The sequence below is a fragment of the Pseudozobellia sp. WGM2 genome (assembly GCF_017810075.1).
In the GTDB taxonomy this organism is placed as follows: Bacteria; Bacteroidota; Bacteroidia; order Flavobacteriales; family Flavobacteriaceae; genus JADNYK01.
Window position 1 is genome coordinate 115,344 of record NZ_JADNYK010000008.1, and the last position, 86,773, is coordinate 202,116.

Below are 86,773 nucleotides of genomic sequence, written 5' to 3' on the forward strand. Positions count from 1 at the left end.
GAGCGACAAGCATGATGCTCAGTGAAATCAGGACGCTTTTACAACAGGTTTTATAGAGGCTTATTTCGTAAATTTGCCGTCTATGGGGCTATTTAAGAAAAATCCGTTCGGTCATATTCTTTATATAAAGAAATGGCTAATTCGTATTTTGGGGTTACTCACCCATTCTCGATACAAACAATTTAATCGGTTAGAGGTAGATGGGTCTGAAATTCTAAGACAACTACCCGACAGAAATGTACTGTTCGTGAGTAATCACCAAACCTATTTCGCAGACGTGGTGGCGATGTTTCATGTTTTTAATGCCAGCCTCAGTGGTAGGGTCGATAATATTAAAAACATTGGGTATATCTGGCACCCGAAACTGAACATGTATTATGTGGCCGCCGCCGAGACCATGAAAAAAAGTCTCTTGACTAAAATTTTCGCTTACGCCGGTGCTATAAGTGTAGAAAGAACTTGGCGTTCTTCGGGGCAAGATGTTAACCGTCAAGTAAAAATGAGCGATATTTCGAACATAGGCAAAGCGTTGAACGATGGTTGGGTTATCACTTTTCCCCAAGGTACTACCACCCCTTGGAAGCCTTTGAGAAAGGGCACAGCGCATATAATCAAAAAATATAAACCTATTGTGGTGCCCGTGGTAATTGACGGGTTTCGTCGGTCTTTCGATAAAAAAGGACTTCGCATAAAGAAGAAAGGTATTCTACAATCTATGGTCATAAAAGAGCCTTTGAATATCGATTATGAGAATGAGTCTTTCGATTCTATTATCGAAAAATTGGAATATGCTATTGAACAACATCCCTCATTTTTGAAAGTGATATCTAAAAAAGATTTACAAGCCTACGAAGAGGAAAATGAACTGCGTAGGTTCAGAAACAGTAAAAAGTTTTAAATTTCGAGCTGCTTGAGTTCTTTATAGTTTCTATTCAGGCTTTTCAACAATAGGCCATACAGCAAAAAGTAAATTAACCCCATTACGGCGACAAGTACTACGCTGAAAATACTCATTGTCCATAAAAGAATGCTTTTAAATTTTTCAGGTGATATGTTTTCATTGTTACCACTTGGGAAAACGTCTGATAGATGGTCGTTTAGGTAAATGCCTACAACTATCATAACGCAGGTAAGAAATAGAAAAGAAAGCCCGAAAATAATATAGTATTTTACCGTTTTACGGGTTTTTATGATTTTCTCCATCAGGTTTTTGGCGTTATCTAGGGTAGAGATTTCTTTATAACGTTTGTAGAAAAGAAAAATAAAGTAAAAAGTAATGGCATAACCAATGACCCATAGCCCTGTAGAAAGACTTTTTATGCCCAATTTGTCATAAATATCCATACTGTCTTTCATACCCGGTAGCAAATAGAGCAAGTGCGGCACGGTAAATTCAAGAATACTGATGGTCAATATCCATTTTACTATGGATGATGATTTTTTCCAGAGCATTTTATGAATCTCGCTGTATGACAATTTAGGAAGATGTTCTTCTTTTTTCTGCCAATCCTTCTTTAGTAATTCCAATTCGTCCATCATACCCATTAAGGATTCAATATGGTTCTTAGTTTCTTTTTGATTCGGTTCATTTTGACTCGGGCATTAACTTCGGTAATACCCAATGTCTCACTAATTTCACGATAATCTTTATCCTCCAAATAAAGAAAAACCAACGCTTTTTCGATGTCGCCCAATTGTTTTACGGCCTGGTACATCAATTTTAGCTGTTCTTCTTCTGTGGCATCATATTCGTCGGCTTTTATTCGAAAAATGACCGAATCGTAATTTTGTGTTTTAATCGTACGCTTTGATTTGCGATATAGGGTAATCGCTGTATTTAAGGCCACTCGATACATCCATGTGCTAAACTTCGATTCGCCCCTAAACTTAGGGTAGGCCCTCCATAACTGAATCGTAATTTCTTGAAACAGGTCATTATGGGCATCCCGATCGTTCGTGTAAAGGGTACATACCTTGTGAACAATATTCTGGTTGTTCTCAAGTTCCGTCACAAATTGATGTTCCAGTTCTTTGTTCACACGTAGTCGGTAGGTTGTTAAAGTATAAGTAGTCTCTTGCTACTTTTTGTTACAAACGGATATACTATTTTTTATTATCGCAAAAAACGGATTAAAGATAGCGAAAACCCTAACCACATAGTTTTGCTAAACTTTGATTGATTAATTTTGAACTTATTAAATAACAATTTATGATCGATAGCGATGCGCTGAACATTCCGAAGAGCAGTTTTCCGCGAGTTGTAATAGTTGGCGGTGGTTTCGGCGGTGTTGCGTTGGCCAAAGAACTTAGCGGTAAAGAAGTGCAAGTAGTTCTTTTGGATAAAAATAATTACCATACGTTTCAACCTCTTTTATATCAGGTGTCAACAGGAGGGCTCGAACCCGATTCTATAGCCTACCCCATACGTAAGATTTTACAAGACTATAAGAATTTCTTTTTTAGAATGGCCGAATTGCAACAGGTCGTTCGCGAACAAAAAATTGTCGTTACCAACATCGGGGAGTTGTCTTACGACCACTTGGTCATTGCCGTGGGTTCTGAGACTAATTTTTTTGGTAATATAGAAATAGAGAAAAACGGTATGGCCATGAAATCTATACCACAGTCTTTGAATCTGCGTAGTATGATTCTTGAGAACTTTGAACAGGCGCTTCTAACCGATAATCTTCACGAACGCGACGCTTTAATGAATTTCGTTATTGTAGGTGGTGGCCCGACCGGGGTTGAATTGGCTGGAGCATTGGCCGAAATCAAGAAGGGTATTTTACCTAAAGACTACCCAGATTTAGATACGAGACGTGCTCAGATTAATTTAATTCAATCGGGCGATCGAATTCTAAAGGAGATGAGCGAAAAGGCATCTGAAAAAGCGGAAGATTTTTTGGAAAGTCTCGGGGTACAGATTTGGAAGAATACCCGGGTTACCGATTACGATGGCAAAAAAGTAAGCACCAAGACCAAGCTTGAATTTGAAGCTGCCACCTTGGTTTGGGCGGCAGGTGTAAAGGGGGTTTCAATAAAAGGCCTAGATGCCGAAAACTTTTTAGTGCCTGGTAACCGAATCAAGGTAAACGAATTCAATCAGGTAGTAGGTGATTCGAACATTTATGCTATCGGTGACATCGCTTGTATTCAAAGTGACACTACACCGTATGGCCACCCTATGATGGCACAACCGGCTATTCAACAAGGTACACATTTGGGAGAGAACTTAGTACGTTTGTTTGATAACAAGGCGATGCAACCTTTTAAGTACAAAGATAAGGGAAGCATGGCGACCGTCGGGCGTAACAAAGCAGTGGTAGATTTGAAAAAATATAGGTTTCAAGGGGTTTTTGCTTGGTTCGTTTGGATGTTCGTTCACCTTTTTTTCTTGATAGGTTTTAGAAATAGAATGGTAGTTTTTATAAACTGGGTCTATAACTACATTAGGTTTGACCGTGAGGCACGATTAATCATTAGACCTTATCAGAGAGATTATTCTAAGTTTAATGAACCTCGTACTTCAAAAAAAGAAGTTTAATATTCGATTAAAGTTAAATTAAACTAAAACGGCTAAGCTCTTGAACGAATCTTTTTAAATTTATAATTGAAAGATTATTCTGTCATGAGGTTATTTAGCTCTTTTCTGTTTACCATATTTTTTCACGTAATTATTAGTGCTCAAGTCCCGGAAGAACCTATTAGAACCTCTCTTTTAACAGATAGACTGTATTCAGACGGCTTTGTTTACCCTACTTTTTTGTTTGACGAACAACATGCCTGGTTAAAATTGGGGTATAGAATTACCAATTCAACTAGGTTTGAGGTACAAGCTTTTTATGATAAATATGCCACTAGTGAAGAACGGCTCAGAATTCCGCTTATGGTAAAATCCTATTTTTCGAGCAGATGGTATTCTTTTGCTGGAGCCGAACCGGAATATTTATTGGGTAATGCTCATGGGCCTCGCCCTGTCTCGGGAGCCATGCAAAACGTAAAACTTAAACCTCGATTAGATGGTATTGGTGGTGTTGGGTATGATGTACAGGAAGATTTTATGCTAGAGGCCAAAGTAAACCATCAAATCAATAACTCTAAGTTGCCTTATAAAGGGCAGGAATCGAATACGGGAAAAAACAGTCTCTTGACCATTGGCGGGCGATTTAAGTTCTAAAAACTACTTTCTGGGGTGATAGTTGTTCATTACCTCGGTCAAATGGGTGCGGTCTACATGAACATACACCTCGGTAGTTGTAATGCTTTCATGGCCCAACATTTGTTGTATGGCCCGTAGGTCTGCACCATTTTGTAATAAATGAGTGGCGAACGAGTGCCTGAACGTATGCGGACTAATACTTTTTTTAAGGCCTGTAAGTTCGCCCAATCTTTTGATTATCGTAAATACCATGGCTCGGGTAAGCTGCTTTCCTCTACGGTTCAAAAATAGAATATCTTCAAAGCCTTTTTGCACTTTTTGATGCACTCTTACCTCATTACGGTAAATGTCGATATATTTTTTATTTATCGTACTGATGGGTACGAAGCGTTGTTTGTCACCTTTACCTGTTACCTTAATAAAATCTTCCTCAAAATATAAATCTGAAATTCTAAGATTTATGAGCTCTGACACCCGTAGTCCGCAACCATATAAAGTCTCTAGCATGGCTCTATTGCGTTCTCCCTCAGCTTTTGAAAGATCTATAGCACCTATAATTGTATCAATTTCATTTTCAGATAGAGTATCAGGAAGTTTTCTGCCAATCTTTGGTGATTCGATGAGGTCAAGGGGGTTGTCGTCTCGATAATCTTCGAAAATGAGATAATTAAAAAAACTCTTGAGTCCAGAAATGATTCGGGCCTGCGACCTTGGATTCATAATTTTGGCAACTTCATAAATAAACTGTTGAACGGTCTCTTTAGAAATTGTCAAAGGGGTTTCGACCATTTCATTGTTATCTAAGAACTGTACGAGCTTTTCGACATCCCAAACATAGTTTTTAATTGAATTTTCAGATAATCCCCTTTCAATTTTCAAAAAGTGTATATAGTCTTTTAGTGCTTGTTGCCACTTCATGAGATAAAGGTAAACAAAGTGAGGTTTAGTTCAGTTGCCATCGTTTCAATAGACTATTAGGTTATTACCCATCTTTGGGTACGAGAGAAAATATAAATTGCTTCATGACAAAGTTTTCTATCTTTGGATTTAGAATTTGAAAAACATTTATAATGAAATTAAGACTTTTCATAGTTGCAATACTCTTTTTGTCAAGTTTCGTTCATATGAACGCGCAAACCGTTTTTCAAGGTACTGGGCCTTCTGACAGAGCTTCTGGTGATTTTGCTTTTGGGGGCAAAGCAGGATTGAATATTTCAACTTGGATGGGGAAAGATAGGAGCGACGTCTCAGCTAAACCTGGGCTATACTTTGGTGGTATCGTAGAAATACCCGCATTTATTGATGACTTATATATACAACCCGAACTTTTGGTTTCTTTGGTAGGTGCAGATATTGGACCGTCAAATGTAAACCTTACCTACATCACTTTACCAATGATGGGTAAATATCATATTATAGACGAAGTTGCCATCGAATTTGGGCCTCAATTAGGTTTTTTAATAGGAGATAATTGGGAAGAAGACCTACAAGGTCAAGACACGAAGAAGATTGATGTAGGTTTAAATGTCGGTGGCGGATATCGTTTAAATGAAAATTTTTATTTTCAATTACGATTTAATTTTGGTCTAAGTCAAGTGCTTGATGTGGCGAATGTAAGAAATGGTGCATTGTCCATCGGGGCATGCTATTTTCTAAAGTAATGCTTTAATTTGAAAAAAGTTTAGATGTTGATTTAATGATTTCTGCAGAGTAGGAATAATTTGTAGGAGAAACCAATAGAATGAAAATAATAGTAATTAACGGACCCAATCTTAATCTATTAGGCAAGCGCGAACCCGAAGTATATGGTAATAAAACTTTCGAAGATTATTTTACCGACCTTCAATTTAGGTTCAAGGAGGTTCAATTAGAGTATTTCCAGTCGAATATTGAGGGAGAGCTTATAGAAAAAATTCAAGACGTCGGTTTTTCATATGACGGTATCGTACTAAATGCCGCAGCCTATACCCATACCTCGATAGGTATCGGTGATGCCATTAAGGCGGTAACCACTCCAGTTATTGAGGTTCATATCTCAAATACACATAAGCGTGAAGAGTTTCGTCACATCTCTTATATTTCACCTGTGGCGAGAGGTGTTATTTTAGGTTTTGGACTACAAAGTTATGATTTGGCCATTCAAAGTTTTCTTCAAGAATAGTTAGGGGCGAATAATAATTTTATTGAATTATAATCTCATTCAATAATCGGTTTTGTTTTAGCTTTTATTCAAATTATAGGTTTACGATTACCAAAAAAATAGCTAAGTCTATACTTATATGATGATTTTTTCGTTTTTCATTTCCGTATAAAAAGGAAATCAGATGATGAAGCGAATCGTTATTTTGGCACTATTTTGCCTAACTTATATTTCAATACATGCTCAGGAAGGCTTCAAATTAGGACTGCAAAGTGGTTTGCCACTTGGAGATTTTAATGAGCGAATTGGTGTAGTTATTGGGGCTGACATGGGGTATATGTGGGCACCGAACAAAGCTTTTGATTTAGGAATAAAGGGTGGCATCATTCATGGTTTTGCCGAAGAATTTAGAGAGGGTACTATTTTAGAAGATTTGCCAAGTATGCAATTTGCACCTTTAGCCGCATCGGTTAGAATATGGCCGGGAAAAACATTTTCTTTTGGAGGTGATATAGGTCAGGCGTTTGGCCTCAATAGTGGTAATGATGGAGGATTGTATCTACGACCTCAATTGGGCTTTCAAGTAGGCCCAAAATCAGAAGTGAACTTTTCATACACTTCAATTAATGTAGATGAAGAGAAATGGTCTACCGTGACTATTGCTTACGTCTACACCTTCTTATCGGCCCGACATTTCAGATAGTAATCTAAAATAACTAGAAGGCTTATTCAGCTTCGGGTTTTAGGTACTTGTTCTCTACATAAAAAGTAGCGAAGGGTAGAAGGGAAGCCAATAAAAGAATTATGCCTTTTTTGATACTCCACTTTTTTTCCATCCAAAGAACTATAGCAAGAATAATATAGGCTATAAAAAGTATACCGTGGGCATACCCAACATACTTATTCGGCATGGGCAAATCGGCCATGTATTTTAAGGGCATGGTTATGGCGAAAAGTGCCAAGTATGAAATGCCTTCTAAAATTGCTGTAATTCTGAAGAATGAGAGCATAGTATCAAGGGTAGATTAAACCCATACGATTTTCGAAAATCAAAAAATCGTATGGGATCAAGAATGTTATTTACAAATGTATTACCTCATCGTATGCCGCAGCGACCGCTTCCATAACCGCCTCGCTCATTGTAGGGTGAGGGTGAACGGCTTTTAGTATTTCATGGCCAGTGGTTTCAAGTTTTCTTGCGACCACAGCCTCTGCAATCATGTCGGTAACTCCGTTGCCGATCATATGACAACCTAACCATTCTCCGTATTTGGCATCAAAAATTACTTTTACGAAACCATCTGGGTTACCCGAAGCCTTGGCCTTGCCACTGGCAGAAAATGGAAATTTACCGATCTTAATATCGAGACCTTTTTCTTTCGCCTGCTTTTCGGTCAAACCTACAGAAGCTACTTCAGGCATACAATAGGTACAACCTGGAATATTGCCATAGTCTAAAGCTTCTACGTGCATACCCGCAATTTTTTCCACACATAAAATACCCTCGGCAGAAGCAACATGAGCCAATGCCTGACCTGGTGTTATGTCACCAATCGCATAATAACCGGGAATATTGGTTTGATAGTAATCGTTCACCAAGATTTTATCGCGGTCTGTTGAGATGCCTACATCCTTAAGGCCTATGTTTTCAATATTCGATTTGATACCTACGGCCGAAAGAACAATATCGGCTTCTAAAACCTCTTCACCTTTAGCGGTTTTCACCGTGGCCTTAACACCTTCACCTGAGGTGTCTACGGAAGTGACCTCGGCATTCGTTTTTATCTTAACACCGGCTTTTTTGAAACTACGCTCCAATTGTTTCGATACTTCTTCGTCTTCGACGGGAACAATGTTCGGTAGGTACTCGACCACTGTAACTTCGGTACCCATAGAGTTATAGAAATAGGCGAATTCAATACCAATGGCACCGCTACCCACAACGATCATACTCTTTGGCTGCTTGTCTAAAGACATCGCTTCTCGATACCCTATAATTTTTTTCCCATCTTGAGGAAGACTCGGTAATTCTCTACTTCTGGCTCCTGTGGCGATGATAATATGTTCGGCACTGTACTCGGTTTCTTTACCTTCTTTATCTTTAACCGAGACTTTTTTCTTTGGCTTTAGTGTGCCATAACCGTTTATCACCTCGATTTTATTCTTCTTCATCAAGAACTGAACACCTTTGCTCATTCCATCGGCCACCCCTCGACTACGCTTTACTACAGAACCAAAGTCTTTATCGACGTTTTCCGCTTTAAGACCATAGTCTTCGGCGTGTTGTAAATATTGAAAAACCTGAGCTGATTTCAATAATGCCTTGGTAGGTATACACCCCCAATTTAGGCAAACACCACCTAAATTTTCTTTTTCGATTATAGCCGTTTTAAAACCCAATTGAGAGGCTCTAATGGCGGTTACATATCCTCCGGGACCGCTACCCAAAACAATAACATCGAAATTGCTCATATTTTTTTAGTTTTTTGCTGTTCTAAAATTGAATTTACCTTCTTTAAAGGAGGTGCAAAAGTAAGCATTTCTCATCAAATTATTGAAGGAGTGAGGGAGATGGTTCTAGAATAATAACAGAATATTAATACCATGTTCAATATTCTTAATTGATAATATAACTTGGTCGCCATTATGTAGAATAGGAGTGTGGACTAAGCTAGCTATTCCCAAATTTTTGTTTATTGAAATCTTCTGAACCACCTTTTGGTATAGATGGTGATTGCCATGAAGTACCCTTGATCATCTTGGCCAAAAGCACTATTTGCCCAACGTGATTGGCGTAATGGGCCAATTGGCGGTTTATCGCTTCGACAATGGTATGTTCTTCATTTCTGATTTTAATGAGACGATAATAGTCTTGCTCGCTTATAGATTCGATGGCATTGAATAGGCAAGTCCAACCTTTTTCCCAAGCCACAATCATTTCTTGCTTTGAGCCGTAAGGTTGTTGAAATTCTTGCTCACGGTTGCGCCACGGTTTTTCCCCGTCTTCGGTCAAGAAATTGGTCCAGCGACTCAACATGTTGCCCGATAAGTGTTTGACAATTTGGGAAATGCTGTTATCGTCACTACCCTTCCTCCAAGTAATTTCATCTTCTTCTAGCTGAGCAAAAGACTTGTCGCCTAGGGTCTTATATCTTCTGAATTCAAAAACTACACTCTTTAAGTAATTCTCGAAAAAATTCATTTAGTTGGCATGATCGGGTACAAAATCTAAAGCAACACCGTTTATACAATGTCTAAGACCAGTGGGTTTTGGTCCGTCTTCGAAAACGTGACCTAAGTGACCACCACAAGTTGCGCAATGTTCTTCGGTTCTCTTATAACCAATTTTATAATCGACATCGTACGCAACGTTACCTTTTATTTCCTCATAAAAACTTGGCCATCCTGTACCTGAACGAAATTTGGTCTCACTTCTGAAAAGTTCGGTACCGCAACCTGCGCACACGTAGGTGCCTTTTTCTTTGTTTTCTAGCAATTCGCTTGTAAAAGCGTTTTCGGTAGCCTCTTTTCGCAGTACATAAAATTCAGCATCTGAGAGTTCTGCACGCCACTCGGCTTCGGTTTTTGTAACATCAAATTCTTTATCTTTTTTGCTGGTAATCTCTTTCTCTTGAGAGACTCCTTTACAGCTTACTACAATTAAGCAAAGGAGGGGAAGTATATTTTTAAACATCATAGTTTTAAATTTTTGAGTAGTATATTTTTTAGACGAACGATTACGGTCATCCTTTCATGTCATGTGTATTATTTACGAAAGTTTGCGGCAAAGGTTCAGTCAAAAATAAACCCCATCGTTAACGACAGGGTTTAAAGTAAGATAGAGTTTTGAATTCTCCTAGTTAATTTTTTTGACTTGGTTTTCTTCAACCCCTAAGGCGCTCATCACCGAATTGAGGTTAGACTCATCCATGTCGACGGCTGTGCCCAAATCACCGGGTAGTACTACAATTCTAAAAATTTGGTTATTTGTTAAATCGGTAGCTACTAGTGTAGCATCAAATTCAGGTTCTAGAAGAACCGTATAATCACCTTGTGTAAAATCGAAATTGTAGTAGAGCAAACCTTCGTCAGAGAAAAATGGTTGAGGTAATTGACGCCAAACATCCAGTCCGTCATTCACTTCTTCCAAACGATACATCAATATTACATCATCTGGAATAAGAACAATATCAGAAGGGTATTCACTGAAAAATTCGTATCGATTAAGATCCGCATTGAAACTTAGATTGACATCTATTTCGAATGCTGCAGCTTCAAACTCGGCTCCTGATGGGCCCGGTTCACCGTCCCGTCCCGGTATTCCTTCAGGGCCTTCGCACGAAATTATAAATAGGGTTAAAAATGTACCAAAGAGTAAAGAGACCTTTTTCATAGTATATAGTTTTTTTAAAGTTCAACAATTTAATATAAAGGGTTTCAAAAAGCGTTCCATTTAATAGGGAATCTCAAAAAAACGATATTTTATTATTTGTTGAACGATGGAAACAATGCTTTTCATACATTTATTCTTTAAGCCAATCTTTGTTTTTTTATACCTGAAAATAATGTTGGTGCAACAAAGTGAGCATCATTTTAACAAAGTTGTGTAGATTTACTACCTTATAGAGCTAAACACCCTGAATACTATGCCTCATGTAACCGTTTATAGTCTTTTTTCTGAATTTGACATCAATCTCTTTAAATCAGGTAAGCATTATCGCCTTTATGAAAAACTAGGCTCTCACCCTATGGAACTCAATGGAGTTAAGGGTACTTATTTTGCAGTATGGGCCCCTTCGGCAAGGTCAGTTTCGGTCGTTGGCAATTTCAATAGCTGGAACGACAGTGAGCATATGTTAAATGTACGTTGGGATGGTAGTGGCATTTATGAAGGGTTTATACCCGAAGTCGGTGTCGGTGAAATCTATAAGTACAAGATATTCTCCAACAACCATGGTGCCGTAACCGAAAAAGCGGATCCCTTTGCAAGATACAGCGAACACCCGCCAAGAACAGCATCCATAGTTTGGAGGAGGGATTATGACTGGCAGGATAAGGATTGGATGGACAAACGCAAATCTAAAAATGCTCTAGACACTCCATTTTCTGTTTACGAGGTGCATTTAGGGTCCTGGAAGCGTAATGCCAATGGTGATTTTCTTTCGTACGAAGAATTATCGGAAGATTTAGTTTCGTATGTAAAAGAGATGGGCTTCACCCATGTGGAGTTTATGCCGATAATGGAGTACCCTTATGATCCATCATGGGGGTATCAACTTACAGGTTATTTTGCTCCTACCTCTCGATTTGGCGACCCTGAAGGCTTTAAGCTTTTAGTCGATAAAATGCACCAGGCAGGTGTCGGTGTAATTTTAGATTGGGTGCCTTCGCACTTTCCTGAAGATGCGCACGGTCTCGGCTTTTTCGATGGTTCGCACTTATACGAACATCCTGATAGACGAAAAGGCTATCATCCCGACTGGAAGAGTCTCATTTTTAATTACGGAAGAAATGAGGTACGTGCCTTTTTGATCAGCAATGCCATTTTTTGGTTAGATCAGTTTCACGCCGATGCTTTGAGAGTAGATGCTGTTGCCTCTATGCTCTACCTTGACTATTCAAGGGAAGAAGGGGAGTGGGAACCAAACATGTATGGGAACAACGAAAACTTAGAGGCCCTATCGTTTATTAGGGAGTTTAACGAAGCGGTTTATGGTATGTTCCCCGATGTTCAGACCATTGCGGAAGAATCTACTGCATTTTCTGGAGTTTCAAAACCTGTAATGTACGGTGGGCTGGGCTTTGGTATGAAGTGGATGATGGGGTGGATGCACGACACCTTGCAATATTTTAAGAAAGAACCAGTATACCGAAAGCATCATCAGAACGATCTCACTTTCAGTATGACTTACGCCTTTACCGAGAATTTTATGCTTCCGTTTTCGCATGACGAAGTGGTTTATGGCAAGAAATCTTTGGTCTATAGAATGCCGGGTGACGAATGGCAGCGCTTTGCCAATCTAAGGCTGTTGTTTGGCTATATGTTTACCCACCCTGGTACCAATCTTATTTTTATGGGAGGTGAATTTGGCCAAACTTCCGAATGGAATTTTCAAAAAAGTTTAGAATGGGATTTGACACAATATGAGGTGCATTCAGGTATTCAAGAACTCATAAAAGATCTTAATGCCACATATAGGGGCAAACAAGCATTATACGAAAAGCAATTTAGCCCAGATGGTTTTCAGTGGATAGATTACGGAGACCACCAAAATTCGGTATTGACCTATATTAGACGCGGCCACGATACAAAGAACGATATTTATGTGGCATGTAATTTTACCCCGGTACCTAGGGAGAACTATAAGGTAGGGGTGCCCAAGACCTCAGGTAAATTTAAGGTAATTCTCAATAGCGACGATAAAAAATATGGCGGTTCGGGCATGAACAGTAATATTTCATCGATCAAGAAAACACCTTGGCACGGCCGTGAGCAATCGGTTGAAATGACCATACCTCCTCTAAGTATTGTCATTTTCGAATGAAAATAAAGATTACCGAATAATTAGCCCTAATTGTACCGAATATTATTTCGTAATTAGGGCATAAAACGTTTTTTTAAGGTTTAAAATAGTTTTAAGATGATAACCAACACAGAGTTAGAGTATAAGGGAAATTTATATCCCAATCATGTGGTTGAATATGTGCGCGATAAAGACAAGTTTTACTTTACCAGCGATAATGGGGTTATTCTTGAAGTAACGGTCATCCAAGATAGAACGGTAAGGTTCAGGTATGCTACTGAAAATAATTTTCAACCCGATTTCTCATACGCTATTGATCCTGACGCGAAAAGAGGTTACAACCATTTGGATATTCTTGAAACTGCGACCGAGTATATCATAGAGACCTCTAAAATTCAGGTTCTTGTCGATAAAAAGACTTTACGGGTACAGATATCCGATTTAGATGGTAATATTATAAATGAAGATGAACTGGGTTTTCATTGGGAAGAAAATTACGAATACGGTGGTAACACGGTTAAAATGAGTAAGATTACCCAGCATACTGAGAGCTTCTATGGCATGGGCGATAAGGCTAGCCACAGTAATTTAAAAGGTAAGAGGGTCAATAACTGGGTAATGGATCAATACGCCTTTGGTAAAGATCAAGATCCCTTGTATAAGGCCATTCCGTTCTATATAGGTTTACACAGCGGGCAGGCTTATGGTATATTTTTCGACAATAGTTTTCGGTCACATTTCGATTTCGCCCATGAACGTAGGTCTACTACTAGTTTTTGGGCCGATGGTGGAGAAATGAGCTATTATTTCTTCTACGGTCCTGAGATGCATAAAGTCGTTAGGGCCTATACCAATTTGACTGGCGCTCCTGAGCTTCCACCATTATGGGCGTTGGGCTACCACCAGTCGAAATGGAGTTACTTTCCTGAAAGTAATGTCAAAGATATAGCCAAGCAGTTCAGAGATTTAAAGATACCATGTGATGCCATCTATTTGGATATTGATTACATGGATGGTTTTCGATGTTTTACTTGGGATAAAAAGAAGTTTCCCGACCCCAAGAGAATGATCAAAGATCTAAGCAAAGATGGTTTCAAGATTGTAGCTATGATCGATCCGGGTATCAAGATTGATAAAGATTATTGGGTCTATCAGGAAGCCATGGAGAACGACTACTTCTGCAAAAGAGCTGATGGCCCGAACATGAAAGGTAAGGTATGGCCTGGTGAATGTAATTTTCCTGATTTTACAAATCCAGAGGTGCGAGAATGGTGGGCAGAGCTGTATAAAGAGTTCATGGCCGAAATTGGGGTACATGCCGTTTGGAACGATATGAACGAACCTGCCGTAATGGAGGTGCCTACTAAAACTGCTCCATTAGATACCCGCCATGATTACGACGGTCACCCATGTAGCCATAGAAAGGCACATAATGTATATGGTATGCAAATGGTTAGAGCGACCTATGAGGGGGTAAAGAAATATGTCTACCCAAAAAGACCTATGGTTATTACTCGGGCCGCTTTTGCCGGTACCCAACGTTTTTCTTCAACTTGGACAGGGGATAACGTCGCTACTTGGGAACATCTATGGATTGCCAACGTACAAGTGCAGCGCATGTGTATGAGTGGATATTCTTTCGTAGGATCTGATATTGGTGGTTTTGCCGAACAACCCAATGGCGAACTCTTTGCCAGATGGGTACAACTGGGGGTGTTTCATCCTTTCTGTCGGGTGCATTCCAGTGGAGATCATGGTGATCAAGAACCCTGGTCGTTCGGTAACGAAATCACAGATATTGTACGAAGCTTTATTGAATTGAGGTACCAATTGCTACCTTATTTATATACGATGTTTTGGCGTTATTCTAAAGAAGGCAAACCCATGATTTTGCCTATTGTGTGCTTTGATCAAGAAGATATGCAGACCCATTTTAGAACAGATGAATTTATATTTGGCGAGCAAATTTTGGTCTGCCCAGTGCAAGAACCCAATGCACAAGGCCGTAGAATGTATATACCACGAGGAAATTGGTATAATTATTGGACTGAGGAAGTCGTTGAAGGAGGTCGAGAGAAATGGGTCGTCGCCGATCTTGATAAGATACCGTTGTTCATCTTAGAAGGTTCTATAATTCCAAAGTACCCAGTTCAGCAATACGTGGGTGAACTAGAGATCGAGCAGCTTATACTAGATGTATATTTCAAAATAGGGGATGAAAGCTCTACAGTATATGAAGATGCCTTAGATGGCTATGATTATGAAAACGGAAAATTTAGTCTTAGAAACTTTAAGCTGTTGGGTAAAGAAGATGAGCTTATAATTCAGCAGTTTAAAGATGGCGGTTTTGCAACGAGTTATAATAGTTTTCTTATTCACTTGCATGGTATACCCTTTAAGATAGCGAACATTGAGATAGATAATGAAAAGGTTAGCTTAGAAGACGTGAAATTAAATGGTAATAATTCAATTCAAGTGAGTAAAGAATTTACGCAATTGCGCATTACTGCAGAGTAATTTTTTTAGTATTTTGCCAAAAATAAACACAACCATTATGAAAAAAATAATATTAACGATTGCCATATTTATTGGGGTTGCAGCCTGTAAAACAAATCCCTTTACGGGAAAGAAAGTATTAAACTTTTATCCGAACAGTCAAGTTTTTCCCATGGCTTTTGCCCAGTATGATCAATTTCTGACAGAAAATAATGTGATTGAAAATTCTTCTGAAGCTAAAATGATAACCAAAGTCGGGCAGCGTATATCTTCTGCTGCCGAAAGATGGTTGACAGCAAATGGCTATGCAGGATATTTAAAAGATTACAAGTGGGAATATAATTTGGTCAAAGATGAAACTGTGAATGCTTGGTGTATGCCCGGCGGTAAAATTGTTTTTTATACAGGTATTTTGCCCATTACTCAAACGGAAACAGGTGTGGCCGTAGTTATGGGCCATGAAGTGGCCCATGCACTCGCGGATCATGGTGCCCAGCGAATGAGTGCTGGTACTTTGCAGCAGATAGGTGCCGTAGCCGGCAACGTGGCGATACAAGACCCCCAAAAAAGAAATATTTTCAATCAAGCGTACGGTGTTGGTTCACAAGTAGGGTTGATGTTACCGTTTAGTAGAGGCCATGAAACCGAGGCAGACCGTATCGGGTTACAGATTATGGCGATAGCTGGCTACGACCCTACCGAAGCTGCTGAATTGTGGAAACGTATGAAAGCTAACAGCGGTGGGCAAGCACCACCTGAATTTTTAAGTACACACCCATCGAACGATACAAGAATCAATAACCTAACGGAATGGGCTCCTATGGCAAAAGCTGAAGCAAAAAAATTCGGGGTTACATCTTTTGAGTAAATCCGAAGGTAAAAATTGTATATTTAAAACCGTTCACTAATTGAACGGTTTTTTTATGGTATTATGGCAAAAATGTTAGCTGCAAAAGGCAGTAAGAAATTATTGAATGCTTGGGCATTTTATGACTGGGCCAATTCAGTTTACAACTTAGTTGTTTCCTCCGCAATTTTCCCAATATTTTATGGCGCCCTTACTTTGATCAAAGATGAAACGGGTACGGTAGTCAGTGATCGAGTAGAATTTTTGGGTATTGATTTTAATAACGATACCCTAGTAAGTTATGTGACAGCTGCAGCTTTTCTGGTGGTTTCCTTTTTAAGCCCGTTATTGAGTGGAATAGCAGATTACGTTGGTAACAAAAAGGTCTTCATGAAGTTTTTCTGCTATCTAGGGGCTTTATCATGTATCGGACTTTTTTGGTTTAATTTAGAATATTTGTGGTTCGGGTTGTTGTGCTATTTTACGGCCCTAATCGGGTTTTGGGGCAGCATTGTTTTCTATAATTCTTACTTGCCTGATATCGCTTACCCTGAACAGCAAGACGCTATCAGTGCCAAGGGTTATTCTTTCGGATATATTGGCAGTGTAATTCTATTGGCCATTTGCCTGGCGATGATAATTAAGTACGATGCTTTTGGTTTTGAAGATGAAGGAATGCCTACCAGACTTTCTTTTGTGTTAACAGGGCTGTGGTGGATCGGTTTTAGCCAGTACACCTATTATCATTTGCCAAAAGGTAATAAACAGGAGTCTTTTACCAAAGACATTTTTTTTAATGGTTTTAAAGAATTAAAACTCATTTGGAATAAAATCAAGCAGAATGTACCCCTTAAGAGGTATTTGGGCGCTTTCTTTGTTTATAGCATGGCAGTTCAGACAATTATGTTAGTAGCTACTTATTTCGGAATTGAAGAATTGGATTGGGGCACTACCGATTCTACCACAGGATTGATTGTAAGTATATTGTTGATTCAGATTGTTGCGATTTTGGGTGCCTACCTTACTTCAAAATGTTCCGCTAAATTTGGGAATATTAGCACTTTAATAGGTTTAAATATAATTTGGATCGGTATATGTTTATTCGCCTATTTTATTACTACACCCTTTGAATTTTATATAACGGCCGCAATTGTGGGCTTAGTTATGGGGGGTATTCAGGCATTGTCTCGTTCAACCTATTCAAAGTTGCTTCCTGAAAATGCTGTGGACACTACCTCTTATTTTAGTTTTTATGACGTTTCTGAGAAGATAGGCATTGTAATCGGTATGGTTGCCTATGGTTATGTGGCCCAGGTTACGGGCAGCATTCGATATTCGATTATTTTTTTTGGTCTCTTCTTTTTGATAGGGATGGTGCTGTTGACCAGAGTAAATAAAAAAGCCCCTAATTAAAGAGGCTTTTCACTACCTATAGTTCGCTTTTTGATGTATCCTTTTATCCCTTTGAAATGTCTCCTGAACCAGAAGTTTTGGTGTCAATTTTCTTGGGGTTTCCTCGGTAACTGATATCCCCAGAACCCGAAACCCTTGCCTTAAGTGATTCTTTTGCTGTTACTTTAATATCCGCAGATCCTGAAATCGTGGCTTCAACATTGTCGGCATCTAAATCATAAGCTCTGATATCGCCAGAACCGGAAATGGTCACATCTAAATTTCCGGTCGAGCCACTTAAGTTCATGTCTCCAGAACCGGACATTGCTGCCGTCATAGAATCAGACTCTATATCTAAAGTAATATCGCCAGAACCCGACATAGCTGCCTTGAATTTTGAGGTTCTGATTGTTTTTTTGCCTACGATATCTCCCGATCCCGAAAGACTTAATCCGTCTATGCTTTCAACTGGTACGGTTATATGTATACCATTGCTAGTACTTGAAGGTTTAAGGTTCAAGCCTTTTTCAACCTTAATGATTAATTTACCATTGTTCACTTCGGTAATTATATGTTGAAGCAGGTTCTCATCCCCCTTTAGTGTCAACTCTCCTTCTTTGCCATCGACCAAGTCAACATCGAACCAGCCGGAAACGGCAAGCTCATCATAATCACTTACATTTCGCTCTAAAGTTTTTACATTACCGTTGCCTTTAATTCCTTTTCCCCATTGTGCCGAACATGACAATGTGCATGCCATTACTAAACTCAATACAATTGTTTTTCTCATGATGTTTGTTTTTTGATGCCTACCCAATGGTAAACTGATTGATTATTAATTTTGATAAAAAGTTACGTTACCATAATCGCTAGAGATAGTTACTGAATTTCCGCTATTCTCTGAACCATAATGACCTTTGTAATAATTGCTGTTATTTTTCTCTTCGCTTATTTGTATCTGAAAATCATCTTTTCCTTTTACATTGGCATAAGATGTATTGATTTCAAACCCAAAATGATACTGAGGATTATAGCCTATCTTAACTCCGGTATAATCGGTCTTAATTAGTAGGTTGCCCGCATCACGGGCCATTTGTTCTATTTTTAGTGACCCGTAATCAGCGTTTATGTCGATATTACCGTGAACCGTGCCTAGTTGAACGTTAATGTAATCTCCGCTACCATGCACATTTTTAACTTCCTCCACTTCAATTTTTCCATAGTCGCACGAATAATCGAGACTGCCCATTTCACCTATTGTTGAATTGGTATAGTCGGCACTGATTACTAAATCCCCTGCTTTTTCAATTGTAAACCCTGAATAATCCGCAGATATTTTTCCGCTATTTATAAATGCAATAGTGGAGTTTGAGGTATAATCAAAGTTAAGCTGATTGTTACGGCCATGAAGTTCACCAATGGTTAACCGTCCGTAATCACAATTGATTTTTGCGTGGCCATCAATACGGTCTAAACTAATATTTCCATAGTCATTATTAAGATTTACATTGCCCTTTATCGGTAGTTTTATAGTGTAATTTACTTGCATATTAACATTGTTGTTCTTACCCCAATTCCAGCCCCAGCCATTGTTTTTATTATTAAATTCGGTTCGAGCCGAGACCGTACTTCGACTTGCTTCGAAATCTATGGTTATCTCGTTCAATTTTTCCGTTACCTTTTCTTCATTATTGCCGTTGGTCTTGATATGGACTTCGATCATGATTCGATGATCGTTCCAAGAGGTAATATTTAAATTTCCGTAACTATTGTTTACTTCTAGAAGAGCATCTGAATTGACTTCAAATTCTTTTTTGATGGTTTTCTCCTTGGTATACTTTCCCTTTAGCCTATCCTTATTGGCAAGCACCAACACGGGAAGCATGCATACTATTAGTGAGAAATATTTAAATGGTAGTATTTTTATCATAATCCGGTAATTGTTTAATGTTTTCAATTTTATCAAGAACCTCTTGCAAGAGGTCTATTCTTGTTTGGAAATTTTTAATCATTGCGCTGAGAATCAATTTACTATTTCCACCATTGAGAAGGTCATCTTCCAATTGCGTATAATTTTTCTCTAACTTCTCTAATTGTAACATTGCATCTTCGACCAATCTTTTGGTTTCGGGCGAATTTTCTTTTTCTAACTTATCGATTTGTTGCTCGATAAGGCTAGTAAAATAAAATTCTGTTTTTGACACTTCTGGTGATATTTCAGCGACCTGTTCTTCAATAGGTTTTTCAAACGGGAACATAAAAATGCTTAGCGTACCAATTACCAAGATTGCTGCTGCAATATTCATTGGTTTTTGCCAAAATACGGTCCGTTGGCTTAAACCGACAGTTTGTTGGGAAGTATTCAATTTCTCTAAAAATCGATTCTGATGACCGGCGCTCGGTTCTTCACAGTCAAAATCAGACCTGAGTTTATCAAAAAGTTTGTCTAGATTTTTATCTTCCATAATCAAGCGATTAGCATCTTTTTTCTTAAGCTCTCTTTTGCCCTTGAAATAGTCGTTCTGCAATTGGAATAACTGATATTCATTATTTTACTAATTTCCTCATAATCATAACCTTCAATAAGATGTAAGGTCAAAGAAACTCTGTAATTGTCTTTCAATCTATACATGGTCTCCATCACTTTTTGAGCCTTCAGTTCGGTAAACGCATGTTGATCTGTAACGATTTCATCATTATCTTCGACCTTGTACAGTACATCTTCTAGAGCAACTTCATTCTTTTTTTGTTGCTTTCTGTAATAATGGATACTGTTATTTATTACAATGCGTTTTAGCCAAGATCCGAAAGCCACTTCCCCCTTGAACATATGCAGTTTCGTAAATGCGTTCAGAAATGATTCTTGCATAATATCTTCAGCTTGGTCACTCTTTTTTACAATTCTCAATGCCGTATTGTACATGGCCTTATAGTAGCGATTGTAAACTTCGAGTTGTGCGCTCTGTTTCCCTTCAAGACACAGTTGTAATAAAGCGTCAATATGTTCCCTTTTGTGGCTCAAAAAGTGGATGGTTTAGTATAAAGATGAAGAAAGTTAGGCATTGTTACAGTTCTACCTAAATTTCATTGAAAATGAAAGTGGAGTTTGTCGAATTATTCAGCTATTTGAACGACAACGATGTGCTTGGGTTATGTAATAGTTTAGTTTTGTGGTATCCCCCCTCTCATGTTCATTTTTTGATTTTTGGTTTTCAAAGAGACTCTAGCAAATAGGTTTTTGTTAGCAGTCTGTGGTTGTAGAAGTTGAATAGTGTGATACAGATCTTTTAGGAGAAAAGGGAATTGAGGGTAATGGATTCTGGAATTGTTTATAACCTAACCAACTTTTTAAATCATGACCTATACACTAACCACACCTTTTAGGGAAAGATTTCTTCTTTTACTTTGTATTTTTTTAATTTCCTCTGTTCGGATTTATGGCCAAATTTCAGTTACAGGGGTGGAGGTAACCCCTGATATGGGCACGGTTTCGGAGGGCGGTACCTTACAGTTGACGGCCACGGTTGATCCTTCGGATGCGGACGACCCCGGTGTGGCCTGGAGCAGTTCCGACGAGAGCATAGCGACTGTCGACGCTACGGGCCTTGTGACAACGATAGTCCCCGGCACGGCAACGATAACGGCAACGACCAACGACGGTGGTTTTACTGCTAGTTCTATCATAACGGTGGAATCGGCCCCTGTTCCGGTAACGGGTGTCACGGTAACCCCTGATATGGGCACGGTAACGGAAGGCGAGACCCTTCAATTGAGCGCTGTTGTAGAGCCTTCCGATGCCGACGATCCGAGTGTGGTATGGAGCAGTTCCGACGAAAGTGTGGCGACCGTGGATTCGACCGGCCTTGTGACAACGATAGTCCCCGGCACGGCAACGATAACGGCAACGACCAACGACGGTGGTTTTACTGCTGGTTCTATCATAACGGTGGAAGCTGCGCCTGTCCCGGTAACGGGTATCACGGTAACTCCTGAATCCTCGACCGTTACGGAGGGCGGTACGCTGCAATTAACGGCGACAGTGGTGCCTTCCGATGCCGACGATCCGAGTGTAGCCTGGAGCAGTTCGAATGTGGGAATAGCAATGGTAGACTCCCTTGGAGTTGTTACGGCAATTTCCTCCGGTACTGTAACGATAACGGCAACAACAGATGATGGCGGTTTTGTTGACAGTTCGGAAATAACTATTAAACCTCCTTTAAATCATGTAGGTCAATGGAGCGAACCCATTCCATTTGGTATTGTTCCAGTGGCGGTTGCAAACCTTCCTGATGGTAGATTGGTGACTTGGTCTTCAAAATACAAAGATTACTTTGGAGGGGCTGATGGATTTACTTATACAGAATTATTTGACCCTTATATTGGAGCGAATGGTATGGCTTTGGGTGAGAAAATAACTCCTACAAACCATGATATGTTCTGCCCGGGCATTAACAACTTGGGAAATGGTCAATTATTGGTGACAGGAGGGTCGTCGAATGCCAAAAGTACACTTTATGATTATTCTACAGATAACTGGATTGCCACGGATAACATGAATGTGGGCCGTGGTTATCATAGTGGTGTAACTCTATCAGATGGATCTGCTTTTGTAATTGGAGGGTCTTGGAGCGGGGGTCTGGCACCCAGTGGTGAGAAAATTGGTGAAATTTGGCGACAAGAGAGAGGATGGAAAACCTTACCTGGATTGAGAAGTGATTTACTTTTTAATACTTCTGATTTAGCCTTTGAGCAAGAAGGTGTTTATAGAGTAGATAACCATGCTTGGTTATGGGCTGCTCCTAATGGTAAAGTTTTTCACGCTGGCCCAGGTGAGGAAATGCATTGGATAGATGTAAATGGAAGTGGGTCTTATAGCTATGTAGGAAATAGGGCAGATGATACATATTCGATGAAAGGGACTACTGTAATGTTCGATATCGGAAAAATTTTAAAAGTTGGAGGTGCTACCTCATATGCCAGTGGCGATTTAGCTAAAGATAACTCATATGTTATTGACATTAACGATGAAAATAACGTTACTGTCTCACCAACTCAAAATAAATTAAGTTTTTCTCGTACCATGCATAATAGTGTTGTTCTGCCCAACGGAGAAGTTTTAGTAACCGGTGGACTTAACTCCGCTAGAGTGTTTACGGACTATGGAGCGAGACTGGATGCTGAAATTTATAATCCTTCTACTAACCTTTGGAGAACCGTTGTGGGAATGAGTGTGCCGAGAACCTATCACAGTGTATCAATATTGATGTCTGATGGAAAGGTTTTCGTCGGCGGGGGTGGACTTTGCACAACATGTGATAATCATTTGAACGCCGAGATATATAGCCCTCCTTATTTATATGATGATAGCGGTAATCTGGCAGAAAGACCGGTTATAGAGGCTCCAGAAGAGGTGGACTATAATAGTAGCATGACCGTTACGGGAAGTCCAGGTATTGTGGATTTCAATTTGATTAGAATGTCATCATCTACTCATAGTACCAATAATGAACAAAGAAGGGTTCCTTTAGCTTTTAGTGGCAATGGCACTTACACGCTTGCTATACCTGATAGAAATATTATGCCCCCGGGTTATTACATGCTATTTGCTCTAAATGCAGACGGGGTACCTTCAGTTTCAGAACCGGTATTGGTTGGTATGCCCGTTGTTTTGGCTTCAGGGGTATTGCTTTCACATGAAGTATTTGAGCTTAATTCAGGGGAAACAGCTCAATTGATAGCTACCGTAGTTCCCGAAAACACTGAAAACAAGAAAGTTATATGGTCAAGTAATAATCCTGCAATCGCAACTGTATCTGAAAATGGTGAGGTCACAGCACATTCAATGGGAACGGCTATTATAACTGCAACAACTGAAGATGGAGGTTTTACGGCAAAATCTAACATTGTAGTAGATGGTGGCTGTTCTTTTAGTAATATAGCGCTGGGTGCGATTGCAAATCAATCATCCACTTATGGTAATGGTGTGGCTGCAACTGCTATAGACGGAGTAACTTCAGGTAATTCGCCATGGATACCAAATGTACAACATACGGCCAATGAGTTTTCTCCTTGGTGGGAATTAGATTTAGGTTCGACGTATCTTATGGACACCCTATCTATTTATAATAGAGGTGAAGGCCTTGAAATCAGACTTAAAGATTTTTATGTTTTCGTTTCTGAAAAACCTTTTCCTTCTACCGCAACCGTTGAAAGTTTAAGCGATGATAGTTCTCTATCTTCCTATTTTTTTGAAGGAGAGGCCGGACTATTGGAAAAAATAGCTCTTAATAAGGATGGTAGATATGTTCGAATTCAATTGTCAGGGGGTGGTATTTTGCATATGGCCGAAGTAGAGATACAAGGATGCTTCTTGGGTAGTCCTCTTTGTGAAGGGGTGCCTCCACCCGAGATTAGTGCCGTGGAACCATTAATTGAGTCGGATGATGTTCAAAATCTCGTCGCTTATCCTGAGGGGGGTACTTGGTCAGGAGCTAGTAGCGATGGTACTTTTAATCCTTCCATTGGTCCGGGTACTTATGAGGTCACTTATACCTACGATAATGGTGAGGGTTGTGTTCAATCGCATTCTATCGATATTGTTGTTAACAGTGCTTGCTTTGGTATCGATCCACCAACCATAATTTCCAGTGGTCCATATTTAGATACGGATGGCATTCAAATATTGGATGCTTTTCCAGCAGGAGGAACTTGGTCAGGAGCTAGCACGGATGGTACCTTTGATCCAAGTTTGGGGGAGGGGATCTATTCCGTAACCTATACATACGATAATGGAAGCGGTTGTATACAGACAGAAACAGGTGAAATTAGAGTAAATACACTTGGTAGTAGAGGCTGTGTGCTATCAAATATTGCTTTGGCAGGGGAAGCTTCTCAGTCTTCCACATATGGTAATGGAGTGGCTCAACTTGCCGTGGATGGAAATACAGAGGGTTCATCGCCATGGACTGCCGATCTTCAGCATACTAATAATGAAAACAAACCTTGGTGGCAGGTAGACCTAGGTTCTAACAGCGCTATTGAAGAGATACATATTTACAACAGGCAAGGGTTTGAATTTAGGTTGAAAGATTTTTACATTTTTATTTCTAATGAACCTTTCGAAATCAGTGATACTTTAGAATCCCTCTTAACCGATTCCTCCGTAACAAATTTTTATTTTAATGGTGAGGCGTCTATCGAAGAGATAATACCGTTTGATAAAGAAGGTCGTTATGTGAGAATTCAACTTAGCGGAAATAATACCTTGCACATGGCTGAAGTTGAAATAATGGGTTGTTTGTTAGATGCAGAGGCTTGTACTGATGCGGATCCGATCGTTATTGAAAATTATGGCCCCTTTACTTCTGGCCAGTCTCTTCAGAATTTAATAGCAACTCCGGAGGGAGGTACATGGTCTGGAGTAACTACTGATGGCACATTTGATCCCTTAATTGGAGAGGGAATCTATGAAGCTACTTATACCCATGATAATGGTGAAGGTTGTTTGCAATCTCAGACGGTTAGCATTTCAGTAAATGGGCCATGTTTTGGAACAGAACCGATAACTTTTACAGATTACGGGCCATTTTTGGACACAGACGGTGTACAAACGGTAATAGCAAATCCTATTGGTGGAAGTTGGTCTGGAGCCATCACAGATGGTACTTTTGACCCTAGTATTGGCGCCGGTTCATATGAGGCGATATATGCATTTGATAATGGAGAGGGCTGTATCCAAACAGAAACACTTGAAATTATCGTAAACACATTAAGCAATAGAGGATGCATTCTTCAAAACCTAGCTTTAACCGGTTTGGCGGCTCAATCATCGACCTATGGCAATGGGGCTGCAAGTTTGGCTCACGATGGCAATTTGGAAGGGTCTTCTGCATGGAGCGCTGACCTTCAACATACTAATAATGAATATAGGCCGTGGTGGCAAATTGACCTAGGTACGAAAGCTGCAATTGATGAATTGAAAATATACAATAGACAAGGATTGGAATTCAGATTGAATAATTTTTATATATTCCTCTCCGATTACCCAATATCTTCAAGCGCTACCATAGAGTCGCTACAAAATGATTCAGACGTTGTAAACTTCTTCTTTGGTGGGGAGGCGGACACGCAGGAAAATATTTTTGTAAACGGTGAGGGAAGGTATGTAAGAATACAGCTTTCAGGTAGCGGAATATTGCATTTGCCCGAGGTTCAGGTAATGGGATGTACGGTAGATGAATCGAGCTGTGAAAACGAACCTCCTTTGACGTTAGAGGAGTATGGACCATATACGACCGAGGACGAAGTGCAGATTTTAAGTGCCAGTCCAACGGGCGGCGTTTGGTCTGGAGCAACAACAGATGGTACTTTTGATCCAAGTATAGGCCCTGGTATTTATGAAATTACGTATTCCTACGATAATGGTTTAGGGTGTTATCAGTCTAAGTCTATCAATATTGAAGTTAATATTATTGGTAATTCAGGATGTGTTCTTTCCAATGGCGCCTTGAGTAAAAATGTTTTACAGTCATCTACGTATGGAAATGGTCTAGCGACTTATGCCGTAGATGGAAACTTACAGGGGAGTTCACCGTGGACTGCCGATTTACAACATACTACGAACGAATTTAGACCATGGTGGCAGGTAGATTTAGGGGAAGTCCGCGAAATAGAGGAAGTAAAAATATATAATCGTAGCGATGGCCTTCAGTTCAAATTGAAAGACTTTTACGTTTTCGTATCTCAAGAGCCGATTACTGCAGCAAATTCACTTGAAAATCTTATTTCTGATGAAAATGTAGAAAACTATTTTTTTGCTGGCGAAGCAGAGCTAATAGAGGTTATAAAAATTCTTGATTTCGGTAGATATTTACGCATTCAACTTTCAGGAAGTGGAACATTGCACATGGCCGAGGTCGAAGTGATGGGCTGCAGTTTATCAGGTAATGGAAATGCCCTCAAGGTATCGCCTGAGAATTTGTCTAGAATCAATAGATTTGATGAGTTGAAAAGTGTTGAACTTGTTCCGAACCCTACAACGGATTACGTACATATTAATGTGCTATCAGATGAGAATATTACAAGGATTTTGGTTTTTGACATGGAAGGAAGACAAGTGTTGTCTAAAAAGCCAATTAGAGATTCTGTAGATGGGAATGTTGAGACGATAGATGTTTCCTACTTCACAAAAGGAGTATATCAAATTATGATATTCTTAGATAATGGTGATATTGTAAACAGGAATTTAATAAAGAATTAAAACTGGCCAAATTTTATGAAGGAGCCTTGGAAACAGGGCTCTTTTTTATTTATAAATAATTAAACTGGATTAGTTCATCTTCAGTATTGGCACAACAATTGTCTTAATAGGACAGCAAAAAAGCCTTCAACTTGTGTTTAGCCCGTGAAGGCTGGGCTAATCAATGATTAGATATAATTGAATAACTTAGGATTTCTGTTCAGATAATGACAGAATGACTGTAAATGATACTATGGGAGATTCTAAATTTTCAAATTTTGACAATATGTCGTTGCACTCCATCGATGAAGATGCAGAGCTTATACCGTTACTTACCCCAGAGGATGAAGAAGAAATGATCAGCGAAGCGCTTCCTGAAACGCTTCCTATTTTGCCATTGAGAAATACGGTATTGTTTCCTGGGGTAGTAATACCTATTACTGCCGGTAGAGATACCTCTATAAACCTTATTAAAGATGCCAATAATGGTACAAAGGTTATTGGTGTGGTTTCTCAAAAGGATGAGGCTACCGAGAATCCGAAGGTCGGTGATATTAATGTTTTGGGAACGGTAGCTAGAATATTGAGGGTTCTTAAAATGCCCGACGGAAATACCACGGTAATTCTTCAAGGTAAGAAACGTTTTGAGATAGCCGAAATGCTTACAGAGAAGCCATATATGACGGCTACGGTAAGAGAAGTGACCGAAGAAAGAGGTGATCAGCACGGCCAGGAGTTTTTGGCCATAATCGAGTCTATTAAAGAGCTGGCTCTGAAGATTATTCGTGATAATCCGAATATACCAAGCGAGGCCTCTTTTGCCATCAAGAACATACAGAGTAACTCATTTTTAATCAATTTTGTATCCTCGAATTTAAATCTTGATGTTAAGGAGAAACAAGAGTTGCTAGAGATTAATAGCTTGCGCGAACGTGCTTTGGCTACTTTAAAGTATATGAATCTTGAACTTCAAAAGTTGGAGTTGAAGAATGATATTCAGTCCAAAGTAAGAAGTGATCTGGATCAACAGCAGCGTGAGTACTTTCTTCATCAACAGATGAAAACCATTCAAGAAGAACTGGGCGGTGTTTCGCATGATGACGAATTGGTCGAGATGCGTAAAAGGTCCGAGAAGAAAAAATGGAGTGAAAAAGTTGGTGAACATTTTGAGAAAGAGTTGTCCAAAATGCAGCGTATGAATCCGCAGGTGGCAGAATATTCCATCCAAAGAAATTATTTGGATTTATTTTTAGACCTTCCATGGAATGAATTTTCAAAGGATAAATTTGACCTGAAACGTGCGCAACGAATTTTAGACCGAGACCATTATGGTCTTGAAGACGTCAAGAAAAGAATAATTGAATATCTCGCGGTGTTGAAACTCCGTAATGATATGAAGTCACCTATATTGTGCTTATACGGACCTCCAGGTGTCGGAAAAACATCGTTGGGTAAGTCTGTCGCCGAGGCTTTGGGTAGAGAATATGTACGCATGTCATTAGGTGGTTTGCGTGATGAGGCTGAAATTCGCGGACATCGTAAAACATATATCGGGGCAATGCCTGGTAGGGTTGTTCAAAGTCTTAAAAAGGCAGGTACTTCGAATCCGGTTTTTATTCTAGATGAAATCGATAAGTTGGCAAGTAGTCACCAAGGTGATCCTTCTTCTGCCATGCTTGAAGTATTGGATCCAGAACAAAATGGGGAATTCTATGATAATTTCTTAGAGATGGGCTATGATCTTTCTAAGGTCATGTTTATAGCTACCGCAAATAATCTTTCAACTATTCAGCCTGCCTTACGTGATCGAATGGAAATCATTAATGTAACCGGTTATACCATAGAAGAGAAAGTAGAAATCGGCAAGCGCCATCTTTTGCCAAAGCAATTGAAAGAACACGGGTTGACATCAAAACACTTGAAAATCGGGAAACCTCAATTGGAAAAAATCGTTGAGGGTTATACCCGCGAATCGGGTGTGCGTTCGCTTGAAAAGCAAATAGCAAAAATGGTACGGTACGCGGCGACCAACATTGCCACTGAAGAAGAGTACGATATTAAGGTTTCGAATGCCATTATCGAAGATGTTCTCGGGCCTGCGCGCCTAGAGCGTGATAAGTACGAAAATAATGATGTTGCCGGAGTAGTTACCGGACTTGCGTGGACGAGTGTAGGAGGCGATATTCTTTTTATTGAATCGATTTTATCAAAGGGTAAGGGCGCAATGAACATTACCGGAAACTTAGGTAAGGTGATGAAAGAGTCTGCCACCATTGCGCTTGAATATATCAAATCTAATGCCGATAGATTCGGACTCGATTCTGTCGTGTTCGAAAAATACAACGTACACATTCACGTACCGGAAGGTGCTACCCCTAAAGATGGTCCGAGTGCGGGGATTACCATGCTTACATCGCTAGTTTCGCTATTTACCCAGAAAAAGGTCAAAAAGAGTTTGGCTATGACCGGTGAAATTACGCTTCGTGGTAAAGTACTTCCGGTAGGGGGTATAAAAGAAAAAATATTAGCTGCAAAACGAGCGAGAATAAAAGAAATTATTCTCTGTAAAGACAATGAAAAAGACATCTTAGAAATTAAAAAGGAGTACCTTAAGGGTTTAAATTTTCATTACGTAACCGATATGCACGAGGTAATCGATATTGCCATTACCGGTCAAAAAGTGAAGAACGCCAAAAAGTTATAATGCAAAAAATTGCCATTGCCATAGATGGTTATTCATCTACCGGAAAAAGCACCTTGGCCAAACAATTGGCTAAGGCTTTGACCTACAAATATATTGATACTGGGGCAATGTACAGGGCAATTACCCTTTTTGCGATGCGAAATGGTTTTATTGGTAATGGGCGAGAAAGTCTTGAGGCACTCGTAAAATTACTGCCTAATATCACATTAAATTTTGTGCCGAACGAAGAACTCGGTTTTTCTGAAATGTACTTGAACGGTGAAAATGTTGAAAAAGATATTAGAACGTTAGAAGTTTCTAAATATGTGAGTAGAATTGCAGAGATAGGTCAGGTCAGGCATATGCTCGTTGAGATGCAAAAGGAAATGGGCAAAGAAAAAGGTATTGTAATGGACGGCCGTGATATAGGTACCGTTGTTTTTCCCGATGCTGAGTTAAAGGTTTTTATGACTGCATCACCGCAAGCACGTGCCACACGTAGATACAAGGAACTTTTGGATAGGGGCGAGCAAGTGTCTTATCAAGAAGTGTTGGAAAATGTTCAAAAGAGAGATTATATAGATTCTCATAGGGAATTTTCACCTTTGAGAAAAGCTGAAGACGCCATTGAATTTGACAACAGTGATATGGGCTTGGTCGAGCAATTTGACCGTTTACACAGTATCGCTCTTAGATGTCTAGAAAAAGTAACCTAAAAAAGGCCTTCGAAAGAAGGCCTTTTTTGATTTATCATCTTCGAATAGGAACTAAATATTCGGGATTACCAGTTCTTGATCTGGGTGAATAACATCAGGGTTTTTCAAAATACCTGTATTTGCGGAAAAAATTTCTTTATACTTCATCGGATCACCATAGTATTTCTTGGCAATCTTACTAAGAGACTCTCCACTTTTTACGGTATGTCTTGCATATACTGAAGTATCGGCAACAGTAATATTGGCCTTGATATCGCTAGGATTTTCCCCGCCGATTTCCTTAATTTTATCCCATAACAGATTTTTCTCGTATTGGGTGCTCGCTTCTCCTTTTATCTTAAGAACATTGCCTTCTTCTTGTACATCGCCATCTTTGATGCCTAATTCTTCGCCAAGATTTAAAACAGGTTGATATTTTGCTTTTACGCTCATGTTTTTGCTTTTTTAATGGTTAAAATTTCTGTGTTCAAGATAATGATTTTAATGGATTTTTTATGCCTTAATTGAGTTAAGAGCATTTAGATAGTCTGATTCCACTTTTAAAGTGTTGCAACTAAAATTTTATACTTCTTGTCTAAAATTTACTATATCGTTATAAGAAAATTTTTATCCTTGCTCTCAGTTCTTTATTTACGATAAATATTTAACTATGAAGCAGTCCCGATTCGTACTTATTTTTGTGACTTTACTACTGAGCCTGTTTTTAATAAGTTGCGAAGAGGAATCTTTGTCCGCGTTTGACGACTTACAGCCTGACATTGTAGCACCAACCATCGACATAATCGATTTTTCGCCTCTTATTGAAACGGAAACTGAGATTAAATTTAGCATTAAGGATAGTTCGAATGTTTCAACTTCAATTCTATTCAACGGAAAAAGCATATTGGAGTCTGATAACAGAGAGTTAGTTGTAAAAATTGACCCTTTTGAGTATCAGATAGGTGAAGGTCTATTAGAAGTTATTTCAGTTGATGCGGAAGGAAATGAGAAAAGAAAGAACTTTAAAATAGAAATCAAGCATTTACTATTTAAAGTTCCATTCGAAAATATCAGATACCCCAACTTTCATGATAGTTATATTCTACTAAACAATTCCGAAGGAAAATTATTAGAGTATAAAAAAGTAGAGGGAGAAAGTGATATAAGTTTTTATAGTGATGGGCCATTTCTTGGCGAAGAGTTTACGGCAACCCTGTTTTTAGTGCCAAAACAAAAAACTTCAACTGTAATTTATAGGTTATATTCTTTTGGAAATATTACTCATGGAACTATTCTTAAAACAAAATATGAGATTGAACAATTGGAAAATTATAATTTTCAAGAAGATAAAATTGTTAGCAAGAATGTAGAACTTAATTTTTCATTGGAAGCCCCAATTTACTCTAACGCTACAGGTTATTATCTGAATAGATCCTCAGATAGTGCTTATAGGCTAGATTATAGTGAAAATATCGATGATACCTTCTTTTGTTTAAGCGCTATGCCTTTTGAAGGTAGAATAAAGGATGATTATAAGTTTTTGATAATCGATGATTTGAATAAGGTAAATTATGATGAAAACGATTTCAAAAAACCTGAATCGTTTTATAAGGTTGATTTACCAGAGATCATTAGAAATGGTACACATGAAGGATGGTTTAGTCAAAGCATAATTGGATATAGAAATGAATCGGATTATGAAGAAAGAATAGGTCATGGTTTGACTTCGTATGGTAGTTCCATAAATATATTTCAAGACGATTTTTATGTTCCTGTCTTTGATGAATTTGATATCTACGAAATGCATTTAAGTGCATGCGATAGAGAAAATTATCAAATGAGTAGAAAACAATGGGGGTTGGAATATAAAGATTTTCCTAATATGGATTTATTTAGCAACAATGATTCGGTCTTTACGACAGGAACATACAATCATATTCTTTTTAATTTTAGTTCGTTCGGGTCAGATTTTAAAAGTATGATGCAATGGATCTTTTATTTTGAGCCGTCCGATAAAATTGAAGTTCCCTATTATGATTTTGAGTTGCCTGAAGAGCTGAAAGATTTATTAGCAGATGATAACCTTACTACAAACCCGAGGTCTGAGAGCAATCAAACTTCAATATCAGTGAAGTTAGTTCATACAAAGGAAGAGTGGAATTATAAGAAATTGATGTTCGAGTTTTCAAATCACTACGAATCTAGAGGCGAGTGGTTTGTGCTTGAACATTATTTAGAAACTAACGGCGAATCAGATAAATACCCCTTTGATAAAATTCAAGAATACGACCCTTATCGGCAATTCCCTGATTCACGTTTTTAACTGAATTTACGGTTGAAAACTCCCATAAAGTAATAATTTATTTTTTTCCTTAAAATGCTCTAAATGAATATTTTGAACGGATTAAAGGTTTGAAAGTTGCTGAAGTTGAGAAATACATTGATTATGTATTGTTTAAATAGTAATAAAAGAGTATTTTTGCACTCCTTTTTTACAAAGAAAATCAAGAGGGAAAGGGAAGCGAAAAGATAAACTTATAACATCTTCTGCGATAATTGTTTAACTCTTGTGTCGTCGTAGAATACAAATATTGATCAGCAAATGGCTGAAGAAAAAAACACTGTTGAGGTAGAAGAAACTGCCGAAGCAAAACAAGAAGTGAAGCAAGAAATCCCAAAACAAGATCCAAAAGATTTTTTGGAAAATTTTGATTGGGACAAATACGAAGAAGGCATCGAGCGAGTAGACGATTCGAAATTAGAAGAGTTTGAAAAGTTGGTTGCCGAGAACTTTGTTGATACGGCAGATGAAGAAGTCGTAGAAGGTAAGGTTGTGTATTTGACAGACCGTGAGGCTATCATTGATATCAACGCCAAGTCAGAAGGTGTAATCTCGTTGAACGAGTTTAGGTATAACCCTGATTTAAAAGTTGGTGACAAGGTAGAGGTCTTGATCGACATTCGTGAAGATAAAAGTGGCCAGTTGGTACTTTCTCACAGAAAGGCGAGAACTATTATGGCCTGGGATCGTGTAAATGCGGCCCATGATAAAGAAGAAATCGTTAGTGGTTTCGTAAAATGTAGAACTAAAGGTGGTATGATCGTAGATGTTTTTGGCATCGAGGCTTTCTTACCAGGTTCTCAAATTGATGTTAAGCCGATTCGCGATTACGATCAGTATGTTGGTAAGACTATGGAATTCAAAGTGGTTAAAATTAATCACGAATTCAAAAACGTTGTTGTTTCTCATAAAGCCTTGATCGAGGCCGATATTGAAGAGCAGAAGAAAGAAATTATCAGCCAGTTAGAAAAAGGTCAGGTATTGGAAGGTGTTGTTAAAAATATTACTTCTTACGGAGTATTTGTTGACCTTGGTGGTGTTGATGGTTTGGTGCATATTACCGATCTTTCTTGGAGCCGTATCAATCACCCTAACGAAGTGGTTGAATTGGATCAGAAAATTAACGTGGTTATCCTTGACTTTGATGAGAACAAATCTCGTATCCAATTGGGTATGAAGCAGCTAGAGAAGCACCCATGGGATGCTTTGAGCGATGAAATCAAAATCGGAGACAAAGTAAAAGGTAAAGTTGTTGTAATCGCTGATTACGGTGCATTTATCGAAGTTGTCGAAGGTGTTGAAGGTCTTATTCACGTTTCTGAAATGTCTTGGTCTACGCACTTGCGTTCAGCTCAAGATTTCGTTAATGTTGGTGATGAAGTTGAAGCTGTAGTATTAACGTTGGATCGTGAAGACAGAAAGATGTCTCTAGGTATTAAGCAATTGACTCCAGACCCATGGACGGATATTACTACTAAATACCCTGTCGGTTCTAAGCATTCAGGTATTGTTAGAAACTTTACCAACTTCGGTGTCTTTGTTGAGATGGAAGAAGGTATCGATGGTCTTATCTATATCTCCGATCTTTCTTGGACTAAGAAAATCAAGCACCCATCTGAGTTTGTTTCTGTAGGTGATAAAATGGAAGTTGAAGTTCTTGAATTAGACGTCGAAGGTCGTAAGTTGAGCTTGGGTCATAAGCAGACTACTGAGAATCCTTGGGATAAATATGAGAAAGAATTCGCTGAAGGTACTGTTCACAAAGCAGCTATCACAGATGTTGTGGACAAAGGTGCTACAATCGAATTCAATGAAGATATCACTGCTTTCGTTCCTCAACGTCATATGGAGAAAGAAGATGGCAACAAGCTTTCAAAAGGCGAAGAAGCAGAATTCAGAATTATTGAATTCAATAAAGACTTCAAGCGTGTGGTAGCTAGTCATACTGCCATTTTCCGTGAAGAAGAGCAACGTAACGTTAAGGCTGCGCAGAAGAAAGCTGCCGCTGCTGCCGATGAGGCCAAGCCTACTTTAGGTGATGCTAACGAAGCGCTTCAAGCATTGAAAGATAAGATGGAAGCTGGTTCTAAAAAGAAATAAGCTTTCTTTCTTAAAATAGTTAAGGCCCCAACGGTTTTCCGTTGGGGCTTTTTTTATGTTCTGTACCTACCCATAAAGTTGTTTAACTTTCGTATTTATAAGTAGTTAAGAATGGTTATACGCGCCTTTGTACAAACTTTGTAAGTTTCGAGTAGAATTCATTATTTTTGTTCAGCTAAATCAAAAGGGCAGTATGAGTCAAAGAGTACTTCTTTCCGAAAAGGAAATCAATATCATACTACACCGCTTGGCTTGTCAACTTTTAGAAAATCACCTAGACTTTAATGATACGGTGCTTATTGGCATTCAGCCAAGAGGCACATTTGTGGCCAAAAGACTGACTCAAATTCTTAAAGAAGAGTACGGTGTCAAGCATATTGACGTGGGTTTTCTTGATATTACTTTTTATCGAGATGATTTTAGAAGGGGTGATAAGACGTTAGAGGCAACCAAGACTAAAATCGATTTTTTGGTCGAGGATAGAAAGGTGGTTCTAGTTGATGATGTACTCTATACCGGTCGTAGTATTCGAGCCGCTTTAACGGCCATTCAATCTTTCGGTAGACCTTCCGAGATTGAATTGTTAACTCTAATAGACCGTCGATTTAGTAGACATTTGCCCATACAGCCCAATTATAGAGGGCGGCAGGTAGATGCAATTAACGAAGAGAAAGTAAAAGTCCATTGGAAAGAGAATGATGGCGAAGATGTAATTTATCTAATAAGTAAATAATAATGAGCGAATTAAGTGTAAAGCACTTACTGGGAATTAAATATCTAAACGAAAAGGATATACAGCTCATTTTTGAGACCGCAGACCATTTTAAAGAAGTTATTAATAGGTCGATTAAAAAAGTTCCTTCACTGCGGGATATCACTATTGCAAACATATTTTTTGAAAATAGTACTCGAACCAAGTTGTCTTTTGAACTTGCGGAAAAAAGGCTTTCTGCAGATGTTATCAATTTTTCGGCCGGGCAATCATCCGTAAAAAAAGGGGAAACACTCATTGATACCGTCAATAATATTCTTTCGATGAAGGTTGATATGGTTGTTATGAGGCATCCCAATCCTGGGGCCGGTATTTTTTTGTCTAGGCATGTAAAGGCTTCGATAGTCAATGCTGGTGACGGAGCACATGAGCACCCGACTCAGGCCTTATTGGATTCCTATTCCATTCGTGAGAAATTAGGAGATGTATCGGGCAAGAATGTGGTAATCGTTGGTGATATACTGCATTCAAGGGTCGCGCTATCGAATATATTCGCTTTGAAACTTCAAGGGGCCAACGTGAAAGTATGTGGCCCTAAAACACTGTTGCCAAAATATATTGAATCTTTAGGTGTTGGCGTTGAGACTGATTTGCGAAAGGCATTAAACTGGTGTGATGTTGCCAATATGTTGCGAATTCAGAATGAAAGACTCGATATAAGTTATTTTCCGACCACAAGGGAGTATACACAGCAGTTCGGAGTGAATAAAAAGCTGTTGGATAGCCTTGATAAGGAAATAGTAATTATGCATCCCGGGCCAATTAATAGGGGTGTAGAAATAACGACGGACGTGGCTGACTCTAAACAGTCTATAATTCTCAATCAGGTAGAGAACGGTGTTGCGGTAAGAATGGCCGTAATTTATCTTTTAGCTTCAAAAATTAAATAGACATTTTATGATTTTCGATTCAGACGGTAACACAACTATCGTTTTTCAAGAGAAGACCACCTTATCTACTTTCTTGAAAAACTTAAACGAAGCTTATCCACAATTGAAGAACGAGCACATTATTGTTAATCTATTTTCTTTTGAGAAATTAAAAGCTGATGATGTACTTGAGTTTTTGCAATTGAGTGACGACCATCGAAAGCTGAAGAAATCTTTTGTTCTAGTAACCGATAAGGTTTCTTACGACGATGTTCCCGATAGTATTTGTGTGGTACCAACTATTCAAGAGGCCCGAGACATAATCGAAATGGAAGAAATTGAACGCGATTTAGAATTATGAAAGAGTATCATCTTGCTCAAGTTAATATTGCCCGTATGTTAGCGCCGATCGATAGCCCTATAATGGCAGATTTTGTGAATGACCTTGATCGAATAAACGGAATAGCCGAAAGAAGCCTTGGTTTTAAATGGCGTTTAACGGGAGATGATAACAACGCCACTGCGCTTCGGGTGTTTGAAGATGATTACTTAATCATTAATATGTCGGTTTGGGAATCTAAGGAAGCCCTTTTCAATTTTACCTATGCTTCGCAACATGCCGGAGTTTTAAAACGTAAGAAAGAATGGTTTCATAAGATGACCGATATGCATATGTGTCTTTGGTATGTTGATAAGGGCAGCGAACCGACACCTGACGAAGCCAAGCAAAGGTTGCAGTATTTGAACGAATACGGCGAAACTCCGTACGCTTTTAGTTTCAAGGGTAAATTCACGTCTGATGATGCCTTGAACTATAATTCCAAAGTTTAATGAAGCTCAATATACTTGGTTGCTACGCGGCTACACCTCGAACACTGACAAACCCGACTTCTCAAGTACTTGAGATGAAAAATCATTTGTTTTTAATCGATTGCGGCGAAGGTACCCAAGTACAGCTAAGAAAAAATAAAATCAAATTTTCACGTATCAGCCATGTTTTTATTTCCCATTTACATGGCGATCATTTCTTCGGTCTGCCAGGTTTGATTTCAACCTTTCGTTTATTGGGTAGAGATAAGGAAATGCATATTTACGGACCAAAGGGAGTAAAAGAGGCAATTACACTTTTGCTCAAACTTGGTGATTCTTGGACCAATTACCCATTGATTTTTCATGAACTTACCTCGAAAGAATCAGAAGTTGTATTCGAAGACGATACGGTCATTGTGAAGACCATCCCCTTAAACCATAGAATTTATACCAATGGATTTTTGTTTCAAGAGAAACCGGGAGAGAGAAAACTCAATGTCGAGGCGGTTGCCAAATACAAAGTGGATAAGGCATATTTTAGAAATATTAAGAGCGGAAAAGATGTGGTTTTAGACGATGGAAACGTTTTGCCCAACTCGGAATTAACTTTCGATCCGCCCACACCTAAAAGCTATGCCTATTGTAGCGATACTGCTTTTAAACCTGATATCGTAGAACTAATTAATGGGGCGGATGCCCTTTACCATGAATCTACATTTTTAGAGTCGGAAGCTCATCTATCTTTAAAAACGAAGCATGCCACCGCTAAAGAGGCTGCAACAATCGCTAAATTAGCTAACGTTGGTGCTTTGGTGCTGGGCCACTATTCGACTAGGTACAAGTCGATAGAACTTTTCAAAAAGGAGGCTGAAAAAATCTTTGCGAACGTTTATTTGGCAGACGATGGCAAAGTTTTTGAGTTTTAAAATTATTTCTGCTTTCCCGTTCTCAATCTTTTGCTGAACTTTGATACTCTAGTGTTAAGCACCTTAATTATGCAAAGGGATTTAGGAGATTACCGAAAATCGTATGAAAAAAGTGAACTTACAGAAGAAAGTACTTCCAGTAAGCCGATAGAACTTTTTCAAAAGTGGTTCGATGAGACCGAGGCTTCAAAGAGTGTCGAAGAACCGAATGCAATGACTGTATCAACTGTTGGTCTCGACGGTTTCCCCAAAAGTAGAATAGTGTTATTAAAGAAATTGACGGCCGAAGGGTTTATATTTTATACCAACTATCAGAGTGAAAAGGGCAAGGCAATCGCAGAAAACTCTAATGTTTGTCTTTCGTTTTTTTGGCCGGGTATGGAGCGCCAGGTAATTGTGAAAGGTATAGCGGAGAAGGTAGGGTCGTCGATGTCAGATGCTTATTTTAAGTCAAGGCCTGAAGGCAGTCGATTGGGTGCCATAGCTTCTGAGCAAAGTTCGGTAATTCCGTCCCGGAAATTTTTAGAAAATAAGTTATTACAGCTGAAATCTGAATTTGAAGGAAAGAATATAGAGAGGCCTGAACATTGGGGCGGTTACTTGGTAAGGCCGATTTCCGTTGAATTCTGGCAAGGTAGGCCAAATCGACTGCATGATAGAATTCTCTACACTTTGCAGAGCAATGAAAACTGGCAAAAAGTACGGCTTGCTCCATAATCGATAAAAAATGATGGTATGAAAAATTTGATATTGGTGCGACACGGCAAATCTTCTTGGGATTATGCGGTAAGCGATAAAGACCGACCGCTAAAAGAACGAGGCATTAATGATGCTCTTTTGGTTTCTGACATTTTCAAACAAAAAGATTATCAGGTAGATGCGGTATTTTCTAGCCCTGCGAACAGGGCACTTCATACGTGTATGATTTTTCTTAGGAGGTTAGAGTTTCCGTTTACTGATTTTCAGGTAATCGAGAATCTTTATGATTTCTCAGGTAATAGTGACTTAGAGTTTATAAAAAGTATCGACGATCATCTAAATACCGTAATGGTTTTCGGTCATAATCATGCATTCACATACCTTGCCAATTCTTTAGGAAATAGCTATATTGACAACGTTCCTACGAGTGGGCTGGTCCATTTGAAATTTGATGTTGATAATTGGAATGCTATTTCACAAGGAGCAACGATTCAAACAATTTTTCCGAAAGATTACAGATAAATGATAAAGAATAAACCCCGTTATATCAATAGGGAAATCAGCTGGTTAAGTTTTAACGAGCGTGTACTACAAGAGTGTGAAGACAAGAATGTGCCCCTGATTGAACGATTACGTTTCTTAGGTATATTTTCTAATAACTTAGATGAGTTTTTCAAAGTTCGGTATGCAACGGTGAAACGAATTTTCGAGGCTGGTAAGTCTGGTAAAAGTGTTTTAGGAGGAGAGCGAGCCAAAGATTTGTTGGTGGAGATAACTAAAATCGTTATCGACCAACAAAGAAAGAGTGTCGAGATTCTAGGTAAAATAGAAAATGAGCTAGAAGACCAGAACATTAATTTGCTCAGTGAAAATCAATTGTCTGAAAAACAAGGTGCCTTCATAAAGAAGTATTTCTTGCAGAAGGTAAGTCCGCAATTAATGACCATTATCTTGAACGACTTGGCGGAGTTTCCGATGCTTAAAGATACAGCAGCCTATTTGGCCGTAAAGATGGTGTTGAGGAGTGATGACCGTACCAAAAGCACCTATGAAAAAAGAGAAAAACGGTATGCATTAATTGAAATACCTAAAGGTATTGATCGATTTATAGTTCTACCAAAAGAAGGGGATAAGAACTTTATCATGATACTTGATGATGCGATCAGATATTGTCTTGATAGTGTTTTTCCGATGTTCGATTATAAGTCCATTTCTTCGCACATGATTAAAATTACGCGTGATGCCGAGTTGGATATTGATAATGATTTGAGTAAGAGTTTTATTGAGAAAATTAGTTCAAGTGTAGAGCATAGAAAAATTGGTGATCCCGTACGTTTCGTCTATGATAAAAATATCGAGAAAGACACACTCGAATTTCTTAAAGAAAAGATGGAAATTGAAGATGCCGATAGTGTAATACCTGGTGGTAGATACCATAATAAAAGGGATTATATGGGCTTCCCGAGTCTGGGCAGGCATGATTTGATGTATGATAAAATTACCCCGCTGCCTGTAAAAGGGTTAAATCTTGAGGGTAGTTTATTGGAGAAGATAGCGGAAAAAGATTATCTGCAATACACGCCCTATCATACATTTTCCTATGTACTAAAGTTTTTACGGGAAGCTGCGCTTGATCCAAAAGTCAAGACCATCAAAATTACCGTTTACAGGTTGGCAGCCAATTCACAGGTTGCCGCATGTCTTTCAAACGCCGTGAAAAACGGTAAACAGGTAACCTTGCAAATAGAATTGCGTGCGCGTTTCGATGAACAGGCGAACATTAAATACGCTGAAGAGCTTCAAGCTGAAGGCGTGAAATTAATTTTTGGTGTTCCCGGACTTAAAGTTCACAGTAAAATCTGTCTTATTGAACGCGAAGAGAATGAAGAAATAAAAAGATACGGTTTTATAAGTACCGGTAACTTTAACGAATCTACGGCACGAATCTACACCGATTACACTTTATTTACTGCTGATGAACCAATTTTGAAAGAGCTAAATAAGGTTTTCGATTTCTTTGAAACTACCTATAAAATCAATAAATACAAACATCTTATTGTCTCTCCACATTACACTAAAAGTTTTTTCAAAAAGCTGATAGATAATGAGATTGCCAACGCAAAAGCTGGCAAAGAGGCCTACATAAGAATAAAAATGAATAGTTTTACTTCGTACAAAATGATTGATAAATTGTACGAGGCCAGTAATGCAGGTGTGAAAATACAATTGATAGTAAGAGGTGTGTGCTGTCTGATTCCTGGTATCGAGGGAATGAGCGAGAATATAGAGGCCATAAGTGTAGTAGACAAGTTTTTAGAACATCCGAGAATGTTTATTTTCTGCAACGATGGTGATCCGAAAGTATATATCTCATCCGCAGATTTTATGACACGTAATATTGAAAATAGGGTAGAGGTAGGTTGCCCGATCTATGATGAGGATATCAAACGTGAATTGATCGATACTTTCGATATTTCATGGAACGATAATGTGAAGGCCCGAATTTTTGATGAAGAACAGAAAAATGAATATCGGGTAAATGATAAGCCCAAACTTCGCTCTCAATTTGAGATGTATGATTACTATCGCGATAAATTAGGTATAACGGATAATATTGATGAGACTATAGATATGTAACATGTTTGAGTTCATTTACGGTTAATAAACCATCTAACCGTGAATGGATTCTTTCTTACCTAAATTCTTCATTATTTGGGCTTCGTATGCTAAGAGGTCTTCCCACTTTTTGTCAACCTCTTCTCGATTACCATATTTTCTGGCGAATTTGAGGAACATTGTATAATGTCCCGCTTCACTGACCATTAATTTGTGATAGAATTCGGCTAGTTCTTTGTCTTCGAGTTCTTCTGAAAGTAACCTAAAGCGTTCGCAGCTACGAGCTTCAATGAGACCTGCATATAAAAGTCTATGAACAAGTTGGTTGGTTCGGCTTCCCCCTTTAGGGAAAAACTTTAATAGTTCAACTACATACTCATCTTTACGGTCTCTTCCCAATACTATGCCTCGAGTAATTATTCGATCATGAACCATTTTAAAGTGGCCCATTTCTTCTCTAGAGAGCGCAATCATCTCTTCGACTAATTCTGTATATTCAGGAAAACTGACAATGAGTGATATTGCCGTGCTTGCTGCTTTTTGTTCACAATAGGCATGGTCGATTAAAATTTCTTCAATGTTTTTCTCAACGATATTTACCCATCTAGGGTCGGTTGGAAGCTTAAGACCGAGCATAACTCTTAATTTTTTGTAAAATTACTAAGAATACTAAGAATGGAGGGCTAGATTTTGATTGGTTTTCCTTTGGAATAATTAGATTTGTAATTAGTTGTTCTTGCAAATACTACATCGGTATTTACAATGAAATACTTAATTCGCCGAAACCAAAGCATGAATTCTACCAAAATTGAAGGAGAGTTGAAGTCGCTCCTCAAGCACAATTTAGATGAGTTGACCTTTCAATGGTTAGCCTCAAAATTAGAAGTTATAATTGGCTCCAACTCGACCAAAGATCTTTATCTCACTTACAGCTTGTTGTCAAGTAAGGTAAATCAAGACGAAAGTTTAAAACTGAATTTAGAAGATGAAAGTCTACGGTCTTACCTAGTGGAACAGCAGGCTGATATTCTTCAGATTTCAAGAATATATTTACTTGTTAGCGTCTTGAACGAAAACTCGGAGTTTTTTGAACCTAAGGTGGCAAACCTTATTCAAGTTGCGGATACCGGAGAATTGGTAACTTTTTTAAAGTTTCTGATATTATTGCCAAATGGTGAGCGATTTAAGCACTCTGCTGTCGAGGCACTTCGAACAAATATAGCAACGGTATTCGAGGCGATATGCATGAACAACCCGTATCCGGCCACTTATTTCAATGACCAGCAATGGAATCAGATGTACTTAAAGGCCGCTTTTATGCAATTGGATCTTTCGAACATTCTTGAAGTTGATACAAGAGCTAACAAAGACTTGGCAAGAATAATATCTGATTATGCACATGAACGCTGGGCAGCTTCACGCGATATCGACCCTTTGTTCTGGAGACCTGTTTCTTCTTTCATCGATCAGTCTTTATTAGAAGATATAAAACGACTTTTAGAAAGTGAGAGCAGTAAAGAGAATATATCTGGCGCACTCTGTTGCTACCATGCTTCGAACAAAGAAGCAAAAAAACTATTAGAAAATTATCCTGAACTATATAATCAAGTGAAGACTGGTGAAGTCACTTGGGAAAATGCAATTAAATAATTATGGAAGATAAAATGATGATAATTGACCCGCACGTGCACATGACGTCACGTACAACCGATGATTATGAAGCTATGGCCGCTGCTGGGGTTGTGGCTATCATCGAACCATCATTCTGGTTGGGGCAACCTAGAACTCAAGTGGGGTCTTTTCAAGACTACTTTAGCAGTTTGGTAGGTTGGGAGCGTTTTCGTGCGAGCCAATTCGGAATACAGCATTATTGTACCATCGGGCTGAACTCTAAGGAAGCAAATAATGAAGCTTTGGCAGAAGAGGTAATCGAATTGTTGCCTTTATATCTTCATAAAGAAAATGTAGTTGCCATAGGTGAAATCGGTTATGATGACCAAACCCCTGCGGAGGACAAATATTTTAGAATGCAACTCGATATGGCCAAAGAATTGGATATGGTGGTGCAGGTGCATACACCCCATAGAGACAAGAAAGCCGGTACCTTAAAAAGTATGGAGGTTTGTCTTGAGCATGGCCTGGATCCTTCAAAAGTGGTTATTGATCATAATAATGAGGAAACCGTCAGAGATGTGCTCGATAGAGGATTTATTGCCGCTTTTACCATTTATCCAAAAACCAAAATGGGTAATGAGCGTATGGTCGAGGTGGTGAAAAAGTTCGGTAGTGATAATATTATAGTAGATAGTTCTGCGGATTGGGGTGTAAGTGACCCCTTATCCGTTCCGAAAACGGCTTCTTTAATGCTTAAGAGAGGTATCTCAAAAGAAGATGTGAACAAAACTTGTTATCAAAACGCATTGGATATTTTCGGCTATAACGGAAAGATGAAAGAAGAACATTGGTTGAACCCGAAAGGTATAAATCAAGCACAGTTTTTTAATGACAATAGTGTACTCAGAGGGCAAGAACCTCGGGTAGATGCTGACGAAATCAAATAATGGGTAATGTATTGCTAGCTTATGCCCGCTTGGCACGCCCTGCTAATTTACCGACTGCTGCTGCTGATATTTTTGCCGGGGTGGCTGTTGGTGGTTTATTCGCTACTCTCGGGCAGGCCAAATTTTTGGAATCTCCGGTGTTCGTAGATTTCCTGTGTCTGGTTTTGGCTTCCATATTTCTTTATGCGGGCGGGGTTATCTTAAACGATGTTTTTGATTACAAGATAGATCAGGTAGAGCGGCCCGAGCGACCAATTCCCAACGGTACTATATCTTTAACTTCAGCGGCAATTTACGGAGGTTTGGTCCTTCTGACGGGTATTGTGTTTGCTTTTTGGGTATCAAACCTTTCAGGGGGTATAGCCATAGCTTTGGCCTTGGCAATTCTATTGTATGACGGTATTGCCAAAAAATACGATTTTTTTGGGCCTTTAAGTATGGGTCTGTGCCGAGGGTTAAATTTAATTCTTGGGCTATCGATTTTTGGCGACCTTAATTTTTGGTGGTTGGCAGTTATACCTATCATATATATTTTTGCTATAACATTGATCAGTAGGGGTGAAGTTCACGGTGAGAACAAAGACCATATTGTTTTGGCGGGTGTTCTCTATTCGATTGTGGTAGTGGCCGTTTTATCTGTGGCCGTGGTTTATACTGATTCTGTGTTCGTTACGTTACTATATTTACTACTGTTCGCTTTTATGGTGTTTCGACCTTTGGTCAAGGCCTATTCGGAGAATTCTCCGAAAAATATTAAGAAAGCAGTTATCGCAGGCGTAATGTCATTGATTGTACTTGATGCTGCTTTGGGGGCAGCATTTTCTGTTTGGTGGTATGGTTTGGTTATTCTGGCTTTACTGCCGATTTCCATGGGGTTGTCCAAACTTTTTGCCGTTACTTAGTTTTTGCGGTGCAATAAAAATTATAGAATGTTTAAGACAATAGAACAAAGCTTTCAAGTTTCTTATCGATACAAACTCTTTTTTACCGAGGGATTGTTTCAGGTGGAAAATCATTTGTTTAGAGACTTGATAAGAAGTTATAAAGATGAGCCCGTAAAGCTCCTGTTTGTTATAGATAGTGGAGTTGCCGAAGCGCATCCATCCCTAAAGGAAGAGATAAGTACTTATTGCGAAAAATACGCTACCAATCTTTCGCATACACAAAATATTATCGTTCAAGGTGGTGAGGCATGCAAAAATGGAGAAGAGCATGTAAACCAAGTTCTTGATGCTATTAATGACTACGCTATTTGCCGTCATTCATTCGTAGTAGTCATCGGGGGCGGAGCCGTCATCGATATGGCCGGTTACGCTGCGGCAATTGCACATAGGGGTGTTAAGCTCATTCGTATACCTACCACGGTATTATCTCAGAACGACTCGGCCGTAGGCGTTAAGAATAGCATTAATTTCTTTGGCAAGAAAAATTTCGTGGGCACATTTGCTCCTCCGTATGCCATTATCAATGACACGTTGTTTTTGAAAACATTGGAACACCGAGATTGGATTTCCGGTATTTCGGAAGCATTAAAAGTCGCTCTGATTAAAGATTTAGATTTCTTCAAATTTGTAGAGAAAAATGCTCTAAAGCTTTCAAAGAGAGATATGGAAGCCATGCAATACACCATATACCGATGTGCCGAAATGCATATGCACCACATTGCGCAAGGTGGTGATCCTTTTGAGAGTGGCTCATCAAGACCTTTGGATTTTGGTCATTGGGCCGCCCATAAATTGGAACACCTGACCAATTATAAAATTAGACATGGTGAGGCGGTTGCGAAGGGTATTGTATTAGATGTAGCTTATGCCCACTTAACGGGTTTGATTACTGAACAAGATTTCAACCGAGTTGTATCTGTTTTTCAGAATATAGGATTTGATTTAAGTTTTCCGTTAGACTCTGATCAAGAGGTTTCTCAACTTCTTAAAGGTATAGAAGAGTTTCGAGAGCACTTGGGCGGTAAATTGACCATCACCCTTATTTCTGCTATTGGTGTGAAGCACGATGTTCATGAAATTGATGAAGACCTTATGAAAGAGGCATTGAATTTAGTCAACGAAATTTCCAATCTAAAGCAGTTTAACTTTGCAAATTAATAAAAATTTTCAGCTAACGTATTGTACCAATGTGCACCCAGGTTTAGATTGGGAGACTACCTTCGATAGTATCAAGAAGCATGTTCCTGAAATAAAAGAACAAGTGGCTAATGACAGGCCTTTTGGCTTAGGACTAAGGTTGTCAAATAAAGCCAGTGAAGAATTGGGAACCGGTCAGAAACTAAATGATTTTAAGGCTTGGTTAACCGAGAAGAAGGTATATGTTTTTACCATGAACGGATTTCCGTACGGAAACTTCCATAATGAACGTGTTAAGGATGATGTTCATGCCCCAGATTGGACGACTAAAGAACGTCTAGCATATACAAAAAGACTTTTTGATCAATTAGTTTTTTTGCTCCCTGAAGGGATGTCCGGTGGCATATCTACATCCCCGATCAGTTATAAATATTGGCACAAAACAGAAGAGGCGACAGAAGAGGCTTTTGCGATAGGAGCCAAACATTTGATCGAAATAATTATCCATTTACAAAATATTGAGGAATCCACCGGAAAATATCTTCATTTAGATATTGAACCAGAGCCGGATGGTATGCTTGAGAATAGCGAGGAGGTTTTATCTTTTTTTTCAGATTATCTTCTTCCCACGGCTAAGAAAGATTTAAGAGAAAAGCTGGGAGTAAATGAAGGCGAAGCTGAAAATTTGGTTTGCAAATACATAACCGTCTGTTACGATATTTGCCACTTTTCATTGGCATATGAAGAACCAAAAGACACTTTTGAAAAGTTCAAAAAGGCCAATATCAAAATCGGTAAAATACAAGTAAGTGCCGCCTTAAAAATAATTTCCGATCAAGAAAATAATCAAAAGATTTGGCAGGCTTTAGCTTTGTTTGATGAGCCTGTTTACCTGCACCAGGTAACTGAACAGATAGATGGTAGAGTCAAAACATATAGCGACCTTCCGGTAGTGCTTGATGAAAAGAAAGAATTCGAAGAATTACGTGCACATTTTCATGTACCGATTTTTCTGGAAAGTTTCGGGGCACTGTATTCTACTCAAGATCATATTGTGAAGGTGGTCGATTATATTAAAACGCATCCGGTAAGTGAGCATTTAGAGATAGAAACCTATACGTGGGATGTTCTGCCTGCTGCCTTAAAGAGAGATTTAACTGAATCGATAGTGAGAGAGTTGAACTGGCTTATTGAAAAGTTCTAACGCATGAAGAAAACGGTAGTTATTAATGTTGTTGGGCTTACCCAACGTTTAATTGGGGAACATACCCCATTTATCGAATCATTTTTGAAAAATGGAAGGTCAGCCTATATAGACCCGGTAGTGCCTGCGGTTACCTGTTCGGCACAGTCTACCTATTTGACAGGTAAAACGCCTGCGGAACATGGTATTGTAGGTAATGGATGGTACTTCAAAGATGAATGTGAGATAAAGTTCTGGAGACAATCCAATAAACTAGTGGAGTCGGAAAAGATTTGGGATAAATTAAAAAAAATGGACCCCCACTTTTCGTGTGCCAATCTTTTCTGGTGGTACAACATGTATTCCACGGCCGATTATAGCGTTACACCTCGACCGAATTATTTGGCGGACGGTCGTAAAATTCCGGATATCTATTCGCATCCTGCAGAACTCAGAGATACCTTGCAAGAAGAATTGGGTACATTCCCATTATTTCATTTTTGGGGCCCTAAAACCTCTATAAAATCAAGCAAATGGATTGCCGATGCCGCGATACGCACCGACGAGATGCACAATCCGACACTATCATTGGTATATCTACCCCATTTAGATTATAACATACAGCGGCATGGTCTTGATTTTGAGAAGATTAAGAAAGACTTGAATGAAATTGATGCTGAGGTAAAAAAATTAGTATCATATTTCAAACAACGTAATGCACAGGTTATAATTTTATCGGAATACGGTATAACCGATGTAAACAATCCGGTACACCTCAATAGAATTCTACGTTCGAAAGGCTATTTATCCATACGTATAGAAAGAGGTTTAGAACTTTTAGATGCGGGGGCGAGTAAAGCCTTTGCGGTAGCCGACCATCAAGTGGCTCATATTTATTTGAATGACCCGACGATCAAACAAGAGGTCAAAGCACTTTTAGAAACAATTACCGGTGTTGAAAAAGTTCTGTCTGGAGAGGAGATTGAAAAAGCCAATTTAGCCCACGAACGTTGCGGTGATTTGGTAGCTATAGCAGGGCCGGACTCTTGGTTTACCTATTACTTCTGGTTAGATGATGCCAAGGCCCCTGATTATGCTAGAATGGTAGATATACATAAAAAACCGGGGTATGACCCGGTTGAAATGTTGACCGATCCGAAAGACAAACTGGTCATGGCAAAGGTGGCAGGTAAATTGTTGAAAAAGAAAATGGGTTTCCGCACCGTATTGGATATTATTCCGTTGAAAGCTACGCTGGTCAAAGGTTCGCATGGTCGGATACCGGAAGATAAGGCAGATTTTCCCATCTTTATTTCTGATAATCCTACTTCGTCATTTCCTAAAGATATTGCCGCAACAGAGGTTTTCTCTATATTGGAAAACCATATAACCGAGAGTACGTGAAAAATCTATTTAAAATATTGGGGATAGTATTCGCCATACTATTTATATGGGCTGCTTATTTGCAGTACAATGACCCTGATGCTTTTTTGTGGTATATAATTTATGGCTTGGCCGCTTTAGGTTGTCTGCTATTCGCATATGGCCGATTGGGTTTTAAAGTTTCCTTGATATTTTGTTTGGCCTATCTAATAGCCACAGCTTTTCTATGGCCAGAAATGTTTGAAGGGTTCACTATAGGAGAGGGTGATATTGTAAATATTGAAAAAGGGAGAGAGGCCTGTGGAATGTTGATTGTCGCCCTCGTATTTTTAGTTTTCGCCTTAAGGCTTCGCTATATCAAAGGGCGACCAGAGAATAAAATCGTTTAGAGGTCAAGGTCAAAAGTTTGTCGTAATAGGTCTATAGTAGGGTTCTTTTCCCTTAGTTTTTCATATTTTTCTTCGGGCGTAAAAGCAAATTTCTTCGCTGTTTCTTCATTGACCGTAATTTTCAAATTAATAAAATAATTATTGAGTTGTGTTTTCAAGTACTCCATCAAGTCGTACTGTTCACGTTCTATTTCTTTCTTCATTGTACTATTAGGTAGTTCAATCCAAATAGTGGTATCTTGAAGAAGTTTTGGGACATCTGAGTTTAGGTTCGAAGCAAGAATTTTTCTCCCCTTTACATCAATTTCATTAACGAATTCTGCCCAATGTTTTTGCATTTCTTCTTCGGAGAAAGGAGAACGTGGCAAACTATTTATATCAATAGAATGGTCTTTTTTATTGTTCTCGTGAGCTTTCTTTGCTTTTAAGCTAGATATGGAAAGGGCCGATATACGCTTGCTTACAATTTCTGACTTTAGCTTTTTGGCTTCCTTCGATAGTTCAGGTCGCTCTGTGCCTTCTTCTGTATTTTGAGGTTTTGGTTCGGCAACGGTTATTTCCTTTTCAGCTTGTTCTGAAATGCGTTCATAATTAGCAATTGGCTCTGCATGTTCACCTACTTCACTGGGCGGTTTGTTATCAATAAGCTTTTGTTCGGGCTGAGGTTTTTCAACGACTTTTTTCTGTGTTTGCACATTCTTAAAATGTGACGCAGGTAGAATATAGTCCGCTGGAGTTTCAGCGACTACGTTGCCATCAAGATTTTTTTTTTCAGCCCCAAAGCCGATGGAGGCTAACTTCATCAAGGTAAGCTCTACCAATAGCCTTTGATTTCTGCTGGTTTTATACTTTAAGTCGCAATCGTTGGCCAAATCTAGAGCTTTAAGTAAAAAGCTGTTTCCGGTTTTTTTAGACTGCTCTAGATAATGCTGTTTGGCGTTATCACCGACCTCGAGCAAATTAATGGTGTCTTGATGTTGGCAAACCATTAAATCTCTAAAGTGCGAAGCTAATCCGCTTATAAAATGATGTCCGTCGAAACCTAAGGATAACGTTTTGTTGAACAATAGCAGCAATTCGGGTATGTTGTGCTCCAACATAAAATCGGTGGCCGCAAAATAGGTATCATAATCAAGTACGTTAAGATTTTCGGTAACCGCTTTTCTGGTAAGTTCTTTCCCTGAAAAACTAACGACCCTATCAAAAATGGAAAGGGCATCGCGCATGGCACCATCTGCCTTTTGCGCAATAATATGTAGCGCATCGTTTTCCGCATTAATACCTTGGCTTTCGGCAATATATTTTAAATATTCAGCAGCATCTTTAACTGTAATTCTCTTAAAATCGAATATCTGGCAGCGCGATAATATGGTAGGTATAATTTTATGCTTTTCAGTGGTCGCCAGAATGAAAATAGCGTGTTTAGGTGGCTCTTCGAGTGTTTTCAAGAAAGCGTTGAAAGCCGATTGAGATAGCATATGAACCTCATCGATGATATAGACCTTGTATTTGCCGACCTGAGGTGGAATGCGCACTTGATCAATCAAATTACGAATGTCATCTACCGAATTGTTCGATGCGGCATCGAGTTCAAAAATGTTAAAAGCGAAATCTTCATCTTCCCTTTCAGTGCCATCTTGGTTTATTTTTTTTGCTAAAATTCGGGCGCAAGTAGTTTTACCGACTCCTCTTGGTCCACAGAACAAAAGTGCCTGTGCCAAATGATTGTGATCGATGGCATTGGTAAGGGTGTTCGTTATGGCCTGTTGCCCCACCACGTCTTTAAACGTTTGGGGTCTATACTTGCGGGCCGATACTACAAAATGTTCCAAAAGGTTCTTATTAGAGATGATGCGACGTAACTACAAATATAAAAATAGCAAAGGTTCGAGCCTTTTTTTTCAGTAGGATATAGTCTTAATTTATCAACAATTAGTCTAATTTTGCGAGTTGAGCAGACCACCTTATCGCTGCCGTTCAAATTATTTTAAACGGGAGAGGAAAGTCCGGACACCATAGTGCAGCATAGCGGGTAACACCCGTCGTTCGTTTTTTGACGAATAGGACAAGTGCAGCAGAAAGAATGTACAGGTAATGCTGTAGTGAAACCAGGTAAACTCTATGCGGTGAAACGTCATGTAAATCGGTGCTTGAGGGCTGCACGCCCAAATCGAAGGGTAGGCGGTTAGAGTCTAGCAGTAATGCTTGAACTAGATAAATGATAAGGGAAGGCCTTTGGGTCTTACAGAATCCGGCTTATGGTCTGCTTATTTTTTTGTGGGATATGAATTAAAACTATTCTTCGTTTTTTTGAAAAAAACTGAAAACGCTTCCACCATATTTCCTCTTTTCATTAAAATTCTCGAGATGTGATAAATCCATATGACTGGCATGCTCAATAATCAATACTCCGCTCTCTTCTAACAAACCGTTCTCGAAAACCAAATTCGGAATTTTTTCAAATTCGGTTAAATCTAAATCATAAGGGGGGTCGGCGAAAATAATATCCGATTTGACCATCGACCTCTTTAGGTAATCAAAAACATTGCTTTTTAGGGCTGTGATATTTAATTCTAAGGCTTTAGAAGTATCGGCAATAAACCTGACACAACCATGATGACTATCTACGGCCGTAATTTCACGAGTACCACGAGAACCAAATTCATATGCGATATTGCCTGTACCGCTAAATAAATCGAGAACAGAAATTTCATCAAAATAATAGCGGTTGTTCAATATATTGAACAGTGCTTCTTTGGCCATATCGGTAGTAGGCCTGACCGGAAGTTTTTTCGGGGCGGTGATTCGCTTTGCTTTATGTATGCCTGAAATAATTCGCATTAGAGCGCATTTAGTACTGTGAAATCAATCGTTTCTTTAGAGTTGTCGATGTAGTGGTGGGCACCGAAATCAGGAATGAATATTGATAAGTTCTTAATGTATTTATGACATATCTCGTAGATATCGTCACCCTCATTGATAGCGCCAAAAAGTTTTAATGAAACGGTTTCGGTATCGAATTTTAGTTGTTCTAAAGCAAAGAGTAGATAGTACAGAAAATCTTCTTTGGTATTAAATCTAAAGCTGTTGAACAGTAGAAGGTTTTTCTGGTCGATTATCGTGAGGTCCATTTGTTTTTCTTGAACGTAAACAAAGCAAACAGGTTGTTTGGCCTGAGTCTTGCCATTCAGTAGTGATTCTACCATCACAGTGCCATTATGCTTAAAAGTGAACGCACCGTAAAGTTCATAAATGTAATTGTTTATGTTCACGAAGGGTACATAAACATTTACCATGTCATGGCTTTCGAACTCGTCGTAGGCCAAATGGTCATTCGCCAATATTTTGGTATTGAACTTAAGGTAATTCGCTAATTCTTCAGGGTCGAAAAGTGATTTGGGTACTAGGCTGAAAAGTTGGTTTCTGTGAACTACCACCACTTCGACAAAATGTTGACCGGTAATGTTGTTCGACTCTAGCAGTTTTTTTAAACGCTTTAAAATTTCGTAAGGAGTAAGCGTTTTTTCAAATAATAGATTTTCTGAACTTAACACGGAATTCGATACAGAATCGAATACACAAAAAGAAAGTCCATTCAGGCTAACCTGAATGGACAATTTCTTAAACTTTTCTACTGAATCTGTAGTGATGCTATTGGTCTCCTTTTTTGTCATAAACTGGTGGCCAGTTACCACTTGTACTAACTTCTTCCATAGAGCCTACTTCAATAGTGGGTCCATTAACCTCATCTACGCCGATTTCTGCTTTTTCTTTGTCTAACAGGGTTTTTGGCTGATCATGAAGTACTACGGCTTTATCAACATGGGCTTTGAATACAGGAGCTCTATAGCCACTCTTGTCAACAAAACCTGCTTCCATTTTAAATTTCTCTCCGTTTTGTGCATTCGGTACGTCTTCTAGATTCTTGTAACGATTATCGCTTTTAAATAAAGAATCTTTGACTGAAACGGTACCTAATGTGTCGATAATCTTGACCTCTTTTAATAAATCGATTTGATAAGTTTCGTCAAACTCCATGAAAGAAGAGTCGCGTTGTTGTGTAATGGTATACATTCCAGTATCAACGAACTTAATTAGACTGTTGAAGTCTTTAGCGTATCTTTTGTTAACCGTTTTATAGGCCTCTTGTGCGTTTCTGATATCTTTAAGTTTAGATATAACCTGTCCAAAACGCTCTTGCTTCACTTTATTAAATTCGATGGGGCCTGTTACGGATTGATAAATAAGATATCCCAATCCTATGCAAACTATCCAAAGTACAATTTGAATTACGGTCTTCATTTTTTAATAGTGTTATTTTAAATTTAGTGGTTACGACAAATCTACAATTTTTTTTCAATCGTAAAAGTATTTCCCGTAAAAATCATGTTTATCTTTGAGCTCTATGGTCAGCCTTACAGACGCATCTTTTTACCGTTTATTAGTCGAGAAATTTCCTCATGAACCTACAATAAAACAATCTGCAGCCTTACAAAAGTTATCAACTTTCGTATTATCAAAAGATAGTGATACGGTCTTTATGTTGAAGGGCTTTGCGGGTACCGGCAAGACTACCTTAATCGGTACTTTGGTCAACACGCTTTGGAAAACCACACAAAAATCGGTTTTGATGGCCCCTACGGGAAGAGCGGCAAAAGTAATGTCTAACTACTCGAACACTCAAGCCTACACCATCCACAGAAAAATATATTTTCCTAAAAAGCAAGGTGCGGGTGGTATTAAATTCGTTCTGGCGCCGAATAAGCATAGAAATACCATTTTCATTGTTGATGAGGCATCTATGATACCTGATGCCCCGGCCGATTCTAAACTATTCGACAATGGGGCACTTTTAGATGATTTGTTGATGTATGTCTATTCAGGTCACAATTGTAAGTTGGTTTTAATCGGTGACACGGCCCAGCTTCCCCCTGTACACTTAGATTTGAGTCCGGCACTTGATTCGGACAAGTTATCGCTGAACTATAATAAAGAGGTAATAAAGTTAGAGTTGGATGAAGTGGTTCGACAAGCTGAGGATTCCGGAATTTTAGCCAATGCCACTTTGTTGAGAGAGCAAATTCAAGATAATTTTTTCGAAAACTTCAAGTTCAATGTAAGCCCTTTCAAAGATATTGTTAGGCTTATCGATGGGCATGAAATACAAGAGGCGATAGATACTTCGTACTCAGAAAACGGTAAAGAAGAAACGACCTTTATCGTACGTTCGAACAAAAGGGCCAATTTATATAATGAGAATATTCGCAGTCGAATTCTATTTCTTGAAAGTGATTTGGCGGTCGGGGATTATATGATGGTAGTGAAAAACAACTATTTCTGGCTCAAGCCGAATACAGAAGCTGGTTTTATCGCAAACGGAGATATTATCGAAGTCTTGGAAATTTTCAATATTAAAGAACTTTATGGCTTTCGGTTTGCGGAAGTCAAAGTGCAAATGGTAGATTACCCCAATCAAAAACCATTTGAGACCGTTTTGTTGCTAGATACTATAAAAGCGGTAACACCATCGTTGTCATACGAAGATGGTAATCGGCTGTATCAAGAAGTGATGAAAGACTATGCCAACGAAAAATCTAAATACAAGAAATTTCTAGGTGTGAAGAACAACAAATATTTTAATGCTTTACAGGTCAAGTTTTCATATGCCATAACTTGCCATAAGTCACAAGGTGGGCAATGGAATACGGTTTTTGTAGAGCAACCCTATTTACCCAACGGGGTCGATAAAGAGTATTTACGATGGTTATACACCGCCGTAACCCGGGCAAAGAAACAACTTTACCTTATTGGTTTTAAGAGTGATTTTTTTGTTGATACGGAATAAGTTAAATTCGTAATGTTAAGGGTGTCTTACAATTTTAAATGTTTTTGAAGTTAAGTAGAGACTCTAAATCGAACATGTTTGTTCGCTCTTGCGGCTTTTAAATATGTCATAAGTAGTATCGAGAAAATGACTTCAGAAACAATTATCAGTATTTTTTTAGGTGTAGGATTGGCCGCTTCGGTCGGTTTTCGGGTGTTTTTACCACTTTTCGCCCTTAGTCTAGCGGCTTATTTCGATATGTGGCAGCTTAATGACAGCTGGCAATGGATCGGTAGCTTGGCGGCAGTATTGACTTTAGGGGTTGCCACCCTTGTTGAAATCTTTGCATATTTTATTCCTTGGGTTGATAATCTTTTAGATAGTTTTGCCGTTCCTTTGGCGGCTATAGCGGGTACCGCGGTTATGGTATCTACCGTAGCTAATTTGGATCCTTTGGTAACATGGTCTTTGGCCATTATTGCTGGTGGAGGTACTGCAACCGCTATAAAAGGGGCGGGAGCAACAAGTCGAATGGCATCTACTGCCACTACGGGGGGGCTGGGCAACCCTATAGTTTCAACAGTAGAAACAGGTACGGCAATGGTTGTGACCGCTGCATCGATTTTTATGCCCATTCTGGCTGCTGTTTTGGTCATAGGTATTCTGGTCATAATTTTTAGAATTTACCGAAGATTGCGACCTAGGAACGATATGAAATGAAAAGTGTTAAATGAAATGTATACGGTTTAGAGGTTATCATACATTTCAGGTGAATAGAAATTAAAATTTATTTAAGATTTTGAAAATCATAGCTATGATTCCGGCCCGTTACGCGGCCTCTAGATTTCCTGCAAAACTAATGCAAGATTTATCGGGTAAACCGGTTATTCTCAGAACTTACGAAGCTGCTCTAAGAACTGAGCTTTTTGACGAGGTTTATGTGGTAACCGATAGCGATGTTATCTTTGATACCATAACGGCAGCTGGTGGTAAAGCTATTATGAGTATTAAGGAACACGATTGTGGCAGTGACCGAATTGCCGAGGCCGTTACCGATATGAATGTTGACATCATAGTAAACGTGCAAGGTGATGAACCTTTTACAAATAGGGAAAGCCTCAAAGGTGTGCTTGAAGTATTTCGTAATGACGATAAGCTTGAAATTGATTTGGCTTCATTAATGGTTCGCATTACAGATGATGAAGAAATCAAAAACCCAAATACGGTGAAGGTAATCGTAGACCACCGAAATTTTGCACTTTACTTTTCAAGATCACCAATACCTTATCCAAGAAATACAGAGTCTGATATTCTTTATTACAAACATAAAGGTATCTATGCTTTTCGTAAGAGTGCCTTGATGGATTTTCACCGTTTACCTATGTTACCGCTAGAGGCAACTGAGAAAATTGAGGCCATACGATATTTGGAATATGGTAAAAAAATTAAAATGGTCGAAACCAATGTCACAGGTATCGAAATCGATACGCCAGATGACCTAGAAAAGGCACAAAAAGCATGGAAGTAGATTATAGCACTATAAAGGTAATCGGTTTCGATGCCGATGATACCTTATGGGTAAACGAAACATATTTTAGAGATACGGAAGAGAGGTTTGCCAGTCTTTTAGAAGGGTACGAGACCAAAAATAAAATAGACCAAGAGCTCTTTAAAATGGAAATCAAGAACCTTGAACTTTATGGTTACGGTATCAAGGGCTTTGTACTCTCTATGGTAGAATCTGCACTTGAGCTTTCGAACAATCAAGTCTCACAGCAAACTATTGGTGAAATTTTAGACTTGGGAAAAAAGATGTTGCTTGAACCGGTTGAACTACTTGATGATGTGAAAACCGTTTTAGAGCAATTAAAAGATGATTATCGTTTAATCGTTTTGACAAAAGGCGATCTTTTAGACCAAGAACGAAAACTAGAAAAATCGGGTTTATCAGCATATTTTCATCACGTTGAAGTATTGAGCGACAAAAAGGAAGATAATTACAGTCAACTGCTCGAACATTTACAAATCGATGTCAAAGATTTTTTAATGATCGGTAATTCGTTGAAGTCTGATGTACTTCCTTTAATAAATATTGGCGCGCAGGCGGTACATGTTCCTTTTCATACAACTTGGCAGCACGAAGAAGTGAAGGTCGAAGAGAACAATTATCGTTATTTGAAAATTAGTAAACTCTCAGATATATTGGAATACCTGAAATAAGAGAGACAAGAAGTAGCATATCTTCTTTTTTTTAGAGGATAAAAATTATGATCATTGCATATGGAGTTTAATAAAGATTTGGGAATACAGCAAGTTGCTTTCACCGAGAAAACGAACTATAAGAACTTTCCTATGGTGCCCCGCGTTATTTTTGGTAAAGGTAGTTTTGACCAATTGGGCGATATTTTGCTTCCCAAGAGAAAACATTCAGATGCACCTTTTATTTTTTTGGTCGACGATGTTTTCGAAGGAAAAGAGTTGGCCAACCGCATACCCTTACTTTTCAATGATCAGATTATATTCATTTCGGCAGATGAAGAGCCAAAAACCAGTCAGGTAGACGCGCTAGTAGAAATGATAAGAAAAGAATATAGTGAATTACCGTCGGGTATTGTCGGCATTGGTGGAGGAACCTTAATGGATCTCGCCAAAGCGGTTTCAATTTTATTGACTAACCGCGGCGGTTCTTCAGAATATCAGGGTTGGGACCTCGTCAATAAACCATCGGTTTACCATGTAGGTATTCCTACAATCAGCGGTACTGGGGCAGAAGTTTCGAGAACTACCGTTTTGTTGGGCCCAGAAAAAAAATTAGGAATCAACTCCGATTTCACCACTTTCGATCAAGTAGTCTTAGACCCAGATTTGACCCAAGGGGTATCAAAAGAACAGTGGTTTTACACGGGTATGGACTGCTTTATCCATTGTATAGAATCTCTGGACGGCACTTATTTGAACGCCTTTAGTCAAAGTTACGGCGAGAAGGCCCTCGAACTTTGCAAAGAGGTTTATCTTGGTGATATATCCGAAGAGGAGTCACGTGAGAAATTGATGATGGCTTCTTGGCATGGTGGTATGAGTATCGCCTACTCACAAGTAGGGGTGGCCCATGCCATGAGTTATGGTCTGGGTTATGTATTGGGGGTAAGGCACGGTATAGGTAATTGCTTGGTTTTTCAACACCTTCAAGAGTTTTACCCTGAAGGTGTAGCCCTATTTAAAGAGATGCAGAACAAACATGGAATCATTATGCCAAAGGGAATATGTTCAAACTTGAGCGATGAGCAATTTGATATCATGGTTTCGGTATCATTGGCAATGGGACCGCTATGGGAAAATGCCTTGGGAACGTCTTGGCGTGAAATTATTACTGCGGAAAAGCTACAGGCAATTTACAGGAAAATTTAAACCCTGTTTTAATCTTATCGGAATACACCCTAATATCACCTAATCAATTTAAGAATCTGAACTGTGCAAAAACTGGCCCATTTAATTTTTAATAATATTCTGGGCTGGAAAATGGTGGGAGAATTTCCTGCACATTTGAACAAGTTTGTTATTGCGGTAGTGCCTCATACCAGTTATGCAGATTTTTTTTTAGGCGTACTCGTTCGTGCCGTTTGGAGCGAACCCATTAATTGGATAGGGAAAAGTAGTTTGTTCAAACCTCCATTCGGATGGTTTTTTAGGTGGATGGGCGGTGCACCGATTGATCGCAGCAAAAAGAACGATACTGTGACTGCCACGGCCAAAATATTTGAAGAAAGGGATTTGTTCCGACTGACTATTGCGCCTGAAGGAACCCGAAAGAAGGTAGCCCAATGGAAAACTGGGTTTTATTATATTGCCAAGACGGCACAAGTTCCGATTGTGCTCGTAGCTTTCGATTATGGCAAAAAACAGATTAAAATTTCTGAACCATTTTTTCCTACAGATAATAAAGAACTAGACTTTGAGCTTTATGAAAAGTTTTTTGAAGGGGTAGAGGGCTTCTATAAATAACTTTTCCTTTTGTACTGCGAAACAAAAGCATCTTTATTTTCTATTAAGAAAATCTGTCTTTTAAGTTTACCCTATTCTTTTATTTTCCAATCTGCGATATAGTATAAGTTTCTTGTGATGATTTGAAACCATATATCCATTGAAAGTTCTCTGTATGTATGCCAAAATGAGTATTTCAATTTTTTCAAATTTTCAAATTTATATTAGCAGTAGATATTACTTAGTTGCTTAGTATAATGTGTGTTGCCTTCTTCGATTGATTAAAGTAAGCCTTGGGTAGAATTATGATTTTTTCTCATTAGGTCGAATATATTTGTTGTTTACCTGAGCAATAATGGGTGTCGGAATTTGAACGTTTATTTTGCTCTATCAATACTATTCAACCAAATTAACACTACATGAAAAAAGTTCTACTTTTCTTTGTATTTCTATCGTTTTCGTTCAGTTCACTTCTAGCACAAAATTCAAATTCTTATAGTGATTTTGCACTGAGAATTAATAGTGGGGGAAGTGAATCAAACTATTCCGGATTATCGTATTCAAATGATTTCGGATATGATTCGGGCAGTACTTTAAGACGATCACAAACCGGCTTACCGGAACCTTACCAGAGTTTTAGATACAGCCGAAGTCAGCAAATGGGCTATGACATTCCTTTAGAAGATGGCGAGTACACCGTAAATTTACATTTTGCAGAACTCTGGTTCGGTGCAACAGGTGGAGGCTCCGGTGGGGTAGGTAGCAGAGTTTTTGATGTCAATATTGAGGGTGTTTTGGTTGAAAACAACCTTGACGTATTTGCCGAAGTAGGAGCAGAAAATATATTGGTGAAATCATACTCGGTAATAGTTAGTGATGGTAAATTGAATATTGATTTTGATTCCAGAAATGAGGTAGGAGGTGAAAGACATCCAATAATTAATGCTATTGAAATATTAGGCATAGAAGAAGATGATGAAGAAAATATGCGCCCATTTATCACCACATGGAAAACGGATAATCCCGGAAGTTCATCTGACAATCAAATAATGATTCCCACTAACCCCAATGAACATTATTTTTATAGTGTTAGTTGGGGAGATGGCACAACAGACGATGGTGTTACTGGTGATATTACGCACACCTATGCTCAACAGGGCACGTATCAAGTAGCTATTTCAGGCAATTTCCCATCGATTACTTTTGGCATGTCGGGTATTGGCGATAGAGACAAGATAATTGATATTGTACAATGGGGAGATATTACTTGGCAAACTTTTGAATCATCATTCTTAGGGTGTAGAAATATGAGTATTAGCGCTGTTGATTCACCAAATTTATCCCAGGTTAAATCTTTGAATAAAGCTTTTTACAGAGCAGCGTCTCTTCCTAACAATGGACATTTCACAAATTGGGATGTTTCGAACATTGAAGATATGTCCGAACTTTTTTCAGAAACTTCATTTAACCAAGATATAAGTAATTGGGACATTGGCAAAGTTAAAACTACTTACGCAATGTTTTATCAAACCCCATTTAACCAATATATAGGTAATTGGGATACTTCAAGTTTAGAGTACATGCGCCAAATGTTTATGGGTTCTCAGTTCAATCAATATATTGGCAATTGGGATGTTTCGAAGGTTCGTAATTTTGAACAAATGTTTACTCGAACACCTTTTAATCAAAATATCGGAGGTTGGGATATGAGCTCGGCTACTGATATCCGGTCAATGTTTCAGAATACACCTTTTAATCAAGATATAGGTAATTGGGATGTAGGTAAAGTTGAAAGAATGGCATACTTGTTCGAAAATGCGAGTAGTTTTAACCAAGATATTGGTTCGTGGAATGTTGCGAACGTCAAATATGCACAGGGAATGTTTCGCGATGCAATTTCATTTAATCAAGATTTATCCAATTGGAATACACAAAGTCTGATAATTGCCCAACAGATGTTTAAAGGAAGTAATTCTTTCAATCAAGATTTGGGCTCTTGGAATATTGAGAACGTTACCGATATGAGAGATATGTTCACCGGCATAACCTTATCTCTAAATAACTATGACAGTATCTTAAATAATTGGTCAAGCCAAAATGTACAAAGTTCGGTTGAATTTGGTGGTGGAAATAGCCAATATTGCGAATCTCAAGAGGCAAGGCAAAGTTTGAAAGATAATCTTGGTTGGGTCCTTGTTGACGGTGGGAAAATTGATGATTGCGATTTAAGCAATCCGAATGTCGACTTTGCTCTCCGTTTTAATACAGGCGGGGATCATGTTGTTAACGATGGAGATAATTTTCTGGCGGACAATAATTTTGTCGGGAGTTCCAACGTCCTTAAAAGACCGCAAACCGGCTTACCAGAGCCTTACCAGAGTTTTAGATACAGCCGAAGTCAGCAAATGGGCTATGACATTCCTTTAGAAGATGGCGAGTACACCGTAAATCTTTATTTCGCAGAACTCTGGTTCGGAGCAACAGGTGGAGGCTCCGGTGGGGTAGGTAGCAGAGTTTTTGATGTCAAAATTGAAAATGAACTTAGAGAAGATAACTTAGATGTATTTGCTGAGGTTGGGGCAGAAACCGTTCTTTCTAAAAGGTATACGGTAACCGTTTCTGATGGTGTTCTCGATATTGATTTTTCTGCTTTAGAAGAGGACGGTGGCAATAGACACCCAATTCTTAATGCTATTGAGATTTTAGGGCAGCAAGTTCAAACGGAAGAACTGGCTTTGGAAGCTATACCAAATTTAACAAACGACATTAATAGTGAAATAGATTTGAACATAATAGTTTCAGGTGGAAACCCGAATGAAGGTTTCGTATTTGCAATTTCCGGTCAACCTGATGGCCTAACTATCGACCCTTCATCCGGTAGGCTATCGGGAATAATAGATGAAGCTGCTACCCGAGGTGGTGAAAATAAGAATGGAATTCATGATGTGAAAATTACCGTTTCTCAACAGGGGTCTGCAGATGTTTCGACATTCTTTAGTTGGACTATTACTAACCCTTCTTGTGAATGGACGGAATTGGCCGACTCAAACATAGAGCGGTTTGAAGGAGTCAGTCAAAAAATTGGGAATAAATTATATGTTTTAGGAGGTTTCAAAACAGGAATAAAAGTTGTTCCTGAAACTGAAATTTACAATGTTGATACCAATGAATGGCAAATTGGCGCATCTATGCCCTTACCGGTCACCCATACTGCTGCGGTTGCTACCGGTGATGAAATTTGGCTCGTTGGTGGTTTTGCCGGTGATAACCCTGGAGTGGCGACTGATTTGGTACAAATTTATAATGTACTTACCGATACTTGGAGAATGGGCCCAAAATTGCCAAGGGAAATGGGTTCTGGGGCTGTGGCTCTTTTGGGGAATAAAATTTATCATTTTGGTGGACTTTTACCTGATAGAAAAACCGTTGTGGGGGATCATATGGTTTTAGATTTAACCAATGAAGAAAATGGTTGGTCAAATCTTAAACCTATGCCTGAGCCTCGAAATCACCATAGTGGTATTGCGTTGAACGGGCTTGTTTATGCCATAGGTGGACAGGTAGGGCATGACGGACCGCGTTATGACACTAAATTTGTTCATGCATATAATCCGGAAACTGATGAATGGACTCGTCTGACAGACTTGGCCAGACCTAGGTCACATTTTAAGGGAGCGACCACATGGCACAACGGAAAAATTATTATAACGGGTGGAGTTGAGAATGGTGAAGTAATCGGTGATATTTCTGAATATGACTCAAAAACTAACCAGTGGAAAGAGATTTGTAAACTTCCGGGAAATGGTTTGGAAGAAGCGGCTGTTCAATCTTTTGATGACCATCTCATTGTGGCGGGTGGTAGACCTATAACCCACAGTAATACGATTATAGATCAAACTATTTCTATGCCCTTATCAACCAATTTAATGTTGGCTCCTATGGCCAGTGCCGGGCCAGATTTAGATGTTAACCTTTCTCAGAATAATATTGTGATACAAGGGGCAGGTAACGATCCAGATGGGGGCTTTGTGGTTTATCAATGGTCACAAATTAGCGGGCCAAATAGCGCAATTCTTAATGGGTCGAGAAGTAACGAATTGAATGTTTCTGGCTTAACAATAGGTTCATATGTTTTTAGAGTTACGGTAATGGATGATGAAAACGATATGGCCTTTGATACCGTCACTGTAAATGTGAGTGGCGAAGATGATTTTGTCCTTAATGTCAATGCGGGTGGAGATACTGCTTCTTATGATAATAAAGAGTTTATAGAAGATACTTACTATTCAACAGGTAGCACATTATACAGACCACAAACAGGTCTCCCAGAACCTTATAGTACTTTTAGATATAGTCGCTCACAGCAAATGAGTTACGATATCCCTCTGGAAAATGGCGAGTATGACGTTAACCTCTATTTTGCCGAACTCTGGTTTGGTGCCACCGGTGGAGGTTCTGGTGGAGCGGGAAAACGTGTTTTTGATGTAAGCATCGAGGGTAATTTGGCCGAAGATAATCTTGATATTTATGCTGAGGTAGGTGCGGAGGCCATTCTGGTCAAGAGTCATACGGTTGTTGTTTCCGACGGGGTTTTAAATATAGGTTTTGATTCGCGTGATGCTGTTGGTGGTAAACGTCATCCAATAATTAATGCGATTGAAATAAAGGGTACATCAAATTCAAGTTCGGCAAAAGAGAATAACAGTAAGACCCAACCAACAAACTTTATGGCAAAGGTCAATGAAATGAATCTTTACCCGAACCAGGCTTCAGAAATAGTTTACATCTATTTTAATCAAGAGACTACGGTATCGTCCATAGCTATATATGATATGTCTGGACGTTTACTTGAATCCTTTCAACCTAACTCGAACAAATTGGGTGATGCATATGCCATAGATGTATCCCTTTATCCGAAAGGGCAGTATTTGATAAAGACTTTGGATCGAAATGGTAAGTCTTATACCGAAATTCTAATGGTTCAGCACTGATAAATAACCAACCAAGATTAAGAAAGAGGCCCTTTGGCCTCTTTTTTCGTTTCTGAGGTTCGATAAAATGCTCTTTTTTTTAACATATTTTTTAAAACCTACACAGTGAACCTTCGTAGATATGGGCAAATAAAAACACAATACAATGATTAAAAATTTTTTGAAATTCGGATATATTGTTGCCCTAGGTTCAATACTTATGGTTTCATGTGATAGCGATGATGACGACGTAAATGATATGGAAGAGCCTGTAATGGAATCTGCAAAATTATTTGCATCGAACAATAGTGATGGTAACGTAACGGTTTATGACATGGTCAGCGGAGAGGTGAGTACTCTGACTACTGCTTCTGCTGCAGCAGAAGGAATTTATTATTACGATGATACTGATGAAATTATTCAAGCTTCTAGATCTTCGAATCAATTGAATGTATTCGCTGATATTTCTAGTTTGGTTTTAAATGCAACGATTTCTGCAACTGTTTCCAGTTCTGCACATTTAGAAAGTCCCAGGGATATCGCCGTTAAAGACGATATTATCGTGGTTGCCGATAATGCTGATGTTGACGGAAATGAAGATACTGCTGATGGCCGCCTTTTTATATATACACGAAGTAATGGCGAGATTTCTTTAAGAAATGTGGTTACAACTGAATTCGCCCTTTGGGGAATTGAATTTGTAGGTGATGATTTATATGCCGTAGTCGATAAGACCAACGAATTGGCCGTGTTTACAAGCTTTACTGCTTCAAATACAGCTGATGCTACTGTGAGTGCTTCAAAGAGAGTGGCAATTGAAGGTATCGTAAGAACACATGGTTTGGCCTATGATAATGGCACTATGATCTTGACCGATGTGGGTGATGCAGCTTCTGATTCTGATGGTGCATTTCATATTGTAGCCGATTTCGATTCAAAATTTAATAGTGTTGCAGATGGTGGTACGATGGCCATGGCCAATAACCAAGTGAGGGTTGCCGGTTCTGGTACTTTCTTGGGTAATCCGGTTTCTGCAGAATATGATGCGGTTTCCAATACGGTATTTATCGCTGAGGCTGCTAATGGTGGAGGACGTGTATTGACGTATTCAAATGCTAATGCGGGTGGTGATATCGCTCCATCGACCAACAGTACTTTGTCAAAAGCTTCATCACTATATTTTTATAGCGCTGCGCAATAAAATAATTTATTAGGTTGTTTTAGGTTTTTAGTTAGTAGTTAAAAAGCGACCCAGGGGTGGGTCGCTTTTTTATTGGTGAAAAGTGTTCAAAGATGCTTGGATCACTCCATTCTTGCCAAATTTTTCTTGAGACTTAAAATGGCTATTGAAATCTATTTTTGTATTTGGTAGCTATAGCACTAATTATTATAATCTGGGTGATGTGAAAAAGCATTATTGGTAGAAGAATAATGCCCTGTATAGCCATTTTTCCGAATAAAATTTTGGAAAATACGGTACCATGAACCAAAGACTTTTTGGTGCCGCAAAATTGAGCTGTAACTCGGTCTTCGATAGAAAACCCTAGTGCTTTAGAAACTTGTCTCATCATCAGGTAAATCAACAAAAACAGTACAAGTACCCCGGTGAAAATCAGCATTAGGTCAAGGGTTGACACACTGCCGAACAAGTTGTCATTAAAAGATTTGGTAAAGCTTTTGTAAATGATCAGAAGGATTATAGCCTTGTCGAAAATGGCAATCTTATTTGAGTTTTTTTGAACAATTTCTCCAAAGAACCGTTGCAAAGCAATTCCAACAAATACGGGAAGAAGTACCTGAATTACTAGACTAAGGTAAATTTCCGTTAAGTTAAAATCCAGTTCTGTATTGTCTATAAAAAGCCCCATCCATAATGGAGTGACCAGAATACCGATTATGCCAGATATACTGGCATTAAAAATGGCTGCCGGAATGTTGCCCTTTGCCAATGAGACCATAACCACGCTAGAGCTCACAGTAGATGGTAAGGCGGCCAGAAAAAAGAAGGCGAGCCAGAAGGTTTGCTGCTCTTCGGTATGTACTAAAGGTCTAAATAGGAGTACCACTAAGGGGAATAGAATAAAAGTGGCGCACTGTATTATTAAATGCAACTTCAGGTTGCCCAAACCTTCTTTTAATTTTGATGGACTGAGTTTAAGTCCGTAAAAAAAGAAGATAAGTGCAATACCAACGGAACTTATCGTATTGAGAACGGTTAACACATTTCCGGAACCTAAAGCAGGAAAGAAATAAGCTAGAACTATGACCAGTATAATGGCCAGAACGAAATAATCTATTTTAACTCTCATCACTTAATACCTTGCGAGAATTGTTGTTTGATGAATTTGCATATTAGGGCAAAGAGATTTATTCTATATATTACTACTAAAAAAGGCCGCAAATGCGACCTTTAATATTTTATGTGTAATGAGGCTACTCTTGCATAGAGTGATACACGTTCTGTACATCGTCATAACTAATTTAGTTTTAATATTTTCAGTAATTTATAAATGACCTAAGTATAATTAGTTCGTTATTTGTTCGGTTTTAACAAATATACTCAAAATAAGGCACCTAGTAATTAGAAAAAACGAAGACTGAAAATGAATCTTCGGGGTTATGAGCCATGGGGTCAATATGGCATATTTCCATTATATGTAATTTAAAATCAAATACTTGCCACTAAGGGTATATAATTTGAGACTAATAAGGACTAATAAAAACCTACTTATTGTACCTATTCCGTACCCATTATAAAATAAATTTCGTAGTTTGTGAGTATCCAAAAAAACAATTCCAATGGCCGCAATCAAAATAGTCCGTCGTAAGAACAAAGTCAAAGGAAAAAGGTATCAAAAGGCCTTTTTTGAAGTAGCAGCTGCATGTTAAAGAGAAATATGACAGTGAAGTCTTTTCTGTTGCCAAGTCAGAGCTTTCGATACTCTATAACGTAGAAGAGTTTCCAAATTTGAAAAAGTCGGTAAATAAGGATACAGTGATTAAGGATATAAAGAAAAGAAGATTAGAAAGAATTAGTCGAGTCAGAAAATCGGAGTATTCAATATTGGACGCGATAAAATATTTTAAGAAAAAGAAGTTTTTATATTTTTTAAAGGAGCTAAATTTGAAATCGCCTATGTTTATTGAGCATAATTCTACCAAAATGTCATCGAATCCCATTCACTTGGGAATGCTTCAATGTATAAATGATATATCGCTTTCCATGAACACCCAATTGGACAAATCGGTCGATCAGAGTAAGATTAACTTCCTTGACAAGGCGAGGAAGAAGAATCGGGGAATAATCTAAATCTCTAAAATATACTAATCCAGAGATTAAAGATTTAGTTGCTTTAAAATAGATGCTTAATTGAAAGTTTTCAATGGTTTTAGTTAATTCTTTCGAAAAAAAAAATCGATGTATGAAGCTATTTTTTGCATTTATCGTGGACAGCAGTGTCAAGTGATTTGTTAAAAATCAAACCCCAGTGTAAAAACGATCCTCCTACTGCCGGAATTATTGAGTTATCCAATTACTAGTAAAGATCTTGTATAATTTGAAGAATGTTAGGTTTTTCTATTTGTATTAACTTTTTTTGTAGATAGGGAAGGCTTCTACATCTAAAACAAATTTTATCCTAACTACTTCAATCCCCATACATTGAAAAAGCTCTTTCTGAGAACATCCAGGGCCTCAGTAGGGGCATAGCCATACTTATTCACTACAATATTTGATTATGTGCCTAATTTATTGGACAATCCGCATATTCTATATGTGAGAGGCCGACATGAACTAAAAATACATCAAAGACTACAAAAGATGAAATTGAATTCTCTTCTACCTTTTAGTACAAGCCGTTCGTTAATGGAACCACCTTTAGCAGATAGAGTTCAAACATCTTGAAGGAGGAAATTGAAATTTTTATCAAAGAATCATTTCACATAAAAGATGATTTATATTGAAGGGTCAACGGTTTTTATTTAGAATAAATGGAACAAGAGCCCCCCAAAGTGATCATATTTTTAGGGAAGGCTACATTTTTAGGGAAGGCTACATATTTAGAAAAATAAAAAGCAACTAACAATTCAAGCCCTTCCCTTTGTTTTATATTTCTGAGCATCTTCCCAAACAAGGAAGCCTTCTCTATTTTTGAAACCAAAGCTATCAATCCTAAAATATTTGAGCCAGCGATTTCTATTGATGAATAATATCTTTTAGATCAAAATAATGACGAACGAGTCTTCACGATAATAGATGATTTATGGTCAATCCCTTTCGATGAAGGAGCTAGAAAGAATAATTTTCCAAAAGAACTATGAATACTTACCCTTTTGAGGGAAGCCTTCAAAAAGGGTAAGACTAAAGAGGGGAGGGGTGAGAATTTCATCCGTGGACTTTTCTAACAATCAATTCCCGTTCCTGAGGAAGTTAAAAACCCTTCGTCTTCAAGTTGGCCTAGCGGATGACCTTCGCTCGTCCGCTCTGGCCATCCGTTCAACTCCGGTTTTTAACCCCCTCGGAACCGCGCACAAAAGCATGAAGGGCTGAAAAATGCCCTTCATGCATTTACCTTCCCCCAGCGCAGTTTGTTTTGTATTTTTCTGTATCTTATATTGGCCATTTATCTGACGACATCTAAAGGATTTGAGGTGAACATTACAGATATAGAATTTAATCCGCTATCCATAGTGATATAATGCAGTCCCGATGAAAGTAAACCCACTTATTTTGCTTGTCCTTTCCTTATTTTTGTTTTTTTCGTGCAATTCGGATGATGATGCCGTTTCCATTGAAGATAGAAATGCAGCATTATATGGCCAGTGGGAATATGAAGCGATTATGTCGGATACGGCCGTGGACATCAATGGAGACGGAACCGTAAACATCGATCTGTGTAATACAAATGATATTCGCCAATGTTTAAAAGACGACATAATGTTCTTTTCGGCAAGGGACGAAGGAGAAAAGAATGTATATACCATTAACGAAAACGGATTGAGCTGTGGGGAAGTACCTGCATTCAATAATTTAGGAGAGGATAGATACGAACTGATCAACAATGAAATCCTGCGTTTCGATAACCGAAACGATATGCGAATCGTTGAATTCAAGCAAAACAGATTGGTACTCGAACAGGACGATTTTCAGGACGGCCAGAATATTGTCATCACCTATACCTACAAAAGGAGCTAAAACCCATACGTAAGTAGTATAAACCCATGGCCAATCTTATCTGCATATCCTAATTTTGGTCAATAGAATCTATAAGCTGGTTTTTGAAATCCAACCTGAAAATTGAAAAATCCCCGTTAATTACTTTATACTCGTGCAGCCTTCCCAAAAAATGTAGCCTTCCCCTTTTCTACAAATGATAATTCAGAAGTAGTAACTTAGTGGAAAGTTCAATAAACGTTTACTAATCAAAATAGATGGAATGGAAATAATTTCGAGCCTCAGGGGTTTAATCGATATTCCCAAGGATATAATATCAAAAAGTGAAAAACTATTAAAAGTACTTTTTGGAGAATCGCTCAAAGAAACAGGTTTCTTTATTTCCGATCATATCAAGTATTATAGATTTAAGAATCAAACAGAAATATTTTGCAAGGCGAGTGGACTACTGGAAAAGAATAAAATTAACGCCAAGCCAATAAGCTTGAAATATTTGGTTCCGCTAATCGATTTAAGTTCATTGGAAGAAGATGAAAAAATTCAATCTAAATGGGCTAACATGATTGCCAATTTAGCTTCCTACAATTCTGAAGCACTTTTCAATAAGAATTGTATCGAACTATTGAATAAACTCTCTCCGGAAGAAATATATTTACTTGATGACATGTACAGAACTTTTAACGCTAAATGCGGAGAAGCTGTGGAAGTTAGAAACGATATACTACAGCTAAAGGAAGATTTCAATATTTATTCTAATGATGTCTTGTTTGACCCATTTGAACTCGCCAACGAGGTTAAAATTCCTGAATATATGATGAAACTCTATATTGAAAATTTAGTTTCTTTTGGACTTTTGCAATTTGAAGAATTAGATATTGACTCAAATGAATTAATTAAATCTTATAACGTTTACCTGACATACTTAGGTCTTTATTTCATAAGATTATGTAGGTATTACTAGCAATAAGGTCATGAACTTTTATTTTCAAATAAAGTTCAAAAAACGATGATAATTGTAGTGAGAATCGATATTAAACAAATGCCACCATGAAAAATTATTTAGTGCTTATAATAGCAGCATTCACATTTTTAAATTGCCAGCAAAAAGAGAGTAATAGAACTCTTGAAAAACCGGCAAATCAAATAGTGATTGGTCAGATCGACAGTCTTTATTCAGGCATATTAGATGAATCACGTGAAGTATGGGTATATATTCCAGAAAGTGCAAAAGAAAGCTCACCAAATAAAATGAAATACCCTGTTTTATATTTATTAGATGGACCAAGACATTTTTATTCTATGACAGGAATGATCAGACAATTAAGTACTGCAAATGGAAATATGCTAGTACCTGAAATGATTATTGTTGCTATCCCGAATACAAATAGATCATTGGATTTAACTCCTTCGCATGTGGATGTTGATTTCATATCAGGCGATAGTATTCCATATTTGTCAGGTGGAGGCAACAAGTTTCTTGACTTCATGGAGTATGAATTGATTCCGCATATAGAAAAAACGTATCCAGTATCTAATTATAGAACCTTTGTTGGTCATTCTTTTGGGGGTTTAAGCGTTATTAACGCACTAGTGAACAGACAACACCTTTTTAATAATTATGTTGCAATAGACCCAAGTCTATGGTGGGATAATCAAGCGTTTTTGAATGTTGCCGATTCTCTCTTGTCGGCAAATAAATTTCAAGGAAAAGCATTGTACGTAGGGGTAGCAAATACATTAGAAGCTGGCATGACTATTGAAAAAATCCAAAGTGATACCATAACCCCCACAATTTTAACCGTTCATCTCAAATCTATTTTACAATTTGTAAATGACCTTGAAGCAAAAGAAACAAATGGTTTGAAGTTTGCTTGGAAATACTATGAAAATGATGACCATGGTAGTGTACCGCTTATCACAGAGTATGATGCGTTACGTTTTTTTTTTCCTTGGTATGAACTAAATGGGATTAGTGATTTTTTTTCAGCCAAATCTACTTTAACAACTCAAGACTTGACCAATTTGATTAGTTCTCATTATGAAAACATTTCGAACCATTTCGGATATAAAGTAATCCCTCCAGAAGAACTTATTAATTCATACGGAAATAGCTTCTTATATAATGATATGCCTGAAAAATCATATGCGTTATTTAATATGAATATTGAAAATTATCCAAATAGCCCCGAGCCTTTAGATGCCATGGGAGATTATTACTTATCTCAATCTGATACAATTAATGCAATTAAACAATTCAAAATGGCACTAGAAATAAGCCATAATCCTATGGCAAAAGAGAAAATCGAAAAATTGGAAAGTGCTAAATGATATAGTATTAAACAAATATCACCAAAGTTTAAATAAACGAAGCCAATTGCACTTTAGGTGTTGTTTCAGCTATTTGAAGAACAGCTCTACCTGCCTCGGTTCTTATAAAGTTCAGTAACCTGCAGGACTGAGATATGAGTAGTATTGGTCAAAAACACAAACTCTCGTTGTTGTAGTTCATCCCAGAATCTAACAAGCCGCAGTGGCTCAGGACAGTACTGCTTTGGGTAAAATCCAGTCAACCCGATCCTCAGATCTGAAAGCACGTTTCGGGGCAATCTGTGTTTCCACTTGATGGATTTTATACAGCACCCCTCAAAGTTATTATAGGCTCGATCAAATATATATTAAGGCCCTGATTTGTAGCCGTTCCTAAAATAGAACAGCTTAAAATTAGAATTTTCTAACATAATAAATTAATTTATGATCTCATTCTTATCGTATTGATTTCCTTGTTTGGTTTTTGATTTTGGATTAAAACGATAGCTTAAGGATAAATTTATTTGACGCACTCTTCGCTGCAACTCCAAATCACGAGTAAAATCGCTCCCGAAAGTGGTAACCTTCCGAATATTGGAATTGAGTACATCTATAATATTAATTGTTAAAGAACCATTGCCCTTAAATATGTCATAGTTCAGTCCCAAATTCATTGAGTAAATTGCTTTTCTTTGATATTGACCAGTCTCGATCGGACCTCTATAGTTATTTTGCCATTGGAGTTTTAATGTTTCCGATAGGTTAATAGTATGATTTAAACGGCCATAAATCAATATCCCCTTGCCATCGAAGCTGGCACCCCTAACGTTCCCGATTTGGGTAAAGCCATTAAAAGTACTTTCAAAATAAATATCCCACCAATTTGTAGGCTTACAGGAAATTCCAAGTTCAAGGCCATATGTAGTATAGGTTCCAATATTGGTAAGAGTAGAGGCAAATACTTCACGTGGCTCACCATTTATGGTAATAATCTGTCTTTCGACAAAGAATTCAACTTCATCTTCCGTATGCCTAGAATATAAAGTTGGTGTTATGCTTAATGAACTGGAAATTTTATAAGAGTATCCAAGCTCTCCTCCATATGTATAAGAAGGATTTATATCTGGATTGCCGACAAAGATATTCCTTTCGTCGGTATAGCTCGAAAAAGGTAAATATATAAAGTTTGAAGGCCTTCGAATACGCCTTGAAAAAGAAAGGCGATACTCCTCATCATTATTGGGGTTGTAGTTTATAAAAGCAGACGGAAACCAATCTGTAAAATTCTTATCAATTTCAATAGTTTCGTTCTCTGAGTTCAATTTTATATCGGTGAGTTCTGAACGTAACGATAATTGATAGGCTATCTTTTCATATTTTTTGCCGAATTGTATGTAGAAGCCATTTATAGTTTCTTGAAATTCTGTATTGTTTGTAAATTCGGGAATAGGAACAAATTCAGCACCTACTCCGGTAACTACATCAAAGACGTTCTCCACTTTTCTAAAAGAGCCAAGATAACCAAATTCTATTTTATGATTTCCCTTGATAGGAAGCTCGTAATCCCCTGAAAGCATAAGTCTGCGGTTCTTTTCATTCCTAATCGTTCTATCCCTATTTAAGAATGCTATTTCAGGAAAAGTGGAATTCTCCGTTATTTCAGAATTCTCGTCACTTTTGGTGAATTGCCCGTTAATTCCAAAATTAATTACCTGTCCAATGGTATCCAAAGGAATAGCATAGTTCAAATCTCCTTGAAAGAAATCGTTCTTCTCTGTTTCATCTTCCAAACGTTCTGAACTTTCAAATAACGATTGGTCCTCAAAGTCATTATAATAAATGTAATTGTCATTATTAGCACTTGCCTTGCGATAGGTTATCGACCCTGAGAGTGTTTGATTTTCGGAAATATCGTATGAGCCACCAATGTTGATTAGGCCGTACAACTGTTTTCGAATGCGGTCTGAATTCTGAAAAGTAAAATCAGGTACTGCATTAAAATTATTCAAACTCACACTATTCTTGCCGATAGGCTCTGAATAACCAATTCCGGTATTGATAAACCAATTACTTGTTTTGTTCGAACCACTAAAGTTTAAGTTGCTCCCTGCGTTTAGACGATATCCCCCAAAAATCTCCACACTGCCATTAAGCGGTTTGTCTTTCCCTTTTTTCATTATAATATTGATTATTCCTGAAGAACCTTGCGCAACATATTTTCCACTTGGATTAGTAATAACTTCAATTTTATCGATGCTGCTAGCCGGTATTGATCTTAAGAGATCGCCGGAAGATGTAAGTCCACTTGGTTTCCCATTAAGAAGGATTATAATATCGGAACTACCTCTTAAGCTTAAGGTACCTGTGGCATCGGTTTGAATAGATGGAACATTCTGAATCACATCGGAGAGAGTACCACCTTTGGAAAAAAGGTCGCGGGTTACATTGTATATTTTCTTGTCAAGATTAAGCTTATATGCACTATTTCTATTCTTTATGACAACTTCGTCCAATGAAACTGACTTTAAAACGATTTCGCCGAAATCGTGTGTTTTACCAACACTACTAAGATCAGCAGTTAGAACTGTTGACTGAAGGCCTACAATAGTTATCTCTATGGTATATGAATCCTTGGTCAGTTCGATTGAGAACACACCATCTTCATCGCTCAAAACCCCAAAAACCTTATCTTCTAAAGTATCACTTTTAAAAACTACACTTGCATAGGGTAATGTGGAGTTAAACTCATCCAGTACTTTTCCTTGAACTTTAGTTTTTTGGGAAAATACAACGTAGAATGATAACATAAATAAGAATACGAAAAAAGAGGATTTCATGTAAGAATAATTTTCAGTGTCGTAAGTTATATATATTAAATTTGAGAAACAACTTAAAAAAATTGAGTTTGAATAAAAAAGACAGAGCTGAACGGTTCTTACCAGACCGAATTTGAGCGATGGCTTTTTAGGAAGGAAACAGTACGCCACAAGGCCCGATACAAGGTTCACGATGAAATTGATAAGGCTTCTATGTCTTGAATACTCCACTTGGCATTCGTTCTCCAGTACGTAGTTCACCGTCTCGATAAGGGAACGCTTTCTCAAAAGTGCCTTGTCGCTTACTGTCATCAGGCAATTCTTCATATTGTTCCTTATTAGGGTCACGAGGTGTATCCGTCGACGAAAAGGGTCCCCATGAGTTCCTTTCCGATGTAGCCCTTGTCGGAATATAGCTAACTGAAGATCTTTTTCAGGAAGTTCCCCTGTTTCAAAGGGTCACGGTCGTCAACGTTTCCCTGTGTGATGGAGAAGTCCAGAATTTCGCCCAATTCGTTTATTATGATTTACAGCCTGAAGCCGTGGAAACATCCCATTGTGGACTTCCCGGTGGCGGCCGTACCGTCGAAGACCCTGTTCCTATTGATGCGTTTGTTCTTGCAGACCCTTATAGGGGCGGTATCCACGAAGGAGATTCCCGTGCGCTCGCACAAGCCGCAAGTCTTCAAAAAAAGGGTCATGGGCATCAGGCATCGTCCCATATGTTCCGTGAAGCTGTTGTAGGAGACCGTCATGGGGGAATCGCCCTTCATGTTCAGTTTGACCCTGTCAAGGTTAAAATTCTTGAAGGTGCGGTAGCTCCAAAGGTCGAAAAGCAATGTTATCGTTATCACCTCGGTCTTGGTCATAACGGGCGGGCGTTTGGAGGGGTTGTCCAACAGATTATTCTCGACAAAAAAGGTCATATTCCTTGCAGAATTTTCGAAAAGACAGAAAATTTCCGGAATTTCAACGTTGTCTATCACAGGTGGGTTTTTAGTTTATTTAATTGTATGTCAGTACTTTAAATGACTAAAATCTCATCTTTTTTTGAAATGTTTTTATACTGTATTATTAATCGAGTTTGTATGTTTAAACGGTTGAAAGTCGAGAGATATTTTCTTTAAGTTTAATTGTTGGAAGAGTTTAACCTAAAACATCTCTCGACTATGAAAATATTACAATTTACGGAAAAAATGGACTTTACGGGACAATCCATCTATGTTGGTATCGATGTACATAAGAAAAATTGGGGTGTCTGTATTCTAGTAGGACAATTGGAACACAAAGTATTCTCTCAACCACCAAGGCCTGAAGTTTTGGTAAATTACCTCTGCAGATACTTTCCCGGTCCTGATTATTATAGTTCTTATGAAGCTGGTTTCTGTGGCTTTTGGATTGACCGGGAGTTAAAGTGGTACGGGGTCAATAACTTGGAGGTGAACCCTTCGGATATTCCAACTTCGGACAAAGAAAAGAAACAGAAAAGTGATAAACGGGATGTCAGAAAGATTGCCAAAGAATTGGAGAGCGGGAATTTAAAAGGTATTTATTTTGCCAAAAAGGACCCACTGGAAGATTTTTTGCTGATCAGGACCCGTCAAAAATCATAGGTGGATATTAAAAGATGAAAAGCCGGATCAAATCACAATTTAACTTTTTTGGGGTTGTTATCCCTCAAGAAATGGACAGGCCTTATTGGAGCACAGGATTTCGTCGTTGGTTGCGCGGCAAATTGTTCGAGGGTTCGGGCCAAGTACTTGTAAACACACAATTAGAAGAACTGGAAAGTATCGAATACAAAAAAAGCGGATTGAAAAACAGATTGTTGTTCTGGCCAATCGGAAATATAAAAAGATGGTAGATCTATTACGTAGTATACCAGGAATTGGTCTATTGGAGGCAAAGATCTTAATCGTTGAATTAGTAGATATGGAACGTTTTGGGACAGTGGGCCTGATGCATAGTTTTCTGGGACTGACCCCGAGTGTATATGCTTCTGAGGACACGGGGATCATAAAGCGGCATAATTCCTTTTTAAGACCGATTTTGATACAGGCAGCTTAGGGGTCGGCCAAAATTGACCCTACCATGATGTTAGCCTACAACGGACTTTCAAAGGCTACGAAATCAAATAAGGCGATCATAAGGATAGCCAAGAAATTAAACAACAGGGTACTGTATGTCTGGAAAAACCAGCAACCCTATCAAAACCTATAACCTTTTTTAGTTGGGATGGCCGTTCACGTGAGTTACAGCACTCTCTTTTGAGAAAAGTCTGTCTAATCGAGTTTACGGCTCCCTTCCTACTTTCATAATACAAAAATGCAGCGGAAATAGTCTGTTGATAGAAGTCTGGGAAATAGGTTTATGTTAAAATATTTAAACAACCTATAAGCACCATCGTGTCTTTACTTTTAAGATTTTAGAAAATAACTTGGTTTTTACATATAAACTCAGGTTAAAACTTAGTTTGCTCAAGACCATGAGCCACGGTTGTCACCATTTGGCTATTTCGGAGTGACGAAGAATCATATCCGCGAGCAGGGGCCTGTCAATCAGACAACTATATTCGTTCTTTTCCTTATTGTAGGGGCAAACCGCCACACTGCAATGTTTGAGCTTTCTTGCCTTGTCCGGTTTCACCGATATAAGGGCATCCGGGTCACTGGGGCTATGGTGTGTTTGTTGCTGAGCAGGCGTGCCTACTTATGCGACGCTCTGACCAGGTATACCGGACTGTCCCTTGGGTTTTGGTGGTACTTCTCCCCGCGCTTCAGCTCATGTTCGGGAGCGAAGATCCGTGCGAGGGATGCTGTTCCCACTTGCTTTTTGGTAGTTTCCTGATTTTCATCCGACACTTTCTTCAAGTGACTCTCCATCGGGGTGGCAGGCATTTTCAGGACTACGCTTTTCATGGACACGTTCGCCTTTATCGGGGCCCAGTCTACCGCCTGTGTAGGTCCGGATACCATGCCGCTGTGGATGCACAGGGTGAATACCTTATTGAATAAGGTCACAAAAAGGGATTCCGGGTAAAGTTGTCTCGTCCAGCTTATCGTTGAATGCCATGGTAGCTGCTCGTCCAGGAGGTCGTAACCTAGAAAGTAGAGCACGTCCATTCGCATGCAGCAATATTCCACCAGTTTTCGGTCAGAGGTAATGTTCTCTAGGTATCCAGTGATTAACAGCTTGGAAAAGACCACGGGGTCGATATAGAAGGGTTGCCGGTCTTGTCATAGTGTTCTTTCGTATCCTTATGAAGAAATCCTAGGTCAAGCGTTTCGAGCAGTTTTCCGTAAAGATTTTCCTCTGGAACATGGTACGATAACTGGAAACTTAGGAAGAGTTTTTCGGTATAGTTATTTCTGCCTTGCATACCATTGATTTACGGATTTCCGCACATTGGAAAAGCAAAAATTGATATTTATCGGAGTGGTGCAACGGCCACGTTCGTTTTGTGCTAACGATTTCGGAGTCTTTGTGCCGTTGATTTCGGTCCGAACCGTGCCACTATTCTCGGTTCGATTTGTACCAGTTGATTTTGTGTTATGATTAAAGCGTATCGATTTTTGTCGCTTTGGGAAATCAAGTAATTACCTTATCGCGCTAACGCAAAAGCACGATATGGCCAACACCCTTGATCCAATGGATCTAAAACAAATTATGACTTTACATCTGGACGGTTACAGCAACCGTAGTATAGGTACCGCCCTGGGCATCTCCTGTAAAACGGTAAATACGTATATGGGTCTGTTCAAGGCTAGTGGTCATACCTTTAAGGAGCTACTCACTTTTGACAATGCCCGTTTAGAGGTGCTTTTCACCTCCCATACTACTATCGCCAACGATCGCTACGCTGGCCTGATTCGCTATTTCGAGGGGATGAATAAGGCGCGCAACCATCCCGGTTTCACTTTTCTCCATCATTATAACGAATATATCCAAGTGACAAAGGAGCCCTATGAGTATACCCTGTTCATGGAGCATTACCGACGCAAGTACTCGAAGATAAACGGTTTTATGAAACTGGAGCCCGAGGCTGGGAAAGAAATGTTCATTGACTATACGGGAAAGAAACTGCACATTGTGGAAAAAGGGCACGGGGGAAGTAGCTCCGTAGAGGTATTCGTAGTGATACTGCCCAATAGCCAGTATACCTTTGTGGATGCCTGTAACAGCCAAAGGCGCGAAGACCTGATCCCTTGCTGCAACAACGACTTTCATTTTTATGGGGGCGTACCCAAGGCCATCGTGTCGGTCAACCTGAGGTCGGCGGTCACAAGATCCAGCAGGTACGGAGCGCAAATCAACCGCGGCTTCAAGCACTTTGCACGCCATTACAACTGCGTAATCAACCTCGCTAAGGGCTATTCGCCACAGGACAAGCACTGGTGGAGAATGCCGTCCTTCTTGCTTACCAACGTATCCATCCCCCTTACGGCATTTTTATGGAAGGCTACAAATTTAGCGACGTCCTAAAAAGGTTAAGGCTTCAAAAAGCGTAAGGCGACATAAAGAACCAAGTAGCTACATTCCTTAAATAGATTAATAGAAATTGCTTAATTGGCGTGCAAAAAACACTTTTAAGAAAACCTTTCAAATTCTAAAATTGCATTGTTAATGAACTTATTAGCCAATAATATTTTCTCTTTTAAAAAGTCAATATTTTTTTCTGGCTTCCAAAACGCATAATGAAGTATTTTAATGTCTTTCACATTAATTTCATTGAACATTGATCTGGTGATAAAACCAATCTGAAAATTATATTTGCATTCGTTAGAAATTGGCATTTTATTTAGAAGGATCCACAAAGTGAGAATACTTTGATCCGAGTGATTGGCATACTTATTATATCTTTTGGTTAATGACCAAATTTGACTAAAATGTTCTTTTTTCCTATAGGATTTAGGAATTGCCAAAACACCAGCATTAATCATATTTATTTGACCCAAATCTATTCCGTCTTCTAAGGTTAATTTTTTTAAATCATATGTATCCAATTCAGTATTAAAGGCCTTTGTATTGGAAAAGTCAGAGACAGCAAAAAGGTGGTTGTGCTTAAAAAGTTCTGGAAAGGGTTTTAGAATTACTGTGTCACAATCCAAATAAACTATAGTATCAAATCGATTAAAATACTCTTCCCATAGTAAAAACCTGCTATAAGTCATGATTGACCCGATTACCCCTAAATTCAAATTTTTGAATTTTTCTGAAGGATAGGCAATATCAAGTAAATCAACCTTTTCCAAATCATTAATAAAAGAGAATACCTGGGAATCGGAACCTTCATAATATACCAAAACCATAGGATGATCTGGATAATTTCGTTTCAAACTATTGAGACATACCTTGGCATATTTAAAAAAGATATCATCAAATGATAAGAATATGCAGTTTTTCATCGATTTTTTCATTAATGTTTTGGAAGACCAAGAGCCTGTTCAAGTATTATCCTTTTGTTTTCTTTTGATTATTTTTCGCCACTCATTGTTTCAAAAATGCTTATTTGGTCCTGCCAAAGTCTGCTTTTTAGGCTCGTACTTGGAAAAAAGTACACTTACTAAATTTCAAGAACAAAACTTAAACAGGCTCCTAATTTTGTGGTTGCTTAAACATTTAAATGAAATTGAAAATTTACTTCAAACCCAAAAGAATAGGAGATAAATAGGGTCAATTAAACTTAGTCTAGTGTTTCATTCTCATTCTAAAAATAATGTAAAATTACTGAATGGCCAAACGCGGCTGGTGTAATACTCCCTAAAAACTGGACCAATGGCTTGGTTAAAAAATGAAAGTTTAAATTTAACCGTGGTTATGAAAGAAAAACCCAGAAAATTCAGACCGCAGTTCAAGGCGAACATTGCCATTGAGGCCGTTAAGGGAAGTTATACGCTGTCCCAACTGGCCAAGAAGTTCAATGTGGACTTGCAACAAAAAAGTGGACATTTAGATAAGAGTCATACCGCTGATTTTTGGTTATACATTTCGTTTTCAAATTCCTCTATTGTTTTATTGTTCAGTGTCGAGTGTATCCTCCTTCTATTATACCAGGTCTCTATCCACTGTAATATCGATAGTTCAGCTTCGGAACTGAAGCTATAATTTTGATGGTACACCCATTCCTCCTTTAAGCTCTTTAAGAAAGATGAACATCCCCCACTGAATAAGAGTGTTTTTTCTACTACAAGGCCAAGGGGCGGTGCGGCGATAAACTGTTACGCATGCGTATGAAAGAGATTGCCGCTGCCAGGGTACGCCTTGGATTTTGGCGCATCCCCATATCCTTTTGAGGAGGGAAGGCTACATTTTTAGGGAAGGCTACACGCACAGTTCCTTGGGGTATCAAAAGATGTTTTTTTTGAACTTTATAATCCTCGAATAAGATGGTTTGCAATATCTTGGGCATGTTTATGTATAAAAAAATGATTCCCTTCAAATGGATATAAGGTCACCTTATTGGTAGTTTCTCGATTCCAGTCTAAGAAGTCATTTTTATTTTTTAATTCTTCGTTTCCGTATAAAACATCTATAGGAATGTCTAATTGCCTACTTTTTTTGAATGAATATTCTTCAATCGCTCTAAAATCGGCTTTAATTATGGGCTCAAAAAAATCCCTCAATTGTATTTCATTGTCAACTTCTTTTGGAATACCACCTAAACTGGTCAACTCTTCCCAAAATTGCGCACTTGGATAACTACTTATTTTTTGTTCCCTTGGTGAGTGTGGAGCCTTTTTTCCTGAAACAATAAGCTTTAAAGGCAATTTTAATCTTTTTTCTTGTATTCTTTTGCAAATCAAAAAAGCAATTAAAGCCCCCATGCTATGTCCATACATAATATAAGGTTCATTTTTCCTTATAGAAGGTATAACTCTTATCGATAAATCGTCAATTATCGCGCCAATGGAATCTAAAGACTTTTCCAAAACTCTTTTTCCTCTCCCTGGATTTTCAAATACCTCCAAAACCATTTTTTTCTTTAAATAAGGTTTTAAAAAATCATAAGAATATTTATTTCCTCCGGCGTATGGAAAAGCAATAATTTTCATAGTCAAATTTTAAGAAGAAAAATTATTGAGAATTAATTTTTGAAATTTGAAACCAAATAAAAACAGAAGTGAAATATTTAGTGTGTTAAACAAGATAAATGTAACATCTATTAGAAAAGTCGACAATCCTAAATTTTCAACAACGTGATCCAGATAACTAATGTTTTTGTTTGCAGTATAAAATAATATTCCAAAAAATATCAACTGCGAAATTATCATTTTTAAGAAAACATTTCTATCAGTTAAAAACCATCCCCCTATAAAACCAATTACTATTGTACAAACCAAGATAAATGTATAGTTTTCAAATAAAACTTGAGGGAATAGTGCAGTTATAAATGGTAATGTATATTTAATATTTCTCATTAATTGAAGCTTAGAGTGGTAGAAATGTTTTTTAATTTTTTTGGATTTTCTTTGAACTGAGTCTTTTTATATTTTCCATCTCTCCAATCATTAATTTGATTAGAATAGTTGGCAGAGTTCATTTTTCCACTTTGACCTCCTGCCATAATCGTATGTCCTTCTATACTACCTTTTTTCATTTCATAAATTGATCTAAATACGGGATGCGCATAAGAATTCACATTAATAGTATTTTTGTTTCCTCCTGGATTAGGTAAATCATACCCAAATCCGGGTAACATGGAAATGTTCTTAATAAAAATATTGTGGTTATATTGTTGTTCCTTATTGCCCTTTTCGTTTTCTAATGTAACTGTAGAATCTACTCTTTTTATAATATTAACCAATATATCTTTCTTTGCACAAAATTTTCCCTCATTGCAAATATCACTACTCAAATAGTTCAAAAACGATTTCATGGAAGGAGCTTTTTGTACTTTAAGTTCCTCATTTGCGTAACGCCGTGCTTCTTTAATAGTACTCCTCCTAAATATTTCGTATATGAACGCTTCTTTCGAGTTACTTTTCATATTACCATTCCAATTAGATAACATTTTTTTTAAATAAGCATATTTTTCGTCAAAGGAGTAATCCTCAAACACTTTTTTTAAATGAAAGAACGAAATGTCAACTTTATCGAGTTGCATTAATTTCATATCCCTTGTATTCAATAAATCTTTTTTATTCAATAAACTATCTATATGCGATACCCTATAATCATCTTTATTCCAATGAGCACCGAAATAATAATCATTTTGAACGGGTAATTGATTTGCTGAAAAAAGGTAGTTTTTTTTCGGATTGCTTGTTTCCCATTGAGTAGAGACGAACTCTTCTTTGAAAGGTTCTCTTGTTCCATCTAGTAACCCTCCATTAAAACCGAGGGGTCTTTTAGGGAGTTTCCCGGCACAAACAATTCCAATAGTATCATTTATGTCAGCATAAATGAAGTTTTGGGGAGGGTAGTCGTAGGTACTTAAGGCATTTTTAAACTCACTATATTTTTTGGCTTGCATTACATCAAAAAGCGCTTTTGTAGAATAGCTTTTTTCTGACGGATACCATTTTTGAGCATAATAGTTGCTATCTTTTTTTATGACTTTACCATGAACGGTCCTTTTAACAATTATCTTCTCATCTTCCTTTCCTCTAACCTCTATACGGTATTGTTTTTCTTGGAAAGGAACCCAATTTCCATTAAATAAATATAAACTATCTTTTTTTGTAGTTAACAGATAGCGGTCTGTCAAATCCCATTCTCCATTCGTAATCCCCCAAGAAATATTATCGTTATGACCACTAATAATCAATGGAACCCCAGGGATGGAAAAGCCATATGCTTTTAAGTTTTTGCCAATAATGCTTGCCTCATAAAAAGCTCCGGGTAATGTAAGGGATAAATGTGGATCGTTAACTATTAATGGAGCCATTCCTTTTGATTTCTTACTGTTTATCACCCAATTGTTACTTCCGATATCCGTATTGAAATTTGAAGAGAAATGACGTACTTCATTAATTGATCTATTCTTAAAAGATTGCCGCCCTGACTTATTAGTTTTGAATTTTTTGGCAGGGAGAATCGTTTCTAAATCATCAAATCGCTGAGGGTATAGGATATCAAAGATTTCTTTTGGTAAATTATCCAGTAGTTCTTGATGTGCAATATGATAATCGAAATACGCTAAATTCTTACTCATATACCAAGTTGTTAAAAGGGAATATTCCGGTTTCCACTTCGCTGGTTTTAAACCAAAAATTTTGTAAAGTGGGTCATCAATCTCATTATTGTTCAAATATTCGTTGACCCCTTCACAATAACTAATTAAATAAGAATAAAATGCAGGAGATTCTGTTTTGTACTCTTCTAATATTTCTTTCGATTTTTTATTGAATTCATATGGTTTCCAAAACTTATCAGAACTAACTACACGCTCTCCCAATATTGAGGATAATTCTCCTTTAACTACCCTTGACATAAGCTCCATTTGAAAATAACGGTCTTTAGCGTGCATAAATCCCAGCCCATAGGCTAAATCATTATCTTCATTCGAATATATATAGGGGATTCCGAATGTATCAATTTTTATTACCAAATCCTTTCCGACATTGACTTTAGATAGAGTTTTGTCTGGATCTTTAAGTGCTAAAAGTCCTGATTTATATGTTAACATATTACCTAAACTGTTTATTGGAAAGAATTTATAATTTGTGATGAATATCCATAGCAAAGATGTTAATAGGACAGCTGAAAGTTTAAATATTCTCATTATTTAATGTTGGTTTTATATATAGTTTCTAATTTCCCATAATCCATTTTATAAATCCTATCAGCCTCCTTGTAATAATGATCATCATGGGTAATGGCAATTATTGTTTTATTTTCTTCTTTTACTATCCTATGAATAATTTCGGTATAGAATCTCTTTTTAAAATCTGGATCTTGGTCTGCAGCCCATTCATCTAAGATCAGAATGGGACGACCTTCCATTATGGCTGCAATCAGCGCCAGTCTTTTTCGTTGTCCGGTTGAAAGGTCGGTAGTTGACAATTTATTGTTGTCTAATGATACTTTATGCTCTATTTCAAATAATTTCAATAATCGCCGAACCTTTTTTTTGTCAATATTCACGATTCCATAAAACTCTTCAAATAAGTAGAAGTCACTGAATACGGGGGAAAACAAATCACGAGTTAGCTTGATTTTATCAACGTCTACTTTTTTATTGTCAATCGTTAAAATACCTTTTTGAGGAACCTGAAGAGCAAGAATCATATTGATGAATGTAGTTTTTCCAGAACCATTACCACCATATATGAAGACAATTTCATTAGATTTTAAAACAAAGTTTATTGGACCTACTGAGAATAATCCATCTGGGTAGGAATATTGATAATCTCTAAATTTTAATATTTCAAAACTATAGTCGGTTTTTAAAATTTTTAACTTCTGAATTTTAATTCCCTCATGAGTATTTAATTTATTCCTGATGTAATTTAGTTTATTGTATGAAATTTGTGCTCGATTTAAAACAGGAATACTAATCATAATATTAACTATCGGCCCTAATAAATATAGTAGGGCAAATACAAAACTTACTGTTGTCCCTAGTTCGATATAAAAATAATCACTAATCACCACTAAAATGATTGTTATTATACCATAAAAAAGCAACTGACTAATCAGATGGCTATTTAAATAACCAACATAAGCATTCACATTTCGTTTTTCTCCTTCAAAAATTAGCGGCAATATCTTTAAATTAAGTATATCATCTCCTTTTTTATTATTTATTTTAATTTCTTTATTTCCTTCAAGTATGCTATTGAATCCCCTCATGAAATCTTTTTCTAAATTTCTAACTTTGGTGAATTGGGAATTACTGATCTTTGCATTTTTGAAAAATACTAAAGCACCAATACCAATACAGAGAAGACTGATGAAGAAAAGTTCTAATGACAAATATCCCAAATAGATAAAACAGGTAATAACTAAAACAATTGAAGTAAAGAAACCTACTAACACAGTGGAAGCACTAGTAATATTATTTACATCCGTCGTTAGTGACGAATAAATTTCATCTTTTAGTTCACTAACTATAAGATAGGGAGCCTTAATAATTAATCTGGTAATATCTTCTCTAATACTCCAAAATATACGTTGTGAAAGCTCTATAATACCTTGGGAAAGTAATCTTCGTGAAATAAAAAATAGTACAATAACAATTGAGAATAATAACATGAAGTTATTTTCTTCTGGCATTGACCCTTTTATTAATAGGCCAATGACATTATTAACTAAGACAATAAAAATGAAGCCCGCTAATCCTGACATGATTCCTAAAATGGCATATAAAGGTATTTTTTTAATCTGTTTTTTAAGGCTCATAAATCTTATTTGCAGTTTATAATTGCATTTTAATCTTGGAAAAAATTGGAATTTAATTACTATTGCAATCTGTTATATCTCTACTAAACTTTTCTCTCTCCTTTAAATTAGAGTGTTTGTACATTCTCTAATTAAAAATCACATTTTTTACCTTAATAAATAACTCTTTTGTTGTTAAATGAATTTCTGATCTTATTGATGGTCTCATCGGTTATTCTAAAAAAGATTTTGTCTTTAAAAGATGTTAAGGTATTCTTCATCTCAAAGAGTTTTATCACAAACTAAACTTAGGAGTTTTAAGCAAAGGTTTTTGATAGACTGGTTATAACAATTGTTACACTTTTTATTGATAAAACTGATAAGCAAATTATATTATTGATTATTTAGCATATTTTTTTCAATATTAGTTTTGAAATTTGTTCTAAATAATTACTATCTAAAATTGTGCTATGATTACATGGTATTGGGTGAACGATTACCTCCTTACTTGTAAACCGTTTCCATCCATAGTCATCCAAATCATTAGTAAAACTTTTTTTATCTTTTTTCCTCTTATTTGTTAATTCGAAAGGGGCTTTATACATGGCTCTAAACAAAACAACGGTTGTATTTAGTTTTTCTTCATTTTTAAACTTGTATTTGTAATTTTGATTCCGGAATCTGATTTCAAACCTTCTTCGTATTTCGGCTTCATTCATTTTATATTTTGAATCTCTTGCAAATTTGCATAAAGAATCTATTAGTTCTTTTCTGGATTTACCTTCTAGCGATAAATCTGATAAATGAAATTCTTTATCAGATACCTTATTTATAGTATTATATATCAATTCTCTAAAGGTTTGGTCTTGATCTATATTTTTTACCTTATGGGCTTTCACTTTTAAAGGAGATTTGTCAAATATTATTAGTTCTTCTACTTCAAAGCCTTTTTTTTGAAGCTGTAATGCCATTTCGTAGGCTACCGTTCCTCCAAAAGAATACCCTCCAAGGCGATAAGGACCATTTGGATTTATTTTTTGCATTTCTGTTATAAATATAGAAGCCATTTTTTCAATAGATTTTGAAATCGGTAGTTTCCCATATAATCCTGGGCTTTGAAAAGCGTACAAAGGTTGAAATTCTCCTAATTGCTTAGCTAATCGAATATAACAATCAATTGTGCCAGATACAGGAGGTGCGAGATATATTTCTTTTTGATTCCCTTTCTCTTGTACAGGAACCAATATATTCTCGTTAAAAGAGCTCCTTGATGATATTTTTTCAACAAATTCAGAAATTGTCGAATGCTCAAATAGTGTATTTAAATTAATTTCAGAATCAAGCGTTTTATTGATGCGAGCTATTACTTTGATAGCATTCAGGCTATGACCCCCCATTTCGAAGAAGTCGTCCTTTATTCCTATTTTTTCCCTTCCGAGTACCTCCTGCCATATGGCGGCCAGTTGTTTTTCGGTC

Annotated in this window: 76 protein-coding genes, 1 other RNA gene and 2 pseudogenes (1 of these 79 running past the window's edge); 48 read left to right on the forward strand and 31 right to left on the reverse strand. The window is 38.0% G+C overall.

Annotation, left to right across the window (positions count from 1 at the left end):
- Positions 1–56, forward strand: the end of a protein-coding gene (locus IV512_RS16815) for a CoA pyrophosphatase (protein ID WP_371743311.1). 607 nt of this gene lie to the left of the window's left edge; the window shows 56 of its 663 coding nt (coding positions 608–663); its start codon lies off the left edge, out of view; the stop codon is at positions 54–56.
- 26 nt (positions 57–82) lie between these two features.
- Positions 83–898, forward strand: coding sequence for a 1-acyl-sn-glycerol-3-phosphate acyltransferase (locus IV512_RS16820; protein ID WP_209405458.1), 816 nt, complete (start codon positions 83–85; stop codon positions 896–898).
- Here IV512_RS16820 and IV512_RS16825 read toward each other — a convergent pair.
- Both IV512_RS16825 and IV512_RS16830 read right to left on the reverse strand, forming a co-directional pair.
- On the reverse strand, positions 895–1,536 hold the full coding sequence (locus tag IV512_RS16825) for a hypothetical protein (protein ID WP_371743313.1): 642 nt from the start codon (positions 1,534–1,536) through the stop codon (positions 895–897). The two genes, IV512_RS16820 and IV512_RS16825, sit on opposite strands and share 4 nt — an antisense overlap.
- Before the next feature lie 8 nt (positions 1,537–1,544).
- A complete protein-coding gene (locus tag IV512_RS16830) occupies positions 1,545–2,039 on the reverse strand; it encodes a sigma-70 family RNA polymerase sigma factor (RefSeq protein WP_100872369.1) in 495 nt (164 codons plus the stop codon).
- 188 nt (positions 2,040–2,227) lie between these two features.
- Here IV512_RS16830 and IV512_RS16835 point away from each other — a divergent pair, with 188 nt between their 5' ends.
- Positions 2,228–3,544: an NAD(P)/FAD-dependent oxidoreductase gene (locus tag IV512_RS16835; protein WP_209405604.1), complete on the forward strand. Its 1,317-nt coding sequence runs from the start codon at positions 2,228–2,230 to the stop codon at positions 3,542–3,544.
- An 84-nt stretch (positions 3,545–3,628) separates the two neighbouring features.
- Positions 3,629–4,177 carry a hypothetical protein gene (locus IV512_RS16840; protein WP_209405462.1) on the forward strand — a complete coding sequence of 183 codons (549 nt, stop codon included), beginning with the start codon at positions 3,629–3,631 and terminating at the stop codon, positions 4,175–4,177.
- 3 nt (positions 4,178–4,180) lie between these two features.
- Here the strand turns inward: IV512_RS16840 and xerD are convergent, their stop codons facing one another.
- Positions 4,181–5,077 (reverse strand): site-specific tyrosine recombinase XerD, encoded by an 897-nt coding sequence (gene xerD, locus IV512_RS16845; protein ID WP_209405464.1) that lies wholly within the window; start codon positions 5,075–5,077, stop codon positions 4,181–4,183.
- Between the two features lie 152 nt (positions 5,078–5,229).
- Between xerD and IV512_RS16850 the strand changes: the two genes are divergently transcribed.
- From IV512_RS16850 to IV512_RS16860, 3 genes are all read left to right on the forward strand, one after another.
- Positions 5,230–5,820, forward strand: coding sequence for a porin family protein (locus IV512_RS16850; RefSeq protein WP_209405466.1), 591 nt, complete (start codon positions 5,230–5,232; stop codon positions 5,818–5,820).
- Between the two features lie 80 nt (positions 5,821–5,900).
- Positions 5,901–6,320: a type II 3-dehydroquinate dehydratase gene (aroQ, locus tag IV512_RS16855; protein WP_209405468.1), complete on the forward strand. Its 420-nt coding sequence runs from the start codon at positions 5,901–5,903 to the stop codon at positions 6,318–6,320.
- A 163-nt stretch (positions 6,321–6,483) separates the two neighbouring features.
- Positions 6,484–7,002 carry a hypothetical protein gene (locus tag IV512_RS16860; protein WP_245224901.1) on the forward strand — a complete coding sequence of 173 codons (519 nt, stop codon included), beginning with the start codon at positions 6,484–6,486 and terminating at the stop codon, positions 7,000–7,002.
- A 22-nt stretch (positions 7,003–7,024) separates the two neighbouring features.
- On the opposite strand, the gene IV512_RS16865 is transcribed toward IV512_RS16860, so the two are convergent.
- The 5 genes from IV512_RS16865 to IV512_RS16885 all read right to left on the reverse strand — a co-directional run bounded on the left by IV512_RS16865 (position 7,025) and on the right by IV512_RS16885 (position 10,692).
- On the reverse strand, positions 7,025–7,309 hold the full coding sequence (locus IV512_RS16865) for a DUF3817 domain-containing protein (protein WP_209405470.1): 285 nt from the start codon (positions 7,307–7,309) through the stop codon (positions 7,025–7,027).
- Positions 7,310–7,379: 70 nt separating this feature from the next.
- Complete coding sequence (lpdA, locus tag IV512_RS16870; RefSeq protein ID WP_209405472.1) at positions 7,380–8,771, reverse strand: dihydrolipoyl dehydrogenase; 1,392 nt, start codon at positions 8,769–8,771, stop codon at positions 7,380–7,382.
- 199 nt (positions 8,772–8,970) lie between these two features.
- Positions 8,971–9,501, reverse strand: coding sequence for a DUF1572 family protein (locus tag IV512_RS16875; protein WP_209405473.1), 531 nt, complete (start codon positions 9,499–9,501; stop codon positions 8,971–8,973).
- Positions 9,502–9,993, reverse strand: a complete 492-nt coding sequence (gene msrB, locus IV512_RS16880) for a peptide-methionine (R)-S-oxide reductase MsrB (RefSeq protein ID WP_209405608.1) — start codon at positions 9,991–9,993, stop codon at positions 9,502–9,504.
- A 162-nt stretch (positions 9,994–10,155) separates the two neighbouring features.
- Entirely contained in the window at positions 10,156–10,692 is a 537-nt protein-coding gene (locus IV512_RS16885) for a hypothetical protein (RefSeq protein ID WP_209405475.1), read from the reverse strand.
- A 253-nt stretch (positions 10,693–10,945) separates the two neighbouring features.
- On the opposite strand from IV512_RS16885, the gene glgB reads away from it, so the two are divergent.
- The 4 genes from glgB to IV512_RS16905 all read left to right on the forward strand — a co-directional run bounded on the left by glgB (position 10,946) and on the right by IV512_RS16905 (position 17,579).
- Positions 10,946–12,844, forward strand: a complete 1,899-nt coding sequence (gene glgB / locus IV512_RS16890; protein WP_209405477.1) for a 1,4-alpha-glucan branching protein GlgB — start codon at positions 10,946–10,948, stop codon at positions 12,842–12,844.
- Between the two features lie 96 nt (positions 12,845–12,940).
- Positions 12,941–15,340: a glycoside hydrolase family 31 protein gene (locus IV512_RS16895; RefSeq protein WP_209405479.1), complete on the forward strand. Its 2,400-nt coding sequence runs from the start codon at positions 12,941–12,943 to the stop codon at positions 15,338–15,340.
- 37 nt (positions 15,341–15,377) lie between these two features.
- A complete protein-coding gene (locus IV512_RS16900; RefSeq protein ID WP_209405481.1) occupies positions 15,378–16,187 on the forward strand; it encodes a M48 family metallopeptidase in 810 nt (269 codons plus the stop codon).
- A gap of 63 nt (positions 16,188–16,250) precedes the next feature.
- The gene (locus tag IV512_RS16905) at positions 16,251–17,579 is read left to right on the forward strand and encodes an MFS transporter (RefSeq protein WP_209405483.1); all 1,329 of its coding nucleotides are present in this window, start codon (positions 16,251–16,253) and stop codon (positions 17,577–17,579) included.
- A 43-nt stretch (positions 17,580–17,622) separates the two neighbouring features.
- Here IV512_RS16905 and IV512_RS16910 read toward each other — a convergent pair whose 3' ends face one another.
- The 4 genes from IV512_RS16910 to IV512_RS16925 are packed head-to-tail and all read right to left on the reverse strand — an operon-like array spanning position 17,623 to position 20,580.
- Positions 17,623–18,348 (reverse strand): head GIN domain-containing protein, encoded by a 726-nt coding sequence (locus IV512_RS16910; RefSeq protein WP_209405485.1) that lies wholly within the window; start codon positions 18,346–18,348, stop codon positions 17,623–17,625.
- Positions 18,349–18,393: 45 nt separating this feature from the next.
- A complete protein-coding gene (locus IV512_RS16915) occupies positions 18,394–19,485 on the reverse strand; it encodes a hypothetical protein (protein WP_209405610.1) in 1,092 nt (363 codons plus the stop codon).
- The gene (locus IV512_RS16920) at positions 19,466–20,023 is read right to left on the reverse strand and encodes a hypothetical protein (protein ID WP_209405487.1); all 558 of its coding nucleotides are present in this window, start codon (positions 20,021–20,023) and stop codon (positions 19,466–19,468) included. The genes IV512_RS16915 and IV512_RS16920 overlap by 20 nt, the downstream gene beginning before the upstream one ends.
- A gap of 2 nt (positions 20,024–20,025) precedes the next feature.
- Positions 20,026–20,580, reverse strand: coding sequence for an RNA polymerase sigma factor (locus IV512_RS16925; protein ID WP_209405489.1), 555 nt, complete (start codon positions 20,578–20,580; stop codon positions 20,026–20,028).
- A gap of 333 nt (positions 20,581–20,913) precedes the next feature.
- On the opposite strand from IV512_RS16925, the gene IV512_RS16930 reads away from it, so the two are divergent.
- The 3 genes from IV512_RS16930 (at position 20,914) to cmk (ending at position 30,195) form a co-directional block, all read left to right on the forward strand.
- Positions 20,914–26,817, forward strand: a complete 5,904-nt coding sequence (locus IV512_RS16930; protein ID WP_209405491.1) for an Ig-like domain-containing protein — start codon at positions 20,914–20,916, stop codon at positions 26,815–26,817.
- A gap of 232 nt (positions 26,818–27,049) precedes the next feature.
- A complete protein-coding gene (lon, locus tag IV512_RS16935) occupies positions 27,050–29,500 on the forward strand; it encodes an endopeptidase La (RefSeq protein ID WP_209405612.1) in 2,451 nt (816 codons plus the stop codon).
- Entirely contained in the window at positions 29,500–30,195 is a 696-nt protein-coding gene (gene cmk / locus IV512_RS16940) for a (d)CMP kinase (protein WP_209405493.1), read from the forward strand. Before lon ends, cmk begins: the two co-directional genes overlap by 1 nt.
- A 51-nt stretch (positions 30,196–30,246) precedes the next feature.
- On the opposite strand, the gene IV512_RS16945 is transcribed toward cmk, so the two are convergent.
- Positions 30,247–30,627 carry a LysM peptidoglycan-binding domain-containing protein gene (locus IV512_RS16945; RefSeq protein WP_209405495.1) on the reverse strand — a complete coding sequence of 127 codons (381 nt, stop codon included), beginning with the start codon at positions 30,625–30,627 and terminating at the stop codon, positions 30,247–30,249.
- 217 nt (positions 30,628–30,844) lie between these two features.
- Here IV512_RS16945 and IV512_RS16950 point away from each other — a divergent pair, with 217 nt between their 5' ends.
- The 10 genes from IV512_RS16950 (at position 30,845) to ppk1 (ending at position 41,328) form a co-directional block, all read left to right on the forward strand.
- Positions 30,845–32,497: a hypothetical protein gene (locus IV512_RS16950; RefSeq protein WP_209405497.1), complete on the forward strand. Its 1,653-nt coding sequence runs from the start codon at positions 30,845–30,847 to the stop codon at positions 32,495–32,497.
- 279 nt (positions 32,498–32,776) lie between these two features.
- Positions 32,777–34,615 carry a 30S ribosomal protein S1 gene (gene rpsA, locus IV512_RS16955; protein WP_209405499.1) on the forward strand — a complete coding sequence of 613 codons (1,839 nt, stop codon included), beginning with the start codon at positions 32,777–32,779 and terminating at the stop codon, positions 34,613–34,615.
- Positions 34,616–34,808: 193 nt separating this feature from the next.
- Positions 34,809–35,348, forward strand: coding sequence for a bifunctional pyr operon transcriptional regulator/uracil phosphoribosyltransferase PyrR (gene pyrR / locus IV512_RS16960; protein WP_209405501.1), 540 nt, complete (start codon positions 34,809–34,811; stop codon positions 35,346–35,348).
- Positions 35,349–35,350: 2 nt separating this feature from the next.
- Entirely contained in the window at positions 35,351–36,277 is a 927-nt protein-coding gene (locus tag IV512_RS16965) for an aspartate carbamoyltransferase catalytic subunit (RefSeq protein ID WP_209405503.1), read from the forward strand.
- A 7-nt stretch (positions 36,278–36,284) separates the two neighbouring features.
- Positions 36,285–36,617 carry a ribonuclease Z gene (locus IV512_RS16970; protein ID WP_209405505.1) on the forward strand — a complete coding sequence of 111 codons (333 nt, stop codon included), beginning with the start codon at positions 36,285–36,287 and terminating at the stop codon, positions 36,615–36,617.
- Positions 36,614–37,087, forward strand: coding sequence for a DUF3291 domain-containing protein (locus IV512_RS16975; protein WP_209405507.1), 474 nt, complete (start codon positions 36,614–36,616; stop codon positions 37,085–37,087). The genes IV512_RS16970 and IV512_RS16975 overlap by 4 nt, the downstream gene beginning before the upstream one ends.
- Complete coding sequence (locus tag IV512_RS16980; RefSeq protein ID WP_209405508.1) at positions 37,087–37,992, forward strand: ribonuclease Z; 906 nt, start codon at positions 37,087–37,089, stop codon at positions 37,990–37,992. Before IV512_RS16975 ends, IV512_RS16980 begins: the two co-directional genes overlap by 1 nt.
- A gap of 69 nt (positions 37,993–38,061) precedes the next feature.
- Positions 38,062–38,709 carry a pyridoxamine 5'-phosphate oxidase gene (pdxH, locus tag IV512_RS16985; protein WP_209405510.1) on the forward strand — a complete coding sequence of 216 codons (648 nt, stop codon included), beginning with the start codon at positions 38,062–38,064 and terminating at the stop codon, positions 38,707–38,709.
- 18 nt (positions 38,710–38,727) lie between these two features.
- A complete protein-coding gene (locus IV512_RS16990; RefSeq protein ID WP_209405512.1) occupies positions 38,728–39,213 on the forward strand; it encodes a histidine phosphatase family protein in 486 nt (161 codons plus the stop codon).
- Positions 39,214–41,328, forward strand: a complete 2,115-nt coding sequence (ppk1, locus tag IV512_RS16995) for a polyphosphate kinase 1 (protein WP_209405514.1) — start codon at positions 39,214–39,216, stop codon at positions 41,326–41,328. It abuts the gene before it with no gap.
- A 33-nt stretch (positions 41,329–41,361) separates the two neighbouring features.
- Here the strand turns inward: ppk1 and IV512_RS17000 are convergent, their stop codons facing one another.
- Positions 41,362–41,943, reverse strand: coding sequence for a tRNA-(ms[2]io[6]A)-hydroxylase (locus tag IV512_RS17000; RefSeq protein ID WP_209405515.1), 582 nt, complete (start codon positions 41,941–41,943; stop codon positions 41,362–41,364).
- A 156-nt stretch (positions 41,944–42,099) separates the two neighbouring features.
- Here IV512_RS17000 and IV512_RS17005 point away from each other — a divergent pair, with 156 nt between their 5' ends.
- The 7 genes from IV512_RS17005 to IV512_RS17035 are packed head-to-tail and all read left to right on the forward strand — an operon-like array spanning position 42,100 to position 48,904.
- Positions 42,100–42,957 carry an EboA domain-containing protein gene (locus tag IV512_RS17005; protein WP_209405525.1) on the forward strand — a complete coding sequence of 286 codons (858 nt, stop codon included), beginning with the start codon at positions 42,100–42,102 and terminating at the stop codon, positions 42,955–42,957.
- Positions 42,958–42,959: 2 nt separating this feature from the next.
- Complete coding sequence (locus tag IV512_RS17010) at positions 42,960–43,868, forward strand: TatD family hydrolase (protein ID WP_209405527.1); 909 nt, start codon at positions 42,960–42,962, stop codon at positions 43,866–43,868.
- Positions 43,868–44,770: a UbiA-like protein EboC gene (eboC, locus tag IV512_RS17015; protein ID WP_209405529.1), complete on the forward strand. Its 903-nt coding sequence runs from the start codon at positions 43,868–43,870 to the stop codon at positions 44,768–44,770. Before IV512_RS17010 ends, eboC begins: the two co-directional genes overlap by 1 nt.
- Before the next feature lie 27 nt (positions 44,771–44,797).
- Positions 44,798–45,970, forward strand: a complete 1,173-nt coding sequence (locus tag IV512_RS17020; protein ID WP_209405531.1) for a 3-dehydroquinate synthase — start codon at positions 44,798–44,800, stop codon at positions 45,968–45,970.
- Complete coding sequence (gene eboE, locus IV512_RS17025; protein WP_209405533.1) at positions 45,960–47,153, forward strand: metabolite traffic protein EboE; 1,194 nt, start codon at positions 45,960–45,962, stop codon at positions 47,151–47,153. The genes IV512_RS17020 and eboE overlap by 11 nt, the downstream gene beginning before the upstream one ends.
- A gap of 3 nt (positions 47,154–47,156) precedes the next feature.
- Positions 47,157–48,536 carry an alkaline phosphatase family protein gene (locus tag IV512_RS17030; protein WP_209405535.1) on the forward strand — a complete coding sequence of 460 codons (1,380 nt, stop codon included), beginning with the start codon at positions 47,157–47,159 and terminating at the stop codon, positions 48,534–48,536.
- Positions 48,533–48,904 carry a transmembrane 220 family protein gene (locus IV512_RS17035; protein WP_209405537.1) on the forward strand — a complete coding sequence of 124 codons (372 nt, stop codon included), beginning with the start codon at positions 48,533–48,535 and terminating at the stop codon, positions 48,902–48,904. Before IV512_RS17030 ends, IV512_RS17035 begins: the two co-directional genes overlap by 4 nt.
- Here IV512_RS17035 and IV512_RS17040 read toward each other — a convergent pair.
- Entirely contained in the window at positions 48,901–50,736 is a 1,836-nt protein-coding gene (locus tag IV512_RS17040) for a DNA polymerase III subunit gamma/tau (RefSeq protein WP_209405539.1), read from the reverse strand. The two genes, IV512_RS17035 and IV512_RS17040, sit on opposite strands and share 4 nt — an antisense overlap.
- A gap of 119 nt (positions 50,737–50,855) precedes the next feature.
- On the opposite strand from IV512_RS17040, the gene rnpB reads away from it, so the two are divergent.
- Positions 50,856–51,178: RNase P RNA component class A (gene rnpB / locus IV512_RS17045), an RNA gene on the forward strand.
- Positions 51,179–51,199: 21 nt separating this feature from the next.
- Here rnpB and IV512_RS17050 read toward each other — a convergent pair.
- From IV512_RS17050 to IV512_RS17060, 3 genes are read right to left on the reverse strand one after another with little or no spacing between them, the layout of a single operon-like run.
- Positions 51,200–51,745, reverse strand: coding sequence for an RsmD family RNA methyltransferase (locus IV512_RS17050; protein WP_209405541.1), 546 nt, complete (start codon positions 51,743–51,745; stop codon positions 51,200–51,202).
- Positions 51,745–52,578, reverse strand: a complete 834-nt coding sequence (locus IV512_RS17055; protein WP_209405543.1) for a DUF3822 family protein — start codon at positions 52,576–52,578, stop codon at positions 51,745–51,747. The genes IV512_RS17050 and IV512_RS17055 overlap by 1 nt, the downstream gene beginning before the upstream one ends.
- Positions 52,556–53,206 carry a hypothetical protein gene (locus IV512_RS17060; protein WP_209405545.1) on the reverse strand — a complete coding sequence of 217 codons (651 nt, stop codon included), beginning with the start codon at positions 53,204–53,206 and terminating at the stop codon, positions 52,556–52,558. Before IV512_RS17060 ends, IV512_RS17055 begins: the two co-directional genes overlap by 23 nt.
- A gap of 103 nt (positions 53,207–53,309) precedes the next feature.
- Between IV512_RS17060 and IV512_RS17065 the strand changes: the two genes are divergently transcribed.
- The 8 genes from IV512_RS17065 to IV512_RS17100 all read left to right on the forward strand — a co-directional run bounded on the left by IV512_RS17065 (position 53,310) and on the right by IV512_RS17100 (position 64,880).
- Complete coding sequence (locus IV512_RS17065; protein WP_209405547.1) at positions 53,310–54,749, forward strand: ATP-dependent RecD-like DNA helicase; 1,440 nt, start codon at positions 53,310–53,312, stop codon at positions 54,747–54,749.
- A gap of 126 nt (positions 54,750–54,875) precedes the next feature.
- Positions 54,876–55,448 (forward strand): DUF4126 domain-containing protein, encoded by a 573-nt coding sequence (locus tag IV512_RS17070; RefSeq protein ID WP_209405614.1) that lies wholly within the window; start codon positions 54,876–54,878, stop codon positions 55,446–55,448.
- Positions 55,449–55,542: 94 nt separating this feature from the next.
- A complete protein-coding gene (gene kdsB, locus IV512_RS17075) occupies positions 55,543–56,256 on the forward strand; it encodes a 3-deoxy-manno-octulosonate cytidylyltransferase (RefSeq protein WP_209405616.1) in 714 nt (237 codons plus the stop codon).
- Positions 56,247–56,948, forward strand: coding sequence for an HAD family hydrolase (locus tag IV512_RS17080; RefSeq protein WP_209405549.1), 702 nt, complete (start codon positions 56,247–56,249; stop codon positions 56,946–56,948). Before kdsB ends, IV512_RS17080 begins: the two co-directional genes overlap by 10 nt.
- Before the next feature lie 60 nt (positions 56,949–57,008).
- Positions 57,009–58,136, forward strand: coding sequence for an iron-containing alcohol dehydrogenase family protein (locus IV512_RS17085; RefSeq protein WP_209405551.1), 1,128 nt, complete (start codon positions 57,009–57,011; stop codon positions 58,134–58,136).
- A 63-nt stretch (positions 58,137–58,199) separates the two neighbouring features.
- The gene (locus IV512_RS17090; RefSeq protein WP_209405553.1) at positions 58,200–58,730 is read left to right on the forward strand and encodes a 1-acyl-sn-glycerol-3-phosphate acyltransferase; all 531 of its coding nucleotides are present in this window, start codon (positions 58,200–58,202) and stop codon (positions 58,728–58,730) included.
- Positions 58,731–59,128: 398 nt separating this feature from the next.
- Positions 59,129–63,700: a malectin domain-containing carbohydrate-binding protein gene (locus tag IV512_RS17095; RefSeq protein ID WP_209405555.1), complete on the forward strand. Its 4,572-nt coding sequence runs from the start codon at positions 59,129–59,131 to the stop codon at positions 63,698–63,700.
- A gap of 145 nt (positions 63,701–63,845) precedes the next feature.
- On the forward strand, positions 63,846–64,880 hold the full coding sequence (locus IV512_RS17100) for a hypothetical protein (RefSeq protein WP_209405557.1): 1,035 nt from the start codon (positions 63,846–63,848) through the stop codon (positions 64,878–64,880).
- Positions 64,881–65,022: 142 nt separating this feature from the next.
- On the opposite strand, the gene IV512_RS17105 is transcribed toward IV512_RS17100, so the two are convergent.
- Positions 65,023–65,988 carry a bile acid:sodium symporter family protein gene (locus IV512_RS17105; protein ID WP_209405559.1) on the reverse strand — a complete coding sequence of 322 codons (966 nt, stop codon included), beginning with the start codon at positions 65,986–65,988 and terminating at the stop codon, positions 65,023–65,025.
- A 2,399-nt stretch (positions 65,989–68,387) separates the two neighbouring features.
- On the opposite strand from IV512_RS17105, the gene IV512_RS17110 reads away from it, so the two are divergent.
- The 3 genes from IV512_RS17110 (at position 68,388) to IV512_RS17120 (ending at position 71,180) form a co-directional block, all read left to right on the forward strand.
- Positions 68,388–68,873, forward strand: a complete 486-nt coding sequence (locus tag IV512_RS17110) for a hypothetical protein (RefSeq protein WP_209405561.1) — start codon at positions 68,388–68,390, stop codon at positions 68,871–68,873.
- Positions 68,874–69,114: 241 nt separating this feature from the next.
- Complete coding sequence (locus IV512_RS17115; protein WP_209405563.1) at positions 69,115–69,813, forward strand: Abi-alpha family protein; 699 nt, start codon at positions 69,115–69,117, stop codon at positions 69,811–69,813.
- 86 nt (positions 69,814–69,899) lie between these two features.
- Positions 69,900–71,180 (forward strand): alpha/beta hydrolase-fold protein, encoded by a 1,281-nt coding sequence (locus tag IV512_RS17120; protein WP_209405565.1) that lies wholly within the window; start codon positions 69,900–69,902, stop codon positions 71,178–71,180.
- 416 nt (positions 71,181–71,596) lie between these two features.
- On the opposite strand, the gene IV512_RS19925 is transcribed toward IV512_RS17120, so the two are convergent.
- Together IV512_RS19925 and IV512_RS20000 are read right to left on the reverse strand one after the other, a co-directional pair.
- Complete coding sequence (locus IV512_RS19925; RefSeq protein ID WP_245224905.1) at positions 71,597–74,302, reverse strand: outer membrane beta-barrel protein; 2,706 nt, start codon at positions 74,300–74,302, stop codon at positions 71,597–71,599.
- A gap of 89 nt (positions 74,303–74,391) precedes the next feature.
- Positions 74,392–74,622, reverse strand: a pseudogene (locus IV512_RS20000) (transposase).
- Between IV512_RS20000 and IV512_RS20085 the strand changes: the two are divergent.
- The 4 genes from IV512_RS20085 to IV512_RS20090 all read left to right on the forward strand — a co-directional run bounded on the left by IV512_RS20085 (position 74,518) and on the right by IV512_RS20090 (position 76,042).
- On the forward strand, positions 74,518–75,003 hold the full coding sequence (locus IV512_RS20085) for a hypothetical protein (RefSeq protein WP_371743314.1): 486 nt from the start codon (positions 74,518–74,520) through the stop codon (positions 75,001–75,003). The pseudogene IV512_RS20000 and the gene IV512_RS20085 overlap by 105 nt on opposite strands.
- A 141-nt stretch (positions 75,004–75,144) precedes the next feature.
- Positions 75,145–75,588: a hypothetical protein gene (locus IV512_RS17145; protein ID WP_209405567.1), complete on the forward strand. Its 444-nt coding sequence runs from the start codon at positions 75,145–75,147 to the stop codon at positions 75,586–75,588.
- Positions 75,589–75,602: 14 nt separating this feature from the next.
- Entirely contained in the window at positions 75,603–75,839 is a 237-nt protein-coding gene (locus tag IV512_RS17150) for a hypothetical protein (protein WP_209405569.1), read from the forward strand.
- Positions 75,833–76,042: a transposase gene (locus IV512_RS20090; protein WP_209405571.1), complete on the forward strand. Its 210-nt coding sequence runs from the start codon at positions 75,833–75,835 to the stop codon at positions 76,040–76,042. The genes IV512_RS17150 and IV512_RS20090 overlap by 7 nt, the downstream gene beginning before the upstream one ends.
- A 638-nt stretch (positions 76,043–76,680) precedes the next feature.
- On the opposite strand, the gene IV512_RS20095 is transcribed toward IV512_RS20090, so the two are convergent.
- Both IV512_RS20095 and IV512_RS17165 read right to left on the reverse strand, forming a co-directional pair.
- Positions 76,681–77,181 (reverse strand): transposase, encoded by a 501-nt coding sequence (locus IV512_RS20095; RefSeq protein WP_209405573.1) that lies wholly within the window; start codon positions 77,179–77,181, stop codon positions 76,681–76,683.
- On the reverse strand, positions 77,160–77,354 hold the full coding sequence (locus IV512_RS17165; protein WP_209405575.1) for a hypothetical protein: 195 nt from the start codon (positions 77,352–77,354) through the stop codon (positions 77,160–77,162). Before IV512_RS17165 ends, IV512_RS20095 begins: the two co-directional genes overlap by 22 nt.
- 248 nt (positions 77,355–77,602) lie before the next feature.
- On the opposite strand from IV512_RS17165, the gene IV512_RS17170 reads away from it, so the two are divergent.
- On the forward strand, positions 77,603–78,457 hold the full coding sequence (locus tag IV512_RS17170) for a LuxR C-terminal-related transcriptional regulator (RefSeq protein ID WP_209405577.1): 855 nt from the start codon (positions 77,603–77,605) through the stop codon (positions 78,455–78,457).
- A gap of 104 nt (positions 78,458–78,561) precedes the next feature.
- Here the strand turns inward: IV512_RS17170 and IV512_RS17175 are convergent, their stop codons facing one another.
- The 8 genes and pseudogenes from IV512_RS17175 to IV512_RS17210 form a co-directional block, all read right to left on the reverse strand.
- On the reverse strand, positions 78,562–79,392 hold the full coding sequence (locus tag IV512_RS17175; RefSeq protein ID WP_209405579.1) for a glycosyltransferase: 831 nt from the start codon (positions 79,390–79,392) through the stop codon (positions 78,562–78,564).
- Between the two features lie 543 nt (positions 79,393–79,935).
- Positions 79,936–80,124, reverse strand: a pseudogene (locus tag IV512_RS17180) (IS3 family transposase); the annotation flags it as partial.
- A gap of 35 nt (positions 80,125–80,159) precedes the next feature.
- Complete coding sequence (locus tag IV512_RS17185) at positions 80,160–80,324, reverse strand: hypothetical protein (RefSeq protein ID WP_209405583.1); 165 nt, start codon at positions 80,322–80,324, stop codon at positions 80,160–80,162.
- 19 nt (positions 80,325–80,343) lie between these two features.
- The gene (locus IV512_RS17190) at positions 80,344–81,027 is read right to left on the reverse strand and encodes a thioesterase II family protein (protein ID WP_209405585.1); all 684 of its coding nucleotides are present in this window, start codon (positions 81,025–81,027) and stop codon (positions 80,344–80,346) included.
- 9 nt (positions 81,028–81,036) lie between these two features.
- Positions 81,037–81,393: a hypothetical protein gene (locus IV512_RS17195; protein WP_209405586.1), complete on the reverse strand. Its 357-nt coding sequence runs from the start codon at positions 81,391–81,393 to the stop codon at positions 81,037–81,039.
- Complete coding sequence (locus tag IV512_RS17200) at positions 81,393–83,603, reverse strand: penicillin acylase family protein (protein ID WP_209405588.1); 2,211 nt, start codon at positions 83,601–83,603, stop codon at positions 81,393–81,395. The genes IV512_RS17195 and IV512_RS17200 overlap by 1 nt, the downstream gene beginning before the upstream one ends.
- Before the next feature lie 95 nt (positions 83,604–83,698).
- Positions 83,699–85,318 (reverse strand): cyclic peptide export ABC transporter, encoded by a 1,620-nt coding sequence (locus IV512_RS17205; RefSeq protein ID WP_209405590.1) that lies wholly within the window; start codon positions 85,316–85,318, stop codon positions 83,699–83,701.
- A 383-nt stretch (positions 85,319–85,701) separates the two neighbouring features.
- Positions 85,702–86,773, reverse strand: a 1,072-nt coding sequence (locus IV512_RS17210; RefSeq protein WP_245224907.1) for a thioesterase domain-containing protein, incomplete at its 5' end; no start/stop codon positions are given.

Bases quoted from the DNA above. Each gene is read 5' to 3' on its own strand.
- IV512_RS17200 (WP_209405588.1), bottom strand. From the start codon at position 83,603: ATGTTAACATATAAATCAGGACTTTTAGCACTTAAAGATCCAGACAAA.
- ppk1 (WP_209405514.1), top strand. From the start codon at position 39,214: ATGATAAAGAATAAACCCCGTTATATCAATAGGGAAATCAGCTGGTTA.
- IV512_RS16965 (WP_209405503.1), top strand. From the start codon at position 35,351: ATGAGCGAATTAAGTGTAAAGCACTTACTGGGAATTAAATATCTAAAC.
- IV512_RS17000 (WP_209405515.1), bottom strand. From the start codon at position 41,943: ATGCTCGGTCTTAAGCTTCCAACCGACCCTAGATGGGTAAATATCGTT.
- IV512_RS17030 (WP_209405535.1), top strand. From the start codon at position 47,157: ATGAAGAAAACGGTAGTTATTAATGTTGTTGGGCTTACCCAACGTTTA.
- lpdA (WP_209405472.1), bottom strand. From the start codon at position 8,771: ATGAGCAATTTCGATGTTATTGTTTTGGGTAGCGGTCCCGGAGGATAT.
- IV512_RS17165 (WP_209405575.1), bottom strand. From the start codon at position 77,354: ATGCAAGGCAGAAATAACTATACCGAAAAACTCTTCCTAAGTTTCCAG.
- IV512_RS17120 (WP_209405565.1), top strand. From the start codon at position 69,900: ATGAAAAATTATTTAGTGCTTATAATAGCAGCATTCACATTTTTAAAT.
- pyrR (WP_209405501.1), top strand. From the start codon at position 34,809: ATGAGTCAAAGAGTACTTCTTTCCGAAAAGGAAATCAATATCATACTA.
- IV512_RS17065 (WP_209405547.1), top strand. From the start codon at position 53,310: ATGGTCAGCCTTACAGACGCATCTTTTTACCGTTTATTAGTCGAGAAA.
- IV512_RS16910 (WP_209405485.1), bottom strand. From the start codon at position 18,348: ATGAGAAAAACAATTGTATTGAGTTTAGTAATGGCATGCACATTGTCA.
- IV512_RS17150 (WP_209405569.1), top strand. From the start codon at position 75,603: ATGAAAAGCCGGATCAAATCACAATTTAACTTTTTTGGGGTTGTTATC.
- IV512_RS16860 (WP_245224901.1), top strand. From the start codon at position 6,484: ATGATGAAGCGAATCGTTATTTTGGCACTATTTTGCCTAACTTATATT.
- IV512_RS17060 (WP_209405545.1), bottom strand. From the start codon at position 53,206: ATGAAGACCGTAATTCAAATTGTACTTTGGATAGTTTGCATAGGATTG.
- IV512_RS16980 (WP_209405508.1), top strand. From the start codon at position 37,087: ATGAAGCTCAATATACTTGGTTGCTACGCGGCTACACCTCGAACACTG.
- IV512_RS17080 (WP_209405549.1), top strand. From the start codon at position 56,247: ATGGAAGTAGATTATAGCACTATAAAGGTAATCGGTTTCGATGCCGAT.
- IV512_RS16825 (WP_371743313.1), bottom strand. From the start codon at position 1,536: ATGGACGAATTGGAATTACTAAAGAAGGATTGGCAGAAAAAAGAAGAA.
- IV512_RS16905 (WP_209405483.1), top strand. From the start codon at position 16,251: ATGGCAAAAATGTTAGCTGCAAAAGGCAGTAAGAAATTATTGAATGCT.
- IV512_RS16885 (WP_209405475.1), bottom strand. From the start codon at position 10,692: ATGAAAAAGGTCTCTTTACTCTTTGGTACATTTTTAACCCTATTTATA.
- IV512_RS16875 (WP_209405473.1), bottom strand. From the start codon at position 9,501: ATGAATTTTTTCGAGAATTACTTAAAGAGTGTAGTTTTTGAATTCAGA.
- rpsA (WP_209405499.1), top strand. From the start codon at position 32,777: ATGGCTGAAGAAAAAAACACTGTTGAGGTAGAAGAAACTGCCGAAGCA.
- IV512_RS20090 (WP_209405571.1), top strand. From the start codon at position 75,833: ATGGTAGATCTATTACGTAGTATACCAGGAATTGGTCTATTGGAGGCA.
- IV512_RS16865 (WP_209405470.1), bottom strand. From the start codon at position 7,309: ATGCTCTCATTCTTCAGAATTACAGCAATTTTAGAAGGCATTTCATAC.
- IV512_RS17020 (WP_209405531.1), top strand. From the start codon at position 44,798: ATGTTTAAGACAATAGAACAAAGCTTTCAAGTTTCTTATCGATACAAA.
- IV512_RS17055 (WP_209405543.1), bottom strand. From the start codon at position 52,578: ATGACAAAAAAGGAGACCAATAGCATCACTACAGATTCAGTAGAAAAG.
- xerD (WP_209405464.1), bottom strand. From the start codon at position 5,077: ATGAAGTGGCAACAAGCACTAAAAGACTATATACACTTTTTGAAAATT.
- IV512_RS17050 (WP_209405541.1), bottom strand. From the start codon at position 51,745: ATGCGAATTATTTCAGGCATACATAAAGCAAAGCGAATCACCGCCCCG.
- IV512_RS16840 (WP_209405462.1), top strand. From the start codon at position 3,629: ATGAGGTTATTTAGCTCTTTTCTGTTTACCATATTTTTTCACGTAATT.
- IV512_RS17105 (WP_209405559.1), bottom strand. From the start codon at position 65,988: ATGAGAGTTAAAATAGATTATTTCGTTCTGGCCATTATACTGGTCATA.
- IV512_RS17005 (WP_209405525.1), top strand. From the start codon at position 42,100: ATGAATTCTACCAAAATTGAAGGAGAGTTGAAGTCGCTCCTCAAGCAC.
- IV512_RS17085 (WP_209405551.1), top strand. From the start codon at position 57,009: ATGGAGTTTAATAAAGATTTGGGAATACAGCAAGTTGCTTTCACCGAG.
- IV512_RS17100 (WP_209405557.1), top strand. From the start codon at position 63,846: ATGATTAAAAATTTTTTGAAATTCGGATATATTGTTGCCCTAGGTTCA.
- IV512_RS16975 (WP_209405507.1), top strand. From the start codon at position 36,614: ATGAAAGAGTATCATCTTGCTCAAGTTAATATTGCCCGTATGTTAGCG.
- IV512_RS17205 (WP_209405590.1), bottom strand. From the start codon at position 85,318: ATGAGCCTTAAAAAACAGATTAAAAAAATACCTTTATATGCCATTTTA.
- IV512_RS17070 (WP_209405614.1), top strand. From the start codon at position 54,876: ATGACTTCAGAAACAATTATCAGTATTTTTTTAGGTGTAGGATTGGCC.
- IV512_RS16895 (WP_209405479.1), top strand. From the start codon at position 12,941: ATGATAACCAACACAGAGTTAGAGTATAAGGGAAATTTATATCCCAAT.
- IV512_RS16930 (WP_209405491.1), top strand. From the start codon at position 20,914: ATGACCTATACACTAACCACACCTTTTAGGGAAAGATTTCTTCTTTTA.
- msrB (WP_209405608.1), bottom strand. From the start codon at position 9,993: ATGTTTAAAAATATACTTCCCCTCCTTTGCTTAATTGTAGTAAGCTGT.
- IV512_RS16970 (WP_209405505.1), top strand. From the start codon at position 36,285: ATGATTTTCGATTCAGACGGTAACACAACTATCGTTTTTCAAGAGAAG.
- IV512_RS17170 (WP_209405577.1), top strand. From the start codon at position 77,603: ATGGCCAACACCCTTGATCCAATGGATCTAAAACAAATTATGACTTTA.
- IV512_RS16820 (WP_209405458.1), top strand. From the start codon at position 83: ATGGGGCTATTTAAGAAAAATCCGTTCGGTCATATTCTTTATATAAAG.
- IV512_RS16990 (WP_209405512.1), top strand. From the start codon at position 38,728: ATGAAAAATTTGATATTGGTGCGACACGGCAAATCTTCTTGGGATTAT.
- IV512_RS17195 (WP_209405586.1), bottom strand. From the start codon at position 81,393: ATGAGAAATATTAAATATACATTACCATTTATAACTGCACTATTCCCT.
- glgB (WP_209405477.1), top strand. From the start codon at position 10,946: ATGCCTCATGTAACCGTTTATAGTCTTTTTTCTGAATTTGACATCAAT.
- aroQ (WP_209405468.1), top strand. From the start codon at position 5,901: ATGAAAATAATAGTAATTAACGGACCCAATCTTAATCTATTAGGCAAG.
- IV512_RS17110 (WP_209405561.1), top strand. From the start codon at position 68,388: ATGAAAGTAAACCCACTTATTTTGCTTGTCCTTTCCTTATTTTTGTTT.
- IV512_RS17095 (WP_209405555.1), top strand. From the start codon at position 59,129: ATGAAAAAAGTTCTACTTTTCTTTGTATTTCTATCGTTTTCGTTCAGT.
- IV512_RS16945 (WP_209405495.1), bottom strand. From the start codon at position 30,627: ATGAGCGTAAAAGCAAAATATCAACCTGTTTTAAATCTTGGCGAAGAA.
- IV512_RS19925 (WP_245224905.1), bottom strand. From the start codon at position 74,302: ATGAAGAATTGCCTGATGACAGTAAGCGACAAGGCACTTTTGAGAAAG.
- IV512_RS16920 (WP_209405487.1), bottom strand. From the start codon at position 20,023: ATGGAAGATAAAAATCTAGACAAACTTTTTGATAAACTCAGGTCTGAT.
- pdxH (WP_209405510.1), top strand. From the start codon at position 38,062: ATGCAAAGGGATTTAGGAGATTACCGAAAATCGTATGAAAAAAGTGAA.
- lon (WP_209405612.1), top strand. From the start codon at position 27,050: ATGGGAGATTCTAAATTTTCAAATTTTGACAATATGTCGTTGCACTCC.
- IV512_RS17115 (WP_209405563.1), top strand. From the start codon at position 69,115: ATGGAAATAATTTCGAGCCTCAGGGGTTTAATCGATATTCCCAAGGAT.
- IV512_RS17010 (WP_209405527.1), top strand. From the start codon at position 42,960: ATGGAAGATAAAATGATGATAATTGACCCGCACGTGCACATGACGTCA.
- IV512_RS17190 (WP_209405585.1), bottom strand. From the start codon at position 81,027: ATGAAAATTATTGCTTTTCCATACGCCGGAGGAAATAAATATTCTTAT.
- kdsB (WP_209405616.1), top strand. From the start codon at position 55,543: ATGATTCCGGCCCGTTACGCGGCCTCTAGATTTCCTGCAAAACTAATG.
- IV512_RS16950 (WP_209405497.1), top strand. From the start codon at position 30,845: ATGAAGCAGTCCCGATTCGTACTTATTTTTGTGACTTTACTACTGAGC.
- IV512_RS16850 (WP_209405466.1), top strand. From the start codon at position 5,230: ATGAAATTAAGACTTTTCATAGTTGCAATACTCTTTTTGTCAAGTTTC.
- cmk (WP_209405493.1), top strand. From the start codon at position 29,500: ATGCAAAAAATTGCCATTGCCATAGATGGTTATTCATCTACCGGAAAA.
- IV512_RS16900 (WP_209405481.1), top strand. From the start codon at position 15,378: ATGAAAAAAATAATATTAACGATTGCCATATTTATTGGGGTTGCAGCC.
- IV512_RS17145 (WP_209405567.1), top strand. From the start codon at position 75,145: ATGAAAATATTACAATTTACGGAAAAAATGGACTTTACGGGACAATCC.
- eboC (WP_209405529.1), top strand. From the start codon at position 43,868: ATGGGTAATGTATTGCTAGCTTATGCCCGCTTGGCACGCCCTGCTAAT.
- IV512_RS17175 (WP_209405579.1), bottom strand. From the start codon at position 79,392: ATGAAAAAATCGATGAAAAACTGCATATTCTTATCATTTGATGATATC.